The 115343-nt window shown below is 62.5% G+C and carries 90 protein-coding genes, 1 tRNA gene and 1 pseudogene (2 of these 92 cut by a window edge); 54 read left to right on the top strand and 38 right to left on the bottom strand.

Going from position 1 to position 115343, the window contains the following annotated elements; translation table 11 throughout:
• Positions 1-2053, bottom strand: partial view of a HAMP domain-containing methyl-accepting chemotaxis protein gene (locus tag ACXAF5_RS15715; RefSeq protein ID WP_474947309.1) — the 5' portion only. It extends 707 nt beyond the left edge of the window; the window shows 2053 of its 2760 coding nt (coding positions 1-2053); it begins with the start codon at positions 2051-2053; its stop codon lies off the left edge, out of view.
• A gap of 521 nt (positions 2054-2574) precedes the next feature.
• Here ACXAF5_RS15715 and ACXAF5_RS15720 point away from each other — a divergent pair.
• Positions 2575-4026, top strand: a complete 1452-nt coding sequence (locus tag ACXAF5_RS15720) for an aldehyde dehydrogenase family protein (RefSeq protein ID WP_474947310.1) — start codon at positions 2575-2577, stop codon at positions 4024-4026.
• Between the two features lie 44 nt (positions 4027-4070).
• Here ACXAF5_RS15720 and ACXAF5_RS15725 read toward each other — a convergent pair whose 3' ends face one another.
• The 7 genes from ACXAF5_RS15725 to ACXAF5_RS15755 all read right to left on the bottom strand — a co-directional run bounded on the left by ACXAF5_RS15725 (position 4071) and on the right by ACXAF5_RS15755 (position 10160).
• Positions 4071-5315: an NAD(P)/FAD-dependent oxidoreductase gene (locus ACXAF5_RS15725; protein ID WP_474947311.1), complete on the bottom strand. Its 1245-nt coding sequence runs from the start codon at positions 5313-5315 to the stop codon at positions 4071-4073.
• Between the two features lie 77 nt (positions 5316-5392).
• Entirely contained in the window at positions 5393-6226 is an 834-nt protein-coding gene (locus tag ACXAF5_RS15730; protein WP_474947312.1) for an energy transducer TonB, read from the bottom strand.
• A complete protein-coding gene (locus tag ACXAF5_RS15735) occupies positions 6223-6618 on the bottom strand; it encodes an ExbD/TolR family protein (protein ID WP_474947313.1) in 396 nt (131 codons plus the stop codon). Before ACXAF5_RS15735 ends, ACXAF5_RS15730 begins: the two co-directional genes overlap by 4 nt.
• A gap of 3 nt (positions 6619-6621) precedes the next feature.
• The gene (locus ACXAF5_RS15740; RefSeq protein ID WP_474947314.1) at positions 6622-7023 is read right to left on the bottom strand and encodes an ExbD/TolR family protein; all 402 of its coding nucleotides are present in this window, start codon (positions 7021-7023) and stop codon (positions 6622-6624) included.
• Positions 7023-7706, bottom strand: a complete 684-nt coding sequence (locus tag ACXAF5_RS15745; protein WP_474947315.1) for a MotA/TolQ/ExbB proton channel family protein — start codon at positions 7704-7706, stop codon at positions 7023-7025. Before ACXAF5_RS15745 ends, ACXAF5_RS15740 begins: the two co-directional genes overlap by 1 nt.
• Positions 7703-8149, bottom strand: a complete 447-nt coding sequence (locus ACXAF5_RS15750) for a hypothetical protein (RefSeq protein WP_474947316.1) — start codon at positions 8147-8149, stop codon at positions 7703-7705. Before ACXAF5_RS15750 ends, ACXAF5_RS15745 begins: the two co-directional genes overlap by 4 nt.
• A gap of 19 nt (positions 8150-8168) precedes the next feature.
• Complete coding sequence (locus tag ACXAF5_RS15755) at positions 8169-10160, bottom strand: TonB-dependent receptor domain-containing protein (protein WP_474947317.1); 1992 nt, start codon at positions 10158-10160, stop codon at positions 8169-8171.
• A 252-nt stretch (positions 10161-10412) separates the two neighbouring features.
• Here ACXAF5_RS15755 and ACXAF5_RS15760 point away from each other — a divergent pair, with 252 nt between their 5' ends.
• From ACXAF5_RS15760 to ACXAF5_RS15775, 4 genes are read left to right on the top strand one after another with little or no spacing between them, the layout of a single operon-like run.
• Positions 10413-11468, top strand: coding sequence for a hemin-degrading factor (locus tag ACXAF5_RS15760; RefSeq protein ID WP_474947318.1), 1056 nt, complete (start codon positions 10413-10415; stop codon positions 11466-11468).
• Entirely contained in the window at positions 11468-12319 is an 852-nt protein-coding gene (locus ACXAF5_RS15765) for a heme/hemin ABC transporter substrate-binding protein (RefSeq protein ID WP_474947319.1), read from the top strand. Before ACXAF5_RS15760 ends, ACXAF5_RS15765 begins: the two co-directional genes overlap by 1 nt.
• Before the next feature lie 3 nt (positions 12320-12322).
• Entirely contained in the window at positions 12323-13411 is a 1089-nt protein-coding gene (locus ACXAF5_RS15770) for a FecCD family ABC transporter permease (protein WP_474947320.1), read from the top strand.
• On the top strand, positions 13408-14190 hold the full coding sequence (locus tag ACXAF5_RS15775; RefSeq protein ID WP_474947322.1) for a heme ABC transporter ATP-binding protein: 783 nt from the start codon (positions 13408-13410) through the stop codon (positions 14188-14190). Before ACXAF5_RS15770 ends, ACXAF5_RS15775 begins: the two co-directional genes overlap by 4 nt.
• A gap of 185 nt (positions 14191-14375) precedes the next feature.
• Here ACXAF5_RS15775 and ACXAF5_RS15780 read toward each other — a convergent pair whose 3' ends face one another.
• The 7 genes from ACXAF5_RS15780 to ACXAF5_RS15810 all read right to left on the bottom strand — a co-directional run bounded on the left by ACXAF5_RS15780 (position 14376) and on the right by ACXAF5_RS15810 (position 24927).
• Entirely contained in the window at positions 14376-16868 is a 2493-nt protein-coding gene (locus ACXAF5_RS15780) for an ATP-binding protein (protein WP_474947323.1), read from the bottom strand.
• A gap of 296 nt (positions 16869-17164) precedes the next feature.
• On the bottom strand, positions 17165-17452 hold the full coding sequence (locus ACXAF5_RS15785; protein WP_474947324.1) for a DUF1330 domain-containing protein: 288 nt from the start codon (positions 17450-17452) through the stop codon (positions 17165-17167).
• Positions 17453-17517: 65 nt separating this feature from the next.
• Complete coding sequence (locus tag ACXAF5_RS15790; RefSeq protein WP_474947325.1) at positions 17518-19008, bottom strand: NCS1 family nucleobase:cation symporter-1; 1491 nt, start codon at positions 19006-19008, stop codon at positions 17518-17520.
• Between the two features lie 90 nt (positions 19009-19098).
• Positions 19099-20559, bottom strand: coding sequence for a dihydropyrimidinase (gene hydA, locus ACXAF5_RS15795; protein WP_474947326.1), 1461 nt, complete (start codon positions 20557-20559; stop codon positions 19099-19101).
• A 4-nt stretch (positions 20560-20563) separates the two neighbouring features.
• Entirely contained in the window at positions 20564-21814 is a 1251-nt protein-coding gene (locus tag ACXAF5_RS15800; RefSeq protein WP_474947327.1) for a Zn-dependent hydrolase, read from the bottom strand.
• An 83-nt stretch (positions 21815-21897) separates the two neighbouring features.
• Entirely contained in the window at positions 21898-23331 is a 1434-nt protein-coding gene (locus ACXAF5_RS15805; RefSeq protein WP_474947328.1) for an NAD(P)(+) transhydrogenase (Re/Si-specific) subunit beta, read from the bottom strand.
• 15 nt (positions 23332-23346) lie between these two features.
• Entirely contained in the window at positions 23347-24927 is a 1581-nt protein-coding gene (locus ACXAF5_RS15810) for a Re/Si-specific NAD(P)(+) transhydrogenase subunit alpha (protein WP_474947329.1), read from the bottom strand.
• A gap of 238 nt (positions 24928-25165) precedes the next feature.
• Between ACXAF5_RS15810 and cofG the strand changes: the two genes are divergently transcribed.
• From cofG to ACXAF5_RS15860, 10 genes are all read left to right on the top strand, one after another.
• The gene (gene cofG / locus ACXAF5_RS15815) at positions 25166-26308 is read left to right on the top strand and encodes a 7,8-didemethyl-8-hydroxy-5-deazariboflavin synthase CofG (protein WP_474947330.1); all 1143 of its coding nucleotides are present in this window, start codon (positions 25166-25168) and stop codon (positions 26306-26308) included.
• Complete coding sequence (cofH, locus tag ACXAF5_RS15820) at positions 26305-27582, top strand: 5-amino-6-(D-ribitylamino)uracil--L-tyrosine 4-hydroxyphenyl transferase CofH (RefSeq protein WP_474947331.1); 1278 nt, start codon at positions 26305-26307, stop codon at positions 27580-27582. Before cofG ends, cofH begins: the two co-directional genes overlap by 4 nt.
• A complete protein-coding gene (gene cofD, locus ACXAF5_RS15825) occupies positions 27579-28547 on the top strand; it encodes a 2-phospho-L-lactate transferase (protein ID WP_474947332.1) in 969 nt (322 codons plus the stop codon). Before cofH ends, cofD begins: the two co-directional genes overlap by 4 nt.
• Complete coding sequence (gene cofC, locus ACXAF5_RS15830; RefSeq protein WP_474947333.1) at positions 28544-29197, top strand: 2-phospho-L-lactate guanylyltransferase; 654 nt, start codon at positions 28544-28546, stop codon at positions 29195-29197. The genes cofD and cofC overlap by 4 nt, the downstream gene beginning before the upstream one ends.
• Complete coding sequence (cofE, locus tag ACXAF5_RS15835; protein WP_474947334.1) at positions 29194-29967, top strand: coenzyme F420-0:L-glutamate ligase; 774 nt, start codon at positions 29194-29196, stop codon at positions 29965-29967. Before cofC ends, cofE begins: the two co-directional genes overlap by 4 nt.
• Positions 29964-30632 (top strand): NADPH-dependent F420 reductase, encoded by a 669-nt coding sequence (gene npdG, locus ACXAF5_RS15840; RefSeq protein ID WP_009176853.1) that lies wholly within the window; start codon positions 29964-29966, stop codon positions 30630-30632. Before cofE ends, npdG begins: the two co-directional genes overlap by 4 nt.
• A 43-nt stretch (positions 30633-30675) precedes the next feature.
• Positions 30676-31716, top strand: coding sequence for a TIGR03842 family LLM class F420-dependent oxidoreductase (locus ACXAF5_RS15845; protein WP_474947335.1), 1041 nt, complete (start codon positions 30676-30678; stop codon positions 31714-31716).
• Between the two features lie 200 nt (positions 31717-31916).
• Positions 31917-32540, top strand: coding sequence for a TetR family transcriptional regulator C-terminal domain-containing protein (locus tag ACXAF5_RS15850; RefSeq protein WP_239323134.1), 624 nt, complete (start codon positions 31917-31919; stop codon positions 32538-32540).
• 450 nt (positions 32541-32990) lie between these two features.
• Positions 32991-36407 (top strand): trifunctional glycoside hydrolase family 18/polysaccharide deacetylase/glycosyltransferase family 2 protein, encoded by a 3417-nt coding sequence (locus ACXAF5_RS15855; protein ID WP_474947336.1) that lies wholly within the window; start codon positions 32991-32993, stop codon positions 36405-36407.
• Positions 36404-38962 carry a DUF3131 domain-containing protein gene (locus ACXAF5_RS15860; RefSeq protein ID WP_474947337.1) on the top strand — a complete coding sequence of 853 codons (2559 nt, stop codon included), beginning with the start codon at positions 36404-36406 and terminating at the stop codon, positions 38960-38962. The genes ACXAF5_RS15855 and ACXAF5_RS15860 overlap by 4 nt, the downstream gene beginning before the upstream one ends.
• Before the next feature lie 44 nt (positions 38963-39006).
• Here ACXAF5_RS15860 and ACXAF5_RS15865 read toward each other — a convergent pair whose 3' ends face one another.
• The 4 genes from ACXAF5_RS15865 to ACXAF5_RS15880 form a co-directional block, all read right to left on the bottom strand.
• The gene (locus ACXAF5_RS15865) at positions 39007-39681 is read right to left on the bottom strand and encodes a hypothetical protein (RefSeq protein WP_474947338.1); all 675 of its coding nucleotides are present in this window, start codon (positions 39679-39681) and stop codon (positions 39007-39009) included.
• Positions 39682-39927: 246 nt separating this feature from the next.
• Positions 39928-40428 carry a hypothetical protein gene (locus ACXAF5_RS15870; protein ID WP_239323138.1) on the bottom strand — a complete coding sequence of 167 codons (501 nt, stop codon included), beginning with the start codon at positions 40426-40428 and terminating at the stop codon, positions 39928-39930.
• Positions 40425-41084: a helix-turn-helix transcriptional regulator gene (locus ACXAF5_RS15875; protein ID WP_239323139.1), complete on the bottom strand. Its 660-nt coding sequence runs from the start codon at positions 41082-41084 to the stop codon at positions 40425-40427. The genes ACXAF5_RS15870 and ACXAF5_RS15875 overlap by 4 nt, the downstream gene beginning before the upstream one ends.
• Positions 41085-41711: 627 nt before the next feature.
• Positions 41712-41843 (bottom strand): hypothetical protein, encoded by a 132-nt coding sequence (locus ACXAF5_RS15880; RefSeq protein WP_255729723.1) that lies wholly within the window; start codon positions 41841-41843, stop codon positions 41712-41714.
• A 48-nt stretch (positions 41844-41891) separates the two neighbouring features.
• Here ACXAF5_RS15880 and ACXAF5_RS15885 point away from each other — a divergent pair, with 48 nt between their 5' ends.
• The 5 genes from ACXAF5_RS15885 (at position 41892) to ACXAF5_RS15905 (ending at position 50842) form a co-directional block, all read left to right on the top strand.
• Positions 41892-43142, top strand: a complete 1251-nt coding sequence (locus ACXAF5_RS15885) for a hypothetical protein (RefSeq protein ID WP_474947339.1) — start codon at positions 41892-41894, stop codon at positions 43140-43142.
• A gap of 104 nt (positions 43143-43246) precedes the next feature.
• Positions 43247-45421 (top strand): hypothetical protein, encoded by a 2175-nt coding sequence (locus ACXAF5_RS15890; protein ID WP_474947340.1) that lies wholly within the window; start codon positions 43247-43249, stop codon positions 45419-45421.
• Positions 45422-45449: 28 nt separating this feature from the next.
• Positions 45450-48230 carry a type I secretion system permease/ATPase gene (locus tag ACXAF5_RS15895; protein WP_474947341.1) on the top strand — a complete coding sequence of 927 codons (2781 nt, stop codon included), beginning with the start codon at positions 45450-45452 and terminating at the stop codon, positions 48228-48230.
• Positions 48230-49564, top strand: coding sequence for an HlyD family type I secretion periplasmic adaptor subunit (locus tag ACXAF5_RS15900; protein ID WP_474947342.1), 1335 nt, complete (start codon positions 48230-48232; stop codon positions 49562-49564). The genes ACXAF5_RS15895 and ACXAF5_RS15900 overlap by 1 nt, the downstream gene beginning before the upstream one ends.
• Before the next feature lie 138 nt (positions 49565-49702).
• Positions 49703-50842, top strand: a complete 1140-nt coding sequence (locus tag ACXAF5_RS15905) for a lytic murein transglycosylase (protein WP_474947343.1) — start codon at positions 49703-49705, stop codon at positions 50840-50842.
• Between the two features lie 88 nt (positions 50843-50930).
• Here ACXAF5_RS15905 and ACXAF5_RS15910 read toward each other — a convergent pair whose 3' ends face one another.
• Complete coding sequence (locus tag ACXAF5_RS15910; RefSeq protein ID WP_474947344.1) at positions 50931-51707, bottom strand: DeoR/GlpR family DNA-binding transcription regulator; 777 nt, start codon at positions 51705-51707, stop codon at positions 50931-50933.
• 169 nt (positions 51708-51876) lie between these two features.
• On the opposite strand from ACXAF5_RS15910, the gene ACXAF5_RS15915 reads away from it, so the two are divergent.
• The 6 genes from ACXAF5_RS15915 to ACXAF5_RS15940 are packed head-to-tail and all read left to right on the top strand — an operon-like array spanning position 51877 to position 57649.
• Positions 51877-52845: an ABC transporter substrate-binding protein gene (locus ACXAF5_RS15915; protein WP_239366991.1), complete on the top strand. Its 969-nt coding sequence runs from the start codon at positions 51877-51879 to the stop codon at positions 52843-52845.
• Entirely contained in the window at positions 52845-54548 is a 1704-nt protein-coding gene (locus ACXAF5_RS15920; RefSeq protein WP_474947345.1) for an ABC transporter permease, read from the top strand. Before ACXAF5_RS15915 ends, ACXAF5_RS15920 begins: the two co-directional genes overlap by 1 nt.
• The gene (locus ACXAF5_RS15925; protein WP_474947346.1) at positions 54536-55579 is read left to right on the top strand and encodes an ABC transporter ATP-binding protein; all 1044 of its coding nucleotides are present in this window, start codon (positions 54536-54538) and stop codon (positions 55577-55579) included. The genes ACXAF5_RS15920 and ACXAF5_RS15925 overlap by 13 nt, the downstream gene beginning before the upstream one ends.
• Entirely contained in the window at positions 55580-56650 is a 1071-nt protein-coding gene (locus ACXAF5_RS15930) for an MBL fold metallo-hydrolase (protein ID WP_474947347.1), read from the top strand.
• Positions 56647-57195, top strand: a complete 549-nt coding sequence (locus tag ACXAF5_RS15935) for a histidine phosphatase family protein (RefSeq protein ID WP_474947348.1) — start codon at positions 56647-56649, stop codon at positions 57193-57195. Before ACXAF5_RS15930 ends, ACXAF5_RS15935 begins: the two co-directional genes overlap by 4 nt.
• Positions 57185-57649 (top strand): phosphatase domain-containing protein, encoded by a 465-nt coding sequence (locus ACXAF5_RS15940; RefSeq protein WP_474947349.1) that lies wholly within the window; start codon positions 57185-57187, stop codon positions 57647-57649. The genes ACXAF5_RS15935 and ACXAF5_RS15940 overlap by 11 nt, the downstream gene beginning before the upstream one ends.
• A gap of 58 nt (positions 57650-57707) precedes the next feature.
• Here the strand turns inward: ACXAF5_RS15940 and metH are convergent, their stop codons facing one another.
• Together metH and ACXAF5_RS15950 are read right to left on the bottom strand one after the other, a co-directional pair.
• On the bottom strand, positions 57708-60425 hold the full coding sequence (metH, locus tag ACXAF5_RS15945) for a methionine synthase (protein ID WP_474947350.1): 2718 nt from the start codon (positions 60423-60425) through the stop codon (positions 57708-57710).
• Entirely contained in the window at positions 60422-61480 is a 1059-nt protein-coding gene (locus ACXAF5_RS15950; RefSeq protein ID WP_474947351.1) for a homocysteine S-methyltransferase family protein, read from the bottom strand. The genes metH and ACXAF5_RS15950 overlap by 4 nt, the downstream gene beginning before the upstream one ends.
• A gap of 261 nt (positions 61481-61741) precedes the next feature.
• On the opposite strand from ACXAF5_RS15950, the gene ACXAF5_RS15955 reads away from it, so the two are divergent.
• Positions 61742-62161 carry a DUF1489 family protein gene (locus ACXAF5_RS15955; protein WP_474947844.1) on the top strand — a complete coding sequence of 140 codons (420 nt, stop codon included), beginning with the start codon at positions 61742-61744 and terminating at the stop codon, positions 62159-62161.
• Positions 62162-62313: 152 nt separating this feature from the next.
• Here the strand turns inward: ACXAF5_RS15955 and hisG are convergent, their stop codons facing one another.
• The 3 genes from hisG to hisS are packed head-to-tail and all read right to left on the bottom strand — an operon-like array spanning position 62314 to position 65611.
• Positions 62314-63006: an ATP phosphoribosyltransferase gene (gene hisG, locus ACXAF5_RS15960; RefSeq protein WP_239366952.1), complete on the bottom strand. Its 693-nt coding sequence runs from the start codon at positions 63004-63006 to the stop codon at positions 62314-62316.
• Positions 63003-64094, bottom strand: coding sequence for an ATP phosphoribosyltransferase regulatory subunit (locus ACXAF5_RS15965; protein WP_474947352.1), 1092 nt, complete (start codon positions 64092-64094; stop codon positions 63003-63005). Before ACXAF5_RS15965 ends, hisG begins: the two co-directional genes overlap by 4 nt.
• Before the next feature lie 2 nt (positions 64095-64096).
• Positions 64097-65611, bottom strand: coding sequence for a histidine--tRNA ligase (hisS, locus tag ACXAF5_RS15970; RefSeq protein WP_474947353.1), 1515 nt, complete (start codon positions 65609-65611; stop codon positions 64097-64099).
• Positions 65612-65753: 142 nt separating this feature from the next.
• Here hisS and ACXAF5_RS15975 point away from each other — a divergent pair, with 142 nt between their 5' ends.
• Entirely contained in the window at positions 65754-65948 is a 195-nt protein-coding gene (locus tag ACXAF5_RS15975) for a SlyX family protein (protein WP_474947354.1), read from the top strand.
• Positions 65949-66120: 172 nt separating this feature from the next.
• Entirely contained in the window at positions 66121-66609 is a 489-nt protein-coding gene (locus ACXAF5_RS15980) for a DUF995 domain-containing protein (protein ID WP_474947355.1), read from the top strand.
• 350 nt (positions 66610-66959) lie between these two features.
• Here ACXAF5_RS15980 and dnaE read toward each other — a convergent pair whose 3' ends face one another.
• Entirely contained in the window at positions 66960-70460 is a 3501-nt protein-coding gene (gene dnaE / locus ACXAF5_RS15985) for a DNA polymerase III subunit alpha (protein WP_474947356.1), read from the bottom strand.
• A 419-nt stretch (positions 70461-70879) separates the two neighbouring features.
• On the opposite strand from dnaE, the gene xdhA reads away from it, so the two are divergent.
• From xdhA to ACXAF5_RS16020, 7 genes are all read left to right on the top strand, one after another.
• Complete coding sequence (xdhA, locus tag ACXAF5_RS15990) at positions 70880-72310, top strand: xanthine dehydrogenase small subunit (protein ID WP_474947357.1); 1431 nt, start codon at positions 70880-70882, stop codon at positions 72308-72310.
• Positions 72307-74676, top strand: coding sequence for a xanthine dehydrogenase molybdopterin binding subunit (gene xdhB, locus ACXAF5_RS15995; RefSeq protein ID WP_474947358.1), 2370 nt, complete (start codon positions 72307-72309; stop codon positions 74674-74676). Before xdhA ends, xdhB begins: the two co-directional genes overlap by 4 nt.
• Positions 74666-75601, top strand: coding sequence for a xanthine dehydrogenase accessory protein XdhC (gene xdhC, locus ACXAF5_RS16000; protein ID WP_474947359.1), 936 nt, complete (start codon positions 74666-74668; stop codon positions 75599-75601). Before xdhB ends, xdhC begins: the two co-directional genes overlap by 11 nt.
• Complete coding sequence (locus tag ACXAF5_RS16005) at positions 75598-77118, top strand: ABC transporter ATP-binding protein (protein WP_474947360.1); 1521 nt, start codon at positions 75598-75600, stop codon at positions 77116-77118. Before xdhC ends, ACXAF5_RS16005 begins: the two co-directional genes overlap by 4 nt.
• Positions 77119-77235: 117 nt before the next feature.
• Complete coding sequence (locus tag ACXAF5_RS16010) at positions 77236-78318, top strand: ABC transporter permease (RefSeq protein WP_474947361.1); 1083 nt, start codon at positions 77236-77238, stop codon at positions 78316-78318.
• Complete coding sequence (locus ACXAF5_RS16015; protein ID WP_005633095.1) at positions 78318-79238, top strand: ABC transporter permease; 921 nt, start codon at positions 78318-78320, stop codon at positions 79236-79238. The genes ACXAF5_RS16010 and ACXAF5_RS16015 overlap by 1 nt, the downstream gene beginning before the upstream one ends.
• A 118-nt stretch (positions 79239-79356) precedes the next feature.
• Positions 79357-80433: a BMP family ABC transporter substrate-binding protein gene (locus ACXAF5_RS16020; RefSeq protein ID WP_474947362.1), complete on the top strand. Its 1077-nt coding sequence runs from the start codon at positions 79357-79359 to the stop codon at positions 80431-80433.
• A 125-nt stretch (positions 80434-80558) separates the two neighbouring features.
• Here ACXAF5_RS16020 and ACXAF5_RS16025 read toward each other — a convergent pair whose 3' ends face one another.
• The 3 genes from ACXAF5_RS16025 to ACXAF5_RS16035 are packed head-to-tail and all read right to left on the bottom strand — an operon-like array spanning position 80559 to position 82738.
• Positions 80559-81293: an amino acid ABC transporter ATP-binding protein gene (locus tag ACXAF5_RS16025; RefSeq protein WP_474947363.1), complete on the bottom strand. Its 735-nt coding sequence runs from the start codon at positions 81291-81293 to the stop codon at positions 80559-80561.
• The gene (locus ACXAF5_RS16030) at positions 81290-81964 is read right to left on the bottom strand and encodes an amino acid ABC transporter permease (RefSeq protein ID WP_474947364.1); all 675 of its coding nucleotides are present in this window, start codon (positions 81962-81964) and stop codon (positions 81290-81292) included. The genes ACXAF5_RS16025 and ACXAF5_RS16030 overlap by 4 nt, the downstream gene beginning before the upstream one ends.
• Positions 81965-81967: 3 nt before the next feature.
• A complete protein-coding gene (locus ACXAF5_RS16035) occupies positions 81968-82738 on the bottom strand; it encodes an amino acid ABC transporter substrate-binding protein (RefSeq protein WP_474947365.1) in 771 nt (256 codons plus the stop codon).
• A gap of 344 nt (positions 82739-83082) precedes the next feature.
• Here ACXAF5_RS16035 and queC point away from each other — a divergent pair, with 344 nt between their 5' ends.
• From queC to ACXAF5_RS16065, 6 genes are all read left to right on the top strand, one after another.
• Complete coding sequence (gene queC, locus ACXAF5_RS16040) at positions 83083-83784, top strand: 7-cyano-7-deazaguanine synthase QueC (protein ID WP_474947366.1); 702 nt, start codon at positions 83083-83085, stop codon at positions 83782-83784.
• Positions 83784-84149: a 6-carboxytetrahydropterin synthase QueD gene (queD, locus tag ACXAF5_RS16045; protein ID WP_474947367.1), complete on the top strand. Its 366-nt coding sequence runs from the start codon at positions 83784-83786 to the stop codon at positions 84147-84149. Before queC ends, queD begins: the two co-directional genes overlap by 1 nt.
• The gene (queE, locus tag ACXAF5_RS16050; RefSeq protein WP_474947368.1) at positions 84146-84853 is read left to right on the top strand and encodes a 7-carboxy-7-deazaguanine synthase QueE; all 708 of its coding nucleotides are present in this window, start codon (positions 84146-84148) and stop codon (positions 84851-84853) included. Before queD ends, queE begins: the two co-directional genes overlap by 4 nt.
• 17 nt (positions 84854-84870) lie before the next feature.
• Entirely contained in the window at positions 84871-85335 is a 465-nt protein-coding gene (gene queF, locus ACXAF5_RS16055; protein ID WP_474947369.1) for a preQ(1) synthase, read from the top strand.
• An 80-nt stretch (positions 85336-85415) separates the two neighbouring features.
• Positions 85416-85817 carry a thiol-disulfide oxidoreductase DCC family protein gene (locus ACXAF5_RS16060; protein WP_474947370.1) on the top strand — a complete coding sequence of 134 codons (402 nt, stop codon included), beginning with the start codon at positions 85416-85418 and terminating at the stop codon, positions 85815-85817.
• Positions 85810-87513, top strand: a complete 1704-nt coding sequence (locus tag ACXAF5_RS16065; protein ID WP_474947371.1) for a DUF4166 domain-containing protein — start codon at positions 85810-85812, stop codon at positions 87511-87513. The genes ACXAF5_RS16060 and ACXAF5_RS16065 overlap by 8 nt, the downstream gene beginning before the upstream one ends.
• Here the strand turns inward: ACXAF5_RS16065 and ACXAF5_RS16070 are convergent.
• Positions 87467-88393: an MYG1 family protein gene (locus ACXAF5_RS16070; RefSeq protein WP_474947372.1), complete on the bottom strand. Its 927-nt coding sequence runs from the start codon at positions 88391-88393 to the stop codon at positions 87467-87469. The two genes, ACXAF5_RS16065 and ACXAF5_RS16070, sit on opposite strands and share 47 nt — an antisense overlap.
• Positions 88394-88705: 312 nt before the next feature.
• On the opposite strand from ACXAF5_RS16070, the gene ACXAF5_RS16075 reads away from it, so the two are divergent.
• The 4 genes from ACXAF5_RS16075 to ACXAF5_RS16090 are packed head-to-tail and all read left to right on the top strand — an operon-like array spanning position 88706 to position 91938.
• Positions 88706-90193 carry an FAD-binding oxidoreductase gene (locus tag ACXAF5_RS16075; RefSeq protein ID WP_474947373.1) on the top strand — a complete coding sequence of 496 codons (1488 nt, stop codon included), beginning with the start codon at positions 88706-88708 and terminating at the stop codon, positions 90191-90193.
• Complete coding sequence (locus ACXAF5_RS16080) at positions 90190-90597, top strand: DUF4383 domain-containing protein (protein WP_239323177.1); 408 nt, start codon at positions 90190-90192, stop codon at positions 90595-90597. The genes ACXAF5_RS16075 and ACXAF5_RS16080 overlap by 4 nt, the downstream gene beginning before the upstream one ends.
• Positions 90594-91649: a hypothetical protein gene (locus ACXAF5_RS16085; RefSeq protein WP_474947374.1), complete on the top strand. Its 1056-nt coding sequence runs from the start codon at positions 90594-90596 to the stop codon at positions 91647-91649. Before ACXAF5_RS16080 ends, ACXAF5_RS16085 begins: the two co-directional genes overlap by 4 nt.
• Positions 91639-91938 carry a hypothetical protein gene (locus tag ACXAF5_RS16090; protein ID WP_474947375.1) on the top strand — a complete coding sequence of 100 codons (300 nt, stop codon included), beginning with the start codon at positions 91639-91641 and terminating at the stop codon, positions 91936-91938. The genes ACXAF5_RS16085 and ACXAF5_RS16090 overlap by 11 nt, the downstream gene beginning before the upstream one ends.
• Positions 91939-91997: 59 nt before the next feature.
• Here ACXAF5_RS16090 and uvrB read toward each other — a convergent pair whose 3' ends face one another.
• Positions 91998-94190: an excinuclease ABC subunit UvrB gene (gene uvrB, locus ACXAF5_RS16095; RefSeq protein ID WP_474947376.1), complete on the bottom strand. Its 2193-nt coding sequence runs from the start codon at positions 94188-94190 to the stop codon at positions 91998-92000.
• A 199-nt stretch (positions 94191-94389) separates the two neighbouring features.
• Here uvrB and ACXAF5_RS16100 point away from each other — a divergent pair, with 199 nt between their 5' ends.
• Positions 94390-94701 carry an ETC complex I subunit gene (locus ACXAF5_RS16100; protein ID WP_239323181.1) on the top strand — a complete coding sequence of 104 codons (312 nt, stop codon included), beginning with the start codon at positions 94390-94392 and terminating at the stop codon, positions 94699-94701.
• Positions 94702-95005: 304 nt separating this feature from the next.
• Here ACXAF5_RS16100 and ACXAF5_RS16105 read toward each other — a convergent pair.
• The 3 genes and pseudogenes from ACXAF5_RS16105 to ACXAF5_RS16115 form a co-directional block, all read right to left on the bottom strand.
• A pseudogene (locus ACXAF5_RS16105) lies at positions 95006-95280 on the bottom strand (transposase); the annotation flags it as partial.
• Between the two features lie 147 nt (positions 95281-95427).
• Positions 95428-95502 (bottom strand) — tRNA-Gln (locus ACXAF5_RS16110).
• 228 nt (positions 95503-95730) lie between these two features.
• Entirely contained in the window at positions 95731-97395 is a 1665-nt protein-coding gene (locus ACXAF5_RS16115) for a transcriptional regulator (RefSeq protein WP_239323182.1), read from the bottom strand.
• A gap of 1062 nt (positions 97396-98457) precedes the next feature.
• Between ACXAF5_RS16115 and ACXAF5_RS16120 the strand changes: the two genes are divergently transcribed.
• Positions 98458-99453 (top strand): CehA/McbA family metallohydrolase, encoded by a 996-nt coding sequence (locus tag ACXAF5_RS16120; protein ID WP_474947377.1) that lies wholly within the window; start codon positions 98458-98460, stop codon positions 99451-99453.
• A gap of 128 nt (positions 99454-99581) precedes the next feature.
• Here the strand turns inward: ACXAF5_RS16120 and cueR are convergent, their stop codons facing one another.
• On the bottom strand, positions 99582-99983 hold the full coding sequence (gene cueR, locus ACXAF5_RS16125; protein ID WP_239323184.1) for a Cu(I)-responsive transcriptional regulator: 402 nt from the start codon (positions 99981-99983) through the stop codon (positions 99582-99584).
• 412 nt (positions 99984-100395) lie between these two features.
• Here cueR and ACXAF5_RS16130 point away from each other — a divergent pair, with 412 nt between their 5' ends.
• Both ACXAF5_RS16130 and ACXAF5_RS16135 read left to right on the top strand, forming a co-directional pair.
• Positions 100396-101508: an S-(hydroxymethyl)glutathione dehydrogenase/class III alcohol dehydrogenase gene (locus tag ACXAF5_RS16130; protein WP_474947845.1), complete on the top strand. Its 1113-nt coding sequence runs from the start codon at positions 100396-100398 to the stop codon at positions 101506-101508.
• A 263-nt stretch (positions 101509-101771) separates the two neighbouring features.
• Complete coding sequence (locus ACXAF5_RS16135; RefSeq protein ID WP_474947378.1) at positions 101772-103097, top strand: MFS transporter; 1326 nt, start codon at positions 101772-101774, stop codon at positions 103095-103097.
• A gap of 54 nt (positions 103098-103151) precedes the next feature.
• Here ACXAF5_RS16135 and ACXAF5_RS16140 read toward each other — a convergent pair whose 3' ends face one another.
• Genes ACXAF5_RS16140 through ACXAF5_RS16150 form a run of 3 tightly spaced genes read right to left on the bottom strand, consistent with a single transcriptional unit; the run spans position 103152 to position 107947 of the window.
• Positions 103152-104672 carry a SpoVR family protein gene (locus tag ACXAF5_RS16140; RefSeq protein ID WP_474947379.1) on the bottom strand — a complete coding sequence of 507 codons (1521 nt, stop codon included), beginning with the start codon at positions 104670-104672 and terminating at the stop codon, positions 103152-103154.
• A 5-nt stretch (positions 104673-104677) separates the two neighbouring features.
• Positions 104678-105994: a YeaH/YhbH family protein gene (locus ACXAF5_RS16145; protein WP_239366838.1), complete on the bottom strand. Its 1317-nt coding sequence runs from the start codon at positions 105992-105994 to the stop codon at positions 104678-104680.
• Between the two features lie 18 nt (positions 105995-106012).
• Entirely contained in the window at positions 106013-107947 is a 1935-nt protein-coding gene (locus tag ACXAF5_RS16150) for a PrkA family serine protein kinase (protein ID WP_239323188.1), read from the bottom strand.
• A gap of 722 nt (positions 107948-108669) precedes the next feature.
• On the opposite strand from ACXAF5_RS16150, the gene ACXAF5_RS16155 reads away from it, so the two are divergent.
• The 4 genes from ACXAF5_RS16155 to ACXAF5_RS16170 form a co-directional block, all read left to right on the top strand.
• The gene (locus ACXAF5_RS16155) at positions 108670-111228 is read left to right on the top strand and encodes an Ig-like domain-containing protein (protein WP_474947380.1); all 2559 of its coding nucleotides are present in this window, start codon (positions 108670-108672) and stop codon (positions 111226-111228) included.
• A 106-nt stretch (positions 111229-111334) separates the two neighbouring features.
• Positions 111335-112630, top strand: a complete 1296-nt coding sequence (locus ACXAF5_RS16160) for a TolC family protein (RefSeq protein ID WP_239323190.1) — start codon at positions 111335-111337, stop codon at positions 112628-112630.
• Positions 112627-115146, top strand: a complete 2520-nt coding sequence (locus ACXAF5_RS16165) for a type I secretion system permease/ATPase (protein WP_474947381.1) — start codon at positions 112627-112629, stop codon at positions 115144-115146. Before ACXAF5_RS16160 ends, ACXAF5_RS16165 begins: the two co-directional genes overlap by 4 nt.
• Positions 115143-115343: the start of an HlyD family type I secretion periplasmic adaptor subunit gene (locus ACXAF5_RS16170; protein WP_239323192.1), read on the top strand. It continues 972 nt past the right edge of the window; 201 of the gene's 1173 nt are visible here — the first part of the coding sequence; it begins with the start codon at positions 115143-115145; its stop codon lies off the right edge, out of view. Before ACXAF5_RS16165 ends, ACXAF5_RS16170 begins: the two co-directional genes overlap by 4 nt.

Genomic DNA, 115343 nt, shown 5'->3' on the forward strand with positions numbered 1-115343 from the left:
TGGCCTCGGCCTCGGTCCGGGCTTCGTTGGTGGTGCGCTCAACATCGCGCGCCCCTTCCGCTGCGGATTTCACGCTTGCGGTCATCTGGTCCAGCGCGGCAGCGGTTTGCTCCAGCGTTGCCGCCTGGCTTTCGGTGCGATGTGACAGGTCCTGCGACGCCTGGCTGATTTCCGATGCACCGTTGCGGATCGAAGACGAGGTTTCGACCACCTGCCCAACCGTTTCGTTCAGGGTATCCAGCGTGCGGTTGAAATCGGTGCGAAGCTGCTCATAGCCCTCCGCCAGTTCGTCTTCGATACGAGCGGTCAGATCGCCTTCGGACAGGCGCGACAGACCAGTGCCAAGCGCGGACACCGCCTTGTCCTGAGCGGCCATGCGTTCGCGGCGCTCTTCCTCGGCCAGATGCTCCATCTCTTCCTTCTCGACGATGCCGTCGCGGAACACCGAAAGCGAGCGCGCAATGCGATAAATCTCCGTGCTGGCGCGTTCGAAACCGGAGATCGGGCTGCGATCTCCCTCGGCCAGACGCTCGGTGCTGGAACTGATGCGGTTAAGCGGGCGCAGGATCAGGACCTGAACCAGGATCATGGCCGTCAGGAACACACCCGCTGCCAATGCCAGCGCCACAAGGAGATTGCGCTTGGCATCCGCGACCTCGACGTAAATGTCATCCGCCATGGTGCCGATGGCCGCGCGGTTCCGGCTGGCCAGTTCGGCAGCGCGGTTGACGATATCCACCACTTTGGCTTCGGTTGTTTCCGTGGCAGCGATTGCCGCATTGCGGGCGTTGAGCGCCGTCACCTTCTGCGCAGCCAGACCGGTTTCGGGATTATTCAGCGTGCTGAGGCTTTTGAGCAATTCCCCGACGCGGGCATCCTGGAAGTTCTCGTAGACTGAAAGGTTCATGCTTGCCCCTTCCATGTCGAAAGCGGCATCGGTGACCTGATCCTCGGTCGTGGCTGTCAACACATCCAGCGCGGAGACTTGGAAACTGCTGACCCAGGTACTGATTTCCATCAGCGTATTGAGGAAACCGACCTCGTTCTTCATCAGTTCTCGCAGCGTATCGCCATTGTCCTTGCTGGCTTTTTCCGCGGCGGCGGTGAGTTTGGCGACCTGCGCATCGATCGCCATGACGATGAAACGGTCGGTGTCGGCACGCGCCTTCATCGCAGCGCGACGCAGGGTTTCCGACGGAAACAGGCTCTGTGCAATGACGGATTGCAGGGTGAACGATGCATTGCGGATCAGGGACACATCCAGCAGCGCCGGTGCATTGGTTTCGATCAAATCGGCGATTTCCAGGAGCCGCGCATCGGAACTGTCCGCCAGCTCCTGCAACTGCGCCAGGGTCTCGGCATCCTTGGTGCCCCCGAATGCCACGGCCGTGCCGGCCAGAAGGTTGAGTTCGGCCCGCGCCTCCAGCAGCAGCTGGAGATTGTGGAAGTCCACTTCCAGCAGTGATTTCAGAGAGGAATCGATCGCATTGTAGGTCTTCACCGCACCTTTGTTCAGTTCCACCGAGGCAATCTGCGACAGGTCGGTCATCAGGTTGCGCAATTCGCTGCTGATGCGGTGCAGATCGTCGATCCGGACCTGAATCTGCTCATCGCTTTCAAGAACGGTCTGGCGTGCGCGTGCCAGATCCTCCAGTGCCACAGTCGCTGCATCCGCAGTCGCGGCAAATTGCGGCTGCATCTCTTCATCCAGGGTCGAGATCAGGGTCTGCAGCTTCGCCGTGGAGGTTTGGATCCTGTCGCGGGCGGCCTCGACCGCCTCGGTATCTTCGGCCACCAGCAAGGAGATCATATTGTCCTTGGTTGCGCCCGCTGCCACGGAAATCTCGCTGGCGATCACCAGATCCGGCAGACGGTCCTGTGTCAGCGTCGTCATATCCACGCCAACCTCGTCCAACACGACATGCATCATGTAGCCGAACAGGCCAAAGGCTGCGCCCATCAGCAAAAAGATGACCACCATCTTTGAGCGAATACTACGCAACAGGCCAAAACGACGACGGGAAGGAGTTTCTGGAGCAGTGGGTTCGGACATTTTTTTCACTCTGAGCGAAGGGCAGATACGGACAGCGGCGCAAGATGAGCGTGGTGCCCCAATGCAGCATGGCGGAGGTCGGGATCGACGCGGCACCCGAACGCAACCCGACGCAGACGGCCACGCGCCCCGACGGGGACGCGGTGCCCGCGCCATGCGGGCTGCCTGCAATGGGAATGGCCGGATGCTGTCAAGAGCACACCTCCTGTTTCAATCCAGCAACAGCGTGCTCCCGGCGCTCTTAACATTCGATGAAACCCACCAGCCCCAGTGCCGCGGTTTTCAGCCGTTTGCGCTGAAATTGCGTTCCGGAGGGGCCGGAACAGCAGTATTTTCACATCGTATTTTGTTAAAATTGCACGCACCCAGCATGGCCCGCCCCGGGACGATGTCGCCCCAGACCATCTCGACGCCGCATTCCGATTTGGGCGTTTGCGCCGGATCTGCTGAACTGCGCCGGCGCTGGTCGCCCGCCGACCGGCCCATCAACACGCGCCCCCCTTGCCCGAAAGGACCCCGACATGACCGATCTGCCCCTCTATTGGCAAAACCACATTGGCGGCCATTGGGTGGATGGCGGCGCCGGGCGTATCGACGTCATTGATCCGGCCACCGGCGAGAAAATCGCAGAGCAGGCCCTGGCGGATGCAGGGGACGTGGATCGGGCGGTCATGGCGGCGCGGGCCGTCCACCTCTCCGGCGCGCTCAGCGACATGCGACCATTGGAGCGCGGGCGGATGGTTCAGGCCATGGGCCGCTATCTGCAGGAGCACAAGCGCACGATCACCCATACGCTGGTTCTGGAACAGGGCAAGCCGCTCTGGGAAGCCGAGATCGAAGTCGAAGGTGCCGCGCTCTATTTCGAATATTACGGCAACCAGGCCAGCACCGTCGAAGGTCGGTCGATCCCGCTGGGGTCCGGCTATTACGACTTTACCGATTATGAACCGCTGGGGGTCTCGGCGCAGATCATTCCCTGGAACTACCCGGTCGAGATGACCGCCCGCTCGCTTGCGGCGGCGCTGGCCACAGGCAATGCCTGTGTGATCAAGAGCCCCGAGCTGACCCCCTTGACCAACGCCTGGTTCGCCAAGGCGGCAGAGGCCGTCGGCTTCCCGGCTGGCACGGTCAACGTCCTGTGCGGCTACGGGCATGAGGCCGGGGCCGCACTCGCCGCGCATCCGATGGTCAACCAGATCGTCTTTACCGGGTCGGTCCCCACCGGAATAGCCATCGCCCAGGCCGCGGCCCAGAATGTGGTGCCCTGCGTGCTGGAACTGGGCGGGAAGTCGGCGGCGATCGTCCATGACGATGCCGACCTCGAGGCCTTTGAAACGGACATCCGCTGGGGCATCTACTTCAACGCCGGCCAGGTCTGTTCTGCGATGAGCCGGGTCATCGTGCACGAAAGCCGCGCCGAAGAACTGATTGCACGGGCGGAAACGATTGCCTCCGGCCTGTCGGTGGGCCCCGGCGTGGACCGCCCCGAATTTGGCGCCAACATGGGGGCGATGGTGTCCGATGCGCAGCGCGACCGTGCCGTTGCGATGGTCAGCCGCGCCGTGGATCAGGGTGCGCAACTGGTCACCGGGGGGCACGCGCTGAACCGCCCGGGCGCCTTCTTGCAACCCACGGTTCTGGCCGGTCTCTCCCCCGATATGGAAATCGCCCGCGAAGAGGTCTTTGGCCCCGTTCTCTCCGTCCTGACGTTCAAGGACGACGCCGAGGCGGTGGAGATTGCCAATTCGACCGACTACGGGCTGGTCGGCGGTGTTTTCACACGGGATCTGGACCGCGCCACCCGCGCTGCCCGTCAGATCCGCGCAGGCCAGGTCTTTGTCAACGAATGGTATGCGGGCGGAGTCGAAACCCCGTTCGGAGGGGTTGGGAAATCCGGATATGGTCGTGAAAAGGGGCGTGAAGCGCTCTGGAACTACGTCCAGACCAAGAACATCGCGATCCGTCTGCGGTAGGGGCCGCCTCGGTCCCGTTTGTGACCTTTAAGCCGGCAGTGAAATCAATCGGCAAAACGCATGGGGTCAAAGGGGCCGACGTCGGCGTTGGGCCAGTTCCCCGCAATCATATCCGCCACAAGGCGGCCCGTCTTTGGCCCGCCGGTCAGGCCGATGTGCTGATGCCCAAACGCCGTGTAAACGCCGCTGCCGCGCACCTCTCCGATCAGGGGCAAACTGTCCGAGGGAGAGGGGCGGAAGCCAAGCCATTCCTCCTCATGTGAATACTGGAGCGCCGGAAAGCTGCGCCGTGTGGTGCGGCGCAGGAACGACAGTGGCTTTTGGGATTTGACCGGGCTCAGCCCGCCAAACTCCACCACGCCGGCGCAACGCAACCCCTGGTCCATTGGCGTGGCGACAAATTTCCCTTCGGTCAGCATCATCGGATTGTTTGGCAGCTGGCTCGGCTCACGGAACAGAAGGTGATAGCCGCGCTCGGCCTCCAACGGCACCCGCAGGCCCAGATTGCGTATCAACTCTGCCGACCAGACCCCCGCAGATAGCACAACCCGGTCGCAGGGCAGACGCCCCAGGTCGGTATCCACGGCCGAGACCTGTCCCCCGGCCATATCCAGCGCCTTGACCTCCGCTTGCAGGTATTTCGCCCCCATGGCCTCGGCCTGGGCCACGAGATCCCGCACGTAATGCTCGGGGTTGAGGATAAACCCATGGTCCTTGTTCACGGCCAGCAGCTGCATCTCGTCCGACAGGATCGGCTCCATTTCCCGCACCGCGCCCCCTTCGACGATCTCCGGCAGGAACCCGGCCTCGCGGCGCAGCGACCACGCATAACTGTCCGCCTCAAAGGCCGCCCGGTCGCGGTATACAAAGCTGTAATCGCAGTCACGCACCCATTTTGCGGCCGGCGTGCCGTCGGTCAGTGCCTTATGCTGATCGACGCTGTCGCCGGTGATGGACAGCAGGGCCGTCGCGATCCGGCGGGTCTCGCGGTCATTGGCATGGCCCAGATACCGCGCAAGCCACGGCAGCAGCCGTGGCAGGTAGGGCCATCTCAGGAACAGCGGGAACTCCGGATCAAGCAGATAGCGCGGCCCCTTGGCCAGCAGCCCGGGCACTGTCACGGGGACCATGGCACATCGGGCCAGCAGGCAGGCGTTGCCATATGAAGCGCCGCTGCCCGGCGCGGCGCGGTCCACAAGCGTCACCTCCAGCCCCGCGCGCCGCAACCAGATGGCGCTGGCGGCTCCGACAATTCCCGCTCCGATCACCACAACATTCTGACTGGACATGCCCATCCTCCACCGCGCCTGCTGCACTGAAGACTGGCGCCTTGGCGGGCATTAATCAAACAGGAACTGCGGCCGGATCAGGATCCCTTGATGCCGATGGTGAACTGGCGCCGCGCGCCGGCTGGCGGCGGTGGGAACGGGGCCGCGCGCCGGATCTGTCGCACCGCCAACTGATCAAGTGCGGGCGAGCCCGAACTCCGGGCGATGCGCACCGAGGTCACCTGCCCCCCTGCCCCGATCACAAATGCCACATGCGCCACGCCCCTGGCGGAGCTTCGCGGCTTGGGCAGGCGGGTGATCTGTCGCATCACCGCGCCCGGATAGTTGGAGGCTGCGGCATTCCCCTCGCCTGCGTCCTGCGCCGCGCGAGGACTGGCGGCCTGCGGCGCGGTTTGACCTTCCGCGCCGCTTGATGACCCTGCCTGCGCGTTGCGGGTACTGTTGCCACGTGGCGCCGCGGGCGCGGGTTTTGCCACCGGCTGCCTTTTGGCCTGACGCACCGGGCGGGCCGCGGGCCGAAGGCTGCTGTCAGGGGCCAACTCGGACGGCGATGCAACCGGAGCGACCCTGGCATTGGTCACCGGTGCCACCGCTTGTGGAACCGGTGCAATGGAGGCTTGCGGCGTCGCGGTGGCGGCCGGTGTTACCGCCGCATCCACAACCGGTACGGCCTCCGTAATCGGCGGCAGGGCCTCGGCAGGCTCGGTCGTCTTGGTGGTCGTCTCTGCCTCAACGGCGCTGGCACGCCCCTGCGCAAGATCCGCAAAACTGTTGCCCAGGGCCGCCGGGGCGGTGCTGCCGCCACCCGCGATTTCAACGCGCCCCTCGTCGGTCTCCACCAGCAAGGCAGCATGCGCGGCAAGAGCGACGACAACCGAAAGCCCGGCAATGACAGGGGATCGCGGTATCATGACAGGTTGCGCTCCGACAGCAGGAGGATCCGCGCCGCACCAAGCTGGCGCAGCGTCTTGGCAACCGCGATCAACCGGGTGGCAGGCAGCCCGCGATCTGGCACCAGTCGCGCGGTGAACGCGGCATCTTCTTCGCGCACGATCCGCACATAGGCCTCTGGCGAGGTCAGTTCCGCGCCGCGAAAACTCAAGGTGCCATCGGCCCGGATCACCAATGCATCCGGGGGCGGGCTGGCGTCCAGATCCGCCGCCTTAACCAGGCGCACCGCCGGGTCCAGTGCCGGCGCCAGCGACCCTGCAACCATAAAAAAGACCAGCATCAGGAAGACCACATTGATCAGCGCGATCGTGGGCTCTCGTTGGCTTTTGCTTTTGCGCGCGCGCGACAGCATCCCCTACCCCAATACTGCAACGGCGAGGCCGGGTTGACGACGCAGCACCGCAAGCACATCGACCAGACGTTGAGAACTGACCTCGGCGGTCAGGCTCACAAGAACCTGTGTCCCCTGCGCATCCGCCTCCGCCAGATCCGCCGTCAACAGCTGCAAGCGGTCCGCAAGGCCCTCCAGCGCAACCGTCTCGCCATTGAGCGACAGATGGTTCGACGTCAGCCGGAGAAACACCGGACGCGAAGTCGCGCTGTCTGACGATCCTTGACCGGCTGCCATCAGCTCCACCGCGCCAAAGCGGGAAAAGGTCGACGACAGCATGAAAAACAACAGCAGCAGAAAGATCACGTCGATCAGAGACGTCATCGACAGGCGCCTGGCCTGCCGTTTGTTCAGACGCAGCCCCATCAGGCTGCTGCCTCTTGCGGCGCAACCGCTGCCACCGCAGTGCCGTCGGGGGCGAAGGCCTGGCGCAGCGCCATATTTGCAAAGACCCGGTCGCGCTCGACCGCGCCGCTCAGCCAGCCATGCACCGCAGCCACCGGCATGGCAACGGCAAGCCCCGCCGCCGTGGTCAGCAGCGCCACCCAGATGCCGCCTGCAAGCACGGTCGGATCAACCGAAGTCCCCGCCGACTGCAACCCCTGGAACGCCTCGATCATGCCGAGCACGGTGCCAAACAAACCGATCAGCGGCGCAAGCTGTGCCACCAGGTCCAAAAACCCGAGGCCGGTTTCAAGACGCAGAAACAGCGCCTCGGCCTCAGCATCGCAGCGTTCCGAAACGGCACCGGTCCCCGACGCCTTTGCGCCGTGCAGCGCGCGCCGCACCGGGGCCACCAGATAGCTCTTGGACTCCGCCAGGATTGCCTCTGCCGTGCGCGCATCGCCGCGTTCAAAGGCCGCGAGCGCCAGTTTTACCCGGCGATGCCGACCCACTCCGGCCCGGCGAAACTGCCACATCTTGTAGAGCACGGTTGCGGCGCTGACCACGGACAGAACCAGCAGCAAAACCACCACCGGGCCGCCGACCTCGACGATTTCAGCAACCGAGGTCAGCACGCCGGACCAGATTTGAGCAAGATCCGTCATCCCAGAAGCTCCACATCCGTGCGGCTGCTGAGGCTCAGCGCCTCTTCGCAAATCGTGCTCTCGCCCGCGCTCTGACAGCGGCTTGCACCATTCAACAGCACCCGCCCGACATCCGCGCAGGCGGTCTCGGGCAGATCGAACTGCCGGACCCGGGGACGTCCCGCAGGCAGGTCTCGAAAATCAAACAGGGTGAGCATCATCACCCCACCGGCCCGGTCGAAGAGAACGATCTCATAGACCGCCTCTTCGATGTCGGTGTCTCGGGCATTCGTCGCCAGGAACGACAGACGGCAGGCACCGCCCTGATCCTGAAGCGCGTTGAGTTCGATCTGAACGCCCGAGTGTGGCGGGGTGTCCTCTGCCCGTGCAACGGTTGCCCCCCCGAGGAAAGAAAGGGCAGCCGCCACGAGGGCAAGGGTATGAACCTGGCTCCGGTATCTCATCGTGTCATCTCCTTCGAAATCAGAATGCTGCTGCCAACGAGAGTTTGATGTTGCGCCCGGCCGCCGCGCGGGTTGCCAGATGCGGCGTGTACTGCTTGTCGAGAATGTTCTCGACGCCGATGCGCACCTGCGCTTCCTTCAGGAAACCGGTGTCGATGTCATAGGTGGCGCGCAGGTTGTGGACCGCATAGCCGGGGGTGCTGCGGATGTCCTTGGTCAGCACCGCCTCCCAGGACACATCGAGGGTGTCGTTGAACTTCTTGCCGACGGTGAGACCAAGGCTGTTTGCCGGCATCCGGGTGTAATCGGCAGTGGTTCCGCCCACATAGACCCATTCACCGCTGGACATGTTGGCGTTCATATCCACGTAAGCGCCCGACTCGTGGCTGTAGGATGCCTCCACCTCGACGCCTTCGGTGTTCACCCGGTCGACGGTGGCGTAGTCGGTCCCGGAGGTATAATCCCAGAGCCGCGTCTGCCAGAAGTTCACCTTTGCCTTCAGCTGATCCTCGCTGCTGAACAGACCGACCTTGTCATAGGAAGCGCCAAGCTCGTAGGTCACGGCCTTCTCGCTCTGGGTCATGTAGGTCGGGTAGGTTGCGTAATCGAAGTCATCGAGAATGGGCAGCCCTGCGGTATAGGCCACGGACCCGAAGACAGCAAAACCGTTTTCAAACGCATAGCGTGCGGAAATCCCGCCCATCAGCTCGCTGTTGTCAAAGCTCTCGCCGGCAGTGACATAGGTTCCGTCGGCGCTTGCTTCGATGTTCTGGGTTTCATATCGCATCGCCGGTGTCAGGGTCAGACCATTGCCGAAATCGATCTCGTCGATGGCAAACAATGCAAACCGCTTGTCGGTGCCCCCCGGCGCGGAAGAGGCGTCGAGACGTTCCTTGTGGATGATCTCGCCCCCCGCGCGCAGGTTGTGAGACACGCCGAATGCATTGAAATAAGAGGTGTTCTTGACCGTCAGCTTGGTGGTCTCATAGCGGTGGTCGGCGTTCAGCAAGGCCGAGCCGGTGCTGCCGACCTCATCCTGTTCGATATACTGATCGGCATAGGACAGGGTCGCGGTCAGATCGATCAGATCGTTGCCAAGCGGATTGTAGGCATATTGCAGGCTGGTTGTGGTGGTCTCGGTATAGCGGTCCACGTTGCCGAACGGGAAATAGGCGAAGGCGTCGTAGGGCACGTCCTTCTCGTCCGACGTCGTCTGCGAATGCGAAAAGGTCAGCGACTGGTCCGCATTGTTCCCGAAACTGTATTTCCCTTTCACCAGATAGGACGGCAATTCGTAGCCGGTATTGGCCACCTCGTTGCCATCGCCGTCGGTGTAATTGCCCTGCTCGCGATAGGTGTAGTTCAGCAGGAACTCCAGGTTTTCGGTCGGCTGCCAGCCGAGGATGGTGGAGCTGACCCGCGTATTGGCGTTGCCGTAGTATTCAAAGGTCTGCCGCCCGGAGAGGCCGATTTCGCCATCGGTCAGGTCGGCGGCGTCAATGGTTTCCAGGTTCACCACCCCACCGATGACGCCGGAACCATACTCATACGATCCCACCGTGCCGCGGATCACGGAGACTTCGCGGAACAGCGCCGGGTCGGTATAGAGCTGCGTCCCGATCCGATAGAGTTCCTCCGACCCCATCGTGGCACCATCAAGCTGGATCTGCACTTTCTGGTTGGACCCATAGGTCCCGTCCGCACCATAGCCGCGGATATTGATGCCTGCCCCCGTCGGCGTCCCCGCATTGACCAGCGTGACGCCGGGCACGGAATCGATCAGTTCCGACACGCTGCCGGCCTGCCGATCCTGGATTTCTTCGGCGTTGATAACGGTTTTAGGTGTGGCGGTGTCGGTCTGAACGTCGCGCTTGTTGTTGCCGATGACCAGATAGCCGAGGAACCCCTCGCCCTCGTTCAGCTCCTGAGCGGTGCTGCCAGTTGCGGTCATGGCCAATGCCATGCCCGAGACGGAGCACAGAAGTGCCCGGCGCATTGTATGGATTTTCATGTCGTCCCCATAGATCTGATGCAGAGGAATACCGCATGCTCGCCTTGGGGCTGGCTTGGTGTCTTGCGTTCTGTTTTTCCGGCGAGGTTGGCGTCACCGGGTGTTCACACTTGCCGCGCCTAAAATAATTTATTAATTCTGTCAAGAAATATCGCGCTGTGTAGATATATGCGCAGCCGAAATGTCAGCCCAGCGCCCGTACGGCGGCGCGTGCCAGCAAGCAATCCCAACACTTCAATACGAGGACCCTTGATGGCCCACGCTCCCCCGTCTTCCGCAGACGACATCCGCGCCTTGCGCGCGGCGCACAACACCCTGCGCGCACGCGATTTTTGCGACTCTCATGATATTGCCGAAGCTCAACTTCTGGCGGCTTTTGTCGGCCAGGGGGTGACAGCTGTCTCGGCCCATCCGGACGCGTTGATGCCGCAGATCGCGCATCTGGGTGAAGTGATGGCGCTCACCCGCAACGCTTCCTGCGTGCACGAGCGTATCGGCACCTATGGCAACTACAAAAGCGGGCCGCATGCGGCGATGATTCTGCAGCCTGAAATTGATCTGCGTCTGTTTCCCTCCCATTGGGTGAGCGCGTTTGCGGTGGAAACGGAGACCGAAAGCGGCGTCAAACGCTCGATCCAGATCTTTGATGCAGCCGGAGACGCCGTTCACAAGATCCATTTGCGTGACACATCCAACCACGCCGCCTGGTCAGACGTGGTGGCGCAACTCGCGACCGCAGATCAGTCGGACACGCGCGACGTGAGCCCACGCAAACCGGCCGAAGCGCCCAAGGTCAATCTCGATAAGATCGCGCTTTTGCGCAGCGAATGGGCGAAGATGACCGACACCCACCAGTTCCTACGCCTGACTTCGAAACTGAAGATGAACCGGCTCGGCGCCTACCGCCACGTCGGCGCACCTTTCGTCGAGGCTCTGGACATCGGCGCTGTTGATGCTGCGCTGCAAGCTCTGGCTGGCAGCGGAACGGAGGTGATGCTCTTTGTCGGCAACCGTGGCTGCATCCAGATCCACGGCGGCCCCATCGACAGGCTGAAGGCCATGGGACCGTGGCAGAATGTCATGGACCCGCGCTTCAACCTGCATCTGCGACTGGATCATATCGCCGAAGTCTATGCCGTAACCAAACCGACCCAGCGCGGCCCTGCGACCTCGGTCGAAGCATTTGATGCGGACGGTGGCCTCATCCTGCAGATCTTTGGCCGCAAAACCGAAGACCTGGACAGCCGCCCCGCCTGGGACACCCTCGTGGCCGCCCTCCCCCGCGCAAAAGAAAAGGAAACACTGTGATGCGTCTTCCCTTGCACACCATCGCCCTCACCTTGGCCCTGTTTACGACGCCCCTGACCCTCCACGCCGCAGATCGCGTGCTGGCGATCGGCGGCTCGGTGACCGAGATCATCTATGCGCTCGGCGCAGAAGACAGGCTGATCGCGCGTGATACGACATCCGTCTATCCCGAGGCCGCAACCACCCTGCCCGATGTCGGGTACATGCGGGCGCTGGCACCGGAGGGCGTGCTGTCGGTCAACCCCGACCTGATCATTTCCGAAGCCGGGGCCGGCCCGGTCGAAACCCTGGAGGTGCTCAAAGAGGCGGAGGTCGAGCTTATAGAGGTCCCGGACAGCTATACCCCCCAGGGGATCCTGGACAAGATCACGACAATCGGCGCAGCGACGGGAAAAACCGCGGAAGCCGAGGCCCTCGCCACCAAGCTGCGCGACGATCTTGATGCGGTTGCAGAGAAAGTGGCCTCCATCCCGGACACCGACCGCAAGCGCGTGCTCTTCGTCCTGTCGACGCGTGGCGGGCGTATCATGGCCTCCGGCACCAATACCGCTGCGGATGGCATCATCGGCATGGCAGGCGGTGTCAATGCGCTGACCGGGTTCGAGGGGTACAAGCTGATGACCGACGAGGCGGTCTCGCAAGCCGCGCCCGACGTGATCCTGATGATGGATCGCGGCGGCGATCACGGCGCCCCGAATGCGGAACTGCTTGCGCTCCCGTCCATCAAGCCCACACCGGCGGCTGCCTCCGGTTCGGTTGTACGGATGAACGGCCTGTATCTGTTGGGCTTCGGCCCGCGCACTGCGGATGCCGCACTGGAGCTGGCAACCTCTCTCTACGGGCCGCTTTGACCCATGGTGACCTATGACAATACAGACACCCACAGTCCCCCACCGCGGGCGCGGGATTTCGACCGCCGCATCCTGGCCCGGCAACTGAGTGTGGTTCTCCTGGTGCTGCTGGGGCTGGCAACCGTCGTGAACCTCGCTTTCGGCGCTTCGGGCACGTCCCTCTGGGGCGCGGTTGGCAAACTCCTCACGGGCGCGGAATTGACGACAATGGAGCGGGTCGTGCTGTGGGATATTCGAATGCCGCGCGTCGTCCTGTGCATCCTGGTCGGGGCAGCGCTGGCAGTGTCCGGCGCGGTCATGCAGGGTTTGTTCCGGAACCCGCTTGCCGATCCCGGACTGGTCGGGGTCGGCGCCGGCGCAGGGCTTGGTGCGATTGTATCGATCGTCCTGGGCAGCATGTTGCCCCTGGGGGTGCAGAGTGTTTTTGGCCATTACGTGACCCCGATCGCGGCCTTTATCGGCGGTTGGGGCAGCACCTTGATCCTCTATCGCGTCTCCACGCGCGGCGGGCGCACCTCCGTGGCAACAATGCTGCTGGCGGGCATCGCGCTTGGTGCACTCTCGGGCGCGGTCTCGGGCATCCTGGTCTACATGGCCGACGATCAGCAACTGCGGGACCTGACCTTCTGGCAGATGGGGTCGCTGGCCGGGGCCACTTGGGAAAAATCGCTGATTGCCGGGCCGGTTATCCTCTTGGCCATTATCGGCTCCACCTGGCTGGCGCATGGGTTGAACTGCCTTGCCCTCGGCGAGGCGGCAGCAGCACATATGGGAATACCGGTCCAGCGCATGAAAAACGCGGCGATCTTCTCGGTGGCGGCCGCAACGGGCGTCGCCGTCGCCGCGACCGGCGGCATCGGGTTTGTGGGCATCGTGGTGCCACATGTGCTCCGCCTGGCCACCGGACCGGATCATGGCACGCTCCTGCCGAATGCGGCGTTGCTGGGGGCAACCTTGCTTCTGGGCGCGGATCTCGTCAGCAGAACTATCATTGCACCGGCGGAATTGCCGATCGGCATCGTCACTGCGGTGCTCGGAGCGCCCGTCTTCCTGTGGATACTGCTCAAACGGCGGGGGCTTGTGGACCAATGACCCTGCGCGCAGATCACATCGACCTCACTATCGGCAAGAAACAGATCCTCAAGGATGTCTGTTTCAATGCCCGCCCTGGCACATTCTCGGCAATTGTCGGCCCGAACGGATCGGGAAAATCCACGCTGCTCAAGGCGATGGTCGGCGAATTGCCCTATTCCGGCGACATCACCCTGAACGGGCGCCGGCTAGAGGACTATCGTCCGTGGGAAATCGCCAGCATTCGCGGGGTTCTGCCCCAGGCGACCGTCCTTGCCTTTCCGTTCACCGTGCTGGAAGTGGTGCGGCTTGGCCTCTCCGCCGGCCCGGACGCAAACGCACAGGATGTGCCCTTTGACGCCCTGAGCCGGGTGGATCTCGATGGCTATGCCGGGCGTTTCTATCAGGAGCTGTCCGGCGGCGAACAACAACGGGTGCAGCTGGCGCGCGTGCTCGCGCAGGTCTGGCACCCCATGCGCGACGGGACGCCCTGCTGGCTGTTTCTGGATGAACCCGTCTCCAGCCTGGACATTGCGCATCAGCTGACGGTGATGGAGCTGGCCCGCGGCTTCGCCTCCGCGGGGGGCGGCGTGGTCGCCGTCATGCATGATCTCAACCTGACAGCCATGTATGCCGATCACGTCCATGTCATGTCGCAGGGGCGGTCCGCCGGCGCCGGGCCGGTCGCAGAGGTTCTTACCGATGCGCGTCTGTCAGAGGTCTACGGATGCCCGTTGCGCACCGGCATCGTGCCACCCGATGCGGGCGTCTTTGTTCTCCCGCAATCCGCGCGCGCCTGATCTGGCGCGCGCCCGGACGCCCTATCGGGCATCCTGCCCACGGTCGAAGCCCGCCCCTCTCGCGGGCCTCGGCTTTCTGTGCGGCACGGCGGGAGTTTCCCGCCGTGCCGCATTCGTTTCAGAAGCCCCCACGATCGCGTCCCGATGCGACGGCACGTCACCGCGCAGCCGCAGATGTCTATGGTTCAGGCAGATGCCACGTGGCTCAGGGCGCCAGGCTCGACAATCACGGCGGCCATGCTTTGCAACAGCTGCTTCTTGTTGATCGGTTTCGACAGGAAGCAATTCATACCGGCAGCCAGACAGGCTTCCTTGTCGCTGGCAAAGGCGTTGGCCGTAAGCGCGACGATCGGGGGTTGAGCCATCGCGAGGCCCCGAATGGCCCGTGTAGCGGTGATCCCGTCCATTTCCGGCATCGACATATCCATCAGAACCACGTCGGGCTGATGGAGCTGGCACAGCTCGACCGCCTGGCGTCCATTCTCCGCCTCGATCAGGTCGATCGACAGATCCGACAGATACTTGCGGATCAGCAGGCGATTGGTGCGATTGTCTTCTGCCAGCAAGACCTTGCGCCCCAGCAACAGATCCAGATCCGGCATCAGGGCCACCTCGGCCTGTTCCAGAGCGCCGGCAGGTGGGGCGCATTGAATGTGTAACGAAAAACAACTGCCCCGGCCCAGTCGCGACCGGACGGTAATATCGCCGCCCATCTGGTCGGCCAGATGTCGCGAAATCGTCAACCCCAGTCCCGTACCGCCAAAGGCGCGCGTTGTCGCTGCGTCGGCCTGGGAGAATCTCTCGAATATGTTCTTCAGCTGCAGATCAGACAGGCCGATGCCGGTGTCTTCGACATCGATCGTCAGCCGGTAGGGATCGCCCGGCGCGGCCATCACCCGCACATCCACCCGGCCCGAGGACGTGAATTTGACCGCGTTTCCGACCAGGTTCACCAGAACCTGCCGCAGCCGCCCGTCATCCGTGCGCACTGATTTCGGCAGGTCCGGCGCATAGTCGATGTTCAGGGTCAACCCCTTGTCCTGCGCGGCAGGACGCAGCACATCCACCGCATTCTCGATACAGGTTTCGAGATCAAAATCGACCTCCGCAAGCTTGAGCTTGCCCTCCTCAAGCCGGGACAGATCGAGGATATCATTGATGATTTTCAACAAGGCCCGGGACGAGGTTCGAATGATCTCGACGTATTGCTCTTCTTCTTCGGGCAGCTCCGAGTCGGACAGCAGGTCCGCCATGCCGATGATCCCATTCATCGGCGTGCGGATTTCGTGACTCATGTTGGCGAGGAATTCCGACTTGGCCCGGTCGGCCTGCTCGGCGGCCAGCTTTGCATCCGCCAGTTCTGCCGCGTGACGCTTGGACTGGGTGACATCGCGCTCGATGCCGATAACCATGCTGACGTTGCCCTGATCGTCCTGCACGGGGACCAGATGTGTCTCGACCCAGATGGTCTCGCCCGACTTGGTGTAGTTCAGGATCTCGGTCCGATATCGTTCGCCTTTTTGCAAATGCGCAGCAATGGCCCGGATTGTCTCCGGGTCGGTCTCGGGGCCGTTCAGCAATTCAGCCGGCGTGCAGCCGATGGCCTCGTCAACGGTAAAGCCAGTCATCTTGCAGAAGGCGTCGTTCACCCAGATGATCCGCGCCTGCGGATCGGTCAGGACGATGCTGTCGGAGGCATTCTGGGCAACCGCCGAGAGCTGTTCAAGTTCGGCCTGCTTCAGCTCCAGTTCACGCTCACGCTTGCGCAGGATCTTGATCGCGCCGCGCCGCACCGCCGACAGGCGACAGGCCAGGAACGTCGGCACCAGGATCAGGATGCCGGCGATCACCAGGATCAGACGCAGGGTCCAGAGATTGTCGGGTGCCGTTGGCCAGCCTCCGCGCGGCACGGCATCCAACCGCCATTCGCCGGTTGGCAGGACAATCGTCATGGAAACGGGATCCTGCGTGCGGGCTTTGTCGCCAAAAAACACGGCGCCAGCTTCTCCGGTGCCGTCCCGCCCGCGCAGGGTGATGTCCAGATTGCCGTTGGGATCAGACACGCCCGTCGCGGCATAGAGCATGTTGGCGTCGATCACCGCAGACACCAGCCCCCAAAAGCGCCGGTCTGCGCCCTCTCCGGTGAAAATCGGGAACCGCACGATAAAGCCGGTGCCGCCCTGGACGAGCTCCACCGGCCCCGCCAGCACAACATCGCCGCTGTCGCGCACCTGCAGCGCCACCGCGCGCTGCGCCGCGTTGCGGTTGTAATCCAACCCGATCACCGCCCGGTTCGGTTCCAGCGGATGCACCATCGTCACCACGAGGTCCGGTGCAACCGCGATATTGAGGATTTCTGACTTGGTCCCGATCGTCTCTGCCGCCAGCGCGCTGAAGCGTTCCTGCGTGATGTCAGGCTGCGAGGCGATCACCGCCACCAGCCCTTTGACCAGTTGGATGTCGGCGTTCAGATACCCTTCGAGCCGGGATCGGATCAGACCGGCCTCGCCTTGCACATCCGCACGAATGCGCTGATCGTGGATGATACGGTTTTGGTTTTCGGCAAACACAAAGGAGAGGACCACGACCAGAAGCGCGATCCAGGTGGGCAGATAGGTTCGGTTGCCCAACGCCTGAACGAGGGGGTGAAGCCTCCGGAGCACCGTCAGCGTCTCCATCTCATTGGGGATTCCTCTTACATTTGTACCCTATCTTGATGGCAGGAATTCCTTCTCGTGCCGTTAATCGAGCATCATTTGCTGCCTGCGACCTCAAAACAAGATCATATTTGTAACCGATTGGACGCAGTTGCATAACGGCCCACCGTCACAGGCGTCGGCGTTCCGTTCCGCGAAAGAGCATCACCGGCTGTGGCCTGCGTATCGCCAACTGGCAGCGCGCCACGAAAAAAGCGCTCTTGATCGAGCGCTTTATCACTGGGCGAGGCCCCGGGTGCAGAGATCGGAAGGGAGGATCAACTGCCCTCAAGGATCATGATATTGGCGATCCCGGCCCCCTCGCGATGGGCTTTGGCCTCTTGATACTCTGGCGAATTATAACAGGCGAGCGCCGTCTCCATGGAGTCAAACTCGATCACCACGTTGCGCGGATGGCCTTCGCCTTCCAGATGCTCGACCGCACCGCCACGCGCCAGAACGCGGGCACCGTGTTTGGCAAAGGCCTCCGTCGCCCCCTTGGCATAAAGCGCATAGGGGTCGGGATTGGTCACGGTGACATGGGCGATCCAATAGGCTTTGGGCATAGAACTCTCCTTGGTTTTGTCCTCAGACGGGATGCGCTCCGGGGACACCCCCGGAGCGACAGAGTTTACTTGTTCATCACTTTGGACAGCAGCAGATAGGCCGCGCCCGCCACAAAGAGCCCCACAAACCACGCGTAGGTGTAGATGGTCGCAAAGAACGCAGAGGTCCCATCGGTCAGGCCAACGCCCGCCAGAAAGCCCGGCAGGTTCGGCAGAATACCGATGACCAGCGCCAGAATACCGGCCCAGTTAGTGCCGTTCTGGCCCGAATAGATGCCGTTCGACTTGAATAGGTCAGCCACCTCAAGCCGGGTTTTGCGCAACAGGTAGTAATCCGCCAGCATCACACCCGCGATCGGCCCCAGAAGTGCGGAATAGGCAATCAGCCAGCCGACAATATGGTTCACCAGAATCCATGGGAACATGGCGATCCCGATGGCTGCGGTGATATAGCCGCCGCGCTTGAGGTTGATCTTGCTCGGCGCGAGGTTGGCAAACCCATGCGCAGGTGCCACCACATTGGCCGCAAGGTTTGTCGTCAGCGTCGCCACGATCAGCGCAAACAGTGCGATGATCACCGCAGAGCCGCCCATGCGCTCTGACAGTTGCACCGGATCCCAGATCGCCTCGCCAAAGATCACAACAGTGGCCGAGGTCACAGCAGACGCGATAAAGGCAAAGAGCGCCATCGGGATTGGAAGCCCCACCATCTGCCCCACCAGCTGGTCCTTTTGGCTGCGCGCGTGACGGGTGAAATCCGGAATATTGAGCGCAAGCGTCGCCCAATAGCCGATCATGCCCGTCAGGCTCGGCCAGAACACGGCCCAGAACTGCCCCTCTTTGGGCTGACCCGGATCAAAGGCGCTGGGGGTGGAGAGCATCTCGCCAAAACCGCCCGCCGCAGAATAGGCCCATGCCAGCAATGCAAGGCCCATCGCCAGCAGGAACGGGGCCGCGTAGGTTTCCAGCCAGCGGATCGACTCCGTGCCGTTCTTGATAAAGTAGAGATGCAGACCCCAGAAGGCGAGGAAACAGACAAATTCACCAAGGCTGATCCCAAGGAACGGCAGCGCCTCCCCCGCAAGCGCCCCACCGGTGAGTTTGTTGAGGATCACAAAGATCGCAGATCCGCCAACCCATGTCTGGATACCAAACCAGCCACAGGCCACGATGCCCCGTGCGACCGCCGGGATCTTGGCCCCGGCCGGGCCGAAGGAGGAGCGCAAGAGCACCGGAAACGGGATGCCGTATTTGGTGCCTGCGTGACCCACCAGAACCATCGGGATCAGGACGATCGCATTGGCGGCGAGAATGGTCATCACCGCCTGATCCCAGCTCATGCCTGCGCCGATCAGATAGGACGCCAGCAGATAGGTCGGGATACAGACCACCATCCCCACCCAAAGTGCTGAAATGGACAACCAGTTCCATGTGCGCTCTGCTGCGGTGGTCGGTAGCTGGTCTTCGTTGTAGAGTTCCGGATCCAGCCCCGCGAGGTTCAACTGGCCCGGTTCGCTGTCCCGAGACGTGGTATACCCACTTGTTATATCGGTCATTTCTTTATTTCCTCCCTTTTATTCGGATTTGTGGCCCTTTCCTCCAAAGGGCGCAAACGAAAATTCCCCGGCCAGTGACCGGGGAAAATCTCAGACGCAGGCCGGCATGTTTTCCGGATCACGCACCACCTTGCGGGGCGCGGTCACTTCCTTCCATTTCGACAGCGCTTTATTGACCTCTGGATAGGGCGCGCGCGTGACGAATTTGCCATGCCCTGCCGTGGCGCAGACGGTGCCGTTGTCCACCGCGATCTCGCCCCGGCTGAGGGTGTAGCGCGGCAGGCCTTTGACCTCGCGCCCCTCAAAGACATTGTATTCCACCACGGATTGCTGCGTTTCAGCCGAGATCACCTTGGTCTTTTCAGGGTCCCAGACCACCAGATCCGCATCCGCGCCTTCCAGCACCGCGCCTTTCTGCGGGTATATGTTGAGGATCTTGGCAATATTGGTCGATGTCGCTGCCACAAACTCAATCGGGGTCAGACGACCCGTGTTCACACCTTCGGTCCACAGCACCGGCATCCGGTCCTCTAGTCCCCCGGTGCCATTGGGGATCTTGGTGAAATCCTCGATGCCGTAGCGTTTCTGCTCAATGCTGAAGGCACAGTGATCCGTGGCCACCACCTGCAAGGACCCGGCCTGCAAGCCCGCCCAGAGGCTTTGCTGATTGGCCTTGTCGCGGAACGGTGGCGACATCACGCGCTGTGCGGCGTGGTCCCAGCTTGGGTTGCGATACTCGCTTTCATCCAGCACCAGATGCTGAATGAGCGGCTCGCCATAGACCCGCATGCCCTTTTGACGCGCCCGACGGATCGCCTCATGGGCCTGCTCACAAGAGGTATGCACCACATAGAGCGGCACCCCCGCCATATCGGCAATCATGATGGCGCGGTTGGTGGCCTCGCCTTCCACCTCGGCCGGGCGCGACATACCGTGGCCTTCGGGGCCGGTGATGCCATCTGCCAGCAGTTTCTGCTGCATGGTCGCGACAACATCACCGTTTTCTGCGTGCACCATGGGCAAGGCCCCAATGGCCGCGCAGCGGCGGAAGCTGTCGAACAACTCGTCATCCTCCACCATCAACGCGCCCTTATAGGCCATGAAGTGTTTGAAGGAGTTGATGCCGTGGTCGACCACCATCTGCATCTCGTCAAAGATCTGCTCACTCCACCATGTCACCGCCATGTGGAACGAATAATCCGCACAGGCGCGTTTGGATTTCGCGTGCCATGCCTCCAACGCCTCCAGCATCGACTGACCGGGGCTGGGCAGGCAGAAATCGACCACCATGGTGGTGCCACCTGCAAGCCCCGCGCGGGTGCCGGATTCAAAATCATCCGCCGAATGGGTGCCCATAAAGGGCATCTCCAGATGCACATGCGGATCAATTCCGCCGGGCATGACATAACACCCCTCAGCATCCAGCACTTTGCCGCCGCTCAGGTTCTGGCCAATCTCGACGATTTTGCCGCCTTCAATGGCCACATCCGCGTCATAGCTGCGGTCGGCGGTCACAATGGTGCCGCCTTTGATTACGGTTCTCGCGCTCATTGTCTTACTCCACGATTTCTGCGGTCTCGAGGACGGCATGCAGCAGCACATCGGTGCCAGCGGTGGCCCATTCGCGGCTGATGTCTTCGTCCTCGTTGTGGCTGAGGCCATCAACACAGGGGCACATCACCATCGCAGTGGGCGCGACCTTGTTGATCCAGCAGGCGTCATGCCCCGCACCAGAGATGATGTTGCGGTGGGAATAGCCGAGCTTCTCTGCCGCCTTGCGCACCGCGCTTACGCAGCCCTCGTCAAAATTGACCGGATCGAAATGGCCGACCTGTTCGATCTCCAGTTGTAACTCCAGATCTTCGGCGATCTTTGCGGCCCCTGCGCGCAGGCGCGCTTCCATATCGGCTTGGGTCTCGAAACTGGGCGAACGGAAATCGATGGTGAAGACAACTTTGCCCGGCACGATATTGCGGCTGTTAGGATAGTAGTCGCACTGCCCCACGGCCCCCACGGCGTCGGGCTGATGGCTCATGGCAATCTCATGTACCAGATCGGTGATTTTCGCTGCGCCAAGCCCGGCATTGCGCCGCATCGGCATCGGGGTGGAGCCGGTATGCGCCTCCTGCCCGGTCAGCGTCACCTGCAACCAGTTCAACCCTTGGCCATGGGTCACAACGCCGATGTCTTTGCCTTCTGCCTCAAGAATCGGTCCCTGCTCGATATGCAGCTCAAACATCGCGTGCATCTTGCGGGTGCCGACCGGCTCATCCCCGACATAGCCAATCCGCGCCAGTTCCTCGCCGAATGTCTTGCCCTCTGCATCTTCGCGCGCATAGGCCCAGTCCTGCGAATGCACCCCGGCGAACACACCCGAGGACAGCATCGCCGGTGCAAACCGCGTGCCTTCCTCATTCGTCCAGTTCACCACCACAATCGGGCGACGCGGCGTGATGCCCTGATCGCGGATCGACCGAACCACCTCCAGCCCCGCGAGAACACCCAGCACACCGTCATATTTGCCGCCGGTGGGCTGCGTATCCAGATGGCTGCCCATCATCACCGGGTCGAGATCCGGCTCCGCCCCTTCAAGGCGGGCAAACATATTGCCCATGCTGTCGACGCCAACCGTCATGCCAGCCTCTTCGCACCAGCGTTTGAACAGATCGCGCCCGTCCTTGTCGGCATCCGTCAGCGTCTGGCGATTGTTGCCGCCGCGCAGACCGGGGCCAACTTGCGCCATTTCCATCAGGCTGTCCCAGAGCCGACTGCCGTCCACTCTCGTATTGCTCTGAAGATCCTTCATAGTCTTCTCCCTTCGTTTGAGGTCCGCAGGCCTCCTCGACCCGCTCCCTCATCTTTCAATCGTATTCCCCGCACACCCGCCGCTCAGTCGATGAGGTTGAGGAGTGTGCTGAGGGATTGTTTTGCGTCGCCGTAGAACATGCGGGTGTTGTCCTTGAAGAACAGCGGGTTCTCGATGCCGGAATAGCCGGTGCCCTGACCGCGTTTGGAGACAAACACCTGTTTCGCCTTCCAGCACTCCAGAACCGGCATGCCGGCGATGGGCGAGTTGGGGTCTTCCTGCGCGGCCGGGTTCACGATGTCGTTGGAGCCGATCACGATGGCCACATCCGTCTCCGGGAAGTCATCGTTGATCTCCTCCATCTCCAGCACGATGTCATAGGGCACCTTGGCCTCGGCCAGGAGCACGTTCATATGTCCGGGCAAGCGCCCCGCCACCGGGTGGATCGCAAAGCGCACGGTCTTGCCCTTGGCGCGCAGGCGGCGCGTGAGCTCGGCCACATTGGACTGCGCCTGCGCCACCGCCATGCCGTAGCCGGGGATGATCACCACGCTGTCGGCTTCTTCGAGCGCCGCGGCCACGCCGTCGGCATCGATCGCCACCTGCTCGCCCTCGACCTCCATCGCGGGGCCGGTGCTGCCGCCAAAACCGCCCAGGATCACCGAGACAAACGAGCGGTTCATCGCCTTGCACATGATGTAGCTCAGGATCGCCCCCGAAGAGCCCACCAGCGCGCCGACCACGATCAGGAGATCATTGCCAAGGCTGAAGCCGATCGCCGCCGCCGCCCAGCCGGAGTAGCTGTTCAGCATGGAGACCACCACCGGCATGTCTGCCCCGCCGATGCCCATGATCAGGTGATAGCCGATGAACAAGGCCGCCAGCGTCAGGATCAGCAGCGGGAACAGCGCCCCGGAGGAGAGATACCAGATCAGGCAGATCAGCGAGAGCCCCGCCGCCGCCGCGTTCAGCAGATGCCCGCCCGGCAGTTTTGTCGCCGCCGAGTTCACCCGGCCCGCCAGCTTGCCATAGGCAATCACAGAGCCCGTAAAGGTCACCGCACCAATCCAGATGCCCAGCGACAGCTCCACCTTCAGGATGGCGATCTCGATCGGCTCCTTCTTGGCCACCAGCAGCGCAAAGGCGCCCTCGACGCTGTCGCCCGCGGCCTTCGCCGCCTCGACCAGATTGATGGTCATCTCGGCGTTGAAGCCGACAAAGACCGCCGCCAGGCCGACCAGCGAATGCATCGCCGCCACCAGTTCCGGCATCTGGGTCATCTGCACCCGCTGCGCCAGCTGCATGCCGATGACGCCGCCAAGCGCAATCAGGATGACCGACAGCCACCACAGGCCCGCCCCGGGGCCGACAAGCGTGGCAAAGACCGCCAGCGCCATGCCGGCAATGCCATACCAGACCGCGCGTTTGGCGCTTTCCTGTCCCGACAATCCGCCCAGGCTCAGGATGAACAGAACGCCGGCGACCACATAGGCCGCGATTGTGAATGCGTTTTCCATAACTCCTGCCCCTGCTTAAGATTTCTGGAACATGGCAAGCATGCGCCGGGTGACCATGAAGCCACCGAAGATGTTGATCCCGGCCATGAACACCGACAGCGCCGCGAGGATCGTGACCAGCACGCCGCCGGAGCCGATCTGGATCAGCGCGCCGAGGATGATGATCGAGGAGATCGCGTTGGTGACCGCCATCAACGGCGTGTGCAGGCTGTGCGCCACATTCCAGATCACCTGGAAGCCGATAAAGACCGAGAGCACAAAGACGATGAAGTGCTGCATGAAGCTTGCCGGCATGTCGGGGATCAGCCCGATGCCCAGGATCAGCGCCGCGCCAATGGCCAGCAATGTGACCTGATTCCGGGTCTGCTGCTTGAAGGCCGCGACTTCTGCGGCGCGTTTTTCCTCGGCCGTCAGCTCCTTGGGCGGTTCGGGTTTCTTTTGCGCCGCAATGGCCTGCACCTTGGGCGGCGGCGGCGGGAAGGTGATCTCGCCCGCATGGGTCACGGTGGCCCCGCGGATCACGTCATCCTCCATGTCATGCACCACCTGACCGTCCTTTTCCGGGGTCAGATCGGTCATCATGTGACGGATGTTGGTGGCATAGAGGCTGGAGGACTGGCTCGCCATCCGGCTGGGGAAATCGGTATAGCCGATGATGGTGACGCCATTGTCGGTGACGATTTTCTCGTCCCGAACGGTGCCTTCGACATTGCCGCCGCGCTCGGCCGCAAGGTCGACGATGACCGAGCCGCGCTTCATCGCCGCGACCATATCCGCCAGCCACAGCTTCGGGGCCTCGCGGTTGGGGATCAGCGCGGTGGTGATGACGATGTCCACCTCCGGCGCCAGCTCGCGGAATTTGGCCAGCTGGGCCTCGCGGAATTCCGGCGAGGAGACAGAGGCATAGCCGCCGGTGGCGGCCCCATCCTGCTGCTCTTCCTCAAAGTCGAGATAGACAAATTCCGCGCCCATCGACTCGACCTGCTCGGCCACTTCGGGGCGCACATCAAAGGCGTAGGTCACGGCGCCCAGCGAGGTGGAGGTGCCGATCGCAGCGAGGCCGGCAACACCGGCGCCCACCACCAGAACCTTGGCCGGGGGCACCTTGCCCGCCGCTGTGATCTGGCCGGTGAAGAACCGGTCAAAATTGTTGCCCGCCTCGATCACCGCGCGGTAGCCGGCGATATTGGCCATGGAACTCAGCGCGTCCATCTTCTGCGCGCGGCTGATGCGCGGCACCATTTCCATGGCGATCACGGTGGCGCCCTTGGATTTGGCGAGCTCCAGCCCTTCTTCATTGCCACCCGGATTGAAGAAGGAAATCAGCGTCTTGGATTTATTGAGCCGCTTCAGCTCGGTCTCATTGGGTGCGCGGACCTTGGCGATGATATCGGCGGCCTTCCACAGCCCGGCGGCGGTCTTGATCACCTCCACCCCGGCCTCGGCATAGGCCGCATCGGTAAACCCCGCAGCCTCACCCGCACCAGACTCAATACAGCACTCAAACCCCAGCTTCTGAAGATCCTTGGCCGAGGCTGGCGTCATCGCTACACGCGACTCGCCAGTCGCCAACTCTCGCGGCGTTCCTATTCGCACTTTGATGTCCTCCCTTAGCGTGACAGCCCTCCTCCCAAAGGATCGTCACGAGCAAGAGGAAGTATTTGATTGTTTTACTTAGTAGTCAATAAATTTCAGAAGATGATTTTTATATCGTTATTTATCAACTGTGTAACCACATCGCTCACATCCGTATGTTTCATTTTTTGAGTTACAGCTAAAAAAATATTTGACAGCTGCTACCCTGACCCACAATCCTTGAGGCAGGGAGGACACCATGAATACCCAATCGCTCAGCACAGGCACGGCCTGGGCGGAGGCGGGAGATCTGCGCGCTTTGATGAGCCGCGCGGCCCAAATCCGTGATGCCCAATGGGGCCGGACGATCACCTATTCGCGCAAGGCATTCGTGCCTCTGACCAACATGTGTCGCGACACCTGCGGCTATTGCACCTTCGTCAAACACCCGGACTCGCCGGAGGCCAATATCATGACGCCAGAGCAAGTTCTGGCGACCGCGCAAAAGGGCGAACAGGAGGGCTGCAAAGAGCTGTTGTTCAGCCTCGGGGAAAAGCCGGAACTGCGCTATGCCAAGGCCCGCGCGGGGCTGGGAAGGCTTGGGTACAGCCGCCTCACCGACTACCTGCGCGACATGTGCGAGCTGGTGCTGAAGGAGACCACGCTCCTGCCGCATGTGAATGCGGGTACGCTCACCGACGATGAAATCGACGTTTTGCGCCCGGTCGCAGCCTCCATGGGGATGATGCTGGAAACCGTCAGCCGTCGCCTGACCCGCCGGGGCCATCCGCATTTTGCCTGCCCCGACAAGGTGCCGGTCCAACGCCTGCGCACGCTGGAACGCGCAGGCGAGAAACAGGTACCCTTCACCACCGGTCTGTTGATCGGAATTGGCGAGAGCTTTGCCGAGCGCATTGAGGCGCTGCACGCAATCAACGCAGCCCATGCCCGCCACGGCCACATCCAAGAAGTGATCATCCAGAATTTTCAGCGCAAACCCGATATCGAAATGGCGCAGCACCCGGAGCCGACATTGGAGGACATGCTGCGCACCATTGCAGCGGCGCGGATCATCCTGTCACCGGACATCAGCCTGCAAGCGCCCCCCAATCTCAGTGCGCGTCACATCGCCTATCTTGAGGCTGGCATCAACGATTGGGGCGGCATTTCGCCGGTCACCATCGACTTTATCAACCCACAACATGAATGGCCGGAAATCCGGTCGCTGGATCGGTCCTGCACAGAGGCCGGGTTTGAGCTGCGCGAACGGCTGACCGTCTACCCCCGCTACCTGACCACAGAGACCGATTTCATCAACCCCGCCGTCCTGCGCCGCGCGTCGAACATGGCCGGCACCAACGGGCTGGCCCGCGAACAACGGCATATGGGAGAGACCGCATGACCATCCGGCAAACGATTGAATCCCCGACAGCAGCAGTACACGCCCTGACCGATGGCGCCTCCGCCCCGATCCGGCAGATCCTCAATAAGGCCCTGAGCGGCGGCGAAGTCAGCGAAGTCGAAGGCGTCAGCCTCTTTAAAACCAGCGGTGCAGATGCGGAAGCCGTGTATCGCACCGCAAATGAGCTGCGTCGACGCACCAACGGCGATCATGTCTCCTTTGTGGTCAATCGCAATATCAACTTCACCAATATCTGCTACATGGGCTGCCGGTTCTGCGGCTTTGCCAAGCGCAGCGAGGATGCGGGGGCCGAATGGCTCTCACCCGAACAAGTGGTGGAGCGCGCGCAAGAAGCCTGGGATCGCGGCGGCACTGAGGTCTGCATTCAGGGCGGTCTGCATCCCAAGATGGAAGGCACCTATTACCGCGACATCGTGCGCGCCATTAAGGCGGCGCTGCCGGACATGCATATTCACGCCTTCTCCCCCTTCGAGATCTGGTATGGCGCGTCCAAGACCAAGATGTCCTATCACGACTTCCTCGCGGACCTGAAGGACGCGGGCCTTGGCTCCATGCCAGGCACTGCGGCCGAAATCCTCGACACCGAAGTGCGCCTGCAACTGACCAAGAACAAGCTCAGCGCCGAGAAATGGGTGGAGATCATCCGCGCCGCGCATGAGGTCGGCATCCCCACCACGGCAACGATCATGTACGGCCATATTGACGCGCCCGAACATTGGGCCGCGCATATCCGCCTGCTGCGCGACATCCAGAAAGACACCGGCGGCTTTACCGAACTGGTGCCGCTGTCCTTTGTCCATACCGAGTCGCCTCTGTGGTCGGAAAACCCCGACAAGGTCCGCCCCGGCCCCACCGCGCTGGAGGTCGATCTGATGCATGCGGTCTCGCGCATTATGCTGCACGGCTGGATCGACAATATTCAGGTCAGCTGGACCAAACTCGGCGCGGCCCGTGCCCAGCAGATGCTGGCGCGTGGGGTCAACGACCTTGGCGGCACCTTGATGAATGAAAGCATCTCGCGCGCGGCAGGCTCCGATCACGGGCAGGAAATCACCGCAAAGGAACTGGTCCAGATGATCCGCGCCGCTGGCCGGGTGCCGGTGCGCCGCAACACCATCTACGAGCTGCGCGACATCTATGACGATCACGACCCAGAGGATCTGGCCCCATTGGTGGATCGTCGCGGGCGCAACCCGCTGGATTTCCTCCAGATGTTCCCTGAACGCAGCACGACGCTGGAGGCAGCGGAATGAGCGACACATCCCAGACAAAGGTCACGCTCCTTGCGGGGGGCGTCGGCGGTGCAAAAATGGCCGAAGGGTTGGCCGCGCTACCGGATGTGGCACTCAGCGTGATTGGCAATGTGGCGGATGACGACAGCTTTCACGGGCTGTGGGTCTCGCCCGACATTGATACGCTGACCTATAGCCTTGCCGATGTGATCGACCGCCAGCAGGGCTGGGGCGTCGCTGATGAGGGCCACCGGGCGCTAGAGACCCTGAAAACCCTCGGAGCAGACACATGGATGTCGCTTGGGGATCGGGACTTTGGCCTGCATATTTATCGCACACAGCGCCGCCTGAAAGGGGATCGCCCCAGCGACATCGCCCGCGACGTCGCCCGCGCCTTTGGCGTCAGCGCGGAGATCCTGCTGCCCACGGATGACCAAGTGCAAACCCGCGTGCGGACCGATGCAGGCTGGCTCAGCTTTCAGGAGTATTTCGTTCGCGAACGCTGTGCGCCCGATGTGCGGGAGCTGACCTTTGACGGCATCACGCAGGCAAAACCAACCCCAGAGGCACTGGCCGCGATCACCTCCGCCGATCTGATCGTCATTGCGCCCTCAAACCCGCTGGTCAGCATCGCGCCGATCCTTGGCATCCCCGGTATTGGCGAAGCGGTAAAATCCGCCCGCGCGCCCAAGGTGGCGGTCAGCCCCTTTATCGCGGACAAGGTCGTCAAAGGCCCCGCCGACAGGATGATGGCAGCCCTTGGCGAACGGGCAGATGCGGTGGGAGTTGCCCAGCGCTACCGCGATATGGTGGACGCGCTGTTCATCGACCACGTCGATGCCGCCCTTGCGCCAGAGATCCAAAGCATCGGTCCAACGCCGATCTGCTCTGCGATCCTGATGCGCGATCTCAAAGATAAAGCACGCATGGCGCGTGAAATCGTCGACTTCCATCATGACCATGCCCGCAAAGGAGCCGCCGCATGACGGCCCTCACGCAAAAGCGGCTGGTGGTCATTCCGATGAAAGACCCCTCTCGCGCCAAAACGCGGCTCGGCGCGGCGCTGGATGCCAACGGGCGCGCGGGCATCGCTCTGGCGCTGTTTCGGGCAACGCTCAATCACCTGTCCGAGGCCCTTATGTTGCTGCCCCACGGCAGCGCCGATATCGCGGTGCTCACCTCAAGTCCGGAGATTTCTCGCATCGCCAGGCGCGCAGGCGTCGCCCTGATTGACGACGAAGGCCACGACGGCCTGTCTAAGTCACTGGAAGTGGCCGCCGCATGGGGGGCACGTCAAGGCTACGATGCAATCTGCATCCTGCCCGGCGATCTCGCCGCGCCCAAGGCGTGCGATCTTGCCCGCCTGCTGAGCCACGACCTCGCGCAAGGGCGCGCCGTGTTCTGCCCATCGGCGGATCTGGGCACCAACGCACTCTTGGCCCCGCTGCCCTGCCCGTTTCGGTTTCAGTATGGCCCGAACTCCGTGGTGCATCACCGCCGCGCGGCAGAACGGGCCGGGCTTTGGCCCGTCATCCTGCCGCTCGAGAGCCTGCGGATCGATGTCGACACCGTTGAGGACCTCGGCCACCTGCTCGCTCACAATCCGCAAATCCTTGCGCAGGAGGCCACCCTATGAGCCTGAGCGTCAACCTCACCGCCCTGCCCGGCGTGCCCGACATTCAAGACGGCGACAATCTCTCGGCCATATTCGCCGACTGCCTGAGCGAAGCCGATCTTCCCTTGCGGGATGGCGACATTCTCTGCGTGGCGCAGAAGGTCTTTTCCAAGGCCGAGGGCTGCATCATTCCGCTTGCCAGCGTGACGCCCTCGCCCGAGGCCCTTCGGTATGGCGAAGAGCTGAACAAAGACCCCCGCAAGGTCGAGGTGGTCCTGCGCGAAAGCACCCGCGTCGTGCGTTCGTTCAAGCGCCCCGACCAGAATGAAGGGACGATGATCTGCGAACACCGGCTTGGGTTCATTTCGGCCAATGCGGCAGTGGATCAGTCCAATTTCGGCGAAGAAGACGCCGCCATGGTGCTGCCCAAAGACCCGGACGCAAGCTGCGCACGGCTGCAGCGTGATCTGGCAGAGCGCTTTGATGCCCGAATTGGCGTGGTGATGACCGACACCTTCGGCAGACCGTGGCGGCTGGGTCAGGTCAATGTGGCTATCGGCCTCTCCAAGGTGCCCGCCACCATCCGCGAACAGGGCAATCTGGACGCGTGGGGACGCCCGCTGGAGGTCACCGAGCCGGCATTTGCCGATGAAATCGCCGCCGCCACCGGCCTCGTGGTGCGCAAGAACGGGCGCACCCCGGCTGTGCTGTTGCGCGGGCTCGACTGGCAGCCCGCCGACAGCCGTGGCGCCGACATACTCAGGAAAAAACAGAAGGATATGTTCAGATGAAGATCGCGATCATTGGCGGCACCGGGCCGCAAGGACAGGGTCTGGCACTGCGGTTTGCCCGCGCTGGTATTGAGGTCGCACTTGGCTCTCGCGACGCCGAGCGCAGTGCCGGGATCGCCGCCGAGCTGATGCAGAAACTGCCCGAAGGCTCTGCCGAAATCTCTGGCCTTGGCAATATCGAGGCCACGCAAGCCGCCGATCAGATGGTGATCTGCGCCGTGCCTTGGTCAGCCCATAACGCAACGCTCACGACGCTCAAACCGCACCTCGCGGACAAGATCCTTGTCGATATCGTGGTGCCACTGGCCGAGGGTGACCCGAAAAAGGTCGATATGCCGCCTGAAGGCTCTGCCACCGAGGCCGCACAGGCCTTGCTTGGCGATGAGATCCCGGTGGTGGGCGCGTTGCACAATGTCTCCGCCACCACGCTCAACAACCTCGATTGGGACATCAACTGCGACATCCTGATCTGCGGCAACAGCCTGCCCGCCCGCAAACAAGTGATGGAACTGGTCGGCGCGCTGGATGTGCAGACCTACAACGCAGGTGATGCACAATCTGCCCGCTGCATCGAGGCGATCACCCCGATCCTGATCCGTCAGAACATCTCGAAGGCGGTGCCCTTCACCCACGCGGGCATCCGCATCTGCGCCCCCGATCACTAACCCCACACAGCATAAAAAAATCTATTCCAACACGGAGGAAGACATGGAATTCGGAATTTGTTTCAAAGGCTTCGTTGAACCTGATCGCGCCCGCGCCCTTGTGCGTCAGGCCGAGAATGCAGGCTTCACCTATTGCTGGTTCTACGACAGCCACATCCTGTGGCGCGAGAGCTTCGTGGCGATGGCGATGTGCATGGAGCACACGGAAAATATGCGTTTTGGCCCGCTGGTCACCAACCCCAACTCGCGCGAATGGTCGGTTGCGGCCTCGCTGTTCGGCTCACTCGCCAAACAGTCCGGCGGCCGGTTCGACATTGGCCTCGGGCGCGGCGACAGTGCCGTGCGTGTGATGGGCAAGAAACCCTCGACGATCAAGCGGATGGAAGAGTTCACCCATGTGGTGAAATCCTTGATCCGCGGCGAAGAGGTCCAATACGGCGAATGCCCGGAACCAGTAAAGTTCCCCTGGGCCAGCGGTTATGAGCTCCCCGTCTGGATTGGTGCCTATGGCCCCAAGGCGCTGGCCTCGGCTGGCAAAGTGGGCGACGGCGTGGTGCTGCAGATCGCAGAGCCCAAGATCGTCAAATGGCTCGCGGATCAGGCTAAGGCCGGCGGCGACGCCGAAGGCCGCGATATGTCGAACTACCGCGTGATGGCGGCCGCGCCTGCGCACACCGGCCCGATCGAGGAAGGCATCGAGAAGACCAAGTGGTTCCCCGCCATGGTCGGCAACCATGTCGCTGACATCGTGGAGAAATACGGCACCGACGGCGATCACGTGCCGACCAGCCTGACCGACTACATCAAGAACCGCAAAGGCTACGACTATTCCAAGCACGGCCAGAGCGATAACCCCTATCTGGACTTCATCACCGAAGACATCGTGAAGAGCTTCTGCGTGCTAGGCACCCCGGACGAACATATCGCCAAGCTGCGCGAGCTGGAGGCTGCCGGGACCACCCAGTTCAACATCTACCTCGACAGCGGCGATGAAGAGAAAATCATCGCAGACTACGGCGAAAAGATCATCCCGGTGTTCCAACAAGAAGCCGCCACCAAAAAAGCTTCACTGGCCGCATCCTGACCTCGCCATTCCCCGAGACAACTGGCCAGCAGGCGGGCACATGTTGCCCGCCTGTTTTTTGCTCACGCAAATGTCACCCCGTTGAATTTCCAATCGCACCCTTTTCCAGCCCCGCTCGCCCACGGGCGCTAGTCACGCGCTTTGACATGTGCCAATAGGTGCGCAACTTTATTTCAGCTTACAAGTGGCGGATCCGTTAGATGGCGCGCATGTCAGATGCAAAACCCAGAACCAAGATTCAGCGTCAGAAAACCGAGCAAATCCTGACTGCGGCTCTGGAGGTTTTTGCGCTTCACGGGTCATCGGGCGCGTCCATCAATATGATCGCCAAAACCGCAGGCCTGACCACGCCCAACCTGCTCTATTATTTCGAGAGCAAGGACGCGATCCGCAAGGAACTCCTGTCGCGCACGCTGCAACTGTGGATGGCGCCGCTCAGCATGCTCAGCCCGCACGGCGATCCGGTGGAAGAAATCTGTCACTACATCCGCCGCAAGCTGGAGATTTCAAAGAACTTCCCCAAGGAGAGCAAGTTCTTTGCCAATGAGATCCTCAGCGGCCTGCCGCAATCCCGCAGCGAGATTTTCGGCCCGCTCAAGGAACTGTTCAACGCCAAGATCCAGGTCCTGGAGGGCTGGATGCAGGATCAGCGCATGGCCAGGGTCGATCCGCATCACCTGCTGTTTTCCATCTGGGCCACCACCCAGCACTATGCGGATTTCGACGTTCAGATCGAGGAAATCGCCCCGGCGAAGCTGCAAGAGAGATACGAGGAAGCCGAGGCCTTCCTCATCGATATGTACAAGAAGCTCCTCACACTCTGACCCCGCGCAGTGCGTCCCTCACGACAGCCGCGCCCGACGGTCGGGGCCCCGCGCCCCGTATCGCCCAAAACCCGAAAAGTGTAGCGCCGCGATTCGAAAGTGTATTTCCGCGCGCTCCAAAGGCCAGACTGGGCCGGGATCGGGCAACAATCGGGCTGGATCTCGCGGATTATCACCACAAGTTCATTAAAATTTCTCGCAATTTCTCGCTAATATAAAGACAATTTTGACATTTGGTCTGATCGGCGGAAGTCTGCTGGGCATAGATCAATGGATCCCACGCTGCCGCTTCACGGGTGGGGACCTTCGCCGCGGGGCGGCGGGTGGCAGCTTGGGACCGATACCGGTTTTGTGGGGGACCGTGCGAGCAATTGTGCAGGGTACAATTGCGGCAGGCGTGCGCTTGTCGCGTGAGGCTGTGATGCCGGCAGTTTGCGGGGAGCAATCCCTGTGAACAGATTTGCATTCCACTACGAGAAGCTGACGGTCAGCTCCGAGACCGGCAAGGTCTTTGCCGACCCGAAACAGATACGCCGGCGGCGCCTGCTGCAGGCGGTGATCTTGCTTTTTGCCGTCGCGCTGGCCTGGCTTGCACTGTTTCTGAACGGTGCCCTGTCCTGGCAAACCGCGTTCCAGGATGTCAGTGCCTATTGGTCCCGAGAGGATCGTCAGGACCCACTGGAGACGTTTGACCGGACGCTGCCACCGGATGTGCAGCTCGCGTCTCTTGCAGCGGCACCGAAACGTGACACGCGTTGTGCCCCGACTGAGCAGCCCTATTTTGCCGCCATGGCGGATGCGGCGGCGCCGGTGGTCTTTGCCCATGTGCCCAGCACCTATGACTGGGCGCACCTGTCCCTGCCCGACAGCTGCGAGCAGATCGGGGTCCTGGTGCCGGACTGGCTACGTATCGAAGCAGACGCCACCGGCCCGGCTCTCACCCTCGAAAGCGCTGAAAGCCGTGTGATGGTGGAGGACTTCCGGGCGCAATCCGCCGCCACGCCGGACCTGATGCCAACGGTCATGATTGATCCCGGCCCGCAGAAAGAGGCCTTTTTCACGGCATTGAGCACGCCGGACACCGCCACGCGCATGGCGTCCGAGCTCGCCACGACGCTGACCCAGCTCTATGCGCAAGGGGCCTGCCTGAACATTCTTGATTTCAACGAAGCGGACGTGCCCCGGCTGCAGCCCTTCTTTGAAACGCTGGCAAACCGGTTTGACGCAGACGGTCTCACGGCCTGCCTGATCCTGAGCGGGACAGACGCCCTGTGGCGGACCCCGGAAGCCACGGATCTGTTCGACACCGTCATCCTGAAGCTCTTTCACGAACCCTGGGTCGGTGCGGCACCTGCACCGCTAGCGCCGGATGCCTGGTTCGCCGAAACGGCAAAGGCAGCCGCAGAGACACTCGGCAAGGACAAACTGGTGGTCGCGCTTGGCAGCTTTGCCGTTGAATGGACCTCCGGGGTGCCGATGCCGCGGACGATGCCATACGCAGAGGCCATGGACAAAATTGCGGCCACAGGCGCAAAGCTGCGCTACAGCGCGAAGGTCTCCGGCAGTCTCAGCTCCTTTCGGGATGCAAACGGGCGTCAGCACAAAATCTGGCTGCAGGACGCAGCATCCATACAGAACCAGCTCGCCACGCTGACCGACCTGGGGATCGCCAGCACCGGCATCTGGTCGCTCGGCCAAGAAGACCCCGGCGTCTGGACGGTGTTGCGAAACCGCGGCAGCTCCGCCGATGAATTGAGCGCAGCGCTGGCGCTGGTGCAGCTGAAAAACTTTGTCCAATACTCCGGCGAAGGGGCGTTTCTGAAACTCAAGCAGCGGCTTTCTCCGGGCATTCGGCAAGTGCGGATCGATGACGAAACCGGGCGGGTGACAGCGCAGAGCTACGACCTGATGCCCCGCCCCTACGCGCTTGAACGCTATGGCAAACCCGAAGGCAAACAGGTTGCGTTGACCTTTGACGACGGCCCGCATCCTGAGTTTTCGCCACAGGTGCTTGATATCCTCGAGGCGGAATCCGTACCGGCAGCGTTCTTTGTCACCGGATCTGCGGTCATGGAAGCACCGGATGTGCTGCGCCGCATCGTCGACGAGGGGCACGAGATCGGGGCGCACACGTTTTCGCACCCGCGAATGGACCAGATCTCGCGAACCCGTGTCGATCTGGAGTTCTCGCTGCTCGACAAGATCATTGCCGGTGCGGTCGGACGCAAGGCGATGCTCTATCGTGAACCGTTCCAGCGCAGCGGCGGCCCGATCAGCGCCGCGCGCGTCGCGTCACTGGAACCGGCCCTGGACCGGGGACTGGAGATCGTGGGCATGGATATCGTCCCGCGCGACTGGGACGGCTGGAGCGCGCGCGAGATCGCAGATTTCGTCATCTCCGAAGTACAGAATGATCGCGGCAACATGATCCTTCTGCATGACGGTGGCAAAGACCGTTCCGCAACGGTCGAGGCGCTGCCGCTCATCATTTCCGGCCTGCGCGACGAGGGATACAGCTTTACCACGCTGGCGAACCTGGCAAACACCACACGCGCCGACATCATGCCGGTGGCCGAGGGTGGATATCAGACGCTTGACCGGGTGTCGTTTTCCATGGTCGCCTGGATGCGCCATGCGGTCGTGACCGCCTTCTGGGTGGCGCTGGCCATTGGCATCACCCGTTCGCTGGCCGTGCTTGTCCTCTCGGTCCTGAACTGGCGCGGGCGTCGTCCCGTCAGCCTCGTGGAACCGCGCGTTGCCGTCATCATCCCGGCCCACAACGAGGAAAAGGTGATCCGCACCTGTATCGAAAGCGTCCGCGCCAGCGACTATCGCAATCTGGAGATCATCGTGGTGGATGACGGGTCTTCGGACAATACGCTGACAGAAGTGTTCCGTTTCAGCCACAAACAGGACGTGCGCCTGATTTCCCAGCCCAACCAGGGCAAGTGGAGCGCATTGAACCGGGCCCTGCTGAACGTCGACGCCGAGATCGTGGTCTGCATCGATGCCGACACCCAGATCGAGCGCAGCGCAATCCGCCATCTGGTCAAACAGTTCAACGACCCGAAGGTCGGCGCGGTCGCGGGCAAGATCATGGCCGGCAACAAGGTCAATCTGCTGACCCGGCTGCAAGCGTTCGAATACGCCACCTCGCAAAATGTCGACCGCCGGGCCTTCGATCTGATCAATGGCATCCTCGTCGTGCCCGGTGCATTGGGCGCCTGGCGGCGCTCCGCGCTGCGCAAGGCCGGGCTGTTCAGTGATGCCACCATGACCGAAGACACCGACCTGACCATTCAGGTCAACCGGGCCGGATACCGCGTCGTCTACGAGCCCCGCGCCCGCGGCTACACCGAAGTCCCCGAGCGCATCGGCCAATTGCTCAAGCAGCGGCTGCGCTGGTCGTTTGGCATGTTCCAAAGCGCGTGGAAGCACAAACGTGCGGTTTTCGAAGGCCGCATGGTCGGGCTGATCTCCATTCCCGACATGTTTATCTTCGGCTACCTCTTTCCGCTTCTGGCACCGATCGCTGATCTGTTTGTGCTGGTCCTGCTCTACAATATGGTGGCCGGCGGCTGGGGCGATCTTGACACCACGCTTGCCGCCCAGCCCACGCATTACCTTTGGGCCTATCTCACCCTCCCGGCCCTCGAAATCCTGATCGCCGCATTTGCACTGGCGCGAGACGAGGATGAGAGCCTCTGGTCCTTGCTGCTGTTCCCGATCCATCGTGTGTTCTATCGTCCGCTGCTGTATTACTCGGTTATCCGGGCGATCCTGCGCGCAGTGACCGGGCGCCTTGCGAGCTGGGGAACACAGAAACGATTGGGACGCGACTACAGTCTCGCGACGGGGGGCGCATGAGACGCCGGCACTTTTTGAAAACCGTGGCCGCCAGCGCTGGCCTGATGCCGATCCGGAGCCTCGCCTCCGATTTCCTCGGCGCCGTCGCCCCCCAGAGCTATCCGGTCATTTCGGGCATCGATTCCCGCACCGCTGTGCCGCAGTTGATTGCGGTTCTGGATGCCTTCTGGGAGCGCAACATCCCGGTCACATGCGTGGTGCATCCCTTTGACGAGACCGGCCGCGCCCTGGATGGCAACCATCCGCTGTCGCGTCTGCTGTCCGGCTATGTTCTGGGGGGCAGCGGTATCGAAATCGCACCGTTCGTACCGGCTCTGGCAAGCCTGTCGCCGCATTTTCAGGCGCGCGCGGCCCATGACGCGCTGGCCGCGCTGACGCAGATGCTGCGCCCTGCAGAACAGGCCCGCTCCGCCCCGGTTCCGATCCAGACCATCGCCTGCCATGAGGCACCCCGCCCCGCCTCTCCGGAAGCGGTGCGGACGGCCGGCCTGATCAATGTGCTGGTCATTCCGGACCACAGCGCCCCCACGCGGTCCCAAACCTGGGACAATGGCGTCGTGCGGTTGTTCGGCGGCTTCCGCAGCCGGATTGACGCGCGTCCTGCACCGCCCTTTGAAGAGGCCGCCACACAGACCATCCACTATCTGTCGGCGCCGTCGTTTTCGCGCCTGCCGATGGCAGAGGTTATCCCCGCTGCGGCCAACTTCGCAGAGACGCTCGCGGATCAGGAACTCGAGGGGCGCTTTTCACTGCTGCCGCTTGCCGACCTGCAACTGCGTGACAACTACCAGTTCCGCAGGCTGGTCAGCCTTCATATCCTCGAACCGCTGCCCGAAGAGACCACCGCCCAGGCGGGCTTTGCGGCTCTGACGGCGCGCCTTGACGCACTTGAAATCCCGTTCACGGTGGGGCCGGATCGCGGTGACACCAAAGACAGTGTCGAAACCGGACTTTGGATCCCGCTGGAGCGCGGTGCCACCGACGAGGAAGCGCAGGAGGGATGGCCCCCGCCCCATCCGATCGAATTTCTGGCGTCCGACCACAGCACCGGCATCCGCACCACCCGCCCCCTGACCACCGGCATCGCTGTCCGGTTCCCGACCGGACCAACCGCAGCAGCCGGTCTGGCATCCGACGGCGCGCTCACCCTGCCCATGCGGCGCCTTTCCGCGCCCGTCAGCGCAGCCCACGTGGCACAGGCCTTTGCGGGCATCCGAGATCTCTGCGTACAGATTTCTCCGGCACCCTTTGCGTCGGCCGACGCCCTACGTGCGCTGAGTGATAAACTGTCCGCCCTGAAGGCCGACACGGTCACGACGTTCCAATCCCTGCCGGAACGTGCGCGCCTGCTCGCGACCAAGGGGCCGATCCCCACCCGACACCGACGGGTCGCCGCTGCGCAGCCGGGATTGCTGACCCGACGCCCTCGTGACACGGCACCAACCCGCGACGAGCTGCTGGAGGATGCGCAGGTCGCCTGGCGCTACCTTGAACGGTTCACCCATCCCGAAACGGGTCTGTGCCCGGCGACGGTGAATTTCTCCCCCGGCGGCCGGCTGCATGAAACCGTCACCATGTGGGACGTGGGCAGTCAGATAAATGCACTTGTCGCGGCAAAGCAGATCGGCCTGATCGACGCCAACCAGCATGACACGGCCATTCGCCGCATTCTGCCCAATATCGTCGGACGGGTTTCACAGGATCGGCGCTTGCCGCAGGGCTGGATCCGGACCGACAGGCTGAAGTGGGGCAACAAGAACTTCGACGGGTGCGACGCCGGTCGGCTCCTGGCAGCCTTGGACAATCTGCGTCGGCACAGTACCTTTGGCGATGAGCTACAGGAACTGGTTGCACGTTACGACCTCGACAAAGTCATCTTCGACGGCGAGATCCACTCGGTCATCGACGGCACGCTCAAGTCGACGATCGTGTCCCATTGCGCCCACTACGCCGCCCTGGCGTTTCGGCGCTGGGGGCTGGAGGTGCGTTCACCTTACGAGGTCTTCGCTGGTCGATCCACCACCGACGGTCAGATGGCGCTACTGGAAGCCGCCGCCAGAATTGGCCCCTTTGGTGCGGAACCATTGCTGCTGGAGGCCATGGAGCTCGGCATGTCGCCGGAAAGCGCCTATCTCGCAGATGTCCTGTTTTCGACACAGATCGAGGAGTATCAGGACAGCGGCCGGTTGATCTGTGTATCAGAAGGCCCCATCGACCGCAGCCCGTGGTTTCTGTACCAGGGCCTGCAGCTGGACGCGCCGACGCGCACCTGGGCCATGGACACGGTTGGCCGCGAACCCGAGTACAGAACGCCCGAGTTCGCCAGATCCCACCTCGCCGTCAGCAGCAAAGCTGCCTATCTGTGGTCGGCGTATCAGCCACACGCCTATTCCGACCGGTTGCGCAACTTTGTACGTGCCACCGCAAAGACAGAGAACGGGTTTTCCTCCAGCATCTTTGTGGAAACAGGGCAAGCCACGAAGCAGTATTCCGACCTCAATACCAACAGCATCATACTCCAGGGGATCGCGCATCACTTGAACGCGTTGGGATGATCCCCGGGAGGTTCAGGCGGTTTTGACCCCCAGTCCAGACACAATCAGAACGTCCGACATCCGGTTGCCGAAATTTCACCAGCGAACACCGGATAGCCGGGGCGCGGGTTCAAGATCACGGGCTGAATCCCCGTGATGTGACGCATGCAGGCGTCAACAGAGGCTTCGTCATAGCCCCGGCCGCCCACATAGATGTCGATCCAGTCGTGCCCTTTGTGGCCACTGTGGCACGGACCCTCCTGGGGCCGAGGACCATCCCCACACAGATCCTCAACGATGGCGTATTTGCGCAGCCGCTCGATGTAGAAGCGGGTTCCAGCGGGGTAATCCATGATGCTGCGCCCGCCCCTCTTGACGTGACCGACGGCAAGTGTGACGGGGTCGTCATAGGTCCCCACGCCACCCGCGGAGCGATGGATCACCGGACGCGCAATCTGGGCAGAGCCACGGGGGGTGTTGTCCCAGTAGCTGTAGCCGGTCAGAAATGCGTTCATGATTTGTTCTTGATGCGGTGCCACTGTCGCGCGGGTCAGGTTGGGCAAATCATCTTGCACGCTCAGGCGGGTGCTGACGCGATTGACAGAGTTGCCGTCAAAACTGCGCGCGCTGCCACACGCGGAAACGGAGGCCACCGCCAAGATGGCCATTACAGATTTAAAAATATCACTCGTCATTTCACCATCCTGCTCAGTAGGAACACTGGTCTGAGCATTCGTCATGCCCAGACCCATGTCCCGCAGATTGGGAAATATTGCTTAACAGAGTACTAAACTTAAAATTGTATAAAGTTCAAGTTTATTAAAATTGAGACTATATGCATGCCAATTATCACCGCGCATGTTTTTGTCGCAATGCAATCCACCCTATTCAGTGGTTTCGTCGGGCAACGAAATGCCCCCGCCATAAGACAACGCTCTGAAAACCGTGAATTAGCAACGATATTTCAGGCGGGGTAGATCCGGGTCCTACGTCGGAAACCCGAAATCGAGCACGATCGCCCAAATATCCCGATTGACCGCATGCAGGCTTTCGATGGCGTGTTCGATTCCCGCAATGGCTGTATCGTCGACATCTTCCGTCTGGCCAATTTTCAGCTTGTCCTTGCGATCCGCGATCCGCATCAGGATGGTCCGGGTTGTACCGGCATCCTTGTCGAACGAGTAGATGCAGTGGTTGTAGCGATTGCGCAGGGCGGATTGCCGCATCATGTCGCGCGTCGCCGAAAGCACGCGCCGTCGCAACTCCGGATCAACATGCTCCAGTTTCACCAGGCGCTCCACCAGTTCGACCCGCGCGCGTGTCGTATTCAGTGTCAGAAACACCACCAGCGCGGTTTCCGTATCGGTTCCGATCAGCCCGGCGATCAGATGGATCAGCACGCTTTCGGTATTGGTCCACGTGTAGTTGAGGCGCCCCACCTGCATCAGCAACTGCGAGAAATGGGGATCGCCTTCTTGTGGTGTCATACCCCGCCCGAAGCACGGCTGAGAAAGACGCCGGCCGCCTCCGTCCGATTGCGCACACCAAGTTTCTTGATGATATGATGCATGTGCAGCTTGACCGTATGTTCAGAGAGATCGAGGTCAACTGCGATCAGCTTGTTCTGTTTGCCACTTGCGACCAGCTCCAGGATTTCGCGCTCTCTTGGCGTCAGCCGGTTGGCCTTGCGGCTCGGCATCGAGAGCGTGGCGGCCGGGACTGCTTCTCCCTGTCGCGTCAGGAACACCTGCGGCACGCAGCATTGACCCAGGAACAGCAGCCGCAGCATCGACGCCCAGCAATCATACTGCAGGTTCATCGGCAGAAAGCCGAAACGACCGACATCATCGCGGGCCTGGATCTGGTCCAGAAACCTCAGCGCCAGATCTTCATCGAGATAGGCCAGCGCCACACGTTCCGCCGGGCATCGCTCCAGGTTGTCCACCCCGCCGCTGTCCACGCCGGCAAACACTTCCTGCTCGATCAGAGCCAGCTTGATCGGACCGGGGTGTATCACCTCCAGTTCGTCTACGGCCTGTACGCGTATTATTTCAGTTCCGGGAAATTCCAGTTTAATAAGCTCTTCGCATTTCGCGGACACGGTGAGCCCGTTGCCGACAATGGCAATACATACGGTATTCATAATGGCAGCCTCCAAATCGCACTCAGACACATGGGTCATACTTCTGACCCCGGCTCCCAGCACATGCCCGGAGCCTCAACTCATTAAGCTATTCAGGCGATTTCCCTCACGTCACCATTAACATTTCATAAACCATTTGGGCAAGCTGAGATGTGTTAACTGACTGTTTAAACTCACCAATCACAAAGCTAAGCTTATGATCTAGCGTCAAATTTACGAAAATTGAAAACTTGGCGATTTGACATTGTTTAATCTAAAAGCGAATCCCACCCGAGTTGACTTCTCGCAAAAGTTGCGCCTGGGTTTACAGAGAATCAATCCGGCACCGCTCCGAAAGATATAGATCTTCGACCGGAAAGAATCGCGTTTTTGCAGAAGTTCAATGCCTTGGCAGTCAATGCCGGCCCTGATCCTTCGGCTAGCTAGTTCGCTTTCCTGCTCTGCGTCAGTCTGATCCTGCACCCTCTTTCTGGGTGCTCGGCGCCGGTTCCCTCTCATTATTCAGGCCGGACCGACAGGGAGGCCGGGGTTTGTTCCTCGCCTTTAATCAACCGCCCGAGAAATGGCCGCTTTACAGATGACGCGCGGCAGGATCGGGCCTTCGACATAGAAGGAATTTCAATCATGTCAGGTGGAAGACATCCCCATCACTTCTTCGCGCAACTCCAGGGTCAGGGCCAGCTTCAGGGCCAGGGTCAGGCCGAGCTGCAAGCGCAGGGTCAGGGCCAGGGTCAAGACCAGGGTCAGGGTCAGGGACAAGATCAGTCCCAGTCCAGTGAAAACCTGAACCTGAACGGCAACGGGAACATGAACGGCAACCTGAGCCTCAACGGCAATGGCAATGCCAACGGAAACGCGAACGGTAACTGGAACACCAATACCGACAGCGATACCAACACCAATGCCAACGCCAATTCGGACAGCAACTCCAATACCAACACCGACACCAACAACAACACCAACAACTCCAACAGCAACCATAACACCAACACCAACACGAATGTGACCGTGGATGTTGGCGTTGGGCTGGAGGGCTACATGCCCGATGATGGCGATTTTGCGGATGTCGATGTGTCCGGCGGTGCCAGCGTCGGTGACGTGCTGATGGCGCAAGGCGCGCTGCACTACGACATCGGTGACGACATCAACGTCGAGCGCATCCTGAACAATTCGCTCAACGGTGCCGGCAACGATGTGGCAACCGTCAATGTGATGGGCAACCATCTCAGCGACAACGACACGCTGAACGACCCGGATGTCAGCAATGACAACGGCAACTTCAACAACAGCGGCAGCGCCAACGGCGGCAACGCCAATGCGGACGACGGCATCAACGCCGACGGCGGCAGCGGGTCTTCCGGCGGGGCAGCAGCTTCTGCTGGTGGTGAAGGCCTTGGTGCGGCCTTTGGTGGCTGGGCCGACGGTGGCAACACCAATGGCGGCTCTGGCGGCAACAACAACGGCTCCGCAACCAGCGGAGACGCAGGCGATGCGGGTTCGATCGCAGCCAGCATCGGCGCGGGCATCGGTGCAGCACAAAGTGGTGCCAACGCCGGTGCAGCCGCAGCGGAAGGCGGATTTGACCTTGGTCTTCTGGACTTCCTCGAAGGCGGTGACGCAGCGGCGGCGATCGCAGCGGCGGGGTCCGCGGCCCAGGCGGGTGGCATCGGCATTTCCGGAGGCGCCTCTTCAGGTGCGATCGGTGGTGACGGCGGCCATGCAGGGGTTTCCGGCATGGGCGGCTTCGGCGGCGGCGCCTACAACGGCGGCACCTCGGTTGGTCCGACCAACTCGTCCTCGACCGGTGGCGCGGCTGGCAATGCATCCGGCGGTGACGGCGGTGCTGGCGGCAGCGGCGGCATGTGGGGCTCCCACAACGGTGATGACGGCTTCGTCAACGGCACGTCCTCCGCGTCGGCCGATGCGATCCTCGACACCACGGCGTTCAACCAGTCGATCGCGATGGGCGCCAACGTGCTGGGCAACACAGTGGACATGACCACTGTGGGTCAGAACCTGACCTCGACCTACTCGATGACCGGCGAAGACGACGCGTAATCGTCCCCGGCGCGGTCCCGGACCGCAGAAAAAACCGGCACGCGCGGGTCCCGCGCGTGCCGACTTAGTCGCCGAATTATCCGGCAGTGTATGGTATTGTTGCGATGTTACTCGACAAGGTCACAGAGACGATCGCATATTTCATCGGGCTCTTTCAGCTCGTGACGGAAACAGCGCGCGGACGGCTGGATTACGACAGCTTCAAGGCCGCCGAAACGTCCAATGACCTTGATCCCCTGATTTCACACAGCACAAACCGGGACATCAGTTTTTCGCCCGAAGGCCACGACCCCCTCGTCCACAATCCGCATGCACAGCTGCACAAGGCGGCGGTGGCCACGGCGGTCTCCGCTGAGATCGGATTGCCGCAGGTCAAAGCCCCCATGATCCCGGACGCCCCGGACCTGCCCGGAGAGGCAATCGTCGCGGCCGGCCCCGCACCGATTTCCGGCCCGTTCGTGCTCGAGGTGCCGCCGCCCGGCGGCAGCATCCACTTCACCTGGCAGGAAAACCATCTTTCGGATCGTGACACCATCAACATCGACCCTGCCACCCAGGACGCCTGGAACACCGTCCAGACACAGCTGATGCAGGAGCTGAAAGCAAGCGCCGAAGCCCTCCAGATACTGGATCTCACGGATGGCTCGGCCTTTGCAGAGATGGACGTGTTCGAAATAGAAGCCCAGGTTGAAACCCTTGTTGCCCTGGCCGAGGCGCAGATCGAAACAGCGGATGGCGCCTCGATCCACCTTGCCACCGGAAGCGACACACAGATCGTGACCGTCAACGGGGTCGAGCATGAGGAGCTGCCCGTCTGGACAGAGCTGCTTCCGGATGTGCCTCAAGAAGATGACGACGAAGAGAGCGCGACGACGACCTCGGCCGGAACCACGGCGGGCACCACGACAGCCTCTTCCTCCGCCACCCAGCCCGGTACGGCAATCGAAGGCTCGGGAGTTGTGGGGCTGCCCGAGGAGGATATCGCCACGACAACGCCGCCGGACACCGAAACGGACCCGGTCTCGCCTTCTGAGACGGCAACGGCCTCCCCCGCCGCTCATACCGTGGTGACGGGCGGCAATGTTGCCATCAATGCGGCCTCCAGCGTCACGGGGGGCGTCGACGCGCCAGTCATTGCCGTGGCCGGGAGCGTTGCCAGCTTTGACATGATCAGTCAGGTCAACGTGCTGCTGGATGATTCAGCCTCGCCCGGTGCAGAGAACCTCTTGCAGAACAGCGCCGCGTTCAGCGGCTCGCCCAGCCTGCCGGGCGCCCAGCCCGCGGCCCCAGCAACCGGCCCCGCAGGAGGCGGCCCCGCCCCCGGCATGGTTGCGGTTTCCACCATCGACGGTGACCTCATCAACTTCAGCTGGACGCGTCAGATCAACTCGGCAGTGGACGATGATGCCGTGCAGGTGACCACCTCCACCACCGAAAGCTGGATCGATCTCGGCGGCAATATGCTGCTCAATACCAACGCGCTGTTCTCTCAGGCGATGGGGTTCGATCTGATCCTGGTGGGAGGCGACATGATCTCCCAGTACATTGTACAGCAGACCAATATCGTCCTGGATTGGGACTACTTCGCCAGCGGCGCCCCCCAGGATGTGCTGCCGGGCGGGACCGGAGACGGGCTGTTTTCCACGGACGGCACCACATCCGCAGCGTCGGACACCAGCACGGGCGGCAATGCCTTGATGAACTCGGCGTCGATCACCCACACAGCGCTGGACACGTTTAGCGGGATGACGGCCACGTTCCAGTCGGTGCTGGACAGCTTTGGCGCGGGCGGGTCCGACGTGTCGCCCCTGATCGGCAACAGCGCCCTGCAATCTCAGCCCGTGCTCAATGTGCTCTATATCAACGGCGACCTTCTGGATGTGCATCTGCTCTCGCAACTGAACATCCTGTCGGATGGCGATCTGATCGCGGGGAGCGCCGAAGACGGTCTCGGAACCACCATTCACGCCGGCCTCAATGCCGCGGTGAATGATGCGCATCTGATTGATGTGGGCATGGCGTCCGAAGTCTTTGCTGGGGGCGAGGTCTATTCAGATGCCGTCCTCTATCAAGCCAACCTGATCGCAGAGGATCTGCCGCCCACGGACGTGTTTCTCGCACCCGACAGCATCGACGGGCTGGCCAGCGAAGCCGTCGCGTTTCTGTCTGACGATCTCAACACACAACCGAGCAACGCCGAGGACATAAGCGTCGGAGAGACCTCCATCGCGCAGGATGGACCGATCCATAGCGACGTGATGCAGACAATGCTCGCCTAAAGACAGTAAGGGACTTACGGGGGGAAAAGTGAAGATTTTCAGAAACAGCGGCGCGGCCGAAGCGAAGGCCTGTGACTCGATGCCCGAAATGCGGGAGTGGCAGGCAAAAGCCACCTCGTCCCTTGTCCAGAGCGGTGGCAGGCCCGTCCCCGCAAGCGACACCTCCGCCCTGGCGCTGAACAGCTCGCCGGTGCCGCCGACCCCGCTCCCGCTGAAGCTTCGGGACACATGGAAGCTGGAAAATCCGCAGGAGCGCGACGCCCCTGAGGACAAGGCAAAAACCGCCCCCTGCCCGCCACCGGCAAAAGGCCCCGGCGCACTGCAGCCGCAGGCCGAGGCCCCACCTGCCGCCGCGGGCGACCCTGTGCCAGAGCCCCTGCGCGATCTGGGCGATGTAGCGCCTGCGGATCTGTCCGACCAGGCGCGAAACTGCGACACGTCAACCGGCACACGCGATGACGATGCTCCGGATGTACCTGTCGATGCGCGCCCCGCGGCGCCCGCCCCAGACCCAAACCCAGATCAAACTGCCACAGGCCCGGACACCGCTCCGCAGCATGCGCCCGAGCCTGTCGCCGGGACTGCCCCCAGCTCCCCCGCTGAAGGTGCGCCCGCACCGGTGGAAACATCCCAGCACGAAACCGTCGCTCCCACGGACAAAACGGCGGACACAGCAGCGGGCTCGGCGCCTGGCACGGCGCCCGCCGACGCAAGCCTCAGCGCGCCACCAGAGGGCGCGCCCCAGGCCGACCCAGCACCCGCACCCGGTACAACAGCACCAGGGCCGGAGACGACGGTCGCGGCCACAGAACCGGACTCCGCGGCCACATCCGCCGTCCCGGACCCCGACACATCTGCGCCGGAAACAGCCCGGCGCGATGAAGAAGCCCGCCGCACCGAGGACGAAGCGCGCATGGATCCGATGGTCAAAGGGTTCGGCACGCCGCCGCTCGAAGCGAGGGCCAACGCGCGCCCCCCCGCAACCAAAGCCGGCGGACCGCAGCCCCCCGCTGGGGGGTCAGGCAACGGTGGCGGCGGCGGCGGTAACGGCGGCGCCCGGTTTCACCGACGGCTGGGTCCGCAGAATTTTGAAAAGAGCCTGCGGGAGGGCATGGTCGCCGTCCGCCGCAACATGGGCTTTGTGATGTTGATGACCTGTGCGACCAATATTCTGGTCCTGGCAATCCCCATCTACCTGTTCCAGATTTCGGACCGCGTTCTGACCAGCCGCTCCGTCGACACGCTGATCATGCTGACACTGGTGATCGCCGCCGCCGTGGTCCTGCAATCGGTCTTTGATGCGGTCCGCCGCTTCATGCTGATGCGCACCGCCGTCGAGGTCGCCGCCAGATTGGGCGCTCCGATCCTGAGCGCGGCGGCGCATGCCTCCTTGCACAGTTCCGGCCGGGAATATCAGGCCCTTGGCGATTTGCAGCAGGTGCGCAGTTTCCTCACATCAGGCACCCTGATGGCCTTCCTCGACGTCCCCTTTGCGCCGCTTTTCATGCTGGCCATCTTTCTCGTGCATCCCCACCTGGGATTTATCGTGATCACGACCGCGGTCGTGCTTCTGGTGATCGCAGTGATCAACCAGAGGCTCACGGCAAAGCCCTTTGCGCAGGCCAACCAGGCCCAGTCACGGGCCAACCTGCATCTCGATTCCATGACCCGCAACAGCCAGATCATCAATGCATTGGCGATGATCCCCGAAGCGGTCACCATATGGGGTCGGGACACAGCCGCTTCACTCACGGCTCAGGTCTGCGCGCAGGACCGCAATGTGATCTCCGCGACCTTCTCGCGCGGAGTGCGACTGCTGACCCAGGTGGGGATGCTCGGCTGGGGGGCCTATCTGGCCATTCAGGGCGAAATCACCGGCGGCATGGTGATCGCCGCCTCCATCATCGCCGGCCGCGCCCTGGCCCCGGTGGAGGGCGCGATCGAAGGCTGGAACGCCTTTCTGCTCTCCCGCTCGGCCTATGGGCGCATTGCCCAGCTGCTGACCCGGTCCGGCTTCCAGTTCGAGCGGCTCTGGCTGCCTCAGCCCGAAGGTCGGCTCGATGTGGAACGGCTGCTCTATGTGCCGGGCGGCACCAAGCAGGTGGTGCTGAACGCCATCAGCTTCTCGCTTGATCCCGGAGACACGCTGGCGGTGATCGGCAATTCGGGCGCCGGCAAGACGACCCTCGGCAAGATGCTTGTGGGATCGATCCTGCCGACCTCAGGCAACGTGCGCCTCGACCTGATGGATTTGCGCAATTGGGACCCGCGCCAGCTGGGCGAAAACATCGGCTACCTGCCGCAGGATGTTCAGCTGTTTCCCGGGTCGATCAAGGACAACATCGCCCGCATGCGCCAGGATGCGACGGATGAGCAAATCCATCGGGCTGCGGTTCTGGCCGATGTGCACGACATGATCGCATCGCTGCCGCAGGGCTATGAAACCATGGTGGCTGCGGATGGTTCTCCTCTGTCGGGGGGACAGAAACAGCGCATCGCGCTGGCCCGGGCCTTCTTTGGAGATCCGCGCCTGTTGGTTCTCGACGAGCCGAATTCCAATCTCGATGTGGCAGGCGACAAGGCCCTGGCCCGCGCCATCGAACACGCCAAACGCAACAAGATCACGGTGGTCGTCATCACGCAGAAACCGACACTGCTGGGCACCGTCGACAAGATCATGCTTCTATCCGGGGGCAACGTGGCCATGATCGGTGCCCGCGACACCGTCCTGAAGCAGCTGGCGGGCTTTCAACAAGGACAGGCGCCCGGTCTCGATAACGGCGCCGCTCCCAACGGGGGACATCAGTGATGACTGACAGCGTCAACATTCAGGAATGGCATCACGAGGTTCCGCGCTCGATCCGCAAGCACGCCATCTTTGGCATTGCCCTGTTCGTGACCGCATTCGGCGGCTTTGGTGCCTGGGCGTTCCGCGCCCCGCTGGCCGCCGCCGTGATCTCGCAGGGGTCGTTTGTCGCCACCGGCCGCAACAAGATCGTTCAGCACCTGGAGGGGGGGATCATCGCCGACATTCTGGTGTCGGAAGGTGATCGCGTGCAGAAGGGCGATGAACTGATCCAACTGAACCAGACGGCGGCGCAGGCGGATCTCCGTGAGCTCGAATTGCGCCGTGCACGCCTGGAAGCCGCCGAAGCCCGTGTCCGCGCCGAGTATCGCGCCGACCGCAATGTCAGTTTTCCGCCCAATCTCTTGCGGCTTGCGTCGGAAAACGCCGAGGTGACCGATCTGCTTGCCGACCAGCGCCTGACCTTCGATTCCGCGCGTCGGCTTCAGGAAAGTGAGCTTGCGATTCTGCACAACGGCATGGACTCGCTGGTGATACGCAGCGAGGGCTATGCGGCGCAGTTGAACGCCTATCGCGAACGCGCCATCAGCCTTGATGAGGAACTCGAAGACAAACAGGAGCTCCTCGACAGTGGCCTGATCCGGCGCCCCGAGTACAATTCGGTTCACCGCGCCGTGCTGGAAACCAACGGCCATATCGCGCGTCTCGAGGCGGAAATCGCCGAAATCGAGCGCGCCCGCCTGAAATTCGAGCTGGAGATCGACAAATTGCGTTCGGATCGGCGCCAGGATGCGCTGGACGAATTGCAGGCGATCCAGGCCGAGCTGGACTCGATCCGGGAGCAATCCCGCAAGGCACAGGATGTGCTGTCGCGCTCCACCGTGATCGCACCGGTGAGTGGCACGGTGGTCCGGATGTATTACCACAGTGCAGGCGGCGTGATCGAAAGCGGCAAGCCGATCGCAGAAATCCTGCCCGCTGATGCGCCCTTGCTGATCGAGGCGCTCATTCCCCGCACCGACATCGACAGTATTACCCTCGGGCAAGCCACCACCATTCGGCTCTCGGCGCTGAACCAACGCACAACCCCGGTGCTGACGGGCCGGGTGCGGTACGTGTCTGCGGACTCGATCACCGACACCTCCGATGGCACCTCCCGCGAGGTCTATGTGGCCCATATCGGCCTCCCCCCGGAAGAGTATGAACGGGCCAGCGCCTTTGTACCGGTGCCGGGGATGCCCGCGGAGGTCATGATCCAGACCGAGGAACGGACGTTCTTTGAATATCTGATCAAACCTGTGCGGGACAGCATGTCCCGTGCCTTCCGCGAGCAATAACAGCCCTGAGGGCGCCGGTGCCCTCAGGCGCATGAGCCGAATTATGCACCACAGGGCGCCCGCGCCGACATTCGCGTGACATCCCCTGCCGCCTGTATGATTGTCTGTCTTCAGGGACAGAAAACAAATAGGTGACACATGTCGATGAACCGGCGCCAATTCGGGGCACTGGCAACCGCTTTCGGCCTGGCAGGCTGCGGCGCAACCGTCGAAACGCAACCGGGTGGACCAAAACCGCTGCCCGATGACCTGCGCCCGGTCCGCAATGCGGATTATGCCAGATGGGTCGCGTCCTTTCAGGAGCGGGCGGCGCGTCAGGGCTTTTCCCAGGACCTTCTGCGCACCGCCTTCAGGGGGACCGGCTACCTGCCGGGCGTGGTCAACCGCGACCGCAACCAGACCGAATTCAAACGCACCCTCGAAGACTACCTGTCCATCGCCGTGTCGGAGGAACGGGTCAGCAAGGGCCGCGCCGCCTATGCCCGTCATCGCGGCACCCTGCGCGCCATCGAGCAGCAATATGGCGTGGAAGCGCACATCATCACCGCCGTCTGGGGGCTTGAGAGCTTTTTCGGGGAACGCCGCGGCGATGTGCCGGTCATCTCCGCAACCTCCACCCTGGCCTACGATGGGCGCCGGGGGGCGTTTTTCGAACGCCAGTTGATCGCGGCCCTGAAAATTCTGCAAGCTGGACACGTGTCGGCCCGCAACCTGACCGGCAGCTGGGCCGGCGCCATGGGGCACACACAGTTCATTCCGACGTCCTTCCTCGCCTTTGCTGTCGATTTCACCGGCGACGGACGCCGCGACATCTGGTCCGAGGACCCCAGCGACGCGCTGGCCTCAACGGCGGCCTATCTCGCGCGCAATGGCTGGCAAAAGGGCCTGCCCTGGGGCGGCGAGGCCGGTCCGGGTGCGCCCCCAGGCACCCGCATCCAGCCGCAAGAGGGCGGCCCCAGCTTCTCCGTTACCGCCAATTTCCGCGCGCTGAAACGCTACAACAACTCTGATGCCTATGCGATCGGCGTGGGGCATCTTGCGGATCGCATCGCAGGAGGCCCGCCGCTCCGGGGCAGCTTCCCGCCGGATCAATACGGGCTGACCAAGGATGACCGCATTGCCCTGCAACGCAAGCTGACAGCCGCCGGGTTCGACACCGGAGGCACAGATGGCGTGATCGGACCCAACACCCGAGACGCGCTGCGTGCCTTTCAGCAGCGCACCGGCATGCCGGTGACGGGCGACCCTTCGCCGGAACTTCTGCGCCAGCTGCCCTGATCCGCTGTTCGGCTCCGGCATCGCGTCTGCCGCCACAACGGCAGGCGCCTTCTGACCAAGCCCGCCCCTGTGACACCGCGGGGTCGGGTCACTCTCCCTCCGCCGCGATGATGCGGCAGCCGGTGGCCGCGCATCTGTCGCGGATGTCGGCGCTGAGCGGGGCGTTGGTCACCACCACCTCATACTCCCAGACATGTCCCATTCTGCACGGCAGATCGCGTCCGAACTTGGCACTGTCGACCACAAGGATCCGCTCCCTCGCGCATTCGGTGATCGATTGTCGCGCCACGATTTCTGCCGCATTGTAATCCAGCACCTCCCCCCCCTCGGAGAGCCCCCCACAGCTGAAGATCGCCTGTTCCATCCGGAAGCGGCTGAAAAACCCGGCACTCGCGGCCCCGATCAGGTCGAGATCCCGCAGGCGCACTGTGCCCCCGGCCAGTTCGACCACCGCGCCCGGGGCATTTTGCAGCGCATGAACCGCGTGAATGCTGTTGGTCGCCACAAACAGGTTCTGGCGGATCGCCAGCATGCGGGCGCATTGCTCGACCGTGGTGCCGGTGCCAAGCGCCACCCGGGCGCCGTCCTTGACCAGGTTCTTCACCACCAGCGCAATCTGCTGCTTTGCCAGCCGCGAGGCACCGACCCGCGGCAGATAGGCGATATTCTCCGATTGTTGGCGCAACCGCACCGCCCCGTTGCGACGCTGCACCAGCGCCGCGGCGTCAAGATCCCTCAAATCAGCGCGAATCGTCTGAACGGACACCCCGAGCTGCGCGGCGAGATCACGTGCCGACAGCTCTTGGTTCTCGGTGAGAAGGGCAATTATGCGATCTCGGCGGATGTTCAGATCATCCCGCTTCATTGGCTTTCCTTCGAAAGTTTATTGACATCCATCGAATCTACTCGCCCGAGGCAATTCTGCCAAGAAAAATTGAGAAGATAAGGAATATTGTCACATTAGGTTTGCATAGCTCCGAAATAAGGCACCCACCGAAACATTTCGTTCGAAAGCCAAAACTTGGGGAACTGCAATGAAATCCATCGTAACCGCCGCAGCCTTTGCCTGCTTTGCCTCCGCCAGCTTTGCCGACACCCTGACGCTCTACACATCCCAGCCCAATGCGGATGCGCAAAAGACCGTTGATGCCTTCATGGCCGCCAATCCCGGCACAGAAGTGGAATGGATCCGGGACGGGACAACCAAACTGATCGCCCGGCTGCGTGCTGAAATCGAAGCCGGCAACCCGCAACCCGACGTGCTTCTGATCGCCGATACCGTGACGCTGGAAGGCATGGCGCAGGAAGGCCTGCTGACCGCCTATAAATCGCCGGAAGCAGACGCCTATGACCCCGCCCTGCACAGCGCCGAGGGATATTATCACTCCACCAAGCTGATCACGACGGGCATCGTCTACAACACCGGTGCCGAAAAAGCGCCGGCCTCCTGGTCGGATCTCAACGACGCGGCCCTCAAGGGGCAGGTTGCCATGCCTTCGCCGCTCTACTCGGGTGCCGCGCTGATCCACCTGGCAACGCTGACCGGTGACGACAAGCTGGGCTGGGACTACTACAGCGATCTGGCCGAGAACGACGCCCGCGCCCAGGGCGGCAACGGCGGCACCTTCAAGGCAGTGGCCGCGGGTGAAAAACCCTACGGCGTGGTGGTGGATTTCCTCGCCATCCGCAACAAGGCCGAAGGCTCGCCGGTCGAATTCGTCTTTCCCGAAGAAGGCGTCTCCTATGTGACGGAGCCGGTGGCCATCATGTCCTCCGCCAAGAATGTCGAGGCCGCGCAGTCCTTTGTGGACTTCGTCCTGAGCGAAGCCGGTCAGGACCTGGTGCTGGACATGGGCTATATCCCCGCCCGGAACGACATGGGCGTGCCGGCAGGCTTCCCCGCGCGCGACACCATCAAGCTGATGGACTTCGACCCGGCAGAAGCGCTGAAAAACGCCGAAGCCAACAAAGAGAAATTCGCAGAGATCTTTGGCGTCAACTAATGCAGCCGAACAAGACCCATGGAAGCAGCCGATCCGAGGATCGGCTGCTTTACGTCGCTTTGCTGATCGCCATCACGGTCACCCTCGCCCCGGTGCTGCGACTGTTTGCCGAAGGCATCACGGTGGACGGGCGTGCCAGCCTTGCACTCGTGTCCGAGATCTGGGCACGGGACAATACCCAGACGGCACTGCTCCATTCGCTGGTGACCGCGGGCCTTGGCACGTTGGTGTCGGTGGTCATCGGCAGCCTGTTTGCCTTTCTGGTGGCGCTTACGGACCTGCGGGCAAAGGCGACGCTGGTGTTCTGCCTGATGATCCCGATGATGATCCCGCCGCAGATCACCGCCCTGTCCTGGACCCAGATCATGGGACCGTCCTCGGTTCTGCTCAAGACCTTGGGCATTGCGCCACCTCTGGGCGCACCGCAACCGCTCTACTCCCCTGCCGGGATCATCACGCTGCTGGGCATCCAGCATACGTCGATCGTGTTCCTGACCCTGCGTGCCGGGCTGCGCTCCATTCCGCAGGAAGCCGTCGAAGCCGCCCGCATCAGCGGTGCGCGGGGGCTGCGCCTGTGGCGGCAGATCATCCTGCCCTTGTGCCTGCCCAGCCTTGCCGCAGGCACCGCGATTACATTCGTGACCGCGCTTGGCAATTTCGGCATTCCCGCGATGCTGGGCATTCCAGCCGGGTATTCCACCCTGCCCACACTGATCTATCAGAAACTCGCCGGCCTCGGCACATCTGTCCTGGCCGAGGTCGCCGCCCTGGCGATGCTGATCGGCCTTGTCGCGATCTGCGGCATCCTGCTGCACCGGTTCTTTCGCTCGCGCCAGACCGTGCATCTGGTGGGGTCCGCCAGCCGGCCTCTTGCCATTCCCCTGGGCCGCGCGCGGCTGCCGATCGAGGCGGCCCTGTGGCTGTTTGTCTGCGCCATCCTGGTGCTGCCGATGTCGGGCCTGCTGGCGACCTCGCTGGTGCCTGCCTATGGCGTGCCGCTGAGCCTGGACACCCTGACGCTGTCCTCCTGGGGAGAAGTCCTGTTCCGCCAGCCGGTCACCTCCCGTGCCTTTGTCAATTCCTTTGCGCTGTCGCTCGGCGCGGCGCTTGTCCTGATGGCACTCTGCCTGCCGCTGGCCTGGATGATGGAGCGGCGCCCCTCGCGACTGGGGCGCATCTTTGACAGTCTTGTCGACCTGCCCTACGCCCTGCCCGGTGTCGTACTGGCGATCGCCATGATCCTTCTGTTGATCAAGCTCCCCTTCACCGAGGCCACGCTCTACGGCACCATCTGGATCATTTTCCTTGCCTATTTGGCGCGATTCATGACGGTGATGTTCCGCCCCATTCAGGCCAGTTTCCGCCAGCTTGATCCCGCGATGAACGAAGCGGCGCAATCGGTCGGCGCAACGCTCTGGCAGCGCCTGCGCTCCATCATCCTGCCCCTGTCCGCACCCTCTGCGGCGGCAGGTGCAATCCTGGTCTTTCTCACCGCCTTCAATGAACTGACGGTTTCCGCGCTTCTGTGGTCTTCGGGAACCGAAACGCTGGGGGTGATGATCTTCAATCTCGATGACAGTGGCGAGACCGTCATGGCCTCGGCCCTCGCCATGACAATTGTCCTGGTGGTGATGGTGTTGATGGGCGTTGTCCAGCTCGCCTCCCGCCGCCTGCCCAAAGGAGTCGTCCCATGGCAGACATAACGCTGACCTCAGTCGAAAAACGCTTTGACGGTGTCCCGGCGCTCGCCTCGATCACCGCCTCGATCACGGATGGAGAGTTCGTCGCCCTGCTGGGGCCCTCGGGCTGCGGCAAGTCCACGTTGTTGCGGCTGCTGGCGGGGTTTGAGCATCCCGACGCAGGTGCGATCTCGATTGGCACAACCGAGGTGTCAAATGCGCAGACCCATCATTCCCTGCCGCCCGAAGCCCGCAACATCGGCTTTGTGTTCCAGTCCTACGCCCTCTGGCCCCATATGACCGTGCGGCGCAACGTCTCCTACCCTCTGGAGGTGCGCGGCGCGTCCAGAGCGGATCGCAACCGGGAGACCGATGCAGCCCTTGCGGCCACCGGGTTGACGTCCTTTGGTGATCGCATGCCGGCGGAACTCTCCGGCGGCCAACGACAGCGTGTGGCGCTGGCCCGCTGCCTGGTTTCCGCCCCGGACGCGGTGCTGCTCGACGAGCCGTTGGCGAACCTCGATGTGGCGCTACGGGCGTCCATGCAGGACGTATTCTGCGACTTTCACCGCCGCACGGGCGCGACAATGGTCTACGTGACCCATGACCAGTCCGAGGCCATGGCCATGGCGGATCGGATTGCGGTGATGTCCGACGGCCGCATTGCCCAGTTCGACACGCCCGAGGCGCTCTACAAGCGCCCGCGCAGCCGCTTTGTCGCAGGCTTTGTCGGCGAAGGCACGGTTCTGCCGATCGACGACATCGCGCACTCGGGCCCCCGGACCGTGGCGCATCTGCTCGGGGCGCGGGTGGCTGTCGAAACCGATACCGACCGGCCGAACCTGATCTGCCTGCGCCCGGAGAATATCACCCTCTCCGAAACAGGTGACCTGCGGTCCCGCGTGACCCGCAGCACCTATCTGGGCGGTCGCTACCGGCTCAACCTGGAAACACCGGATGGTGCCCAGCTGCTCGCGGAAAGCCGCGAACGATATGCCGAAGGGGCGCAACTTGGGGTGTCACTGCGCAGCCCCTGGGCGTTTTTGGAGGCATAAATGAACGAAGTCAAAGTCCTGTCGGGGATCGGCGACAAAGGCCCCGCCTGCATGCGATTGACGGTCGGGGGCAAGGTCTGGCTGCTGGATTGTGGGCACGGTCCGGAGGCCAACGCACATTTTGATCCGGCCTGGCTGGAGGGCGCGGATGCGGTCTTCATCACGCATGACCATATCGATCACATCGGCGGTGCCGCCTATGCGGTCGAAGCCAACCTGCCGATCTACACCACGATGCAGACGGCCAAGGCGCTGCCGCCCGCCGCCGAAGTCCGCCCGCTGCCCGAACGGGGCGTGACCGAGATCGACGGCATCCGCCTGACCACCGGCCGCAACGGGCATGCACTCGGTGGCGTCTGGATGCATTTCGATATTGGCGATGGCCTGTTCTACTCTGGCGACTGGTCGGAGGAATCCCATTGGTTTGCCTTTGACAGCCCACCACCCGCCGCAACCGCGATACTGGATTGCTCCTATCATCTGGACCCGATCACCCAGGTGGAGCGCTTTGCGGCACTCGATGCGCTGATCGACCGCCTGCCCGGACAGATCCTGCTCCCGGTGCCGCCCTCCGGTCGCGCCGGTGAAATCGCCCTGCATCTGGTTGATCGCTTTGGTCTGGAGGCGGTGGTGCTGGACCCTGAATGCCGCACTGCCCTGCGTTCCGCGCTGGCCAGTGATGGCCTCAGCCCACGCGCGCAGGCCATCGCCCCGCTGTTGCACGCAAGCGATCACGACTACGGGCGCTTCCTGATCTGCGACACTCCGAATGCGGATGGTGGTGCAGCCTGGGGATATGCGCGGGCCTGGCGCGAAAGCGGGCGCCTGGGACAGGATGCGCATGTGGTGTTTACCGGGCATATGACCGCACATGCGCGTGGCATCTGTTCGGTGCCCGGCGGGCACTTCCAACGATGGAATGTACATCCGCCCTTTGGGGATCAGATCAAGATGCTCCAGCGCCTCAAGGCGAAACGCTTCGCCCCGGCCTTCTGCCCCCGCCCCGAAGAGTATCTGATCGAGGACGGTCTTGGAGCAGAGATTTTTATGCATGAAAGCATCGCGCTATGACCAACCGGCTGCCGCAGAAATCGCTCTGCCTGATCCGCCATGGAGAGACCAGCGCAAACCGGGACGGGATAATCGCCGGGCGTCTGGATGTCCCTCTGACAGACACCGGCCGGAGGCAGGCCCGGGATTTGCGTCTGGTGACCTGGGACACGCCGATTGCGGTGTTTTCCAGCCCGATGGCCCGGGCGCAGGAAACCTGCCGTCTGGGCTTCCCCGATCAGGCGTTCGTGGTGAACGCCGATTTGCGGGAACGCGACTGGGGCGTTTTTGAAGGACGACCGCTGTCCAAACAGCCGCCACGGGACTCTCATCCCCCACAAGGGGAACGCTGGCCAGACATGATCGACCGCGTTGCAACGGCGATCGCCACCTGCTGCGCCGAGGCCGAGGACCGACTGCCCGTCATTGTCTGCCATTCCGGCGTCATCCGGGCCCTGCGCATTCTATTGGGCCAGGGATCACACTCCCCTCGCCCCGCCAACGCCATTCCCATCCATTTCACATGGACCGGCACTGCCCATCAGGAGATCCAACATGCCAGCTGACCCCGCAACCCCTTGTGTCGTTTTTGATGTGGACGGGACCCTTGCAACCTTTGATGCAGCGACCCTCGGCCCGCTCGTACACGGTGACGTAAAGGACTGGGATCGCTTTCACGCGGCGATGGCAGATGCCGCGGTGATCGCACCTGTGGGACACCTCCTACGACGCCTGAAACAGGCTGGAGAAACCATTGTGATCTGCTCCGGGCGGCCAGAGGGATGGTCGACCGAAACCGAAGGCTGGCTGACGCGGAACGACCTGGATTTCGACGCGATCTATCTGCGACCGAAGGCGCAAGATGCGGCCAGTGACCCGGAGGTAAAACGTCACCTGCTCGCCCGGATGCGCGCCGACGGGTATGAACCCTGGATCGTTATCGATGACCGCCGGTCGGTCGTCGACACCTGGCGCGAAGCAGGGCTGATCTGCCTGCAATGTGCGCCGGGCGAATTCTAGGATCGCAGCTCTACCGGTCTGGAGGCATCGGCGGCGCGCACTGCGCCGCCTGCCATTGCTATTCGGCAGCGATCCCCGCCGTGGCAGTCGGTCGGTAGTTCAGCACAGGTGCGAGCCAGCGCTCGACCTCGGAGACCTCCATGCCCTTTCGATCCGCGTAGTCCACAACCTGATCGCGCTCGACCTTGGCGACGCCAAAGTAATAGGCGTCGGGATGCCCGATATAGAGGCCGGACACCGAAGAGCCCGGCCACATCGCCATGCTCTCGGTCAGCGTGACGCCGGTGTTGGCCTCCGCCTCCAGCAGCTCAAAGAGCCTGCGCTTTTCGGTGTGGTCAGGCTGGGCCGGGTAGCCCGGTGCCGGACGGATGCCATCATAAGGCTCGGCAATCAGCTCCTGCGGGCCGAAACTCTCGTCCGGTGCATAGCCCCAATGATCGCGCCGCACCTGCTGGTGCAGCATCTCGGCCATGGCCTCGGCAAACCGGTCGGCCAGCGCCTTGACCATGATCGCGCCATAGTCGTCTCCCGCCTTCTCGAACCGCTCCGCGATGGCGATTTCCTCGGGGCCCGCCGTCACCACGAAGCCGCCAACCCAATCCGGCACCCCTTCGGGCGCTACAAAATCACTCAGCGCCAGATTGGGGCTGTCCTTGCGCTTGGAGGTCTGCTGACGCAGCGTGTGCAAGGTCGCAAGCGGAGCGGAACGATCCTTGTCCGCAAACAGCCGAATGTCATCTCCGATGGAATTTGCGGGCCAGAACCCGATGACGGCACGCGGCGCGAACCATTTTTCATCAATGATCCGGGCCAGCATCTCCTGCGCATCGGCAAAGAGGCTGCGCGCCGCCTCGCCGTATTTCTCGTGATCCAGAATGCGTGGATAGACGCCTTTCAGCTCCCAGGTCTGGAAGAACGGCGTCCAATCAATGAACCGCGCAATCTCTGCCAGATCCCATCCGTCGATCACCTTGGCACCGGTAAAGCTGGGCTCGGTGGCGGTATAGCTGCCCCAGTCCACCTGAAACGCATTTGCGCGCGCCGCCGCCAGCGGCAACCTCTGCTTGGCCCGCTCGGCGCGTTCGTGTCGTTCGGCCACTTCGGAATACTCGGCGCGTATGCCCTCGATATAGGGCTGTTTCTGCGTCTTGCTCAGGAGCGCGGACACCACGCCCACCGCCCGGCTGGCGTCGGTGACATAGATCGCCTGGCTCTTGTTGTAGGCGGGCGCGATCTTCACCGCGGTATGCACCTTGGAGGTGGTGGCACCACCAATCAACAAGGGCACGTCGAAATCCTCGCGCTCCAGTTCGCTGGCCAGATGCACCATCTCATCCAGCGACGGGGTGATCAGACCGGACAGGCCGATGATGTCGACGTCCTGCGCGCGCGCCTCTTCGAGGATCTTCTGCGGCGGGACCATCACGCCCAAGTCGATGATTTCGTAATTGTTGCAGGCCAGAACGACGCCGACGATGTTCTTGCCGATGTCGTGCACATCGCCCTTTACCGTGGCCATCAGGACGCGCCCGGCGCTTTCGCGCTGACCCTCCTTCTCGGCCTCCATGTAGGGCAGCAGCACCGCAACCGCCTGCTTCATCACCCGCGCAGATTTCACCACCTGCGGCAGGAACATCTTACCATCGCCGAACAGGTCGCCGACCACATTCATGCCCGCCATCAGCGGCCCCTCGATCACGTCGAGCGGTTTGTCCGCAGCCAGTCGCGCCGCCTCGGTGTCCTCTTCGACAAACTCGGTGATCCCGTTCACCAGCGCGTGCTCCAACCGTTGCTCCACTGGCCACTCGCGCCACGCCAGATCGCGTTTTTTCTCTTCGCGCCCAGCGCCCCGATACCGTTCGGCAATATCCAGCAGGTTTTCGGTCGCAGTGGCCCCGTTCTCCGGAACCCGGTTCAGGACCACGTCCTCGCAAGCGTCGCGCAGCTCCGGATCGATCTGATCGTAGACCGCCAGTTGCCCGGCGTTGACGATCCCCATATCCATGCCGGCCTTGATCGCGTGATACAGAAACACCGCATGCATCGCCTCGCGCACCGGTTCATTGCCGCGGAAACTGAACGACAGGTTCGACACCCCGCCAGAAACGTGACAATGCGGCAGGTTCGCCCGGATCCAGCGTGTCGCCTCGATGAAATCGACGCCGTAGTTGTCATGCTCCTCGATCCCCGTCGCCACCGCGAACACATTGGGATCAAAGATGATGTCTTCGGGCGGAAAGCCGACCTCCTCGGTCAGGATCCGATAGGCGCGGGCACAGATCTCCGTCTTGCGCGCGAAGGTATCCGCCTGCCCGCTCTCGTCAAAGGCCATGACGACAACCGCCGCCCCATATGCCAGACACAGGCCGGCGTGGTGGCGAAACGCCTCCTCGCCCTCCTTGAGGCTGATGGAGTTCACCACCGATTTGCCCTGCACACATTGCAGACCGGCCTCGATCACCTCCCATTTGGAGCTGTCGATCATCACCGGGACCCGGGCGATGTCCGGCTCTGCCGCGACGAGATTGAGGAACTCCACCATCGCCTGTTTTGAATCGATCAGGCCCTCGTCCATGTTGACGTCGATGATCTGGGCGCCGTTCTCCACCTGGTCCCGCGCAACATCAAGCGCCGTGGCATAATCGCGGTTGGTGATCAGCTTGCGAAACTTGGCCGAGCCGGTGACATTTGTGCGTTCTCCCACATTCACGAAGGGAATATCGCGTGTGAGAACAAAGGGTTCCAGCCCCGACAGGCGCAGCAGAGGTTCGGTCATTGCGTGTCTCCCTTCACCGTGCGCGGGGGATATTTCGCCACATGGTCGGCAATGGCACGTATGTGGTCCGGCGTGGTGCCGCAGCAGCCGCCCGCCACGTTGATCAACCCCTCGCGCGCAAAGACCTCGACCAGCGCGGCGGTCTCATCCGGGGTTTCGTCATATTGCCCAAAGGCATTGGGCAGGCCCGCATTCGGATAGGCACAGATCCGAGACTCCGCGACACCGGCAAGCTCTGCCAGATGCGGGCGCATGGCATCCGCGCCGAGCGCGCAGTTCAGCCCCACCGTAAAGGGCCGCGCGTGCTGCACCGAATGCCAGAACGCGGTGGGCGTCTGCCCGGAGAGCGTGCGCCCCGAGGCATCCGTGATGGTGCCGGAAATCATGATCGGCAGCCGTTTGCCCAGCTTTGCAAAGCTTTCGAAGGCGGCAAAGATCGCCGCCTTGGCGTTGAGCGTATCAAAGATGGTCTCGATCAGGATGAGGTCCGATCCGCCTGCGATCAGCCCGTCGATCTGCTGGCCATAGGCCAAGCGCAGGTCGTCGAAACTCACCGCGCGATAGCCGGGATCGTTCACGTCCGGGCTGATCGACGCGGTGCGGTTGGTGGGCCCCACGGCCCCGGCGACATAGCGCGGTCGCCCGTCGATCACCTCTGCCCGGTCCGCCGCACGCCGCGCCACCTGCGCCCCGGCCACATTGAGGTCGTGCACAGCGCTCTCCAGCCCGTAATCCGCCTGCGCGATGGTGGTGGAGGAAAAAGTGTTGGTCTCCAGGATGTCGGCACCAGCAAGTGCGAACTCCAGCTGGATGTCCTCCACCGCCTGTGGCTGCGTCAGCACCAGCAGGTCGTTGTTGCCCTTTTGCGGATGATCCGAGGGATGGTGACGGCACCCGGGCCCATGGATATGTCCGCCGCCGGTAAAATCCTCTTCGGTCATGTTCAGGGTCTGGATCATCGTCCCCATCGCGCCGTCCAGAATGAGTATCCTGTCGCGCGCGGCGGCGGCAATGGCTTTGAAACTGTCCGAGGTCGAGAGAGAAAAGTTGATCATACCGGTCCTGTCATATTGCGCGCCCTTGGTACTGAAGACGCTCAACTCAAATCAACCTCATTATATTACACACAAACATGACCATTATTCATGTTCATGCTGTGTCTATGGGTTCCGGTGATTGGGTTGACAGTCACCAAGCCCGCCGGATGCCGACGGTACAGCGGCGCAGGTCCAGCGGTCCTTGTCGCCAGCATCTGACAGGCTACAATAGCCATCCCAAACGCGGAACGAAGGTGGGAGCATTCAGTGACCAAGCATATGAACCTCGTGAAGCTCTCTGTTGGTTCCGAGAGCGTCGAGGACCTGATCGGCTGGCAAGCGATCTATGCCAAACGCTGGCAAGACGGGCTGCCGCGCCATGTGACCCGCATGTGGCCCAAACGGGAGCCCGAAATCCTGAACGGCGGGTCAATCTATTGGGTCATCAAAGGGTTGATCCAATGCCGCCAACGCATTCTGCGCATGGACGAAGTCTATGGCGACGACGAAATCCGGCGGTGTGCGATCGTCCTTGAGCCAGAAGTCCACCGGACACATACCGCGCCCAAACGCCCCTTTCAGGGCTGGCGCTATCTGAAGCCCGAGGACACGCCGGCAGACCTGCCCGAAGGGCGCGAAAGCGAAGAGGCCCTGCCCACCGAACTGTCTCAAGCCCTGGCTGAAATCGGCGTGATCTGACGCGGGTGGGCCCGAGGCTTCCAGCCGTTCCCCAATTTACGGCCCCGCCCCCAGGCAGGCACCCTGCCCCAGCAACAAGAAAAGGGCCGCGATCCCCGCGGCCCCTCTGGCAACACAAACAGCCCGGCGCGCAGGATGCGCGCCTCGCCCCGTTAGCTGTCGATCTTGGCCAACAGAGCCTTGAGCGCTGCCTTTTCCTCAGACGTGCATTTCGCCACCCGGCTGCGCCACAGGGTTGCCTGGCTGCGCAGCACCAGGCCATCCGACAGGATTTTCAGGTGATTGGCGCGCAGGGTCTCTCCGGTGGAGGTAATATCGGCCACCATTTCGGCGGTCTCGTTTTTCACCGTGCCTTCGGTTGCGCCCTGACTGTCGATCAGCTGGTAATCCGCAACGCCCGCATCCGCGAGGAACTCACGAATGAGACGGTGATATTTTGTTGCGATCCGCAATCTGTGGCCATGGGTACGTCGGAACGCAGCGGCGACGGCGTCGAGATCTTCGAGCGTGTCCACGTCGATCCAGAACTGCGGCACCGCGAGGATCAGGTCGGCCTCGCCAAAACCCATCGGCTCCAGCTCTTCCACCTGTTGCTCCCAACGCGGCAGTTTTTCATGCACCAAATCGGTGCCGGTCACGCCTAGGTGAATGCGGCCCGCCGCCAGTTCACGCGGAATTTCTCCGGCCGACAGCAGAACCAGATCCACCCCTTCGACGCCCTCAACCGCACCTGCGTATTCGCGATCAGATCCGGTGCGCGACAGGGTGATGCCGCGTTTTGCAAACCAGTCGAAGGTCTTCTCCATCAGCCGCCCCTTGGACGGCACGCCCAGCTTGATGCTCATGACTGTGCCTCCCCTTCGAGCGTCAGGATCAGGTCAGGGCGGATCACACCGCCGACCGCGGGAATTTCATCACCCTGCCCCAGATAACGTGTCAGCGCGTCGTACCGCCCGCCCGTTGCGATGGGGGGCAGGTCCGGACGGCGTTCGGCGTAAAAGCCAAACACAAAGCCGTCGTAGTACTCCATGGAGGTGCGCCCATACGAAGCCTCAAAGTCGAGCTGATCAATCGCGATCCCGCGCGCCTTCATCGCGGATGTACGGGCCTCCAGCCGATCAAGGGCCGGCAGGATCGCCGGCAGATCGACCGCAATGTCGCGCATCTGTTCCAGCGCATAAGGCACCGTTTCGCGCACTGCCAGCAAGGCCTCCAGCGCTTCCATCTCATGTTCAGAGATCGGCGGCGCCGCCGCATCCGCCCGCAGGGTGTCAATCCGCGCGTCAATCTCGGCAGCCCGGCGTTTGCCGATCTCCGGTGCGGTGCCGGTCAGCGGGCCTGTGGTCGACAGCAGTTTCTTGCGGCTCTCGGACATGGGGGTACGCCCCGCAAAGCGATCCAAGAGCGCGCGGAACCGGCGTGGACGCCAGATATGCCGCCGCAGGGCCGCTTTGCGCACCTCCGTGGTGTTGAGCCCCTCGACCGCAGCCAGGAGGATCCCAATGTCGCCGGTTGCCACACGCAATTCCAATCCGCGCAATTGCAGTTGAAACAGCGCAAAGACCTCGGCATCCGCGTCCGCTGGGTCGGTGCGGTCAAAGACCTCATAGCCGACCTGCACAAATTCATTGGCGCGGTCCGGGTCGTGTTCCTGGCGACGAAACACCTGCCCCGCATAGGTATAGCGCGCAGGTTCCGCACCGCCCTTCATGTGCATCTGCACCATTGGCAGGGTGAAATCCGGGCGCAGCATCTGCTCGCCCCGCAGCGCGTCAGAGGTCACATAGGCGCGCGCACGGATATCCTCGCCATAGAGATCCAGCAGGATATCAGCAGGTTGCAACAGCGGCGGGTCGACGACAACGCCGCCCGCCACTTCAAAGCGCTGACGCAACAGCGCCGCGCGGGCTTCGATCTGGGAACGGTTGGGCATGGTCAGCCCTCCTGATCTTTGGCTTGGCTGGTGAGGATGTCACGCACCTTCGCGACCAGCTCCGTGCGCGGTACTTCGAACTGGCTCGGGCGTTCCTTCCACTCTTCCAGGGTGGCGCTTTCAGCGATCTTGGCACCGAGGATCAGATCCTTGATCTGGATCACACCGCGTTCCTTTTCATCGCCACCTTCGATCACAGCCACGGGCGAATGGCGTTTGTCCGCGTATTTCAACTGATTGCCAAAGTTCTTGGGGTTGCCAAGATAGACCTCAGCGCGGATGCCCGCCTGACGCAGCTCGGCGACCATGGCCTGATAGTCGGCCATGCGGTCGCGGTCCATCACCGTCACCACTACTGGGCCGGTGGGGGTCGCGGCCAGGCGGCCCTTTTCGCGCAGCGCCGCCAGCAGACGGTCAACCCCGATCGACAGACCCACCGCAGGGACCTCTTGGCCAGTGAAGCGTTTCACCAGACCGTCGTAGCGCCCACCGCCCGCAACCGAGCCGAATTGGCGTTTGCGGCCTTTTTCATCAAAGATTTCAAAGGTCAGCTCGGCCTCGAACACCGGACCAGTGTAATAGCCAAGCCCGCGCACAATCGAGGGGTCAATCAGGATGCGGTCGTCACCGTAGCCCGCAGCGGCAAAGAGCGCGCCCATCAGTTCCAGTTCGGCAATGCCCTCTTGGCCGACCTTGCTGTCGCCCACGGCGGCGCGCAGGTTGGTCATGGTCTCTGCCACGGTGTCGCCCTTGGACGTCAGGAACGCCAACACAGGGTCTGCCTGCTGATCCTCAAGCCCCACGCCGTCGATATAGGCGCCCGAGGCATCAAGCCGCCCTTTGCCCAGAAGCTCGCGCACACCGCTCTCGCCCACCTTGTCGAACTTGTCGATGGTGCGCAGGACGTCGTCGCGCTTGGGATCCTCCTCGGCCAGGCCCATCGCCTCGAGTACGCCGTTCAGAACCTTGCGGTTGTTGACGCGCACCAGATAGTCGCCACGCGGAATGCCAACCTTTTCAAGCGTATCCGACAGCATCATGCAGATCTCTGCATCCGCCGCCATGGAGGCCGTGCCAACCGTATCCGCATCGCATTGATAGAACTGGCGATAGCGACCGGGGCCGGGTTTCTCGTTGCGCCAAACAGGCCCCATCGCAAAACGGCGATAGGGGTTGGGCAGGTCGTTGCGGTGCTGTGCATAAACGCGGGCCAAGGGGGCGGTCAGGTCATAGCGGAGCGCCATCCAGTCGCCCGGCTTGCCCTCGGGGTCGTTCTCGTCGGCCTCCTGCCACGCAAAAACGCCTGCGTTCGGGCGATCCACGTCGGGCAGGAACTTGCCCAGCGCCTCGACCGTTTCCACGGCAGAGGATTCAAGCGCCTCGAAGCCGTAATGATGGTAAACCTCCGCAATGGTGGCCAGCATATGCGTGCGCTGGGTCACCTCTTCGCCGAAATAGTCACGGAATCCCTTGGGCGTAATTGCCTTGGGACGGGGCTGTTTCTTGGCTTTGGCCATCGTGGCCTCCTTGCGGGTGGTTTCTCGCGCTTGCGTCTAGCCCAAGGGGCCTCAGTGAGCAAGGTGCGACGCCCTGCGCACGCCCCATGGACGCCTGCCCGCGCCCGCGTTACATCAGTCCGCAACACAGGAGGCTTGCCCCATGCAACATCTCGAAGAACAGATCGCCTATCTGACCCGCACCGTTGACGAACTGAACGAGATCGTGACCAGCCAGCAGTCGGACATCGACCTCCTGAAGCGGCGCGTGCAGATGCTGATGGAGCGCGAGGCCCAGCGCGAGGCCGAAGGGACCGGCGGCGCGATCTTTGGCGACGAGCGCCCTCCGCACTACTAGGCGCCGCCACGCGCATGCGATTGCCGGGTTCAGACGCAGGCGCATGTGGTCTGGCGGCTGTTCCGTCGTCACCTCACCCGCGATAGCGCTTGCGTCGATGCATAAAGTTTGGACAAGATTTTCTACAAATTCACCTGACTGCTGAAACGCGACGCGCAAGGAGACATGATCCATGGTGCCACTTGTTAAAACTCTTCTGTCCCTCTCCCTCGTGGCGAGCCTGCCCGCTGCGGCATTTGCCGACCCAAAGCCGCGCAATGCACGTCCGGCGCCCGTTGATAAAGTCATCGGCGCCTACGCGGGCAAAACCGATCTCTGGGAACAGGATTGCGGTGGGGGCATCTATTTCTCGCCCAACAATCAGGTCCGCGCCTGGTGCGCCGAAAACAGCGAAAACATGGCTGCCGGAACCTGGACGGTGAGCGCAGATGGCACCCTGTGCCAGAACCTGACCTGGTATTATCCCCAAGGCAACGCTGCGGGCAGTTCTGCAGCAGAACCTCTTTGCATTCAACATGTTGTGAATGGCTGGGGCGTCATGTACCGCAGCTGGCCGGGCTCTAGCGAATGGTGGCCGGTGACCAGTGCGACCAGCACGCTGAAACGCGGATATGTGTTCCAATCCGACGTCGACACGGCCAAGAACAAACTCGGCCTCTGAGGTCGAACGAACACAAGATCACGGGGGTGCGGTTGTCCGGGTCGGAGCCGCGCCCCTTTTTTGTTTGCCCCGCAGCCTTGCCGGGTTCCAGGCCGGTTCCGGCTGATGCGGGTAGGGACGATGCTGAGGCGCCGCGCATCGTGACCTAATCATTGCCTCCCGGTGGCTACGGTGCCACGCCCCTGCAGCGCGACGCGGCGTCCTGCGCAGGGTTCAATTGATTCTTCGCCCGTTCGGACGCGCAAGACCCGCGCAACAATTCCAGCATTAAGCCCCAACCGTCGACGCATCGCGAACAATCACACGGCGGGCGCAAACGCGGCCGCAGTTATCGGCTGGCTCGCGCGCGTTCAGATTTCCTCGACATCCATCACCCCCTCAAGGCTCTTCAGCGCGCCTTTGATCTGAGGGTTGATCGGGAACATCTGCCCCAGCTCCATCTCCACATCGCCGGGCAGGTTCGGGTCTTGCAGATAGACGTAGATCTCGCCGGGGCTGGCATTCTTGGCGGCCTTCTTGGCGTCTTCGAGCACGGTTGCCACGGTTGCCACCGCCGATGCGCTCTCCAGGTAGACGCGCAGGCTCGACCGCCCGGCATCGGCAATGGCGGAATCCACCGGCCCGGCAGAGCGCATCAACAGCTTGAGCTGGTCGCTCTCCATGGTGGCCTCTGCCGTGATCACCACCTTGGAGCCGGTTTCCAGAAATTCGCGACTTTTCTCCAATACGTCCGAGAAAATCGTGACCTCATAGGCCCCGGTGGTGTCGGAGAGCTGCGCAAAGGCAAAGCGGTTGCCGCGTGCGGATTTACGCTCCTGCCGGCCTGCCACAACGCCTGCCATCTTGGCCATGAAGGGACCGCGCTCCGCCTTGGCGATGACCTCGTCCAGGGTCATCACGTCCTTGCGTTTCAGCGCTGGCATATAGTCATCCAGCGGGTGCCCCGTCAGATAAAAACCAACCGCCTTGAACTCCTCGCTCAGACGTTCGGCGGGCAGCCAATCGGGCACCCCCGCCATGCGTGGTTCGGGCAGGTCATCGCCGGCCTCGCCAAACAGCGACACCTGGTTGGAGTTCTTCTGCTCCTGAATGGCGGCGGAATATTGCACCAGCCCCTCAAGGCTCTCGAATACACGGCGGCGGTTGCTGTCCAGCACGTCAAAGGCCCCGGCCCGTGCGAGCATCTCCAGCGGGCGCTTGCCGACACGTTTCAGGTCCACGCGGCGGGCAAAGTCATAGAGGGTGACAAACGGCTGATCGCCCCGCGCTGTCACGATCAGGTTCATGGCATCGACGCCGACGTTCTTGAGCGCGCCGAGCGCGTAGATCAGTTCCCCATCAACCACGTCAAAGGTCGCAAGCGAGCGGTTGATGTCCGGCGCCACATAGGGAAGCTGAAGCCCTTTCTTCACTTCCTCGAAATAGATCGCGAGCTTTTCCGTCAGGTGGATATCGCAGTTCATGACGCCCGCCATGAACTCCACCGGATGGTTCGCTTTCAGCCACGCGGTTTGATAGGACACCACCGCATAGGCGGCCGCGTGGGATTTGTTAAAGCCGTAGTTGGCGAATTTCTCCAGAAGGTCAAAAACCTCCGAGGCCTTTTTCTTGTCGACGCCGTTTTCCGCCGCGCCTTTTTCAAATTTCGGGCGCTCGGCGTCCATCGCCTCCTTGATCTTCTTCCCCATTGCGCGGCGCAGCAGGTCCGCGCCGCCAAGGCTGTAGCCCGCCATGACCTGCGCGATCTGCATCACCTGTTCCTGATAGACGATGATGCCTTGAGTTTCCTCAAGGATGTGGTCGATCAGCGGATGGACCGAAGTGATCTTGCGCTGGCCGTTTTTCACCTCGCAGTAGACCGGGATGTTCTCCATCGGGCCGGGACGATAAAGCGCCACCAGCGCCACGATGTCCTCGATACAGGTGGGTTTCATGCGCTTGAGCGCATCCATCATGCCGGTGGATTCCACCTGGAACACCGCCACCGTCTTGGCCCGGGAATAAAGGTCGTAGGTGACCTTGTCGTCCAGCGGAATGGCGTTGATGTGGTTCTCGGCACCCTCTGCGGGTTCATAGAGCTGCGCCCCTTCGGCATTCACATGCAGGGGCCGCCCCGATTTGAAAATCAGCTGCATGGCGTTCTGGATCACCGTCAGCGTCTTCAGACCGAGAAAGTCGAATTTCACCAGACCGGCCTGTTCGACCCACTTCATGTTGAACTGGGTCGCCGGCATGTCCGAGCGCGGATCCTGATAGAGCGGCACCAGCGCATCCAGCGGCCGGTCGCCGATCACCACCCCCGCCGCGTGGGTTGAAGCATTGCGCAACAGCCCCTCCACCTGCTGGCCATAGGTCAGCAGGCGGTTCACCACCGGCTCGTTGCGCGCCTCCTCCGCCAGTCGCGGCTCGTCCTGCAGAGCCTTCTCGATCGAGACCGGCTTCACCCCCTCCACCGGGATCATCTTCGACAGCCGGTCCACCTGGCCAAAGGGCATCTGCAACACACGGCCGATGTCGCGCACCGCCGCCTTGGACAACAGCGCACCAAAGGTGATGATCTGCCCGACCTTGTCGCGGCCGTATTTCTGCTGCACGTAACGGATCACCTCCTCGCGGCGGTCCATGCAGAAGTCGATGTCGAAGTCGGGCATCGAAACCCGTTCGGGGTTGAGGAAGCGCTCGAACAGCAAACTGTAGCGCAGCGGATCAAGGTCGGTAATGGTCAGCGCATAGGCCACCAAAGAGCCCGCACCAGAGCCCCGCCCCGGCCCCACCGGAATGCCCTGCTCCTTGCCCCATTTGATAAAGTCCGCAACGATCAGGAAATAGCCGGGAAATCCCATGCCCTCGATGATGTTCAGTTCGAAATCGAGCCGCTCCTGGTATTTCTCCACCGGTACCGCATGGGGAATGACCGCCAGACGGTCCTTCAAGCCTTCATTGGCTTGCCGGCGCAGCTCGACCACCTCGTCATCTGCGAACTTCGGCAGGATGGGATCCCGCCGATAGGCCATGAAGGCACAACGCTGGGCGATTTCCACGGTGTTCTCGATCGCCTCCGGCAGATCGGCAAACAGCGCGATCATCTCTTCCTGGCTCTTGAAATAGTGCTGCGCAGTCAGGCGGCGGCGAGGTTCGGCCTGATCCACATAGGCGCCTTCGGCGATGCAGATCAGCGCGTCATGCGCCTCATACATCTCGGTCTTGGGGAAATAGACGTCATTGGTCGCGACCAGCGGCAGATCCATCGCATAGGCCATCTCCACATGGCCGCGCTCGGTCAGGGTTTCCGCCTCGGGTTGCCCGTCCTCGCCGGGGTGGCGCTGCAACTCCACATAGAGGCGATCCGGGAACATGGTCTTGAGCCGCGCCATCAGGGCCTCGGCGGCGGGGCGTTGCCCCTGCTGAAGCAGCTTGCCCACCGGACCATCCGGCCCCCCCGTCAGACAGATCAAGCCGCCGGAATTGATCTCCAGCTCCTCAATCGACACCTGCGGCAGTTGCCCCCCCTTGTCCACATAGAGACAGGAGGACAGCTTCATCAGATGTTCATAGCCGGTCTCATTCTGAGCGAGCAGCACCACCGGCGCAGGTGCTTTTGGTTTGTCGCCCGGCTCGCTCTTCTCGAAGGTCAGATCCACCTGGCAGCCGATGATCGGCTGGATGCCGGCGTCGGACAGCGTCACGGAAAATTCCAACGCCGCAAACATCGAATTGGTGTCCGTCACCGCGATGGCCGGCATCTGGTTGGCCTTGCACAGATCCGGCAGTTTTTTCAGCCGCACCGCCCCCTCCAGAAGAGAGTATTCGGTATGGGTGCGCAGGTGAATGAATCGAGGAGAAGCTGTCATGACCGGACCCTACCCCCGGGCGCCCGGCTGGAAAAGATCTGATCTGTGGCACCCGCCTCCGGTCAATGGCAAGTTGCAGGCCTGCGATCTCCCCCGCCGGGCCACGCCGCCTCGAACGCCCAAAAGACCAGCACTTATATTATGGATTTTTTTGAAACTCTTTAGCCTCAAACCGCGATTCACCGTAGCGCCCGAGACGTAAAATTGTTACAAATCAGTCAGTAACTGCGCAATCTGTGCAATGCCGTGAGCCTGTGGCGCACCATGCGCGGGGCGGTGCCTGCGACCATAAGTCTTGCTTTGGCAGGCTGCGCCTCACAAGCTGAGTGCAACAACAGGACAATCATCCCGCGCGCTTTCTACGTCGCATCGAAGGTCGCGCAGCAGGGACAACAGGGTACCGCGACGGGCTTTTCAAGATGACGATTACCTTTCATCTCAACGGTGAAGAGGTCTCGCTTCCAGAACCCCAGCCAACAACAACGCTTCTGGACTGGCTGCGCGAGGACCGTGGTCTCACCGGCACCAAGGAAGGCTGCAACGAGGGCGATTGCGGCGCGTGCACCGTGATGGTCACCGACCAGAGTGGTGCCCGGGCGCTGAACGCCTGCATCCTGTTCCTGCCGCAACTCCAGGGCAAATCCATACGCACGGTCGAAGGCGTCGCCCACCCGGATGGCACCCTGCATCCGGTGCAACAGGCAATGGTCGATCTCCACGGCAGCCAATGCGGTTTTTGCACCCCGGGCTTCATCATGTCGATGGTCACGGCGCATGCCAATGGTGCCACCGATCATGACGACCAGCTCGCCGGCAACCTCTGCCGCTGCACCGGCTATGCGCCGATCATCCGCGCCGCCGAAGCTGCCCAAGGCACCCCTGTGCCGGAGCATATCAGGCAGGAGTCATCCTTCATCTTCTCAGAAATATCTCGGGGGGAGGTCGCAGACCGGGGGGCAGAGCCCCCCTCCGACACCCCTGTGGCAGCACCTCCATCCAACTTGCGTCCCAGATCTTCGGATGAACTGGCCGCAACCTATGCCGCCCGCCCCGATGCCACGCTGATCGCCGGAGCCACCGATGTCGGGCTTTGGGTCACCAAGCAACTGCGGGATCTGGATGATGTGATCTTCCTTGATGGCTGTACGGATCTGAAGGACATCACCGTCACCGAAACCGAGGTCCGCATCGGGGCAATGGCGGATATGAACCGTGTCCGCACCGCCCTTGAGCCGTTCCACGCCTCCTACGCCGAGATGATCCGCCGCTACGCCAGCCAGCAGGTCCGCGCCGCAGCGACCATCGGCGGCAATATCGCCAATGGCTCTCCCATCGGGGACAACCCGCCTGCCCTCATCGCCTTGCGCGCCGCATTGCACCTGCGCCACGCAGACACCCGCCGTGCCATTCCGTTGCAGGACTTCTTTCTCGACTACGGCAAACAGGACCGCGCCCCGGGCGAATTTGTCGAGGCCGTGAGCTTTGCGCGTCAACCCGACAGCCTTCGGGTCTATAAACTCTCCAAACGCTTCGATCAGGATATATCTGCGGTGCTGGGCGCGTTTAATGTCACCGTGGTCAATGGCAGTGTGACCGCAGCCGCCATCGCCTTTGGTGGCATGGCAGGCATCCCGAAGCGCGCCACGCATGTGGAGGCCGCCCTGCTCGGCCAGCCGTGGACAGACGCAACGATCAAGGGCGCCAAAGCCGCCTTTGATCAGGACTTCACCCCCATGAGTGACATGCGCGCCTCCGCCACCTATCGGTTGGACTGCGCCCGCAATATGCTCACGCGCTATTTCACAGATCTGAACGGCACCTCTGAACATGTGTTGGAGGTGGACCTATGAGTGTTGCAAACCCCCTGCCCCATGATGCGGCAGCCCTGCATGTGACGGGCCAGGCCCGCTATGTCGATGACATCCCCACACCCAAGGGCACGCTGCATCTGGCCTTTGGCCTTGCGCCGATTGCAAAGGGCACAATCACCACGATGAACCTCGCGGAAGTGCGCGCATCTCAAGGTGTTGTCGCGGTGCTGGCAGCGGACGATTTGCCGTTTGACAATGACGTGTCGCCCTCGGCCCATGACGAGCCGCTGTTGGCCAAAGGAGAGGTGCATTATCTGGGGCAGCCGGTGTTTCTGGTGGTCGCGACCACCCATCGCGCCGCCCGCATTGCCGCACGGAAGGGCAAGGTAGAATACGCCGAAGAAGAGGCGCTGCTGACACTGGAGGCCGCTCTCGCTGCCGACAGCCGCTTCGAGGAAGGCCCGCGCATTTATCAAAAGGGCGACGCCTCTGCTGCCATCGCTTCGGCGGCACATGTGATCGAGGATACCTTCGAGATCGGCGGGCAGGAGCATTTCTACCTCGAAGGTCAGGCCGCGCTGGCGCTGCCACAGGAGGATGGCGGCATGATCGTCAACTCCTCCACCCAACACCCCACCGAAATCCAGCATAAGGTGGCCGAGGCCATTGGCCTGCCGATGCATGCGGTGCGCGTCGAGACCCGGCGTATGGGGGGTGGTTTTGGCGGCAAGGAAAGTCAGGGCAACGCGCTGGCCGTCGCCTGCGCCGTGGCCGCGCGCCTCACCGGCAAGGCCTGCAAGATGCGCTATGACCGCGACGATGACATGACCATCACCGGAAAGCGCCATGCGTTTCGGATTTCCTATCGCGCGGGCTTTGATGCTGAGGGGCGCATTGAGGGCATCGAGTTCACGCATTTGGTCAACTGCGGCTGGGCGCAGGATCTGTCGCTGCCGGTGGCGGACCGCGCCATGCTACATGCCGACAACGCCTATGCGATCCCCGCGATCCGCATCGAGAGCCACCGTTTGAAAACCAACCTGCAAAGCGCAACCGCCTATCGTGGCTTTGGCGGCCCACAGGGAATGGTCGGGATCGAACGGGTGATGGATCATGCAGCGCATGTTCTGGGGATTGATCCGGTGGAACTCAGGGTGCGCAATTACTATGACGCGCTTGATGCGGGAGGCTCTGCCACGGCCTCAAGCAAAGGGGGCTCTGCCCCCCGGCCTGCGGCCTCCCCCCGAGATATTTCTGAAAAGCTGAAAGACAACACCACGCCCTACGGCATGCCGGTCACCGATTTTGAGCTGCACGAGATGACGGCGCAGTTGCTGGAGAGCTCGAACTACGCGGCGCGGCGGGCAGAGATCGCGGCCTGGAATGCCAAAAATGAGCGCCTGAAGCGCGGGATGGCGTTTTCACCGGTGAAGTTCGGGATTTCCTTCACCCTCACGCATCTCAACCAGGCGGGGGCTTTGGTGCATGTCTATCAGGACGGCTCCATCCATCTCAACCATGGTGGCACCGAGATGGGTCAGGGATTGTTCCAGAAGGTGGCGCAGGTGGCAGCCGCGCGCTTTGGGGTCGATCAGGCGCGCGTGAAGATCACCGCAACCGATACCGCCAAGGTGCCCAATACATCGGCCACGGCGGCCTCTTCGGGGTCGGATCTGAACGGCATGGCGGTGAAGGCCGCCTGCGACACCATTCGCGACCGCATGGCGGCGCATTTGGCGGAGGTGCATCAGCAACCGATCTCAGCGGTCGTGTTTGAGGGAGACAAGGTCAGGATCGGCTCTGAGGAGATCAGTTTCGAGGCGGCGGCGATGCTCTGTTACACGGGCCGCGTCAGCCTGTCGGCAACAGGATTTTACAAAACCCCCTCGCTAGAGTGGGACCGGATCAAGGGCGCGGGGCGGCCGTTTTTCTATTTTGCCTATGGGGCGGCGGTCACCGAGGTCGTCGTCGACCGGCTGACCGGTGAAAACCGCATCCTGCGCACGGATATCCTGCATGATGCGGGGGCCTCGCTGAACCCGGCGCTGGATATCGGTCAGGTGGAAGGCGCCTATGTGCAGGGCGCAGGCTGGCTCACCACCGAAGAACTGGTCTGGGACGACAACGGGCGGCTCCGGACGCATGCGCCGTCGACCTACAAGATCCCGGCCTGCTCTGACCGGCCCGATGTGTTTAACGTGGCATTGTTTGACGGGCAGAACCGCGAAGACACTATTTATCGCTCCAAGGCGGTGGGGGAGCCGCCCTTTATGCTGGGGATTTCCGCCTGGCTTGCGCTCTCGGATGCAGTTGCGGCCTGTGGCGATGCCTATCCGCACCTGAATGCGCCGGCCACGGCAGAGGAGATCTGGCGTGCACTTGGGACACAGCGCGATGGGATTTGATGTCGACGCCCTCAGGGCCGCCGTCGCGGCCCATGGCCGTGTCATCCGTGTTGTGGTGGCCGAGGTCAGAGGCTCTGCCCCGCGCGAGGTTGGGGCCGCGATGCTGGTCTGGAGCGGTGGGCAGTCTGGCACCATCGGTGGCGGTGCACTGGAGTTCGAGGCGGCAGAGGCCGCCCGGCATCTGGACGTACCCCGCAGGCTGTCAACCCATTCGCTCGGACCCGATCTGGGGCAGTGCTGTGGTGGGTCCGTGACCTTGCTGAACGAGGTCTACACGCTAGAAGATCTGGAGCGGCTTCAGGGCGATGTCATCGCTCGGCCGGTGCGCCCGGAGCCGCAACCCCTCGCCGTGACACGGATCCTGAACAATGCCCGCGCCCAGGGCCAGCGCCCCAAACCGCAATTGATCGCAGGCTGGATGGTGGAACCCGTTGCCCGCGCGACACAACCGCTGTGGATCTGGGGGGCCGGGCATGTGGGGCGCGCGCTGGTCGGGATGCTGGCGCCGCTGCCGGACTTCGACATCACCTGGGTTGATGTCCTGCGCTCAAAATACCCGGAAGAGATCCCGGCAGACGTCACCGCCCTGCCGGCCCGCGAACCGGATCGGTTGGTTCCGCACGCGCCCTCTGATGCCCATCATCTGATCCTGACCTATTCCCATCAGCTGGATCTGGCGCTATGCCATCGGCTCTTGGGGCACGGATTTGGCTTTGCCGGGGTGATCGGATCCAAGACCAAATGGGCACGGTTTCGAAACCGGCTTGCCGCGCTGGGACATGGGCCCGAGCAGATTGCGCGGCTCACCTGCCCGATCGGCCTGCCCGAACTGGGCAAACACCCGCAGGCCATTGCCATCGGCGTGGCCGCAGAACTCATGGCGCTCTCGCAGCGTTCGGATTTGAAAAAGGAGCATAGCGCGTGAGCACGCCTCCCCTTCTGACCATCGAGGGCCTCACCAAGGCCTACCCCGGCGTGGTGGCCAATGACCATGTCTCCTTTACCATCGGCGAGGGCGAGGTGCATGCGCTCCTGGGTGAAAACGGCGCGGGCAAATCAACGCTCGTCAAGATGATCTATGGGCTTGTGAAGCCTGACAGCGGCCGGATGACCCTGCGCGGTGCGAGTTATGAGCCTGCCGAGCCGCGTCAGGCGCGCGCCGATGGGATCGCGATGGTGTTTCAGCATTTCTCGCTGTTTGACGCGCTGAATGTGGCGGAAAACATCGCGCTGGGGATGGAAAATCCGCCCGCCCTGCGCGATCTGGCGGCCCGCATCCGCGAGGTTTCCGAGGCGTATGGCCTGCCGCTTGATCCGTTCCGCACCGTCGGCGATCTGTCGGCGGGCGAACGTCAGCGGGTGGAGATCATCCGCTGCCTGCTGCAGGATCCGAAGCTCCTGATCATGGACGAGCCCACATCGGTTCTGACGCCACAAGAGGTGGAGATCCTGTTCGAGACCCTGAAGAAGCTGAAGAGCGAGGGCACGTCGATCCTCTATATCTCGCACAAGCTCGAAGAGATCCGCGCGCTTTGCGATCACGCGACCATCCTGCGATTGGGCAAGAACGTGGGCGAATGTGTGCCGCGCGACACCTCGGCCCGCGACATGGCGGAGCTGATGGTGGGCACCGCCCTTAAGACGCCCGAACGCGGTGCGCGGGAGTTTGGTGATGTGGCCCTGGACATCTCGGGCCTGTCGGTGCCTGCGCCTTCGGCCTTTGGCACCACATTGAAGAACGTGCATCTGGCCGTTCGGCGGGGCGAGATCCTTGGTATTGGCGGTGTTGCGGGCAACGGTCAGGATGAACTTTTAGCGGTGATGTCGGGAGAGGTCACTTGCGCCCGCGATGCGGTGAAATTTGATGGCAAGCCGATTGGTCACATGGGGCCAACGGCACGCCGCGCGCTTGGCGTGCTGACCGCCCCGGAGGAACGTCTGGGCCATGCCGCAGCGCCTGATATGAGCCTGACCGAAAATGCGCTCCTGACCGGGTCGGTGCGCGAGGGGCTGGACAACAACGGCTTTCTCAAATGGGGCGCAACCAGAACATTTGCCGAAAAGATCATTAAGGCGTTTGATGTGCGCACACCGGGGCCGGAGAATGCAGCGCGCTCGCTCTCTGGTGGGAATTTGCAGAAATTCGTCATTGGCCGCGAGGTGTTGCAGCGCCCCGAAGTGCTGGTGGTGAACCAGCCCACATGGGGCGTGGATGCAGCCGCAGCGGCGGCGATCCGGCAGGCCTTGCTCGATCTGGCGGCAAATGGCGCGGCGGTGATCTGCATCAGTCAGGATCTCGATGAGCTGATGGAAATCTCCGACAATTTTGCCGCCCTCAATGAGGGTCGTCTGTCCGCCCCGCGCCCCACGGCGGAGCTGACGGTGGATGAAATTGGCCTGATGATGGGCGGTGCACACGGCATGGAAGTGGCGCATGTGTAGGATCCTCACCACAAATGTCGGGGATGTGACGCTTGGGGCGGAAGCCTCCGGCGGGGATATTTGGAAGAAGATGAAGAGAACCGGACCACAAAGATCCGGCCAAGAGGGACAATAGGGATGATCCGGCTAGAGAAACGACCGCAGCCGTCGCGGGCGTGGTCGATGGCGACGCCGCTGGTGGCGGTGCTGGCGACCATGGTGATGGGGGGGCTGCTGTTTGCCACCCTTGGCAAGAACCCGGTGGAGGCGATCCGAACCATTTTCTGGGAGCCGCTGTTTGGCGAGTTTGCGTTTTATTACCGCCCGCAGCTTTTGGTGAAGGGCGCGCCTTTGGTGTTGATTGCCATTGGCCTTAGCCTGGGCTTTCGCGCCGGGATCTGGAACATCGGCGCTGAAGGGCAATATATCATCGGCGCGCTCACGGGTGCGGGTGTGGGGCTGGCGTTCTACCCGATGGAGTCCTGGATCATCTTTCCGCTGATGGTTCTGGCAGGCGCCTTTGGCGGCTGGGCCTGGGCGATGATCCCTGCGGTGCTGAAGACACGGTTTGGCACCAATGAGATCCTTGTGTCCCTGATGCTGGTCTATGTGGCCGAGCAGCTGCTGGCGTCCATGTCGCTAGGGTTGATGAAGAACCCGGAAGGGTTCGGCTTTCCGGGATCGCGCAACCTGCAACAATATGACAGTGCCCATAACGCCGAGCTGATCGCCGGGACCGGCATGCACTGGGGCGTGGTTGCGGCGCTGATTGCGGTGATTTTCTCTTATGTCCTGCTCAACCGCCATATGCTTGGCTATCATATCCGCCTGACCGGTGAGGCACCGCGGGCGGCAAAATTTGCAGGTGTGAAACCCGCCCGGCTGATCCTGTTCTGCCTCGGGGCTTCTGGCGCTTTGGCAGGGCTTGCAGGGATGTTTGAGGTCTCTGGTCCTTCCGGGCAGGTGTCGATCGATTTCAACGTGGGCTATGGGTTTACCGCGATTATCGTGGCCTTTCTGGGCCGCCTGCATCCGGTGGGCATTCTGCTGGCAGGCGCATTGATGGCGCTGACCTACATTGGCGGCGACATCGCGCAGGGCAATCTGGGCCTGCCGTCCGCGGCCATTCAGGTGTTTCAGGGCATGCTCCTGTTCTTCCTGCTGGCGCTTGATCTGCTCACCAACTATCGCATTGCAATTGACAAACCGGAGGTGGCGTGATGGATCTGTCTGCTATCAACCCAGTCCTTCTGATCGCGTCTCTGATGGTGGCTGCAACGCCTTTGTTGCTGGCGGCAATCGGTGAGCTGGTAGTCGAGAAATCCGGCGTTCTGAACCTCGGGGTCGAGGGGATGATGATCGTCGGGGCGATTGCGGGGTTTGCCGCCGCCGTAGAGACAGGCTCGCCCCTTTTGGGGTTTGTTGCCGCCGCCATCGCGGGGGCACTGCTGTCGCTGCTGTTTGTGATCATGACCCAGGTGGCGCTGGCCAATCAGGTGGCCTCGGGTCTGGCGCTGACGCTTTTTGGCCTCGGGCTCTCGGCCCTGATGGGGCAGAAATATGTGGGGGTGAAACCGCCGCAGATGGGGCGTATCGACATTCCGGTCCTGTCGGATCTGCCGGTCTTTGGGCGCATTCTCTTTGGTCATGATGTTGTGCTCTATTTCGGGATCGCGCTGACGGCTGCGGTCTGGGCGGTGCTCAAGTACTCCCGCGTCGGTCTGATCCTGCGCGCCGTGGGCGAAAACCACGATGCAGCCCATGCGCTGGGATACAAAGTGGTCAAGATCCGCACGCTGGCGATCCTGTTCGGTGGTGCCTGTGCGGGGCTCGGTGGCGCCTACATCAGCCTGATCCGCGTGCCGCAATGGACCGAGGGGATGACCGCAGGCATCGGCTGGATCGCCCTTGCGCTGGTGGTCTTTGCCAGCTGGAAGCCATGGCGGGCGCTTTTGGGTGCCTATCTTTTTGGCGGCGTCACCGTTGTGCAGCTTAATCTGCAGGCAGCGGGCGTTGCTATCCCGGTGGAATATCTGGCAATGTCGCCGTATCTGATCACCATTCTGGTGCTCGTCATTCTATCCGCCGACAAGAGCAGCGCGCCTGCGTCGCTTGGCCGGAGCTTTCACGCGTCCCGCTGAATTCGCAGGTCGCATCCCTGTTCGATACGCCATGCGCGTCGGACAAAAAACAAAGTCCAGCCTCGGGGCAAACCGGGGCGGATCGCAACACTGGAACCAATCAGGGGGAACCCATCACATGAAACTCACCAAACTTCTTGCCGGTGCTGCCGTCGCACTGGGACTGGCCGCCGGTGGCGCGCTGGCTCAGGACAAGACCAAAGTCGGCTTTGTCTATGTTGGCCCCGTCGGCGATGGCGGCTGGACCTATGAGCACGATCAGGGGCGCCTGGCGGTCGAAGAGGAATTCGGCGACAAGGTCGAAACCGTCTATGTGGAAAACGTCGCCGAAGGCCCCGATGCCGAGCGCGTGATCACCCAGATGGCGCTGCAGGGCGCGGATCTGATCTTCACCACCTCTTTTGGCTACATGGACCCGACAATCAACGTCGCCAAGAAGTTCCCCAATGTGAAGTTTGAGCACGCCACCGGCTACAAACGCGCCGAGAACGTCTCGACCTATTCGGCACGGTTCTACGAAGGCCGCGCTGTGCAGGGCACCATCGCGGGCCATATGACCGAGAGCAACATTGTCGGCTACATCGGCTCCTATCCGATCCCCGAAGTGATCCGCGGCATCAACTCCGCCTATATCCACGCCAAGAAGGTCAACCCCGACGTCCAGTTCAAGATCGTCTGGGCCTTCACCTGGTTCGACCCGGCCAAGGAAGCCGATGCCGCCAAGGTTCTGATCGAACAGGGCGCGGACGTGATCCTGCAGCACACCGATTCCACCGCACCGCAGGCCGCGGCGCAGGCGGCGGGCAATGTGGTCACCTTCGGTCAGGCGTCTGACATGGCGGAATATGCGCCCTTCCCGCGCGTATCCTCGATCATTGACGACTGGGCGCCCTACTACATCGCCCGCACCAAGGCCGTGATGGATGGCACCTGGACCTCTGTTGACACCTGGGACGGCATCGGCCCGGGCATGGTTGGCATTGGCGAGATCACCGATGCGGTTCCGGCCGAAGTGAAAGCCGAGGCGCTGGCCCTGAAGGACGCGATGGCGTCTGGCGAATATCACCCGTTCACCGGCCCGCTGAACAAGCAGGACGGGTCTGAGTTCCTCGCCGAAGGCGAAATCGCAGACGATGGCACCCTGGCGGGCATGAACTTCTATGTCGAAGGCATCGAAGGCTCCATCCCCGAATAAGGGACGCACGCTCCAATCGGAAAAGCCCCGCCAGTCTGGCGGGGCTTTTTTGTTGGGATCTGCCAGGGAAGCATCAGGGCCATGCCAACGATGTCCAGGTCGGGTCCCCGACCGTCATCGGCGCGTCAGCCGCCAACCCGCGCCAGAAACCGCTTCAGGCGCTCATCCTGGGGCGCATCAAAGATCTGCGCCGGGGGGCCCTGCTCCACGATCTTGCCGCCATGCATGAACAGGATGCGGTCGGCGATTTCGCGGGCAAACTGCATCTCGTGGGTCACGATGAGCATGGTCTGCTTTTGCTCTGCCACCCGGCGCATCAGGTCAAGCACCTCGCCCACCCATTCCGGGTCCAGCGCAGAGGTCGGCTCGTCAAACAGCATCAGTTCGGCGTTCAGCGCCATGGCACGTCCGATGCCGACCCGTTGCTGCTGGCCGCCGGACAAGGCCGCCGGATAGCTGTCGGCCTTGTCCGCCAACCCCGTCTCCGCGAGGATCGCCCGGGCGCGCTCTGCCGCCTCGGACCTGGGCAGGCGCTGCACGGTGACCAGCGCCTCCATGATGTTCTCGGCGGCGGTCTTGTTGGCAAACAGCGCATAGTTCTGGAACACAAAACCGGTCCGCCGCCGAAGCGCCAGAATATCGGCCTTGCGCGCCCGCGCCGCATCGACGCTCAGGTCTGCGATGGCAATCTGCCCCGCGTCCGGCTGGTCGAGGAAGTTGAGACAGCGCAGCAGCGTCGACTTGCCGGTGCCGGAGGGGCCGATGATCACCACCCGCTCTCCCGCGGCAATATCGAGGTCGATCTGGTCGAGCACCGGCGTGCCCCCGAATGTCTTGGTCAGTCCCTTGATCGAAATCATCGCACAAACGCCTTGTTCAAACGGGTTTCCAGCCATTTCTGGCCCTGGCTCAGCGTCTCCACCATGATCCAGTAGATCACCGCCACAACGAGGAAGGCCTCGAAATAGAGGAAACTGCCGGCGGCCTCTTTCTGCGCCGCACCCATCATTTCGGTCACGCCGAGGGTGAAGGCCAGCGAGGTCCCCTTCAGCATGTCGATGAAGTAATTCACCAAGGTGGGCGCCGCCACGCGGGCGGCCTGCGGCAGGATGATCCGCATCATCAGCTGCCATTGCGTCATGCCGATGGACTGCGCCGCCTCCCACTGGCTGCGATCCACGCCGATGATGGCGGCCCGAATCGACTCTGCCATATAGGCCGAGAAATGCAGCGTCAGCCCGAGGATCGCCGCCGTCACCCCGTCGATGCGGGTGAGGACCGACAGTACCTGCGGCAAGCCGTAGTAGAACAGGAACAGCTGCACCAGAAGCGGCGTGCCGCGGAAGAAGCTGATGAACAGCACCACCAGCCAGTCCAGCACCGGCACCCGCACCACACGCTCGACCGCGAGCAGCGCCGCCAGCACCAGCGCACAGACCATGCCCGCCGCCGCCATACCCAGCGTCAGCGGCACATAGCCAAGGATTACCGGCACCAGCCCCAGCATGTACTCGAAGTCGAGCGCCTGCATCGGTTACTCCGCCGCGTTGGAGGTGATGTCGGTGCCGAACCACTTGACCGAGATCTCGGTCAGGGTGCCGTTGTCGCGCAGGGTGGTCAGGGCCGCATCGACCTGGTCGCGCAATGCCCGCCCTTCGGCGTCATCGCGGAACGGCAGCGCATTGCGGATCTCGGAAAACGGCTGTCCAGCCAGTTGCAGCGGCAACGGGCTTTCCTTGATCAATTGCGCCGAGGACACCCGGTCCATCACAAAGGCATCGACGCGGCCCAGCGCGGTATCCTGTTCGATATTGCTTTCGTAGGTCTTGATGTTGACCTCATCGGCGTAGGGCAGATCGTTCAGCAACTGCTCGAAGTTGGAGCCGAGGTTCACCGCCACGGTCTTGCCGCGCAGATCCTCGACACCAGTGACATCCTGGTTGCCGTCGCGGGTCACGACCTGCGCCCCGTCAAAGACATAGGCCTGGGTGAAGGCGAATTTCGCCTCGCGCTCCGGCGTGATGGTGATCTGGTTGGCAATGGTGTCGATCCGCCCCGCATCCAGAGCTCCGATCAGCCCGGAAAAGGACATGGTCTCAAATTCGATCTCGAGACCCGCCTCTTCGCCCACGGCGTTCATCACATCGACCTCGAACCCTTGCAGCACGTCCTGACGGACAAAGGTGAAGGGGAAATAGCCGCCGGACATGCCCACGGTGAGCGTGGTGTCCTCGGCCTGTGCAACAAGCGGCGAAACAGCAACTAGCCCGGCAAGCGCGGCCGCGCGGAATGTAAGGGTTTTCATGGCAAGAGACTCCTTGGTGTCTGTGTTTGCTGCACAGGTGTCCATTTTTTGGGCGCTCCGCAAGAGCGGCTGGCATTCAGGAACCCGCATCCCGACCAGAGGACAAACGATAGGCCACTGGGCCATGACAAGCGCCGTGCCGGAACTCTTTTCCACATATTGACGGCAGAACGGGACAACTGTTCCGACAGCATCGGCCGTGCTGCCCGGTTTTCGACACGGGGCAAGGCGGCTATGCGCTGGACGCAACCCCGCCGCCGCCCATTGCATCCAAGGCCAAGGCCGCCTATACGCCGCCCACACCGGTCGCAGCCTACCCGGTCAACAAAACAAGGACTGAAAACTTGAAAACACTTGTCATCTGCTCGGGCGGATTGGACTCCGTGTCCCTCGCCCATATGGCTGCCGCAACCCGGCAGCTCACCCGTCTGGTCTCCTTCGACTATGGCCAACGCCACCGCAAGGAACTGGACTACGCCCGCGCCGCCGCGACGCGGCTTGGCGTGCCGTTTCACCTCATCGACATGCGCCCCATCGGCGCGGCGCTGACCGGCTCCGCCCTCACCGAGGACATCGACGTGCCCGACGGCCACTATGCCGAAGAGACGATGAAGATCACGGTGGTGCCCAATCGCAATGCCATCATGCTCTCGATCGCCTTTGGCATCGCGGCGGCAAACGGGGATGAGGCCGTCGCCACCGCCGTGCATGGCGGCGACCACTTCATCTATCCCGACTGCCGCCCCGCGTTCACGCAGGCCTTTGATGCGATGCAGCAGGCGGCGCTGGACGGCTATGCCGACACCCGGCTCTGGACGCCGTTTGTACATCGCTCCAAGGCCGATATCGTCACCGAGGGCGCCCTCCACCGCACGCCATTTGCCGAGACCTGGTCCTGCTACAAGGGCGGCACACATCATTGCGGGCGCTGCGGCACCTGCGTGGAACGGCGCGAGGCCTTTGATCTTGCCGGCGTCACCGATCCCACCACATATGAGGACCCTGATTTCTGGCGCGCGGCGATCGCCGCAAAGGAGGCCGGCTGATGTTTCGGATCACCAAGGAGTTTCACTTCTCGGCCTCGCATCAGCTCTCTCACCTTCCCGACGATCACCAATGTGCCAGGCTGCATGGGCACAATTACATCGTCGTGGTGGAACTGGCCGCCGAAGAGCTGAACCGCGACGGTTTTGTGCGGGATTATCACGAGTTGAAGCCGCTCAAGGATTATATCGACGGGACGTTCGACCACCGGCACCTGAACGATGTGCTGGAGGGGCCGTCCACCGCCGAGAACATGGCGCGCCATTTCTTCAGCTGGTGCCAGGCGCGCTGGCCCGAGGTGGCGGCGGTCCGGGTTTCGGAAACGCCAAAGACCTGGGCAGAATACCGCCCCCGGGTGCTGCCATGACCCTGCGCATCGCCGAGATTTTTGGCCCCACCGTGCAGGGCGAAGGCATCCTGATCGGAGAACCCACCGTGTTTGTGCGCGCCGGCGGCTGCGACTATCGCTGCGCCTGGTGTGACAGCCTGCATGCGGTGGACAGCGCCTATCGCGACACCTGGACGCCGATGACGCCAGAGGCGATCATGGCTGAGGTCCGTCGCCTGTCAGGCGGCCAGCCCCTCACCGTGTCGATCTCCGGCGGCAACCCGGCCATTCAGGATTTTGCCCCGGTGATCGCCATCGGCCAGGAGGAAGGCTATCGCTTTGCACTGGAGACGCAGGGCTCCATCGCGCAGGACTGGTTTGCCGGGCTCGATACGCTGGTGCTCAGCCCTAAACCGCCTTCCAGCGGCCACAGGACCGACTGGCTGAAGTTCGACCGCTGCCTGGCGGCGGCGGAGCGAGCGGGGCAAACGGTGATGAAGATCGTGATCTTTGACAAAACCGACCTCGCCTTTGCCCGCGCCGCCCACGCCCGGCATCCGCAGCTGCCGCTGTTCCTGCAACCCGGCAACCCCGAGGTGGACCCGCAATGCCCCGTTGACCTCGATCAGACCACCGCCCGCTTGCGCTGGCTGATCGACGAAACCGTGGGCAAGGGTTGGCTCACCCCCCGTATCCTGCCGCAACTGCATGTCCTGATCTGGGGCAATCAGCGCGGCGTCTGACCTTTGGAATTCTGACCATGACCGACAGTATCTACAGCAACCTGAAACAGCTGGGCGGCGCGACCACCCTGCCCGATTCTCCCGAAACTGCCGAGTTGGAGCGGGTGGCGAACCCGCAAGCCGACGTGGCCTATAACGTGCGCTTCACCGCGCCCGAGTTCACCTCGCTCTGCCCGATGACCGGCCAGCCGGATTTTGCCCATCTGGTGATCGACTATGTGCCGGGTGACTGGCTGGTGGAAAGCAAATCGTTGAAACTCTACCTCGGAGCGTTCCGCAACCACGGCGCCTTTCACGAGGATTGCACCGTCTCGATCGCCCGCCGCCTCGCGGATTTCCTGGCGCCGAAGTGGCTGCGCATCGGGGGCTACTGGTATCCGCGTGGCGGCATCCCGATCGATGTCTTCTACCAGACCGGCCCGTGTCCCGAAGATGTCTGGATCCCGGATCAGGGCGTGCCGCCCTACCGCGGGCGGGGTTGAAAGGCGGGCACACTTCGCCGCATTCCCAACCGGCGCCAGTGCTGCTAGATCTTGGACAGCATCTATCTGGGAGAGGGCCAATGCCACCCCCGACACAGGATCTGATCGTCTTTGATGCGGCCTGCATCATGTGTTCGGCCTTTGCGCGGTTCATGGCCCGCCATGACACCGCAGCGCGGTTTCGTTTTGTCACCGCGCAATCCGGAACCGGGCAATCGCTCTATCTGGCGCATGGGCTCGATCCGCATGACTGGTCCACGAATATCGTGATCGTCGACGGTCGCGCCTTCACCAAACTTGCCGCCTTTTGCGCGGCGATGCGGGCCATCGGCTGGCCGTGGCGGGCCCTGGCTGTCCTGAAGCTGATCCCGACGCCCATCGGCAACTGGCTCTATGACCGGATCGCGGCAAATCGCTACGTGATCGGGCGGCGCGACTGTCCGCTGCCCTCGGACGACCTCAGAGGGCGCATTCTTGAATAACCGGGTCCTGGTGCTGGGCGGATACGGGGTCTTTGGCGGCCGGCTCAGCGCCGCCCTGGCCCGCCAAGGCGGCATCGAGGTTCTGGTTGCCGGGCGCTCGCTGCACCATGCGGAGGCGCATTGCGCGGCACATGGCGGAACGCCGATCTCGCTGGACCGCGGCAGCCGATCCCTTGCGACCGATGTTGCCGCGCTCCGACCCCGGATCGTGATCGACGCAGCGGGTCCCTTCCAGGCCTACGGCGACGCGCCCTATGCGCTTGCACATGCAGCGCTGGCCTGTGGGGCCCACTACATCGACCTCTCGGACGACGCCCGCTTTTCCGCGGGTATCTCTGAGCTGGACGCCGACGCACGCCGCAAAGGGTGTGTTGTCCTGTCCGGTGCCTCCAGCGTGCCCGGCCTGTCCTCCGCCGCAGTCAAAGACCTCGCTGCAGGCCTGACGCAGATCGACCGGATCGAAAGCACCATCCTGCCCGGCAACCGGGCGCCGCGTGGCCTTTCGGTGATCCGTGCCATTCTGGCACAGGTTGGCCAGCCCATCCCGATCACGCGCGGCGGCCTGCCTGCGCGGGTCATCGGCTGGAGCGGGACCCGTCGCGAAACGCTGTCACTGCCGGGGTGCGCATCTTTGCACCGCTGGGCGGCCCATATGGGGGCGCCGGACCTGCAGCTGTTCCCGAGTTATTTCAATGCCCGCACAGTGCTGTTTCGCGCCGGGCTGGAGCTGCCGCTGCTGCATCACGGGCTGCGTATCTTGGGCCTGCCTGTCAGGATGGGCTGGATCAGATCCCTTGCCCCCCTCGCCCCAATGCTGCGGCGGTGCGCTCAAGCCTTTGAAACCTTCGGGAGTGATCGCGGCGGCATGAGTGTCGAGCTGCACGGGCGCACCACCTCTGGCCAATACGAAACGCGCCGGTGGACCTTGATCGCCGGTGCAGGCGACGGACCGGAGGTGCCCACGCTTGTGGCCCAGGCGCTCTGTCGCAGATTGCTCTGCCGTGATCGCCCCGCTGCCGATCCGCCCGCCGGTGCCCGTGCTTGCCTGTGCGAGGTCAGCCTCGCGGACATTCTGGCAGAGGCGCGGGGACTTGATATTCAGACCGCCACGCAGACAACGCCGATCCAGCCCGTCTTTCGCACCGCGCTGGGGTCTGGATTTGCGGCGCTGCCCGCTCCGGTACAGGCATTGCATGATACCGTCGACGCCAGTCGCTGGCAGGGAACAGCCACGGTGACAACCGGCGCACACCCGTTGGCGCGGATCATCCGGCGCGTCATCGGCTTTCCCGCCGCCGGTCAGGATGTGCCGGTGCAGGTGGATGTGCTCCGGGAAGGGACGCGCGAGATCTGGGTGCGGCGGTTCGGCCACAAGCGTTTCCGCTCAATCCTCGCGCCCTTTGGCACACCCGGCGATGGCACGGTCACCGAACGGTTCGGGCCGCTATGCTTTGTCATCGCCCTGCGGCAGACGGCCGGTCGGCTGGCCTATCCGGTGACACGTGGCTGGTGTCTGGGCCTGCCCCTGCCGCGCCGCCTGCTGCCACGCAGTGACGCGGTGGAATATGCTGATCCCGCGGGGGCGTTCTGCTTTGACGTGGCGGTTCGACTGCCGCTGATCGGGCGGATCGTGCGCTATCGCGGACGGCTCACGCCGACGACAGGGCCTCTGCCACCGCCAGATCCGCCATCCTGAGGATCGCGTCGCGGCTCTCGGCCACGGCGATGAACCGCCCGTTGTGACAGAATTTCGCACCACTCACGCCGCTGGCGGCTTCCAGTGCCGCATCGGTGAGCCCCGCCCAGGCCGCGGGCAAATCGGCGCGATTGTCAAAGGTATCATCACCGGTCCGAATGGTGGTCAGCGTCCAGTCCGCCCCTCGCGGATGTACCACGAACAACAGATGCGCTGCCCCTGCCGCCTCGATCGCGGCGCGAAACGGCATGCCCTGCGGCAGCTCCAGCACCCGGGACTCGCCTGCCTGCGTGATCGCCTCCAACACCTGCGCCTCTGCGCGCCGTTTCGCCGCCTTGCGCCGAATGCTCGCCTCGACGAAGGCCCGCGCCACGCCCAGCGCGGCGGCAAACGCTGTGTCATCCGCCTGCGGATCGGGATCGTCGAAGGAGGGTTTCAGGGTTTCCAGCAAAGACGGCAGCGTCAGATCCGCCAACGGGCCGGCCACCGACGGGTCCAGGGCGCCGTTGTCCATCAGATCCACCGGCAGGACAAAACCTGCATCAAATGATGCGTGTATGGCGCTGATGTCCGCATCCGGCACCTGCAGCGCGCGCAGGTAGTCGGCACCAAAATGCTTCCAGATCAATCCGAACGAACTGTAGGGTTGACCATCGTCGCGCAGCGGGGCGTCCTTCTGGTGATGGTCAAAGATACCGGCCTGCGGGTCGTAGGCCCGGCCGACATCATAAATCAGACGTCCCGGTGCCGGAGAGATCCACTCCGCGTCCCGGCTGCGGTAGATTTGGGCGTCCGGATAGAGCCGGGTCAGAACCACGGAGGACAGCAACTCATCAGCATGAAAGCCGCCGGAATGGGTAACTAGTTGTGTGATTGTCATGGGGCTCTCACTTGGGCTGGCCTCTGGCCTGCGGTCTACGTAACCAAGGAGTCGATCAGCCTCTGACCGCTCCGAAAGGGCAGCGCGAAACCGGAACTGGCAGGCAGCAACCGATCCGCATGATGGTCTTCATAAATCCATGGCCCCAAAACCGAAAGCAGAAATACGCAGGCCCTGCATGCCCCGACAAAAGGGGGAAGTTCCGGAAAATCTTGACCTGACATTCCGCCCGGGAACGGGTCATAGTTGGCCCCGCTGTGTCGTCAAAGGGCGATGCTGCACGTGATTTGACTCATTTGATTTGGAGACCAGATGCAGAAGCTCGCCAGACGCGCTTTCCTGATCGGTGCGGGCGGCGCGGCAGGATGGGCCGCAGCCAGCCGCTTTGGCGCAAGGCAACCTGTCCTCGACGGCACCCAGCGCCTTGCCCCGCTTGCAGGATCCACCCATCTCAACGATGCCAGCGGCCTGTCCGCAACGCCGGTGCACAAACATCTGCACCTGCGCGAAGATCCGGGCCCGGCGTTGGTAGAGGCGGTCCGCGCGGAGTTGCGCAGCGCGCGGACCGACGGGCGCCCGTTCAACATCGGCGCGGCGCGCCACTCGATGGGGGGACAGGCGATCCCCCGCGACGGTGTCGCAGTGACGTTTGACAACGGGTTTGTCGAACTCGACCGCGCGGCTGGCAGCTATCGGGTCCATGCGGGCGCGCGTTGGTCGCAGGTGATTGCCGCCCTCGACCCGCAGGGGTTCTCGCCCAAGGTCATGCAATCCAACAATGATTTTGGCGTTGCCGCCACCTATAGCGTCAATGCGCATGGCTGGCCGGTGCCGCATGGCCCGATGGGATCGACCGTGCGCTCCGTGCAGATGGTGTTGCCGGATGGAGAGCTGGTCACCTGCTCGCGCACGCAGAACAGCGATCTGTTCAATCAGGCGATGGGGGGCTACGGGCTGATTGGCGCCATCACCGAGCTGGAGGTGGACATGCTGCCGAACCGGCGCCTGGTGCCGCGCTACACCGCCTTGCCTGCCGAGACCTTCGCCACGGCGTTCCGCGATGCGATCGCGGACCCCGATGTCTCCATGGCCTATGGGCGGCTCAACGTCGGACGCGCCACGTTTTTTCAGGAGGCACTGCTGGTCGCCTATCGCGACAGCGAAGATCAGGACGATCTTCCGGCCGCAGCCGGATCCGGCTGGATGGCGCATGTGGCCAGCCGGATCTATCGCGCGCAGCTGGGTCGGGAACCGATGAAGCGGTTCCGCTGGTGGAACGAAACCACCCTTGGCCCCACGATTGGCGGCGGCGCAGTGACCCGCAACAGCCTGATCAATGAACCGGTGGCCACATTGGATGACCGCACGCCCGAACGCACGGACATCCTGCACGAGTATTTCATCGGCTTTGATCGTTTCCCGGAGTTCCTGGCGGCCTGCCGCGAGGTCATTCCGGCCTCCTATCAGGAGTTTCTGAACGTCACCCTGCGCTATGTGGCGCAGGACGACGAAAGCCTGCTGTCCTATGCAACCGAACCGCGGATTGCGGCGGTGATGTCGTTCAGTCAGGAACTGACGCAGCGGGCCGAGGCGGACATGGCCCGGATGACGCGGGCGCTGATCGACAGGATCACCGCGCTTGGCGGCAGCTACTACCTGCCCTATCGCCCGCATGCACGGCCCGAGCAATTGGCAGCGGCCTATCCGCGCGCCTCCGAATTCTCCGCCGCCAAGCGGCAACTCGACCCGGGGCTTGTCTTGCGCAACAACCTCTGGGACAGCTATCTGAGGACGCTATGAGCCTTCTGCAAAAAATCTGCCTCGCCTATTTTGTCGCGCTGATGATCGCGGCTTCGCTGAATTATGTCCCCGGCCTCACGGATGCCGAGGGGCTGGCCTTTGGCATCTTCGCGCTCGACATCTATGACGACGCGCTGCACGTGGCCTCGGCGCTCTGGGCCTTGATCGCGGCCCTGATGTCGCGCACTGCGGCACGGCTGTTCCTGCTGCTGTTTGGTGCGGCCTACCTTGGCGATGGCATCTTTGGCCTGTTCACCGGCTATGGCTTTCTCGATCTGGGTATCTTTACCAATGACTCGCTTGGCCCGGAGCTGTCGGTGTTGCGCATCGCGGCCAACCTGCCCCACCTGGCGCTGGGTGGGTTTGCGCTGGGGTCCGGCCTGCTGATCGGAGAGCGCAGATGACGCGCCTGTGGCGTTTCCTGCGCTGGTTGCTGCTGGCGGGCGGCGTGCTGGTCGTTCTGCTGATCGCCCCTGTCGCCTATGTGGAGACCACCTGCCGGGGCACCCAGCGCCCGGACCCTTATGAGGCGCTGCTGCCCGCCAGCCAGCACCGACCGGAATCCCGGACGTTGATGACCTATCCCGAATGGCACATCGTCCACGCCTATGACGATTACGGGCGCGTTCTGAAACAGGGCGACCCGCATGATTTTGCGTATCTTCGGTCCATTGCGGGGTTCTGGACCTCGCTGTGCGCATTGACAGAAACCGCCGCCGCCCATGGCGGTGTCGATGCCGGGACCAAGCAGATGGTCTATGTCATCGGCACCAGCTTCACGCTCGAATTAGCGTTGAAGGCCGCATATGAGGAAACTCTGGGCCGGGCCACCACATGGCTGCGGGGCAACCAGCGCGCCGCAACTGACAGGCTGTCGGCCGAACAGGCCGCGGCCTACGCGGCGTTCCTGCAACAAACCCCCTGGTACAAGTGGAACTTCACCGCAGACGCCGCCGCCCTGCGCGATGCAACAGGCGCCGATACGCTGCGCGATCAGGAGCGGCAACTGGCGCTCGGCCTCGAATACGGGGCCAAAGCCGCCTATGCGCGGGTGATCGCGGCCGCTGTCGCGCAGTCCGGAGGGGATGCGTTGCACCTGCATATGGTGGTGCGCGGTATACCCGCCGCACAACTCGCCGCCCTGCCCGGCGTTACGGTCGAGGACGAACGCCCCGAAGGGATCGTGATCCGAACACCCCGATATCGTGCGCTGACCGAGCTCCTGATCGAGATGGCCGAGGCCAGTGCAAGCTTTGTCGAGATTGCCGGCAATGACGACATCATGCTGACCGCACTCTCGCCCGAGGCAACCTACCCCGATGCGCTGCATAGTTTTGCCAGACAAGGGGCGGACGACTATCGCCACCTGATCATGGTCAAGGTGCCAGAGTTGGCGGCGCGCCTTCGCACGCTGGCTGCACAGGGGCTCCGGGTGGAGCATGTGCATGACTATTAAGCATCTTCTGCTCGCCCTGCCCTGCCTGTTGCTGACATGGCTGGGCATCCTTGTGGCGGTCAGTCTGATGAGTGATGCCGCACCGGCCTATGTGGTGATCTTCCCGGGGCCGGCTTTCACCGCGCGGCTCGACCCTGACATGTCCATCATGACGGGCAACCGCCTGAGCATGACGATCACGGTGGAGGCACCCGACGCCGCAGCCCGTCTCTATGATGCCGGGGGTATCCTGGTCTTGCCAGCTGGCCTGCCGGGCTGTTTGCCGCTGCCCGATCCGGCCCGGAACTAAGCCGCGACAACCGCGCGCTCTGGTGCATTGCCAAGGCGCGCGGCCGCTGATCAGGCAACTCAGCGACCGCGCCGCTTCACGTTGCCGCCACGCTGCCCCGGACGTCCCGCAGTGGAGCGACCGCGGGTCTTGGTCGCCTGTTCCGCCGCGGCATCAACCGCAGACTGGCGGGCCAGCGGATCGTCGGCGATGGCAAGATCCACCGCTTCCAGCCGCTTGACCTCGTCACGCAGGCGCGCGGCCTCTTCGAATTCGAAGTTCTCCGCCGCCTTGCGCATCTGCTCGCGCAGCCCGGCCAGGTGCGCCTCGAAATTCGCGCCATGCAGCGGCTTGTCCACCGTCGCCGTGACCCGAGACATATCCGTGTCACCCTCATAGAGACCGGCGAGCACGTCATCGACATTCTTGCGCACGGTCTCGGGCGTGATGCCGTGTTCCGTATTGTAGGCGATCTGCTTTTCTCGACGGCGGTTGGTTTCTCCGATCGCCCGCTCCATGGATCCGGTGACCCGGTCAGCATACATGATGACCTTGCCGTCGGCATTACGCGCCGCGCGTCCGATGGTCTGGATCAACGAAGTTTCCGAGCGCAGGAACCCTTCCTTGTCGGCATCGAGAATGGCCACCAGCCCGCATTCCGGGATATCGAGCCCCTCACGCAAGAGGTTGATCCCGACCAGCACGTCAAACGCCCCCAGCCGCAGATCGCGCAGGATCTCGATCCGTTCCAGCGTGTCGATGTCACTGTGCATGTAGCGCACCTTGATGCCCTGTTCGTGCAGGTATTCGGTCAGGTCCTCCGCCATGCGTTTGGTCAGCACCGTGGCGAGCGTGCGATAGCCGTTTGCCGAGACCTTGCGGATCTCGTCCAGCAGGTCGTCCACCTGCATGTCCACCGGGCGGATCTCCACCTCCGGGTCCAGCAGCCCGGTGGGTCGGATCACCTGCTCCGAGAACACACCGCCGGATTGCTCCAGCTCCCAGGCGGCAGGCGTTGCCGAAACAAAAACCGACTGCGGGCGCATGGCGTCCCATTCCTCGAATTTCAGCGGCCGGTTGTCCATGCAGGACGGCAGGCGGAAGCCATGCTCGGCCAGCGTGAACTTGCGCCGATGGTCGCCCTTGTACATGCCACCGATCTGCGGCACCGACACATGGCTCTCATCGGCAAAGACAATGGCGTTGTCGGGGATGAACTCGAACAGCGTTGGCGGCGGCTCCCCCGGAGCGCGCCCGGTCAGGTACCGCGAATAGTTCTCGATCCCGTTGCAATGGCCCGTCGCCTCCAGCATCTCGATATCAAAATTGGTGCGCTGCTCCAGCCTCTGCGCCTCCAGAAGCTTGCCCTCGCTCACCAGATTATCAAGCCGCTGGCGCAGCTCATTCTTGATCGAGATCACCGCCTGATTGAGCGTCGGCTTGGGCGTTACATAGTGGGAGTTCGCGTAAACACGGATTTTCTCGAAACTGCCGGTGCGTTCGCCGGTCAGCGGATCGAATTCGGTGATCGCCTCCAGTTCCTCGCCGAAAAACGACAGCTTCCACGCCCGATCCTCAAGGTGTGCCGGAAAGATCTCCAGCGTGTCGCCCCGCACTCGAAAGGAGCCGCGCTGAAACGCCTGATCGTTGCGTTTGTATTGCTGGGCCACCAGATCGGCCATGATCTGGCGCTGGTCGTAATCCTTCCCGACCACCAGATCCTGCGTCATCGCCGAATAGGTCTCGACCGAGCCGATCCCGTAGATGCAGGACACCGATGCAATGATAATGACGTCATCGCGCTCCAGCAGCGCCCGCGTCGCCGAGTGGCGCATCCGGTCGATCTGTTCGTTGATCTGGCTTTCTTTCTCGATGTACGTATCCGAGCGCGGCACATAGGCCTCGGGCTGGTAGTAGTCGTAGAACGAGACGAAATACTCGACCGCGTTCTCCGGAAAGAAGCCCTTGAACTCGCCATAGAGCTGCGCTGCCAGCGTTTTATTGGGTGCAAGAATGATCGCCGGGCGCTGCGTTTCCTCGATCACCTTGGCCATGGTAAAGGTCTTGCCGGTCCCGGTCGCCCCCAGCAGCACCTGATCGCGCTCGCCGCCCAGGACGCCCTGGCTCAGTTCGGCGATCGCTGTTGGCTGATCGCCTGCCGGCGCAAAAGCCGTCTGCATGACGAATTTCTTGCCCCCTTCCAGCTTCTCGCGTCGCTCCGGCGCGCGGTCAGCCATCATTGGCAGGGTCTTGTCGGAATGGGCGTAGGGCATCAGCGACTCCTTGTCGGGCACGCAGACAGAGTTTGGTCCGTTTTTGTTCCACTTCAAGGGGCAAGTCAAACATCCCCTGCCCGCCGGATCGCGGGGTGGCGCCGGCACAACGCCATTCCGATCCGTGACATTTGCAATCTTGCCGCGCCGCTGCATCCATCGCATATAGAGCCAAAGGAATCTTCTTGAGGAGACAGCCATGCGCGCGCGGATTTACCGGCCAGCTCGAAACGCCATGACCTCTGGTATGGCCAAGACGCGGAAATGGGTGCTGGAATACGCCCCGGCCAGCGCGCGCGAAGTCGACCCGCTGATGGGCTGGACCTCCTCCTCCGATACCCAAAGCCAGGTGCGCCTGAAGTTCGACAGCAAGGAAGAAGCCCTGGAATATGCCGAGGATCACGGCATCGACGTTGAGGTGCAAGAGCCCAAGACCCGCAAGCCCAACCTGCGCGCTGGCGGCTACGGCGAGAACTTCGCCACCAACCGCCGCGGCCCCTGGACACACTAGGTTTGTATCAAAGCCACCGAACTGACGGGCTGATCGTTCCGGCGAGACGTCAGAGAATGCAGATGCAGGCGCAAACGAAAGCATAAACCTGCGCGGGGCTGTCAAGAGCGATACCTATCGCCGGTGCCTCGGTGCTGATCTCTGACAAACGGTGATAGAGGCGCCTGAGCAGATGCTCCGGCGCCTTTCGCGTATGGAGGGGGTGCACGGTTCATAGCTTGAAGCTGCGGAACCAGCCGAGGGCCGTCGCGCCGTCGCTGTACGCACCGACCCGGCATTTGGTTGCGAAGCATTCAATGAGAGGGATCATCACAGTCTTCTGTTCGCCGTGGGCCGTAGCCAGCCCGAACATCATCCGCGCAAAGATACTTTTCTCCCTCCAACGCTTTGAGCGGCTGTAAAGTGTCGTGTGTGGATCATAGGCGCAGGAGCGTCGCGCCAACGCAAGCCATTGCGAATGATGAAGATAATCCCACTCAATACTCGCCTGTCATCGACCCGAGGCTTGCCATGAGGTTTCGGAAAGACAGGTTTCGATCACGCCACCTGCGCGTCGATCAGCCAGAAGAAATCAGACATGTCACCGCTCCATTATCGAGGCCGTGAATCACGCGCTGTGGCGGAAATCAATGCATCCTGACCCTAGCCAGTAAACTGAAGCACTAAACGGGGGCATTCCGGTCACCGGTTTTTGGCGCCAGTCTTGCTACGATGATCAGGAGTTGGTGGCTGGGATGGTAGGATTCGAACCTACGGTACACTGTACCAAAAACAGTTGCCTTACCACTTGGCTACATCCCAACACTGTCTGTGAGGGGCCTTCTAATATCTGTTGAGAGGGGCTGCAAGGGGTTTTTCGCAAAAAAAACACGCGGCACAGGAAACCCACGGCTTATTCATTGGAATCAGACCCCTAGCAGCACCAAACCTGCGATCACATTCCGGAAACCAGACACATTGCGCGATACAAAACAGGAGCCCGAAGGCTCCCGTTCCAGCAGAGATATCGCTCAGGTGGCGAAGGTGGGATCACTCCGGGACACCCGCCTCGCGCAGTGCACTGACCCAATCCTGTCCGGACGGCGTGAACGCAGCGGCATGTTCCTGCATGTAGCGTGACAGGCAGAAATCCGGCGTCACCTTCATCAGGCATTCCACCACATCCCGCGCCTCCTGGCCGCGTCCCGACATTTGCAACGCGATCGCCTTGGTGCGCAACGTGGCCGGATAGCTGTCGTTCTCCTGAAGAGACTGATCGGCAAGCTCGATCGCACGATCATAGTCCCGCGCAGCAAGATTGACCGATGCCGCGAGCGAGTCGAAATAGTAGCGCTGCGGGCCAAGCGGCGTCAGCTTGCGCGCGGCCTCGGTCAGGCGCAGCCCCTCATCGGGGTGGTTCTGCATGGCCCGAGTGGCCCCTTTCAGAAGCAACGCCAGTGCTTCGTTCGGATTATCCTGCAACGCCTTGTCATAGGAATACTGCGCAGTGTCGAAATCAAAGGTCAGATAGCTGGCGATCATGCCCTTCAGCGTATGCGCCAGCGAGAACGCCGGGTCCTGCGCCAAGGCGGCATTGGCGAGGTTCTCCGCCATCAGAGTGCTCTTGTGACGATCCTCCGACAGGCCCTTTTGCACCCGCATCACATGCCAGATCCCGGCCCAGGTCAGCACCACCGGATGGTGCATTTCGCGCTCCATCAACGTATCCAGGATCTCGTTGGATTTCTCGAACTGGTCCAGATGCTTGCTCTGCATCATCACGATCGCCGCCATCAGCAATGTGTGATTGGCCAGGTTCGACAAGGGGCGGAAACTGACCAGCCGCACCGCTTCGCCAACGACAGTCTGGCCGATCTGACTGGTGGCCTCGCGCAGCGCCGTGCTCTGCCCCATCAACAGGCCTGACAGGCTGCCGCGGAATTCCCGTGACCAGATCACCTTTTCCCGGTGCGAGTCGTGCAGATCGATCTGCGCAATGTAGTCATGGCCGTTGAGGAACACCGAACCGGAGACCAGGTAACTAACCCCCGCCACCGACGACACTTCGGCCGGGCGCACCTCCTCAAGACTGAACTGGCGGGACGCCATGTAGGAGGTCACGGAGAAGGCCTGACTTCGCGACAGGTGTCGTGACAATTCCTCGGACAGGATCGCCCCCAACGGCGCATTCGAGCCGCCCGGAGAGCGCTGCATAAATGGCAGCACCGCAATCGAAGGCAACAATTCATCCAGAATGACGCGACTGCGGTCACGCGGTCCCCAGGGCGGGTCCTGCGGCGCAGCACTGCGCCCCTGCGATTGATCCCGCATTTCGGTCAGCCATTCCGCAAATGCATGCTCATGGGGCAATTCAAAACCTTCCATAAACACACCACGGCTGGGATCATTTTCCACCTCGACCATATCGAGATTGAGCGTGACGCGCTCTCGATTTGCAGTCAGAGCGGCGGACGCCGAGGGACCGATATGTTTTCGTAAAGTGGACAGCGCAGTGCGCAGGCTCGCCTTGGCCTGTTCGGGCTGCGCAAAGCTCCACAGGGTGTGTTCCAGGAATGCGCGTGTTCGGATCCCGTCTTCGGCGGTGATCAGAAGCGCCATGAGCGCCTGATGCTTCGCACCGAGTTGAATGGGTTCCCCATCTGGCCTGAATACACCAAACGCGCCGTACTGACGGACTTTCAAAACTACAACCATTGGACACTCTCGCCATACAAGTTACTAGAGCCACTATGGCAAAACACTCACAAATTGCACATTAGCAACCTCACATGAATCATTAAAGCACCAAAACCCGAGATCACCAACAGAAAAATAATTGAAAACAAAACACAGCACTTTCAGCGGGTTAACAGTCTGTAAACAGATGATGCGAACAATTAACACGCTCAAATGTTTAACAACCCTAGATTGTTTATTGAAATTTCCAACCCGCAACCTAAAGGAATGCTGCATCGCAAAAGGCGTTGATGTATATGATTTTTCATATTTATTGAATGTTCGTTTGGTTTTTTGAATCCCGAATTGAGCGAGGCTCCGGACAGACGCCTTCGGCCCCTTACCTTCTCCTCCGTGAGCGTTGTCGCCAGCCCGCCCCCCATCAAACCCGCGGGTTTGATGGCACCCTTTGGCCTCCATCCGGAAAATTTTCGCGTATTATTAACGGTCGATCACGGCAGATACCCGGACATCTCCGGGTCTACAGGCGCCAGTGTTGCTTTACCCCACGCTTGTGCGGGGGCCGCGGCGGGAACTGTGGTTCTCCAAATCATTCAGACACCCCACGTCTGCCAGCAGACCTAGGCCACCTCTGCCAGCAGACCTAGAAATGAGCCCCGAAAGCACGCACACCCCAGTCAGTCACTTGCACCTGAGGTTTGGAATGCGTATGGCAGCGCCCGCGCGATGTGGCCCCGCCGGTCTCCTCCATTCCCGATGCGGGTGCCGCTTCCCAACGGTGCCGTGGCACCGCGCGCTTTGCCCTCTCGCAAGCCGAGCTTGCGGGACGGGGCGCATCTGTACCGGCCTGCCGGTGCATCGCAGAGTGCGTCGGCACGCTGCGGGACTGGTCGGGCGTGGCTCCTCCCGCCTCCCCCCTCTTTCATCAGTCATGCGCCCCGGGCACGCGCTCCGGGCGCACGCCACCCACCCTCGGATCAGACACCGCACAAGCCGCTACCATGTCATGAATACGTCATGCACCTGTTGCAGTCCCCCGTTAGAGGGGCGGAATTGACGATCAGACCAAATGAGAGCCGCATGCAACTGCCCCCCTTCGACACGCCCGGCCGCTTCTTCCGCGGCAATCTGCACACGCATTCTGACATGACCGATGGCGCCTTGCCGCCAGAAGAGGTCTGCAGAAGGTACAAGGCGGAAGGCTATGATTTCATCGCGCTCACCGATCACTTCGTGGGACGCTGGAACTACCCGATTACCGACACGACACCCTATCGGGACGAAAATTTCACCACGCTCCTGGGGGCTGAATTGCACTCGGGCGCACAGGAAAACGGCGCGCTGTGGCACCTCTTGGCGGTCGGGCTCCCGGCCGATTTCGAACCGTCGCATTCCCCGGATTTCCAACCGGTCCCGGGCCAGGAAACCGGACCGGAGATCGCCGAGCGCGCCCGCAAGGCAGGTGCATTTGTCGCCCTCGCCCACCCGCAATGGTCGGGGCTGACGATGGCGGATGCCCGTAGCATCACCGCAGCCCATGCGGTGGAGATCTACAACCACGAGTCGCACAGCTTTGCAGACCGGGGCACCGGCATGCCGACGCTGGATCTGCTGTTGTCCGAAGGGCGCAGATTGACCCTGATCGCGACGGATGACGCCCATTTCAAGGTGCCGGATGCCTTTGGCGGCTGGGTCATGGTAAAGGCCCGCGAAAACACGCCCGAGGCGCTCCTGGACGCCCTGAAGGCGGGGTTGTTCTACTCCTCGCAGGGGCCGGAGATCCACGGCATCTGGTATGAGGACGGCCGCGTCCGCGTCAAATGCTCTGCGGCCACCACGGTTATCGTGCAAGCGCCTGGCAATGCATCAACCATGGTCACCGGTAGCAGCCTGACAGAGGCCACCATTGCGCTTGGCCAATTGGCCCAGAGCCCGTGGTTGCGGGTGACGGTCATTGACCGCGCCGGCAAACGCGCCTGGTCGAACCCGTTCTGGCTGGCAGACCTCGCGGATCAGGCGGACCTTGCGGATCAGGCACAGGCCCCCGATCCGGACGCGCCCGCGCCGCGCCCATAGGGCGCGGCGCCCGGCCCAACGGGAGGGCGGTGCATCTCAGATGCACCCCCGACGGGCGGGAGCTCCCCCGTCGCCACCACACACTGCCATCAACCGGCCGGCTGCCTCCGCAAGAGGAAACGCAGCATTCAGCCCGTGTCCTCGCAATCGCCAGACAGGTCTTTCAGGATCGGACAATCCGGGCGATTGTCACCGGCACAACAGGTGATCAACTCTCGCAAGGTCTCGCGCATGGCCTCAAGGTCGGCGATCTTTGCCTCGATCTTGGTCAAATGCGCCTGGGCCAATTGCTTTACGTCCGCGCTGGCGCGCGTTTCATCCTCGTAAAGCCCAAGCAGGACCCGGCAATCCTCGATGGAGAACCCCAGCGCCCGTGCCCGGCCAAGAAACGCCAGCTTGTGCAGGTGGCGCTCCTCAAAGCAGCGATAGCCATTGGCGCTGCGGTTGGGACGTATCAGACCGATGTCCTCATAGTAGCGGATCGTCTTGGCCGGCAATCCCGACCTGGCCGCCACATCACCGATATTCATCTGTCTTCGCCTCCCAAACGCTTGCCCCACGCCCGGCTTTCATCCGCCGCGCGCCTGTCTGCCAAGATGGACGCGACCGCCGGTAATCTCAAGCCACTCCACGGAAACTTGAGCGCAATGGCGGGGCATGACGCAGGGAATGACGCTTCTGTCGGTTTTAAGCACCACCCGCCCCGCCTGCGCCCGCTATAGATCATCCTGACGATGCACGAGCGCCCCGGCTTTCGACAGTTGCGCACGCCCCGTGGCGTGATGTAGCTGTTAAGAAATCCGCACAGTGCCCGACAGCCCCGTGGAACACGGTCGCCCCGGCGACCAAACCGGCCGGATCTGCGCGTGCAGGCTTGCTCCAGGGGCAGGCAGCGCACGCGCGTAACGGCCTGAAAAGTCTGAGAAGAAGGACAAAGCGATGATCAAGACCCGCGCCGCAGTGGCTCTCGAAGCAGGCAAGCCGCTGGAAATCATGGAAGTGAACCTCGAAGGCCCCAAGGCGGGCGAGGTTCTGGTAGAGATCAAGGCCACCGGCCTGTGCCACACCGACGAATTCACCCGCTCCGGCGATGACCCCGAAGGCATCTTCCCGGCGATCCTCGGCCATGAGGGCGCCGGTGTGGTGATCGAGGTGGGCGAAGGCGTCAAAAGCCTGAAGCCCGGCGATCACGTGATCCCGCTCTATACGCCAGAGTGCCGCGAGTGTGATTACTGCCTCAACCCCAAGACCAACCTGTGTCAGGCGATCCGCTCCACGCAGGGCCAGGGGCTTCTGCCCGATGGTACCACCCGCTTCTCGCTCGAGGACGGCACCCCGATCCACCACTACATGGGCTGCTCCACCTTCGCCAACCACACCGTTGTGCCGGAGATCGCGCTGGCCAAGATCCGCAATGACGCGCCCTTCGACAAGGTCTGCTACATCGGCTGCGGCGTGACCACCGGCATCGGTGCGGTCATCAACACCGCCAAGGTCGAAATCGGCTCTACCGCGATCGTCTTTGGCCTCGGCGGCATCGGCCTCAATGTGATCCAGGGCCTGCGTCTGGCCGGTGCGGATCAGATCGTCGGCGTCGACCTCAACCCCGGCAAGGTCGCAATGGCCGAGAAATTCGGCATGACCGATTTTGTGAACCCCTCCGAGGTGAGCGGCGATCTGGTGGCGCATCTGGTTGAACTCACCGGCGGCGGTGCCGATTACACCTTTGATGCCACCGGCAATGTCAGCGTGATGCGCACCGCGCTGGAAGCCGCGCACAAGGGCTGGGGCGAAAGCATCATCATCGGTGTTGCCCCTGCGGGTGCCGAGATCTCCACCCGTCCGTTCCAGCTGGTCACCGGCCGGTCCTGGCGTGGCACCGCCTTTGGTGGCGCCTCCGGCCGTACCGATGTACCGAAAATCGTCGATTGGTACATGGACGGCAAGATCGAGATCGATCCGATGATCACGCACAAGCTGACCCTCGATCAGATCAACGAAGGGTTCGAGCTGATGCATGAGGGCAAGTCGATCCGGGCCGTCGTGGAGTTCTGATCCACGCGCAGGCGCGACGCCGCCTGCCCCTGCAAGGGCCCACCAATAGCGCGGACCGCTCGCCGGTCCGCGTTTCCAAGCCGCAGACCTGCGCCATCAGCGCCTGCCTGCACTTTATCCCGGCCTGCCTGCGCGTCATAGCGGATGGCGCTCCAGCGTTTCTCTCGGGTTAACTGCTTTTTTGATCTTCCGGCTCACTTGCGGCGCTCTTCCCCGTGATGCAGGCTGCATCTGCCCCGCCCGAGGGGGCACCAGGATTTCACATGTTGCACCTGTTCCACAACCGGACCTATCGGCACCTCTTTGCAGCGCAGGTGATTGCGCTTTTGGGGACTGGGCTGGCCACGGTGGCGCTTGGCCTGGCCGCCTATGACATTGCCGGTGACCGCGCCGGCAGCGTTCTGGGGACGGCGCTTGCCATCAAGATGATCAGCTATGTGACCCTTGCCCCGATCGCCGCGGCGCTGGCCGACCGCGTTCCGCGGCGGATGTGGTTGGTCATGCTCGACCTGATCCGGGCCGCCGTGGTGCTCGGGCTGCCTTTTGTCAGTTCGGTCTGGCAGATCTATGGGCTGGTCTTTCTGTTGCAGGCCGCCTCTGCAGGGTTCACGCCGGCCTTTCAGGCCACAATCCCGGACATCCTGCCGGATGAAGAGGATTACACCCGCGCCCTGTCCCTGTCGCGCCTTGCCTACGACCTGGAGTCCCTGGCCTCGCCTGCCCTTGCGGCGCTGTTGCTGACGGTTGTCAGCGCCCCGTCCCTGTTCTTCGGCACCGCATTGGGCTTTGCCCTTTCCGCATTGCTGGTGATCTCGGTGCGCTTGCCCGCAGCAAGACCACAACCGCCGCGCGGGTTCTATGACCGCACCACGCGGGGCCTGCGGATCTATCTGCGCACCCCGCGTCTGCGTGGTTTGCTGGGATTGTCGCTGGCGGCTGCGGCGGTCTCCTCGATGGTGTTCGTGAACACGGTGGTGATGGTGCGCGGGTCACTCGGTCTTGGCGAGGGGGAGGTCGCGCTGGTGCTTGGCGCCTTCGGCGCCGGTTCGATGCTGACCGCCTTGTTCCTGCCGGCCCTCCTCGGTCAGCTGCAGGATCGCAAGGTGATGCAGAGCTTTGCGGCCCTGGGCTGCGCATCGCTCTGTGCAACCGCCGTCTGGTCTGTCGCCGGCCTGACGCTGAGCGGCCTGTTGCTCTGCTGGTTTCTGGCCGGCATTGGCTATTCCGGGACATTGACGCCGGCGGGGCGCCTGTTGCGCCGCTCTGCCCACCCGGAGGACCGGGCGGCCGTCTTTGCGGCTCAATTCACGCTCTCTCACGCGTGCTGGCTGTTGTGCTATCCGCTGGCCGGGCTGGGCATGACCTATTTCGGGCAGGAGATAATCCTGGTGGTCCTCGCCCTGATCGGCTGTTGCGGCCTTCTCGCAGGGAGCCGGGCCTGGCCGCTAGGCTCCGCCGCCGCCCTGCCCCACGCGCATCCGGATCTCCCCGACGACCACCCGCATCTGTTGGCGCATCCGTCGCGGCCGCACACCCATCCGGTCGTGATCGACGACCTCCACCCGCATTATCCGCCCCTCGTGCCCTGACCAAAGCCTTCCCGGGTACGACCGCAGCAACAAGAGCGCAACGCCGCAGCGGGATCAGGTCTGGCCATTTGCCTCGACGGCGGCGAGCTTGACATCATAGCCCCACAAGCGGCGCAGATGCCTGAGAACTTCGTCGCGATCCTCTTCGGCCAGATGCACATTGTCCCGCACCCGATGGGTGAGTTTCAGGGTCCGATCCCCCTTCAGATCCGCGTCCGTCACCTGAATGTCCGGCTCGATATAGGCCAGGTCGTATTGCCTGGCGAGGTCACGCCGGATCGCCCTGTAGCCAGCGCGATTGTGGATCTGGCTGATCACCAGCTGCGGATGCGTCTCATCGTCGGTCAGCGTGAACAGCTTGAACTTGCGGATAAGATGCGGCGACAGGAATTGCTGGATAAAGCTCTCGTCCCGGTAGTTGGCCCAGGCGTTGCGCAACACGCCGCGCCAGTCCGGATCGCCCGCGATATCCGGGAACCACTCGCGATCCTCGTCGGTGGGCGCCTCGCAGATCCGCCGGATGTCCTGCATCATCGCAAAGCCCAGCGCATAGGGGTTGATACCGGAATAGCGGGGATCATCATACTCGGGCTGCATCACCACATTGGTGTGGCTGTGCATGATCTCCATCAACGCGCCTTGGGTGATCAGCCCCTGATCGTAGAGCTTGTTGACGATGTAGTAATGCACAAAGGTGGCGCAGCCCTCGTTCATCACCTTGGTCTGTTTCTGCGGGTAGAAATACTGCGCCAGCATCCGCACGATGCGCAGGATTTCACATTGCCAGGGGGCCAGCACCGGGCTGTGCTTCTCCAGGAAATAGAGAATGTTCTCCTGCGGCATGTTCATCTGCTTGCGCCGGTCGGCATGGCCGCTGTCTTCACCGTCCACCTCGGGGTCGCGCTTCAGGCCAAGCGTCGCGTCGGTCCAGATATCGAGCGCGCTTTGGCCTTTTTCATAAGCCTCCCGCATCTGCTGCATGGCCTTGCGCTCTTCGGCGGTGGGCTTGGGCGGGCGACCGTAGCGGAACACGCCCTGCGATTGCAGCGCATGGGCAGCGTCCAGTATTTCCTCCACCGCATCATAGCCGTAGCGTTCCTCGCAGGCGGCGATGTAGTTCTTGGCGAAGGCCAGATAGTCGTGGATGCCATCGGCATCGGTCCATTGCTGGAACAGATAGTTGTTCTTGAAAAAGTGGTTATGCCCAAAGGCCGCATGCGCCATCACCAGCGTCTGCATCGCCATGGTGTTTTCTTCCATGTTGTAGCTGATGCAGGGATTGGAGTTGATGACGATCTCATAGGCCAGCCCCTGACGCCCGGTGCGATAGAGCGCCTCGTCGCGGGCGAAATGCTTGCCAAAGGACCAGTGGTGATACATCAGCGGCAGGCCGACGCAGGAATAGGCATCCAGCATCTGCTCGGCCGAAATGATCTCGATCTGGTTCGGGTAAACATCCAACCCCAGATCCTCAAGCGCGATCTTTTCAATGGCGTCGCGGGCCTTTTCCAACAGCTCGAATGTCCACTCCGGCCCGGTAAACAGCGGTGTGGCGGTGGATTGTGCAGTCTGCATGGGGGTCAGCCTTTCACCTTGGGCAGGAAGAACTCCCGGAAGATCGGATAGATGTGACCGGGCTCGGAGACGCGCTGCATTTCGAAATGCGCGACCTTGTCCTTGACCTGCCGGTAATTCTGCCAGAGATCCTCGCCCGCCTCGGTGTTGTCGAGCAACATCTGGGCGCTCTCCTCGACGATCTCCACATAGGCGTAGAACTGGCAGACCGGCAGCAACTGCTCGGTCAGGATCTTGCGGCAGCGCACCGAGTCATTGCCGAAATTCTCCCCGTCCGAGGCCTGCGCTCCATAGATGTTCCACTCGTCCGGCGGATAGCGTTCGTCGATGATTTCCTTCATCTTTTCCAGCGCGGTGGAGACGATGGTGCCGCCGGTTTCGCGGGCGTAGAAAAACGTCTCCTCATCGACCTCCTGCGCGTAATGGGTATGGCGCACAAACACGATCTCGGTGTGCTCATAGCCGCGCGTCAGGAACAGATGCAGCAACAGGAAGAACCGTTTGGCCAGGTCCTTCTCGCGCTCCTGCATGGAGCCGGAGACATCCATCAGGCAGAAGACCACGGCGCGGGAGTTGCGGATCTTTTCCGGTACAAAGGTGTCAAACCGCAGATCCAGCGGGTCGATATAACCGACCACGCGGCGCTTGCGCTTGATGCCGTCGAGTTTGACCTTCAACTCCTCCAGCAGAGACTCCTGGCTGGGCGAGCGCGCCTCGACCGCTTCCAGATCGGCAATTTGCGCTTCCAGGTCGCGTTGGCTCTTGGTGGTAGGGCGCTGCAAGGCGATGCGGCGGCCCAGCGAATTGCGCATGGTGCGCACAAGGTTCAGGTTGTTGGGGGTGCCGGCCGTGGTGAGGCCAGCGCGGCGGGTGCCGATGGTTTCGGTCTCGACGGTGGCCTTTTCCACCAGATCCGGCAGCTCCAGCCCGTCAAACAGGATTTCAAGGTATTCATCCCGCGTCAGGGTGAAGGAAAACTCGTCATCCCCCTCCCCGTCTTCGGAGGCCTTGCGCCCGCCTTCGCCGGCACCGCCCTGCGGCCGGTCGATGGTGTCGCCCACAACAAACTCCTTGTTGCCGGGCAGCACATGGCGGCGATTGCCGCCGGGGCCGTGATACAGGCGCGGTTCCTTCAGCCCCTTGGCGGGAATGGTGATTTTTTCGCCATTTTCCGGAACACTCTCGCCCTTGCCGATGGATTTTTCCCGGACTGAACGGTCAACGCGTTCCTTGATGTTTTCGCGCGCGCGTCTGAGGAACCGTTGCCGGTTCCCCAAGCTTTTGCCCTTTGGATTTGCGCGCCTGTCGATGAAGTGGTGCATATAGACACCTCCCGCCTGTTAGCCCGCCTTGTTCACTCGCATGTACCATTCGACGAGGCGTCGGACCTGCCTGTCGGTGTAGCCATGCTCGCGCATGCGTTCGACGAATTCCTGGTGCTTGCTCTCGGTCTGGCTGTCCTTCTTGGACCCGAAGGAGATCACCGGCAGCAGTTCCTCGACCTGGCTGAACATATGCTTTTCGATCACATCGCGCAGTTTCTCGTAGGAGTTCCACGCCGGGTTCGAGCCGGTGTTAGCGCGGTGCCGCAGAGCAAATTTCACGACCTCGTTGCGGAAATCCTTGGGATTGGCGATGCCCACCGGTTTCTCGATTTTCGAGAGTTCCGCGTCCAGCACCTCACGGTCGTAGAGCTGGCCGGTATCGGGGTCCTTGTAGTCCTGCTCTTCGATCCAGGCGTCGGCATAAGAGATATAGCGGTCAAAAACGTTCTGACCGTATTCGGTATAGCTCTCCAGATAGGCCTTCTGGATCTCGTTGCCGATGAACTCCTCATAGCGCGGCGCAAGCTCGGTCTTGATGAACTCCAGGTATTTCTGTTCCGTCTCCTGCGGGAATTGTTCACGCTTGATCATCCCTTCCAGCACATACATCAGATGTACCGGATCGGCGGCGACCTCCTTGGTGTCGTGGTTGAAGACCGACGACAGCACCTTGAAGGCAAAGCGGGTGGAAACCCCGTTCATGCCCTCGTCGACACCGGCGCGGTCCTGATACTCCTGCACGGTCTTGGCCTTGGGGTCGGTGTCTTTCAGGCTCTCGCCATCATAGACCCGCATCTTGGAATAGAGATTTGAGTTCTCATGCGGCTTCAGACGTGTCAGCACCGAGAACCGGCTGAGGATCTTGAGGGTTTCCGGCGCGCAGGGTGCCTCGCGCAGCTCGGAGTTCTGGATCAGCTTTTCGTAGATCTTCGCCTCATCCGAGACCCGCAGGCAGTACGGCACCTTCACGATCGATACCCGGTCGATAAAGGCCTCATTGTTCTTGTTGTTCTTGAACTGCTGCCATTCGCTCTCGTTGGAATGCGCAAGGATCAGGCCGTTGAAGGGGATCGCGCCGAAACTCTCGGTCCCCATGTAGTTGCCTTCCTGCGTGGCGGTCAGCAGCGGGTGCAGCATCTTGATCGGCGCTTTGAACATCTCGACAAATTCGAGCACACCCTGGGTCGCCCGGTTCAGACCGCCGGAAAAGCTGTAGGCATCCGGGTTATCCTGACTGTAGTGTTCCAGCTGGCGAATATCGACCTTGCCGACCAGGGTGGAAATGTCCTGATTGTTCTCGTCCCCTGGCTCCACCTTGGCGACACAGATGCGACGCAGGCGCGAGGGATGCAGGCGCACGACGGTAAACTTGTTGATGTCGCCCTCGAACTCGTCCAGCCGCTGCACCGCCCAAGGCGACATCAGCCCCGGCAGGCGATGGGTCGCGATCCCGTATTCTTCTTCCAGGATCGGCCCCATCCGCACTGGGTCAAACAGGCCCAGCGGGCTCTCGAAGATCGGCGACAGGTCGTTGCCGGCTTTCAGCACGTAGATCGGCTGATCCTCGACGATCCGCTTCAGCCGTTCCGCCAGGGAGGACTTACCGCCCCCGACCGGCCCCAGCAGGTAGAGGATCTGCTTGCGCTCCTCGAGCCCCTGTGCGGCATGGCGGAAGTATCCCACGATCCGCTCGACCGTGTCCTCCATGCCGTAGAAATCCTTGAAGGCGGAATAGCGTTTGATCGTCCGGTTCTGGAAGATCGGCCCCAGTCGGGCGTCCTTTGATGTGTCAACCAGTTCCTCGTCGCCGATCGCCTTCAGCATGCGTTCCGCGACATTGGCGTACATGCTGGGATCATCGCGACAGGCCGTGAGATAGTCCTGCAAAGACATTTCCTGCTCGCGCGTCTGGCCATAGGCCTCTGCAAAAAGCTCTGCAACTTTATTCATCGGGGTCTCGCCTCCTGGTTAACGTCGTTACCCGTCCTCCTGGGTTCTGGGATTCCACGCGAACAGGGTAGCCTGACGAGGGCCGTTGAGGTGTCCGCGTTAAGTGTGGTCTTTGGGTTCTGCTCGGCGCTCGTGGCCGTCTCCCGACCCAGCACCCCTCTCTCCCTTAACGGTAGAGGGATTTTGACTGGCGCCAAGGGCCTCGGCGTCGGATATCTTTTACTGATAGCATACACTACATGTGCCACTCAGCATAACGAACTTTGGTATATTTTCTATTAATACCAGTAAACTTTTATGTTCCTCTGCTTCAAATGTGAGCGATCAGAGCGTCAGAAAGTGTGAATGCCTCGTTATTGACCCGCAGCCGCGACGCTCCGGACGGCCTGTGCAACACCGCTTCACAGCTGCTTTGCGATGCTGAACGGTGCCACACGACGGGCCGCGTCCGCCTTTTTGGCGCCGGTAACACTTCCTTAAGAACTGAGGCAAATTGGTCACTCCGCGCCGGAGAAGTCAAAAAAGTGAGGAGTTTGAGGCACGCCCCGGCCTCATTCATGGTCCCCCACGTAAATCTTGGACTGGACACATAATTAGAGATGAATGCATATTAACCTCAATAAAGCCGCAGAGACGGCACACGGCAGACACATATAGGCGAATGAAACCAGCGGCGCGTGCCTCGCATGAGGGCGTGTCCTGTATAAAGTGAGCAGTTTAGCATGAGCACCGTTGCATTTATTGCCCGCGATGCGTTGGGCACCAACCAGCATGGCACCTCGGCAGAAGGATCCCCTTCCATCATCCCGACAACCGGGGCCAAGGATATTTCCCTCAACCTCGATCCGACCGATGTCGAAAGCTACGCCCGCCGGGGGAGTGACCTGCACATCACCCTGGCAGACGGCACCGTGGTGGAGCTGGACGGGTTCTACGACACCGCCAGCACCGGTCCGAAAAACCTGTTCCTCAGCGACGAGGGCGATTTCATCGAGGTTGTCCTGGAGGACAAATCCGAAGGCATGCTGTTTGCCAGCTACGAGCCGCTGGACCTGTCGGGCAAGTGGAGCGCCTATGACGATATGGTCTTCCTCGATGTGGACCGCATCGAACCGGTGGTCGCACCCCTGGCCGCGCCCCTCCTCGGCGGGCTTGGCGGCGTAGGTGCCGCAGCGGCGGGTGCTGCGGTCATTGCCGGCGTCGGAGGCGGCGGCGGCGGTGGAGGCGGCGGCGATGGCGACGGAGGTGACGGCGGCACCGACACCATCGTGCCGACCGTCAATGATGCCGACGGCACCTATGATGTCCCCGAGGGCGACCCTGACGGCGTGACCATTTCCGGAACCGGCGAAGCGGGCTCCGATGTGGAGGTCACCATCGGCGATGTGGTGGTCACCACTACTGTCGAGGATGACGGCACCTGGTCGGTGAACGTTCCCACCGATGATCTGCCCGATGACGGGGTCTATGAAACCGTGGTTGACGTGGTCGCCCCCGATGGCACCACCTACGAGGACCTGGACGGCCCCACCATCGACATCGACTCCGAGCCGCCCACCGTCATCATCACCGAAGGCACACAGTCGGTCGGCGATATCGTCGACGGCGACGAGCAGGCCAGCGGCACCATCATCACCGGCACCGGCGAGGCGGGCGCGACGGTTTCCTTGGAAATCAACGGCGCCACTCAGACCACCACGGTCGCCGAAGACGGCACCTGGTCGGTGACCTTTACCTCTGATGAAATCGAAACCGGCGAATACGAAACCGGGATCACCATCACCACCACCGACCCGCATGGCAACAGCACCACCACGACGGATGTGCTGGAGGTGGATACCGAAACCGCCGTCACCATCGACAGCGGCCTGTCGGGCGGGGATGACATCGTCACCGCGGCAGAAGCGGCGGCGGGTGTGGCGATTACCGGCACAGCCGAGGCCGGGGCCACCGTCGAAGTCACCATCGAAGGGGTCACCCGCACAACCACCGCAGCCAGCGATGGCACCTGGACCGTCACCTACCCCTCGGGCACCGTGTTTGACACCGAGGGCGAATATGATCGCGAGATCACGGTCACATCGACCGATACGGCGGGCAATACCGCGACGGCGACATCGACCATCGCGGTCGATACCGATGCCGGTTTTGTCCAGCTTGACGATGACCCGATCGAAACCGACGACATTATCAACGCCGCGGAGCGCGCGGACGGTGTGACCATCACCGGCACCGCAACCGCGGGCGAGACCGTCACCGTGACGCTCGGCGATGCCAGTGGCACCACCGTCGCCGACGCCGACGGCAACTGGTCCTATGATTTCGACGCCAGCGAGATTGATGAAGGCACAGACACGCTCGATGTTACCGCCTCGATCAGCGATGACCTCGGCAACACCGAGACCGACAGCGACACGGTGGCGCTCGACACCGAGGTGGTGAACTATGGGTCCGAGACGCTTCAGACCTCGGACGATGTGGTCAACACGTCCGAGTTGAACTCCGGCTTCACCCTGGCTGGCACAGTCGAGGAAGGCTCCACTGTTTCTGTGGAAATCGATGGCACCACCTACCCGGCCAGCGTCGACGACGATGGCAACTGGAGCCTGACGCTCGACGGGGATGACCTGGGCACGGACTCCCGTGATGTGACCGCCACCATTTCCGCCACCGACGAGGCCGGGAATGTGGAGACCATCACCCAGGACTTCAGCATTGATACAGATATCAGCACCGCGGTGATTACCGGAACCGGCACTGATGGGGACGACAACCTCACCAATATCAACGTGGAAGACACCGCCGACAGCCTCTCCGTCAGCACCCTGGAGGCCAATGGCACCTCCGAGGTTCAGGAGACCACCTCTTTTGACGTGGGCAGCAGCACCATGTTGATGTTCGACGACGTCGTGGCCGATGGCACCAACCTGGTGGTCAGCACCGAGGATGCGGCGGGCAACAGCTCCTCCACGATGGTGTTCTTTGAAGACAACGCGACCGAAAGCGGAACCATCGACCACGCTGGCGTTTCGGCATTCAACATCGACCAGCTGAATTTGGAGTTCGCCGATCAGGTCTCTCTGGAACTTACAGAGGCCGACATCAATGCCCTTTCGGGGAACTCCGACTCGGTCACGATCTTGGGCGGATCGGATGACACCGTGACGCTGATTGGTGCCACGCTTCAAGGTACTGACGAGAGTGGTGATTTTAATGTCTACACCATCGGCGACGGTGACACCACGCTCCTGGTCGAAGACGACGTGAATGTCATCATCTAAAAACGCCCGGCGCGCGCGCCGCCTGCCCTCCGCGTGGGGGCGGTCGGGGCGCGCCGAGGCGATAACCCGTGGATCAACCACGGGATCTGAGGCACGAGGGACAGCTATGGCTCTGGCACGACGCATTTCTGCCGTTGCACTGATGTGCAGCCTGACGGCCTGTGATCTGCCCGCCCCCGGAACCGCGGCGGGAGATCCGGCAACCGGCGCTGCGCGCAGCAATTTCGCCCAGGCGGAAGATGCCCCGCAATCCGAAGTCATCTCGGCGCTGATGCAGCGCCGCTCGCTGCTGGAACCGGGCAGTATTTACGATACCGTCGCGGATGCGGCGCTGTCGGCCTCTGCCCGTGCCTCCGAATCCGACCTCATCAGTGCCAAGCTGCGCGCCGAGGCAAAGTCAAAGAACTGGCTGCCCTCTCTGCGTCCCAGCGTGAGCCTCAACGATCTCGGTGAAATGGTCGCAAGCCTGCTTCTGGAGCAGGTGCTGTTCGACAATGGCCGCCGCAAGGCCGAACGCGCCTTTGCCGCCGCCGACGTGGAGGTGGCCGCCGTCACCCTGTCCGAAGACATGAACGACCGGGTCGAAACCGCGCTCTCGCTTTATGTGGCAGGGCTGCGCGGGGACGAGAAAGCCGCCTATGCCCATCGCGCCATCCGCACCATGCGCGATTTCGAGCGCGTGGTGGTGGGCCGCGTCAACGGGGGCGTGTCGGACCGCTCCGACCTCAATGTGGTGCAGTCCAAGATCAGCGGCGTGCAATCCAGCATGGCCACGGCCAATGATGCCGCCCGCACCGCCCGCGCCGAGCTGGAAGCGATGACAGGCCAGCAGTTCCCGGCCTCGCCGCAGCGGCTGGACCTGAGCCTGCCGCCGGACGGCAGCGCCTACCTGAGCGTCCTGAAGGCCCAATCCGAGGCCACCCGCACCATCGAACAGGCCAAGATGGAGCGCGCCGGCCTTTTGCCGCAGGTCTCTGCGACCGGACAGGTCGGCAGCGAGGGTGAGGGCGCCGGCGTGCTGTTGAACCTGGCCGAGCCGCTTGGCCTTGGCACGCCCGCCGCCTTGCAGGCCGTCGAAGCCTCCAAAGAAGCCGCCCGCCGTCGCATCGGCGAGGTGGAGGAAGAGGCACGGCGCGAGTACAGCCGCGAGATCCAGCGCCTGGCCTCCTATCGCCGCCAGGAACGCGAGGCCCTGTCGCTGTCACGCGCCAGCCGCGAAACCTACAACCTGTTCAAGGCCCAGTTCGAGGCCGGTCAGCGCCCGGTCATGGACGTGATCCCGATCTACGAGGAACTGGTAAAGCGGGAACAGGCCTATATCGACGCAAAATATGAAGTTGTGCTGATCCAGCTGGCGCTTGCGGCCTCGCTGGGTCTGTTGGCGGATGGGGACAAGATTTGACGGATCACGACAATCAGACTCCGCCCGCAACGGCGCCCAAACCAGCCAAGCGCGGCTTGAAGCTCTCCTCCGTGACCGGCGGGCGTGCTCTCAAGGGGCGCGCCTCCGGTCCCGCTGGCAAAGGGGGCAAGGCTCCGGTCAAGATTTCCATGGTGGCCCCCTCGCCTGCCGAAACCTCAGCCCAGGACGGCCCGCGCCCCGAGGCAGAGATGCGCGAACGCGCCCCGCAGGCGTCGATGACACCCAGCCTTCCCCCAGCCCCCACGGACGACAGTGCAGCGCGCGAAAGCGATGCCGCCGCGCCCCCGGAACCGGGTCGCGAGGAGGAGACCATCGCGACGATCTCTCCCACGGCGATCACTGCTCCATCCGCGCAGGACACGGACCCCGCCCCCGAGGACGCTGTCCCGTATCACGACCGGATCAAGGCGCGGGCTCAGCTCATGTGCCGCCTGGCCTCGCTGCGCGGGGTGACGCTGGCACCGCAGGATCTGGTCGAACAGCTCCAGGCCAGCGGCGCGGCCTCCCTGCGCCCCGAAGCGATGATGAGCGCACTGATCTCCTCCGGGCTGAAGGCCCGGGTGCAGCAGGTCAAACGCCCCACCGCACGCACCTGGCCCGCGATCGCGATCATGCAGGGTGGCCAGCCGGTGCTGGTGCTGAGCCAGGGCAACGCCGGTGTGACCATCTACGATACGTCCTGTCCTGACAATCGGGCCGAAGTGCCGATGCAGGATTTCATGCCCTTCTTTACCGGGCAGGTTCTGACCGCGCGCGCGACGCTCGCACAGCTGACCCAGCGCCATACGCCCCAACTCGACACATCGCATTGGTTCTGGGGGGAATTTCCCAAGTACCGCCGCCAGATGAGTGAGATCATGCTCGGCTCGCTGGTGGCCAATGTGCTGGCCGTCGCGGTGGCACTGTTCTCACTGCAGGTCTATGACCGGGTGGTGCCGCATCAGTCACAGGCGACCCTCTGGGTGCTGGCGATCGGGGCGCTGATGGCGATCGGGATGGAAGGGCTGCTGAAGCTCGCCCGGGCCCGCATCACCGACGCCGCCGGACGCCAGATCGACATGGCCGTGCAGCACAAGCTGATGCGCCGGGTCATCGGCCTGCGCATGGATCAGAGCCCGCTGCCGCCCTCCGGCCTGTTCGCCGCGATGCGCGATTTTTCCTCGGTGCGGGAGTTCTTTACCTCCTCCACCCTGTCGACGCTGGCGGATGTGCCCTTTATCGCCGTGTTCCTGCTGCTGGTGGCCTCGATCGGCGGCCCGGTGGTCTATGTGATCATGATCGGCGGCGTGCTGATGCTGCTGCCCGGCTACTTCATCCAGAAAAAGATGCTGGCGATGACCCGCCAGGCGCAGGGCGCCTCGGCCAAGAGCGGCCGGCTGCTGCAAGAGGTTGTCAGCGAGATGGAGACCATCAAGACCCAGCGCGGCGAGGAACGCATCCTGCGGCTCTGGGACGAGCTGAACCTGTTGTCCTCGCAGGCCTCCAACGGGCAGCGCAAAATGGCGAGCGCCCTGACCTACTGGAGCCAGGGCGTACAGCAGGCCACCTATATCTGCGCCGTGATCCTGGGCACCTACATGGTCTTTGCCGGCGAATTCACCGTCGGCACCATCATCGCCACCGGCATCCTGACCAGCCGCACGCTGGCGCCGCTGACGCAATTCGCCGGCACGCTGGCGCGTTGGAGCAATGTGCGTGCGGCGCTGGATGCACTGGACGTCATCGCCACCGCCCCGCAAGAACGCGAGAAAGGTCGCGCCTATCTGCGCCGCGAGACCATCGAAGGCCGCTTTGAGCTGCGCGAGGTGGTGTTCCGCTACGACCCCGAAGGCGCGCCAACCGTGGATGTGCCCGCCGTGGCCATCACCCCCGGCCAGCGCGTCGCGGTCCTTGGTGTGAACGGTTCGGGCAAATCGACCCTGCTGAAGCTGCTCTCAGGCCTCTACGCCCCCGAACGTGGCCGCGTGATGATCGACGGCACCGACATGAGCCAGATCGAGCCGCGCGACCTGCGCCGTCACATCGGCTATCTCGGCCAGGAGGTGAAGCTCTTTGCCGGCACGCTGCGCGACAACCTGAACCTCTCTTATCTGACCCATGACGACGAACAGCTGATGACGGCGCTGGAATTTGCCGGCCTCGCCCCGTTTGTGCGCAGCCACCCGCGCGGCCTGGACTTGCAGATCGGTGACGGCGGCGCGGGCCTGTCGATCGGCCAGCGTCAGGCCGTGGGTTGGGCCCGGCTGCACCTGCAGAACCCCTCAGTCGTGTTGCTGGACGAACCCACTGCGGCCCTGGACCAGACCCTGGAGCGTACCCTCGTCAGCCGGTTGGATGACTGGCTCGGCGACCGCACGGCCATCATTGCAACCCACCGCATGCCGATCCTGTCTCTGACCAATCGCACCCTGATCCTGCAAGCCGGACGTATGGTCGTCGACGGCCCTCGCGACGAGGTTCTGGCGCATCTGAACGGAGGGGGCAAAGCCTCATGAGCATTGCAGCCGATATGGACATTCTCGAAGGCACCCACGGCGCCAGCCGCATGATCAAGCTGGTGGCGCTGGTGCTGGTGCTGTTCCTGACCTGGGCCGGCTTTGCCTCGGTCGATGAAATCGTGCGCGCCGATGGCCAGGTGGTGTCCTCGTCCCGCTCGCAGATCGTGCAGAACCTCGAAGGCGGCATCCTGGCC

This window comes from Epibacterium sp. ABV4_022, from assembly GCF_056159345.1.

Excerpts from the sequence above, each read along its gene's own strand:
- ACXAF5_RS15720 (WP_474947310.1), top strand. The coding sequence starts at position 2,575 with ATGACCGATCTGCCCCTCTATTGGCAAAACCACATTGGCGGCCATTGG.
- ACXAF5_RS15725 (WP_474947311.1), bottom strand. The coding sequence starts at position 5,315 with ATGTCCAGTCAGAATGTTGTGGTGATCGGAGCGGGAATTGTCGGAGCC.
- ACXAF5_RS15730 (WP_474947312.1), bottom strand. The coding sequence starts at position 6,226 with ATGATACCGCGATCCCCTGTCATTGCCGGGCTTTCGGTTGTCGTCGCT.
- ACXAF5_RS15735 (WP_474947313.1), bottom strand. The coding sequence starts at position 6,618 with ATGCTGTCGCGCGCGCGCAAAAGCAAAAGCCAACGAGAGCCCACGATC.
- ACXAF5_RS15740 (WP_474947314.1), bottom strand. The coding sequence starts at position 7,023 with ATGGGGCTGCGTCTGAACAAACGGCAGGCCAGGCGCCTGTCGATGACG.
- ACXAF5_RS15745 (WP_474947315.1), bottom strand. The coding sequence starts at position 7,706 with ATGACGGATCTTGCTCAAATCTGGTCCGGCGTGCTGACCTCGGTTGCT.
- ACXAF5_RS15750 (WP_474947316.1), bottom strand. The coding sequence starts at position 8,149 with ATGAGATACCGGAGCCAGGTTCATACCCTTGCCCTCGTGGCGGCTGCC.
- ACXAF5_RS15755 (WP_474947317.1), bottom strand. The coding sequence starts at position 10,160 with ATGAAAATCCATACAATGCGCCGGGCACTTCTGTGCTCCGTCTCGGGC.
- ACXAF5_RS15760 (WP_474947318.1), top strand. The coding sequence starts at position 10,413 with ATGGCCCACGCTCCCCCGTCTTCCGCAGACGACATCCGCGCCTTGCGC.
- ACXAF5_RS15765 (WP_474947319.1), top strand. The coding sequence starts at position 11,468 with ATGCGTCTTCCCTTGCACACCATCGCCCTCACCTTGGCCCTGTTTACG.
- ACXAF5_RS15770 (WP_474947320.1), top strand. The coding sequence starts at position 12,323 with ATGGTGACCTATGACAATACAGACACCCACAGTCCCCCACCGCGGGCG.
- ACXAF5_RS15775 (WP_474947322.1), top strand. The coding sequence starts at position 13,408 with ATGACCCTGCGCGCAGATCACATCGACCTCACTATCGGCAAGAAACAG.
- ACXAF5_RS15780 (WP_474947323.1), bottom strand. The coding sequence starts at position 16,868 with ATGGAGACGCTGACGGTGCTCCGGAGGCTTCACCCCCTCGTTCAGGCG.
- ACXAF5_RS15785 (WP_474947324.1), bottom strand. The coding sequence starts at position 17,452 with ATGCCCAAAGCCTATTGGATCGCCCATGTCACCGTGACCAATCCCGAC.
- ACXAF5_RS15790 (WP_474947325.1), bottom strand. The coding sequence starts at position 19,008 with ATGACCGATATAACAAGTGGGTATACCACGTCTCGGGACAGCGAACCG.
- hydA (WP_474947326.1), bottom strand. The coding sequence starts at position 20,559 with ATGAGCGCGAGAACCGTAATCAAAGGCGGCACCATTGTGACCGCCGAC.
- ACXAF5_RS15800 (WP_474947327.1), bottom strand. The coding sequence starts at position 21,814 with ATGAAGGATCTTCAGAGCAATACGAGAGTGGACGGCAGTCGGCTCTGG.
- ACXAF5_RS15805 (WP_474947328.1), bottom strand. The coding sequence starts at position 23,331 with ATGGAAAACGCATTCACAATCGCGGCCTATGTGGTCGCCGGCGTTCTG.
- cofG (WP_474947330.1), top strand. The coding sequence starts at position 25,166 with ATGAATACCCAATCGCTCAGCACAGGCACGGCCTGGGCGGAGGCGGGA.
- cofH (WP_474947331.1), top strand. The coding sequence starts at position 26,305 with ATGACCATCCGGCAAACGATTGAATCCCCGACAGCAGCAGTACACGCC.
- cofD (WP_474947332.1), top strand. The coding sequence starts at position 27,579 with ATGAGCGACACATCCCAGACAAAGGTCACGCTCCTTGCGGGGGGCGTC.
- cofC (WP_474947333.1), top strand. The coding sequence starts at position 28,544 with ATGACGGCCCTCACGCAAAAGCGGCTGGTGGTCATTCCGATGAAAGAC.
- cofE (WP_474947334.1), top strand. The coding sequence starts at position 29,194 with ATGAGCCTGAGCGTCAACCTCACCGCCCTGCCCGGCGTGCCCGACATT.
- npdG (WP_009176853.1), top strand. The coding sequence starts at position 29,964 with ATGAAGATCGCGATCATTGGCGGCACCGGGCCGCAAGGACAGGGTCTG.
- ACXAF5_RS15845 (WP_474947335.1), top strand. The coding sequence starts at position 30,676 with ATGGAATTCGGAATTTGTTTCAAAGGCTTCGTTGAACCTGATCGCGCC.
- ACXAF5_RS15850 (WP_239323134.1), top strand. The coding sequence starts at position 31,917 with ATGGCGCGCATGTCAGATGCAAAACCCAGAACCAAGATTCAGCGTCAG.
- ACXAF5_RS15860 (WP_474947337.1), top strand. The coding sequence starts at position 36,404 with ATGAGACGCCGGCACTTTTTGAAAACCGTGGCCGCCAGCGCTGGCCTG.
- ACXAF5_RS15865 (WP_474947338.1), bottom strand. The coding sequence starts at position 39,681 with ATGACGAATGCTCAGACCAGTGTTCCTACTGAGCAGGATGGTGAAATG.
- ACXAF5_RS15870 (WP_239323138.1), bottom strand. The coding sequence starts at position 40,428 with ATGACACCACAAGAAGGCGATCCCCATTTCTCGCAGTTGCTGATGCAG.
- ACXAF5_RS15875 (WP_239323139.1), bottom strand. The coding sequence starts at position 41,084 with ATGAATACCGTATGTATTGCCATTGTCGGCAACGGGCTCACCGTGTCC.
- ACXAF5_RS15885 (WP_474947339.1), top strand. The coding sequence starts at position 41,892 with ATGAACGGCAACCTGAGCCTCAACGGCAATGGCAATGCCAACGGAAAC.
- ACXAF5_RS15890 (WP_474947340.1), top strand. The coding sequence starts at position 43,247 with ATGTTACTCGACAAGGTCACAGAGACGATCGCATATTTCATCGGGCTC.
- ACXAF5_RS15900 (WP_474947342.1), top strand. The coding sequence starts at position 48,230 with ATGACTGACAGCGTCAACATTCAGGAATGGCATCACGAGGTTCCGCGC.
- ACXAF5_RS15905 (WP_474947343.1), top strand. The coding sequence starts at position 49,703 with ATGTCGATGAACCGGCGCCAATTCGGGGCACTGGCAACCGCTTTCGGC.
- ACXAF5_RS15910 (WP_474947344.1), bottom strand. The coding sequence starts at position 51,707 with ATGAAGCGGGATGATCTGAACATCCGCCGAGATCGCATAATTGCCCTT.
- ACXAF5_RS15915 (WP_239366991.1), top strand. The coding sequence starts at position 51,877 with ATGAAATCCATCGTAACCGCCGCAGCCTTTGCCTGCTTTGCCTCCGCC.
- ACXAF5_RS15920 (WP_474947345.1), top strand. The coding sequence starts at position 52,845 with ATGCAGCCGAACAAGACCCATGGAAGCAGCCGATCCGAGGATCGGCTG.
- ACXAF5_RS15925 (WP_474947346.1), top strand. The coding sequence starts at position 54,536 with ATGGCAGACATAACGCTGACCTCAGTCGAAAAACGCTTTGACGGTGTC.
- ACXAF5_RS15930 (WP_474947347.1), top strand. The coding sequence starts at position 55,580 with ATGAACGAAGTCAAAGTCCTGTCGGGGATCGGCGACAAAGGCCCCGCC.
- ACXAF5_RS15935 (WP_474947348.1), top strand. The coding sequence starts at position 56,647 with ATGACCAACCGGCTGCCGCAGAAATCGCTCTGCCTGATCCGCCATGGA.
- ACXAF5_RS15940 (WP_474947349.1), top strand. The coding sequence starts at position 57,185 with ATGCCAGCTGACCCCGCAACCCCTTGTGTCGTTTTTGATGTGGACGGG.
- metH (WP_474947350.1), bottom strand. The coding sequence starts at position 60,425 with ATGACCGAACCTCTGCTGCGCCTGTCGGGGCTGGAACCCTTTGTTCTC.
- ACXAF5_RS15950 (WP_474947351.1), bottom strand. The coding sequence starts at position 61,480 with ATGATCAACTTTTCTCTCTCGACCTCGGACAGTTTCAAAGCCATTGCC.
- ACXAF5_RS15955 (WP_474947844.1), top strand. The coding sequence starts at position 61,742 with ATGAACCTCGTGAAGCTCTCTGTTGGTTCCGAGAGCGTCGAGGACCTG.
- hisG (WP_239366952.1), bottom strand. The coding sequence starts at position 63,006 with ATGAGCATCAAGCTGGGCGTGCCGTCCAAGGGGCGGCTGATGGAGAAG.
- ACXAF5_RS15965 (WP_474947352.1), bottom strand. The coding sequence starts at position 64,094 with ATGCCCAACCGTTCCCAGATCGAAGCCCGCGCGGCGCTGTTGCGTCAG.
- hisS (WP_474947353.1), bottom strand. The coding sequence starts at position 65,611 with ATGGCCAAAGCCAAGAAACAGCCCCGTCCCAAGGCAATTACGCCCAAG.
- ACXAF5_RS15975 (WP_474947354.1), top strand. The coding sequence starts at position 65,754 with ATGCAACATCTCGAAGAACAGATCGCCTATCTGACCCGCACCGTTGAC.
- ACXAF5_RS15980 (WP_474947355.1), top strand. The coding sequence starts at position 66,121 with ATGGTGCCACTTGTTAAAACTCTTCTGTCCCTCTCCCTCGTGGCGAGC.
- dnaE (WP_474947356.1), bottom strand. The coding sequence starts at position 70,460 with ATGACAGCTTCTCCTCGATTCATTCACCTGCGCACCCATACCGAATAC.
- xdhA (WP_474947357.1), top strand. The coding sequence starts at position 70,880 with ATGACGATTACCTTTCATCTCAACGGTGAAGAGGTCTCGCTTCCAGAA.
- xdhB (WP_474947358.1), top strand. The coding sequence starts at position 72,307 with ATGAGTGTTGCAAACCCCCTGCCCCATGATGCGGCAGCCCTGCATGTG.
- xdhC (WP_474947359.1), top strand. The coding sequence starts at position 74,666 with ATGGGATTTGATGTCGACGCCCTCAGGGCCGCCGTCGCGGCCCATGGC.
- ACXAF5_RS16010 (WP_474947361.1), top strand. The coding sequence starts at position 77,236 with ATGATCCGGCTAGAGAAACGACCGCAGCCGTCGCGGGCGTGGTCGATG.
- ACXAF5_RS16015 (WP_005633095.1), top strand. The coding sequence starts at position 78,318 with ATGGATCTGTCTGCTATCAACCCAGTCCTTCTGATCGCGTCTCTGATG.
- ACXAF5_RS16020 (WP_474947362.1), top strand. The coding sequence starts at position 79,357 with ATGAAACTCACCAAACTTCTTGCCGGTGCTGCCGTCGCACTGGGACTG.
- ACXAF5_RS16025 (WP_474947363.1), bottom strand. The coding sequence starts at position 81,293 with ATGATTTCGATCAAGGGACTGACCAAGACATTCGGGGGCACGCCGGTG.
- ACXAF5_RS16030 (WP_474947364.1), bottom strand. The coding sequence starts at position 81,964 with ATGCAGGCGCTCGACTTCGAGTACATGCTGGGGCTGGTGCCGGTAATC.
- ACXAF5_RS16035 (WP_474947365.1), bottom strand. The coding sequence starts at position 82,738 with ATGAAAACCCTTACATTCCGCGCGGCCGCGCTTGCCGGGCTAGTTGCT.
- queD (WP_474947367.1), top strand. The coding sequence starts at position 83,784 with ATGTTTCGGATCACCAAGGAGTTTCACTTCTCGGCCTCGCATCAGCTC.
- queE (WP_474947368.1), top strand. The coding sequence starts at position 84,146 with ATGACCCTGCGCATCGCCGAGATTTTTGGCCCCACCGTGCAGGGCGAA.
- queF (WP_474947369.1), top strand. The coding sequence starts at position 84,871 with ATGACCGACAGTATCTACAGCAACCTGAAACAGCTGGGCGGCGCGACC.
- ACXAF5_RS16060 (WP_474947370.1), top strand. The coding sequence starts at position 85,416 with ATGCCACCCCCGACACAGGATCTGATCGTCTTTGATGCGGCCTGCATC.
- ACXAF5_RS16070 (WP_474947372.1), bottom strand. The coding sequence starts at position 88,393 with ATGACAATCACACAACTAGTTACCCATTCCGGCGGCTTTCATGCTGAT.
- ACXAF5_RS16075 (WP_474947373.1), top strand. The coding sequence starts at position 88,706 with ATGCAGAAGCTCGCCAGACGCGCTTTCCTGATCGGTGCGGGCGGCGCG.
- ACXAF5_RS16080 (WP_239323177.1), top strand. The coding sequence starts at position 90,190 with ATGAGCCTTCTGCAAAAAATCTGCCTCGCCTATTTTGTCGCGCTGATG.
- ACXAF5_RS16085 (WP_474947374.1), top strand. The coding sequence starts at position 90,594 with ATGACGCGCCTGTGGCGTTTCCTGCGCTGGTTGCTGCTGGCGGGCGGC.
- ACXAF5_RS16090 (WP_474947375.1), top strand. The coding sequence starts at position 91,639 with ATGACTATTAAGCATCTTCTGCTCGCCCTGCCCTGCCTGTTGCTGACA.
- uvrB (WP_474947376.1), bottom strand. The coding sequence starts at position 94,190 with ATGCCCTACGCCCATTCCGACAAGACCCTGCCAATGATGGCTGACCGC.
- ACXAF5_RS16100 (WP_239323181.1), top strand. The coding sequence starts at position 94,390 with ATGCGCGCGCGGATTTACCGGCCAGCTCGAAACGCCATGACCTCTGGT.
- ACXAF5_RS16115 (WP_239323182.1), bottom strand. The coding sequence starts at position 97,395 with ATGGTTGTAGTTTTGAAAGTCCGTCAGTACGGCGCGTTTGGTGTATTC.
- ACXAF5_RS16120 (WP_474947377.1), top strand. The coding sequence starts at position 98,458 with ATGCAACTGCCCCCCTTCGACACGCCCGGCCGCTTCTTCCGCGGCAAT.
- cueR (WP_239323184.1), bottom strand. The coding sequence starts at position 99,983 with ATGAATATCGGTGATGTGGCGGCCAGGTCGGGATTGCCGGCCAAGACG.
- ACXAF5_RS16135 (WP_474947378.1), top strand. The coding sequence starts at position 101,772 with ATGTTGCACCTGTTCCACAACCGGACCTATCGGCACCTCTTTGCAGCG.
- ACXAF5_RS16140 (WP_474947379.1), bottom strand. The coding sequence starts at position 104,672 with ATGCAGACTGCACAATCCACCGCCACACCGCTGTTTACCGGGCCGGAG.
- ACXAF5_RS16145 (WP_239366838.1), bottom strand. The coding sequence starts at position 105,994 with ATGCACCACTTCATCGACAGGCGCGCAAATCCAAAGGGCAAAAGCTTG.
- ACXAF5_RS16150 (WP_239323188.1), bottom strand. The coding sequence starts at position 107,947 with ATGAATAAAGTTGCAGAGCTTTTTGCAGAGGCCTATGGCCAGACGCGC.
- ACXAF5_RS16155 (WP_474947380.1), top strand. The coding sequence starts at position 108,670 with ATGAGCACCGTTGCATTTATTGCCCGCGATGCGTTGGGCACCAACCAG.
- ACXAF5_RS16160 (WP_239323190.1), top strand. The coding sequence starts at position 111,335 with ATGGCTCTGGCACGACGCATTTCTGCCGTTGCACTGATGTGCAGCCTG.